Origin of the sequence: Bacillus cereus group sp. N31 (assembly GCF_016483245.1) — a bacterium.
Taxonomy (GTDB): Bacteria; Bacillota; Bacilli; order Bacillales; family Bacillaceae_G; genus Bacillus_A; species Bacillus_A toyonensis.
Map to the genome: position 1 here is coordinate 57,672 of NZ_JAEHCH010000009.1, position 115,343 is coordinate 173,014.

Sequence of the window (115,343 nt, forward strand, 5' to 3'; positions counted from 1 at the left end):
AATCGTATTCGTTGATGAAACGAATTGATCTAAAATATTCATACAATTAACCCCTCCTTTTCTCCATAAATCGAATTATATTCAAAAAATATTCAAAAATCAACATTTTTCGACATCTTGCGACTTCCAAATATTAGGTTGATCTACATAAATACATCATTCTTTTATGACTCCACTTTCAGTAGCTGTGCATACTAAAACAAAAAATAATTTCATAAACAACACCATTGACAAAAATATATAACTGTAACTATAATGGTTACATCAAGTTGTAACTAACCTAATTACATTACATTCATTCATTTCAGATATACACTTTAACAAAACACTTTGGAGGGATTTATTATGAAAATCGGAATCATCGGAGCAACTGGTAAAGCTGGAAGCCGTATTTTAAAAGAAGCATTAGATCGTGGACATGAAGTTACTGCAATTGTAAGAAATGCTGCGAAAATTACAGAAAAAAATGTAAAAGTTTTAGAGAAAGATGTATTCGCTCTTACATCTAACGATCTACAAGCATTCGATGTAGTTGTAAATGCTTTCGGTGCTCCAGCAGGACAAGAGCATCTTCACGTAGATGCAGGAAATGTACTGATTGAAGCTGTGAAAGGTGCACCACATACAAAATTATTTGTAGTTGGTGGAGCTGGAAGCTTATTTGTAGACGAAGAGAAAACAACACGTGTATTTGATACACCAGGTTTCCCGGGCGAATACCTTGCAACAGCTCAAAACCAAGGTAAAAACTTAGAAATCTTGCAACAAACAAATGATATCACTTGGACATTCATCAGCCCTTCTGCACTATTCGCATTAGGAAAACGCACTGGCTCTTACACAGCTGGTAAAGACAATCTTCTTGTTAACTCAAAAGGCGATAGCTACGTAAGTTACGAAGACTTCGCAGTAGCAGCACTTGATGAAATCGAAAATCCAAAACATGTGAACGAACGCTTCACAGTAGTTTCTGAAGCTGAATAATAAGAAAAAGCTCGTAAAATATTATGTTTTACGAGCTTTTTTATTTTTAAGCTTTTACCTCTTGTATACCTTCTATTCTTTCGAAACCTTGTTTGGTAATTTTAAAGAATACGTCATGTATATCATACCCAAATAACATACCATTAAATTGTTCTGTCAATGCTTTCGTATTTTCCATTCCTTCTAATCCATGTATATAAAAAGCATCGGCAAATGCCAATGCTTTTTATACTATCTTTTAATTTGATTCGGTTTATGTGGCTCATTTGGAGTATACGGTTTATTCGGTTTCTGTGGTCCTTCAGACTTTTTCCAACTCACCGCTAATTCCGGACTTGTTTTCTCTTCACTACGCTCAAGTAATACTACTGCATTTTGAATTGTTGGTGTTCCTTTATGCGCAATCCCTTGTAATTTCGTTAAATTCCCTGATACTTTAAAGCTAAATCCACCTGCTGGTGTTTGTTTCGGAATTAAAATGCGGAACTTTTCTCCTACATTAAATTCTGTTTTTGCTTCGCCTTTTTCATTTGCAAATTTCACACCAGCTGGTGCACCTGTTGCTTGCACTTTATACGTTCCGCTTTTTGCATTTGTTTCTACTGTATATAAACCTGTTTCAAAGAAATCATTTTTTAATACTGCTTCTTGTTCTTCTGTAGGAGTTACACTCATCGTAATTTCTTGTAACTCTTCACTCGCATTTGCCTTTGCAACTATGTCTTTCGTTACTTTCTCTACGTTTTTATTACGGAAATCTAAATCGTTAATATCGATTTGCTTTAATGCATTCCATACTGCAAGCTGTGTTGCGTAATGTGCTTCTCTCCAATCGGAAACACCTAATTCTTGCGGACTCTTTTGTGGATATCCATTTAATAGTACACGGTACACGTTAATATCCACTTTTCCCATTTCCGGTAAATCTTGACCACTTGGAGATTTCAAATCTACATTTAAGCAAAATGCAATTTTTCCATCTGCCGTTTTAATAAGCTCTGTTCGGATTGGTTTCTTCTTTGACTTACTATAACTCCAATCCATTTCATACTTTGTATGATCCATAACTTCTGCGAATGCCTTTTGAAGCGGGAACAACACAAATAAAACACTTAAAAAAACAGCTAAAAGTTTGAACGATTGCTTTATATTCATGTTTTACAACCCCTTATGAAATAACAAATTTACTAATAAGTAGTATTTAGTTAGAAATTTTTTTTATACATAAACACAACAAAAAAAGTGCAAATAATTTGCACTCTTTTTCTCTACTTTAATCTTAGAAATCGAAGTTATCAGGATCTGGACCAACGCGGTGATTTTGGTTTAATGCATCGATTTTTTCCATATCTTCTTTTGTTAATTCGAAGTTAAATACATCAGCATTTGCAATAATACGGTGTTCTTTCGTTGATTTTGGAATTGTAATTACTCCATTTTGTAAGTCCCAACGTAAAATAACTTGCGCTGTTGTTTTGCCGTGTTTATCAGCAATTTCTTGTAATGTTTCGTTATCTAATAATTGACCTTGCATAAGTGGTGACCATGCTTCCATTTGAATACCTTGTTCTTTACAGAAAGCTTGTAATTCTTTTTGCGTTAAACGAGGGTGATATTCTACTTGGTTAATCATTGGCTTAATTTCTGCATCTTTCATTACATCTTGTAAGTGATGGATTTGGAAGTTACTTACGCCAATTGCACGTACACGCTCTTCTTTATAAAGTGTTTCTAGCGCTTTCCATGTATCTTTATATTTTCCTTCTACAGGCCAGTGAACAAGGTATAAATCTAAATAATCTAGTTCTAATTTTTTTAAGCTCTCTTCATATGCAGCAATTGTTTCGTCATATCCTTGATCTGCGTTCCATACTTTTGAAGTGATAAATAATTCTTCTCTTGAAATACCAGTCGCTTCAATACCTGCACGGATTCCTTCACCTACAGCTTTTTCATTTCCGTAAATTGCAGCTGTATCGATGCTACGGTATCCTGCTTTAATCGCTGATTTAATTGCTTCTACAAGTTCTGGTCCTTCTTCTACTTTAAATACACCTAAACCGAACCAAGGCATTTCTACACCATTATTTAATACTGTTTTACTTTGTAAGTTTTTCATTTTATTTTCTCTCCTTTTATCCCGCATTAACGGGCAGTAAAAATTCCCACTTCAAAATTCGGCTGAAGCAAAGACGTTAGGTGGGAGATAAACTGCCCGTAAACGCCCGATTGGTTCAACTAATAATCATTGGTGGAAGAACACCCCCACTGATTAAAGTTTCACTTTATTTTACTTGATCTCTTTTTTCTAATGTCATACTCCATGCTGTTAAAATAACAGCACCTACTACCATAAGGCCGCCTACCCAAGCAGTATGGATTAATCCTAACGAATTCGTTACAAGGCCACCTATATAAGAACCTAAAGCGATTCCTCCGTTAAATGCGGCAATATTAATTGCTGAAGCAACATCAACCGCACTTGGAACAAAGCGCTCTGCCAATATAACTACATATACTTGTAGCCCCGGAACATTCATAAACGCGAATAGTCCCATGAAAATAATTGTGATTAATCCAGCTACTTTAAACGGCGCTGTAAATGTTAAAACAAATAATATAATCGCTTGAATAAGGAACATGTAGAATAGCGCTCGAATTGGATTATGATTCGATAATTTTCCGCCGACCATATTCCCTATCGCAATGGCGATTCCATACACTAATAAAATGATGGTAACGGTACTTGCTTCAAATCCTGTTACTTCTTGTAATAACGGTGATAAATACGTAAATGTTACGAATGTACCGCCGTATCCTAGTGCAGTAATAATGAAAACAAGTAACAGTCTTCCATTTTTAATTAGTTTAAATTGATCACGAAACGATACAGGTACACCATTTTTTAAATTAGATGGGACGAGTATACTATTTGCGATGAAAGCAATAATTCCAATTACAACGATCGCCATAAATGACGCTCTCCAGCCAAACTCTTGACCGATAAATGTTCCAATTGGCACACCAGTAATAGTCGCAACTGTTAATCCAGTAAACATAATCGCAATTGCGCTAGCACGTTTATTCTCTGGTACGATTGCAGCCGCAATTGTAGATCCTATCGACATAAACACACCGTGTGCAAATGCAGCTACAATCCTTGCGATAATTAATACAGTGAAGCTTGTTGCTACCGCCGCAATGCCATTACCAATAATGAAAATAACCATAATCCACATTAATAATGTCTTTCGCGACATACTAGCCGTTAACGCTGTTAAAACAGGAGCTCCTACTGCCGCTCCTAACGCATATAAGGAAACCGTTAAACCAGCTGTTGTAACCGAAACATTTAAATCTTTTGAAATAGATGGTAGTAAACCGACACTAATAAACTCGGTCGTACCAATCCCAAACGCACTAATTGCTAGTGCTAATAAAGCAAACATACTTCTTCGATTCGTCTGAACTTCCGAAGATGGTACTGTATATGAACTCAATTGAATTCCTCCTTATTACAAGAAATCCAATCATAATAGTATGATAAAAGGGCCCTTCTATCTTCTAAAACATATATTTCATACTTACAAATGCTATTATGAATGGTTTCATTCTTTTTTTGAAGAACGCACTTTAAAGTACGATAGGCACCCAAAAGTAACATAGTCACTTTTCAGTACCGTACTACTCATTTGCCTCTTACATGTGCTATTATGAAACATATTTAACATAATAAAAAGTACGTACTTTAAAGTGCTATAGGTACTAAAAAGTAACATTTATATTATTTAACTTACTTTGCTCACAAAAGGAGGGTTTCATATGAAGAAATACAATATTCCTGTAGAGGCGACTTTAGAGGTTATCGGCGGCAAATGGAAAGTTGTTATTCTTTGTCACTTAACGAAAGGTACAAAGAGAACGAGTGAACTAAAACGCTCAATGCCTGGTATTACACAAAAAATGTTAACGCAGCAATTACGTGAATTAGAAGACGACGGCGTTATTCAAAGAAAAGTATACAATCAAGTCCCACCAAAAGTAGAATATTCTCTTACTGATTACGGTTGGTCTTTAGAATCGATTCTTGATTCTCTTTGTTCTTGGGGCGAATGCCATCTTGAAAAAGAAGGTAACACATCGATGCTAATTGCGGAAGGTGAATAATAGGAAAAAGGAAAAAACGAACATGAATTTGTTCGTTTTTTCCTTTTTTTCTATATATATATGTACATTTCTAACTGAAACAAAATATTTTATACGCTTTCATACCTTGTCAGCACTACGTTATACACTCAATATCAAATAATTAGGAATCATTTTTATGTTAACATAGGTGTATATAGTATATAATATAGGATATATATTATATACACTTTCCGGTAACGGAGCTTTTCCATTATGCGGACAAGCCATATATCGGACAGTTCATAAATAATAAGTAAGACGTTATGGTTTTAGATTTATGTTTGCAGCTTAGTTGCTGTCATAAATTTAAAGGCATTTTATTGTGTTTTGTGAAACTTTGTATAAAGTTTCGTAAACGGTTACTATCTTACTTATAAAAAATAAGAGTATTGCTATCGTAAAGGAGAATTGGAGATGCCAGAAACTATGACTCAAACAAAGCCAGAACAAGAAACTGTACAAATTTCTGCTAGCCAAGGACAACTTGATGTACTTGATCAGTTGTTAAAACCTGAGGTACAAGAATCATTAACAACACTAGTAGAACAGCTTCCAAAATTAACTGAGCTTGTTAACATTTTAACTAAGTCTTATGACTTCGCTCAAACTGTTGCTACTGATGAAGTATTAAAAAGCGACACTGTTGGTGCAATTACAGAGCTTGTAGAGCCTGTAAAAGATACAGTGAAAAGCATGGCTGCAACTGCAATCGAAGCGAAAGATCGTGCTGACGAAAGTAACGAAGTTATCGGCCTATTCGGTCTATTAAAATTACTAAAAGACCCACAAGCACAAAAAATGTTCCGCTTTGTGAACGCATATCTTCAAATTAGTGCAGAACGTAACAATAAATAATTTAACTTATAACAACAATTAGTAAAGACGGGGGATATCATACTATGTCAAAACAAATTGTCATCTTAGGCGCTGGTTATGGCGGTCTTCTTGCCGCTTTAAACGTACGTAAATTTTACAGCAAATCAGAAGCACAAGTTACAGTGATTAACCAATACCCAACACACCAAATCATCACTGAACTACATCGCCTTGCAGCTGGTAACGTTGCTGAGCAAGCAATTGCAATGCCACTTACAAAGCTTTTCAAAGGTAAAGATATCGATCTTAAAATCGCAACAGTTGAGTCATTCTCAGTTGATAGCAAAGAAATCAAACTAGCTGGTGGCACTACATTATCTTACGATGCACTTGTAGTTGCTTTAGGAAGTAAAACTGCTTACTTCGGTATTCCAGGACTAGAAGAAAACAGCATGGTATTAAAATCTGCTGCTGATGCAAACAAAATCTACAAACACGTTGAAGACCGTATTCGTGAATACGCGAAAACGAAAAACGAAGCTGATGCTACAATCGTAATCGGTGGTGGCGGATTAACTGGCGTTGAGCTAGTTGGTGAGCTTGCTGACATTATGCCTAAACTTGCAAAAAGCCACGGCGTAAATCCAAAAGAAGTTAAACTTCTTCTTGTTGAAGCAGGTCCAAAAATCCTTCCAGTATTACCAGACCACTTAATCGAACGTGCAACTACTAGCCTAGAAGCACGCGGTGTTACATTCTTAACTGGTCTTCCTGTAACAAACGTTGCTGGCAATGAAATCGACTTAAAAGACGGTCAAAAACTTGTTGCTAACACATTCGTTTGGACAGGCGGCGTACAAGGTAACCCATTAATCGGTGAATCAGGTCTTGAAGTAAACCGTGGTCGTGCAACAGTTGATGCATACCTACAATCTACTTCTCATAAAGACGTATTCGTTGCTGGAGACAGCGCTGTTGTCTTCGCTCCAGACGGACGTCCATACCCACCAACTGCACAAATCGCTTGGCAAATGGGTGAGTTAATTGGATACAACTTATACGCAGCACTAGAAGGCAAAGCATTCGAAGAGTTCGCACCTGTAAACTCTGGAACACTTGCTAGTCTAGGACGTAAAGATGCTGTTGCTACAATTGGAGCAAGCAATACTCCACTTAAAGGCTTACCAGCATCATTAATGAAAGAAGCAAGTAACGTTCGTTACTTATCACACATTAAAGGTCTATTCAGCTTAGCTTACTAATCTGAATATAAGCCCGAATCATGCCCGGCATGGTTCGGGCTATTTTTATCCGTAATATTCTCTACTTACTTATATTCGGCAAAGAGATACTATAACCCTTTTTAATTATCTAAATATACTGACTTTTTTGTGTCGGAATTGTGTATATGAAAAGAGTGAAAGCATCTTTCTTACTTCCACTCTTCCACAAAAATTATTATCCCAATTTCACTAAGCTGTAGTTCTTCTTCCCTTTACGAATAATAATAAATTTTCCATCAAATGAATTTTCTACAGTAACATCCGTACCTACATCCGTTACTTTCTCACCATTCATAGAAATCGCACCGTTATTAATGTCTTCACGAGCTTGACGTCTAGATGGTTCAATCCCTAAATCAACTAGCCACTCTACAATATTTTTCGTCTCTTTGGAAGACTGGAATGTCGGCATCTCTTTAAAGCCTTGTTCAATTTCATCAGCTGTTAACGATTTAATATCTCCGCTAAATAATGCCGAGGTAATTTTCACAGCTTGCAATAATGCCTCTTCTCCATGAACGAATTTCGTCATTTCTTCGCCTAACACTTTTTGCGCTTCACGTTTATGAGGCTCGGCTTCTACCTTCGTTGCCAATTCATCAATTCGCTCTTTCGCTAAGAATGTAAAGTATTTCAAGTATTTAATTACATCACGATCATCTGTATTCACCCAGAACTGGTAAAATTCAAATGGCGTTGTTTTTTCAGCATCAAGCCAAACCGCACCACCTGCTGATTTTCCAAATTTCGTACCGTCTGATTTTAATAATAACGGAATTGTTAGTCCAAATACTTTCGCCTCGTGCCCTTCTAACTTACGAATTAAATCTAACCCGCTCGTAATATTTCCCCATTGGTCACTACCACCAATTTGCAGTTGAACATCTTCTTTCGTGTATAAATGATGGAAATCCATCGCTTGCAAGATTTGGTACGTGAATTCTGTAAAAGAAATGCCTGTATCTAAACGACTTGCTACAATATCCTTCGCTAACATGCTATTGATGCTAAAGTTTTTCCCGTAATCACGTAAAAACTCAATAATGTTTATTTCATGTGTCCAGTCGTAGTTATTTACCATCTTCACTTCGCTATTTCCGCCGAAATCAAATAGCTTTTTCATTTGCGCTGTTAACGCATCTACATTATGCTGCACTACTTCTAAAGTTTGCAGTTGACGCTCTGATTGACGTCCACTTGGATCACCAATTGTTCCTGTTGCCCCGCCAATTAAAATAACCGGATGATGACCAGCTAATTGGAATCTCTTCATCATCATAAACGGAATCAAATGTCCGATATGCATACTATCACCAGTCGGATCAACTCCGCAGTATAGTGAAATCTTTTTCTCTTCTACTAACTTACGTAAACCTTCTTCATCCGTCTGTTGATTCACAGCACCGCGCCATTCTAATTCATCAATAATATTCATCTTTTGTCATCCCCTTTATTTTTTTAAAACAAAAAAGCCCCTATGTCTATGACATAGGGACGATTATTCACCGTGTTACCACCCAGTTTGCATAAATAGCATAGCTATTCATACCACTCTTAGCAATAATATCGATTGCTACTCCGCTTAGCGTTACCTAAGATACTCCAGAGTGTAATTCACAAGTTTGTTTGTGCTAGGTTCCAGCAACCCCTAGCTCTCTTTGATAACAGTGACAAACTGCTACTGGGCTCTTTCAACGTATGTTATTTGTTAAATTATTAGCCATTATATTGAATTGAAAACAAATTGTCAACAATACCCAAATGTTATTTTAAAATAATTCATACTTTTATACGCTTTTAATTCAAAAATTATTGTAGATCTTCTCCAATAATCCTTACTTCTCTCTCTAACTTCACACCGAATTTTTCTTCAACTGTCTTTTGTACGAAGTGAATTAAATCGATGTAATCTTGTGCTGTTCCATTATCAACATTCACCATAAATCCAGCATGTTTTAATGAAACTTCTACTCCGCCAATTCGCTTTCCTTGTAGTCCTGATTCTTGAATCAACTTACCAGCAAAGTTATTTTGTGGGCGCTTAAATACACTACCGCATGAAGGATATTCTAAAGGTTGTTTCGATTCACGCTTATACGTTAAATCATCCATTTTTTCTTTAATCTCTTCATGTACACCTTCTTCAAGTTCAAATCTCGCTTCAAGAATAATGTAATGATTGTTCGCAAATACACTCTTACGATATCCAAATTCAAATGCTTCTTTCGTTAAAGTGCGTAACTCTCCATCACCTGTCATTACGACAGCTTCTGTTAATACAAACGATACTTCACCACCGTAGGCACCAGCATTCATATATAATGCTCCGCCAACTGAACCTGGAATGCCACAAGCAAACTCAAGACCTGTTAAATTGTGGTCTAATGCAATACGTGATACATCAATAATTGCTGCACCGCACTGTGCTACAATCGTTGTTCCTGTTACAGTAACACCTGTAATATGAATTAAACTGACCGTAATTCCGCGAATCCCACCATCTTTAATAATGACATTTGATCCATTTCCTAAAAACGTAACTGGAATATTATATTGGTTAGCATACTTAATAACTTCTTGAATTTCATCATAATTCGTAGGCGCAACGAACACATCTGCTTTTCCGCCAACTTTAATATGCGTATGATTCTTTAACATTTCATCTTGTGTAACATGACCTTCAGGCAATACCGTACTTAAATATTTATAAACCTCTTGCATATTCATTTTACGATTCCTCTATTTCTATATTCTTTTTATCCCGCTATACGGGCCCATAATATCCCCACATACATGAAATGAAACTAAAGTGGTGGATACAGTGTACCCAAAATCAATTCGAGACACCTATAAACCTCTTAAATTATAAGAGGTGCCACTCATATTAAAATATATATTGCATAATAAAGCAACCCAAATGGACTACTAAACTTGACATGTCATCAGAAAGACAACAATTTGTAAAATATATAACTTTTATAAAACACTATCCTTCAGTATCTTACTATACCACACGAAAATAAAGTGGTATTTTTTGTAATCTTCACTTTATTTTCTTCAATATAAAAAAGAGCACATCCCACAGAATGCGCTCTTTCTATACTCTTTACATTACTTTTCGTTCTCTTCTTTTTCCTTATCAAACCATAACAGCTCGTCATCATCAACTTCACCATTATAATTAATTAAAATCTCTTCTCCAGCTTTTATATCTTTATAAGCAAAGAAGTTAAACGTATGATTCTCAAAGACAATCTCATACGTTGCATTCGGATTATATGCATGATTAAATAACATGCCGTATCCTAAAAGGAATGCCGTATGATTTACTCCATACTCAAATGCGTAGTCAGCAAGTAACGTTTTCTCAATATGTTCATGCTGTTCATTCGGATAAGAGATAACTGGTGCTGAATGTATCAACTCACCCTTTTTAATATCACGAGTTGCAAATACACCTCTATTAAATTCTCCATCACTAAGTTCAGAAGTCTTAACTTCGATCATATGCGTCACCTATATAATTCTTTCTTTGAAGTATTTTATCTCGCTATCCGCGAGATTTAACTAATAATCAGTAGCTATTAGTTAAATTTTATCTCCTTAAGCTTGGCAGAAAACTCATAGAAAAGCAATTAAATTCCTATCAAGTATTCGTTCAACTGAAAAAGAGCACATCATTTGTGCTCTTTTTCAGCGATATTATTTTTCTAAAATATCTTCTAGCAACTTCACTTGCTCACTAACAGTATGTAGTGTCTTCACCGACGTATCATTTCGATTCTTTTCTTCTTCAATACTTGCTAACACTTCTTCCGTAGCTGCAGAAGTTTGCTGAATTACGTTAGAAGCATGTGTCACATCTTTAACGATATTCGTCGTTTTAACTTGGAAATTTTCTTGATGACCAACAATCTCCCTCATTACATCATTAATCGTATCAATAAACTTCCCTAAATCCGTTACATTCGTTAAAACACTTGCTAACATTTCGTTACACTCTTCTTGTACTCTTTCTGACTTCTCTACCTGCACTTCTACTTTACTTGCTTGATTACTAAACTCCTTCAAAATCCCTTGAATTCTCCCCGCAGAACGATTCGATTCTTCAGCAAGCTTTAACACTTCATTCGCTACAATAGCAAAACCTTTTCCATGTTCTCCTGCTCTTGCAGCTTCAATATTTGCATTTAAAGCTAGCAAACTCGTCTGACTTGAAATATTCGTTATTACATCTACAATTTCATTAATTTGTTTCGATTGTGTCATCAATTCTCTAAATATCGTTCCTGATTGTGAAACAACATCATTTAAACTTCTCATGTTAGCTTCAAAATTTCTTAAAGTGTTTACACTACCCTTTGAGATTTCCAAACTTTTATCAACACGCATCGAAGCATTTCTTACTTGAGAGATGATTTGGTCAATATTTCCCTCCATATCATTCAATACTTCTACTGAACGTGACATCATCTCTGATTGTGATTGAGTACCAACTGCCACTTCTTCAAAAGCAAAATTAATTTCATTCATCGACTCCATCGAAGTGTTCATATTCTGTCTTAAATGATTGAAATTACTATCTAACTTCACAACAGTTTCCTCAATAAGCCTTTGCGTTTCTTCTAACTCCTGAGCTTTCTTCATCACTGCTTGCTTCTCATCACTTAAACGAGCCAAAAGATTAGAACCAATCTTTGTGACACCCCACATTGCGATCGTTACAATCGCTAACAAGCTTGCGAAATTTGCAGCTTCAGATGATGCTGTATAAGCAAAAAATTGATTTGGCCAATAACTACAAAGTATAAATGTAACAACAACTGCTACCCCACCAAGAATTAAAATAAGACGTTCACTCAAATAAATAAGTGAAACCGCTAATGTAAAATAGACCATTTGAAATACAGCTGGGCTTTCATTAAATGCTTGTACCATAATGAAAGACATAATAAGTAGCATACATGTCATGATGTATTTATACATCGCTTCCATACTTTCTATAAAAGTAAGCAGCGTTCCAAATACTACGATAGAAATACCACACATCCAAAATGCTATTGCTCGCTCTGTAAAAATATATCCATAATACCCAATCGCGAGTACCCCAAGGAAGAAACTGCAAATCGTGATAAACAGCAATAAATGATTTTTCTGTGATTCTTTCTCAAGGTTAGAAAAACAAGTTCTCTTTAACCACTCCATATATGAAGCCCCACCTTCTCATACGTATCGATTACTTCAGCTTGAATATCGCACTCACTGGGTTATGATCGCTATTTTCAAACTTCAAATCTTTCCCTTCTACATTTACAATTTCAACATTCGGTGAAACGATAAAGCCATCAATAATCGTGACAAAGTTTTCACCTTCCACGTATTTCTTTACATCATCTCTCACAGTCATAACAGACGGATCTACAGCCCACTTAAAGCCACCTTCAGTAAAGTCCTTCGGTAACTCTACTAACCACTCAGGACGCTCTTTCACGAACTTCGGATCACTTAACTGAGCGTTAGAAATCAATTGATTCCAGTCTCCGCCCATTATTACATAATCACCATTTTTATAATGTTTGTTCATATATTCTTTTAAATACTCCACTTGTTGCTTTCTAATTTTTCCGCCTTCATCATAAGCAGACAAATGTAAATTTACGAGTCTAACAAATTTTCCATTATTAACAGGAATTTTATGTTCAACAATCGCTCGGTCTAAATCAAATAAACGCTTTGGCCACGGCTCCATTCCTGGTAATTGGAACCTCTTCGCTGTTTGAACTGTATATTTAGAAAACGTACTTAGTCCAGCATCAGCATATCCCATTGGACTTGTGATTGGTACCGGAACCCATTTTGTATCATAGTTCTTTCCGAACGAAGAAGCATAATCAGGCAGTCCTTTTTTCAAAAATTCATGCCCATTTATATCAAATGATCTCATTGATTTTATATCTACTTCTTGTAATAGCGTAAAATCACTATTCTCATTTTGTAAAAACGAAAGCATATTCTTTAAATTCGTTTCCGTTTGTTCTTTACTACTTGAACCAGACCCTTTTCCCCCATCCATAAAGAAGTCTTGATCCTTATCTAGTCCAGCATATCCAATATTAAACGTTGTAACTTTAAATTCATTTCCCTGCGCAATTACGCGCTCCTTATTGTTTTCCACCTTCAAGCTTATAACATCAGCTGGCTGTTCTTTTGTAAGTGTCATATACGCTAAAAACCCACCTACAACTCCCACACCTACTAAAATACATATAAGTACTATTTTTAATAACTTTTTCAAACAAACGACTCCTTTTCTAAAACATACGATTTTACTTTTCTTTATTTTCAGTCAAATGAAAAATGACAGATATACGAAACATTTTATCACACTGAAAATCTTATATCACTATATTTAGTTTATAAGTAATGATTCCCTATCTTAAACGATTTGAGAAATACAAAATACACCAACTTCTTCACTGGAAATCAAACGCAATTTTTAGTACACTATATGTAATAATTATAGGCGATGGAGTTCGCCATAACCGCTGCTTAGCTAATGACTCCTACCAGTATAACTACTGGTAGGAGTCTATTTTTTTGAGCAAGCTATTTAAAGAGGTGAGGAATTTGATTTATATTATCGTCGGTATAGCCGGTATATTAGGAGCCCTTTCTCGTTATTATTTAGGTCTTACTATTCATGAATTTTGGCATCATTCATTTCCATTAGCTACATTACTCATTAACTTAATCGGCTGCTTCTTATTAGCATGGCTGACTACATATGTTGCACGGCTAAACATCTTACCTTCGGAGGTTATCACAGGCATCGGTACTGGATTCATTGGTTCTTTTACGACGTTTTCAACATTTAGTGTAGAAACCATGCAATTAATTAACCATTCTGAATGGAGCATGGCTTTCCTATATGTATCATGTAGCATACTTGGCGGTCTCATTATGTCTGGAATTGGCTATACACTAGGTGATTTCTTAATTAAGAAATCAGTTACGGAAGGAGATCACTTATGATGGAAGCTTTATTAGTGGCAACTGGAGGTTTTTTCGGTGCGATTACACGATTTGCAATTAGCAATTGGTTTAAAAAAAGAAATAAAACATCCTTTCCAATTGCTACATTCCTTATTAATATAACAGGAGCATTTTTACTCGGGTATATAATTGGCAACGGAGTCACTACAGGCTGGCAATTATTATTAGGAACTGGATTTATGGGCGCATTCACAACGTTTTCGACGTTTAAATTAGAATTCATTCAGCTTCTCAATCGCAAAAAAATTTACACATCCCTTTTATATGTAAGTACTACTTACATAATCGGTATCCTCTTCGCATTCCTTGGAATGAAGCTCGGTGGAATATAAAAAAGCGACTCTATTGAGTCGCTTTCTTTCATAAGAAGTAAGTCCCGCCATATGGAATGGAAAGTAAACCCGCTGGATACACATCATAATGCACACTTTGCATTGGAAATTGTGAGTATTGCATATACTGTCCTTGCATCATTTGTGCAAAATATGCTTGTTGTTGCATTTGAATCACTTGATTCACAGCATGAATTGTCCCCTGTGCCCCGGCTAGCGTTATAGCCGCCCCTACTTGTCTACCATTATAAAAATAATGATTCATCATTATTCAGCTCACTTATTATTTTTCTTCCATATGGTATGTTTCTATTTCATAGTGAGTATTTTGTCCCGATTGGGGAATCCATCACTAATTAAACTTCACTTTATCTATTACTTTTTCTCAGCCTTGAAGTAATACATCCAAATAGTAATACACCAATACCACTAAAGAACAATACATAACTTACCGGTACTAGGAAAAAGAAAGGTTCTTCAAGAAATCCATCCGCTCCGACTTTACTGTTTGAAGCATGTATAGTTAAAGAAATAATCGCTAAGATCATGAAAGAAATAGCTACTACGTATTTATTTTTCATTTTACATTCTCCTCTATTCATATAATTCTTCTTAATTAACATCATATTATCCAAAACAAAATCATTAGTCAATAATAATTTATCGTTTTACAATAAATTATTATTGATTAAATTGAAAATATAAGGTTTATGAAGCATCTTAAATTGCCTCACAAACCTTTTATAGACAATAAATATTTACACTTCAAACTTCCTGCTTAATACAACATACATTGCGCAAAATAGTACGAATATCCCAGCATAAATTAACAAAACCTCTACACTAAACACATCAGCCAAAGGACCAAATATAATCATCCCTAAAGGTAAAGCACATGAATTCGCAATCTGTACGAGGCTAAACATTCTGCCATGCATAACTGGATCTACTTTCTCCTGCAATAACACAGTAACTGGCGTATTAAAACATGGCATTGTTATACCAATTAAAAAATTAAAGACTAAATACATAATAAATACCGGTGCAATTCCTAGTCCTACCATAAGCAGACCATATAACGCACAGGCCAGCGCTGTTGTATGCATACGATTACGGAAACCACCCCATGCTGCAATCAGTACGCCACCAGCTGCTGCACCAGCGCTAAAGGTCATCTCACTAGCAGTAAGTCTCCACATTTCCGCCCCGAAGGAACGAGTCACCATTAAAGGTGTTAAAAAGGCGGCTGGACTTATTAAAATCATAATAATGATTAATAAAACGAGTAGCCTTTTCATACATACATTTTCTTTTAAATAAGCAAACCCTTCTTTTATACCTTGTAGATTAGATTTTTGCTTACCCCCTACATTCACATGTCCTTCCACTTGAATGATAAACATAATACTAATTCCGATTATAGCTGTAATAACATCAATAAAAAATGTCGTTTCAATGCTAGTAACAGAAAGAATTGCGGCACTTGCCGCCGGTGAAAGAAACATAATTAAAGATGTAATACTACTATTTATCCCATTTACTTTCATAAGATAATCTTTCGGAACAATTTGTGGAATTAACGCATTCACAGCCGGCGTTTGTACACCTGTACCAGCTGAGCGAATGAGTAATACTATAAACAGCATCCAAATACTTTTATATCCTGTTAAAAATAAAATTGCCAAAATTAACGTAGCAATCGCTATAATCCCATCCGATAACATAATCATCTTTTTACGGTCATAACGATCAATCCACACACCAGCAAATAAAGATATCGCAATTTGTGGTAGAAAACCGCAAACAGTTGAAATGGTCAACATCGCCCCTGATGATGTTGTAAGGGTGATATACCATATAATCGCGTATTGCACGAGAGATGAACCGAACAACGAAATAGTTTGAGCGGTCAAAAATAATATAATGTTCATTCTCCAATTATTTTCATTCATATGTTTCACACCCCCTTAACTAATCCCGTCTCTATATTGAAAATACTATCCGCCCAATCAAGATAAAAACTCGCTTCATGAGATACGAGTATAATGCTGCCCTTAAACTGTATTAACGCCTTTCGCAAAGCTTCCTTCGCTTCTGCATCTAAATGATTCGTCGGTTCATCTACAATTAAAAAATTACAAGGTGATAATAACAATCCACACAGTTTCACCTTCGATTGTTCACCACCACTTAACGTACGAATTTCTTGCGAGACATGAGTATCTTTCACACCACACGCAGCTAAATGATGACGTATTTCCTTCATATTCAATGTAGGAAACTGTTCCGAAATAATTTGAAGCGGAGTTAAAGAATCATTACTCCAATTTAAATCTTGCTCATAATATCCAATCTTTATTTGCTCTGAGAAGTGAAATTCTCCAGCAATACTAGCAATAGTGCCAACAATTGTTTTTAATAAAGTAGATTTCCCTACTCCATTGAATCCTGTAATAACAAGTTTTTGCCCACCCATTACTGAAAAATTCAATTTTGGTAAGAGAGCAAAGTCATAACCAACTTCGAGATTATTAACCTCAAGAACTGTTTGAACTGAAATAGGAAGTTCCCGAAAATGAATAGACGGTTTATGGGTAAAACTTGGTGGCGCAATTCTTTCCATACGTTGCAACTGCTTTCTACGTCCTTGTGCTATTTTTGAATTCACTCCAGCAATATTTCTACGAATATACTCTTCCGTTTTTTCAATTTTCTTCTGTTGTGCATGGTATTGGCGAATATAATCTTTTCGCAAATGCTCCTTTTGTCTTACAAAATCTGAGTATTTTCCGTAATACTTCTTAACTGTTCCAAACTCTACATCACATATGCAAGAAGTCACTTTTTCCAGAAAATCAAAATCATGTGACACTACAATAAACGCCCCTTCAAAATTCATTAAATAATTAGCAAGCCACTCCACATGCTCCTTATCAAGAAAATTCGTCGGTTCATCTAGTAATAAAATAGTCGGCTCTTCTAATAAAAGCTTCGCTAAAATTACCTTTGCACGTTGTCCTCCGCTTAATTCACCAATAATACGATCCATCCCGATAGCATCAATACCTAAACCAGCTGCCACCTTATTCGTTATACTGTCTACCGAATAAAAATCACGAGCCTCAAGCTGTTCTTGAATCTCTGCCGCTTTTAATAGTTGATTCTCATCTCCAGTCCTAGCACTTTCTTCATATAACTTGTTCATTCTATCTTCCATTTCATACAAATCATAAAAAGCTCTCTTTACATATTGTGAAATGGTATAGCCCCCATCAATTTCTGCGTATTGATCAAGATGTCCAATTTGAATATTAGGTTGCCACTTTATATCTCCTTTATCAGGAATGATTTCTCCAATCAATATTTTCATTAACGTGCTTTTTCCTGCACCATTCTGTCCAACAATCCCCATATGTTCTCCTTTATGCAAACTAAAAGAAGCATTTTCATATAAGGCTTTATCTATAAAACTATGTGATAAACTTTCAACTTTAAGTAAACTCATTCGTATTCCTCTTTTCCTGAAATTAAAAAAAGCAGAGAGATAGCGTCATTCGACACTAGCCCTCTGCTTCGTGGTTTTTCCTATACTACTCCAATTTATAGTAAAAGCTCATTGGAATAATATACACAAAGGGCCATAGACAAAGCATTGTCTATGGCCCCTTAATCTATTTTATACATCGACTTACAAACCGTAACCAAATAAGCATAGATAAACTATACTTTTTTAGAAAAGTTATTCAGCCGATGAATATAGGGGATTTATGCCCCTTGATTAAGCTCCGTACAACGCTTCACCGTATACATTTGTGCGGAGCAAAGTTTTCTAATGAGTTTTACAAATTTTATATAAAGCATGTTCTGCACCTTCCTTAATACTTAAAAGGGATTTTAGCATACGGTTTTGCGAAGCGTCAACATTACTTCCAAATCATTCAACTACTTACTTTCAAAATATTGCTTCTGAAACATACACATTCTTATCGCATTATGATAGTTACCATCAACGAAAAACTCGTCGAGAAGCTCACCTTCTACCATAAATCCAACCTTTTTATAAACATGCACAGCCTTTTCGTTTTCTTTATCGACAACTAAATATATCTTATGCATATTTAAGACAGCAAAGGCATAACCCATCGCTAAACGCGTCGCTTCTGCTGCGTAACCATGCCCCTGATAATTTGGATCAATAATAATTTGGAATTCTGTTCTTCGGTGAATATAATCAATCTCCACTAACTCAACCAATCCAACCATTTCATTATCTTTCTCAACGATAAATCGGCGTTCACTTTGATCGTGTATATGTTTATCATACAAGTCCTGCAATTCTACAAAGGCCTCATAAGGTTCTTCAAACCAATACGACATAATATGCGCGTTATTATTCAGTTCGTGTACAAACTTTAAATCTTCTCGTTCTAATGGACGTAACTTCAATTCCTGACTCATTTCTATAACCTCCAAGTAAAAGAAACCTCTTCACTTAATTTCTCAAATTTTTTCAATTTCAAACGCCCTAATTTCATTGTAAACCTTCAAGTAACTTGAAGGTCAAGGTGAAAAAAGTAGTGCAAACTTACGTCTGCACTACTACTCTTTTCTCAAATCTCTCATATTCGATATGTATAAAGCAATGACTAAAACAAGAATGGATCCCGCATATAATAACGTCTCCATCGGTTCCTCATGAGATACAATAATTAACCGAATTAATGCCGTAATTCCGATATAAATAAAATAACGTAACGGGAAATGATAGTTCGATTTAAAATACTTAATAATTAATGCAATAAACTCGAAGTATAAGAAATATACGATGATACTTTCAACCAATTTATACGATGTATATTTCTTTGTTGAAAAGATGTATTGAATAAATGTGATTGTCTCATTAATTAAAAAGATAGATAAGACAATGGATAATATAATTAGCGCTATATTTAATATCCATTGCAAAACACTAGCTATAAGATGATCGATATTAAATGACTTCATTTTCTCTTTAAACTCCCCTTCGTATACGTACGTATTTATTATAGCAAAATTATCATTGGAAAGAAGTTAAATCATATATTCGTCCTTTGTTGTTGCCAGTGTAGGGAAGATTTAGTGTGTGGAGAATTCTGTTTACAACCATACCCGACGAAACATGGAGAAACTCTTTCAAATTACCGTTCGTACATGTCGTACTAATGAGCAATGCATAATCTCGTATAGCATCCTCATGTGCCACTTTTGAAAAATCTTTACAACTTGTACAACGCCAGCCCTTCTTCACTTTAACCATTGGAATAACTAAGCATTTCTCACATTGTACTCCATTTAACAACTCCTCTTTTTCTATTTTATATTGCTCAAGTATATTTTGTTGAAGTGGAGAATGCTCCGTTATTATTTGATGAATGAGCCTATCTACATTATCTATAACTTTTCTTTTATATTTACTTTCAAACCACTTTATTTTATGAGGTAAATTTGCACTATGAATAATTGTATGAAGAAGATTGTCATCTGAAGATTTTATAATGGTACGAGGCGAGCTAATAACAACAAGGGACTCAATTGGAAGACTAGAGGAAAATCCATGTAAGCTTAACCATCTCTTTATTTGTATTTCTTGCCTTTTTATTTGTAAAACCGGATCTGGAAATCCCTCTGAATTTCCTTCTGTTATTCGGATAAGTTGATTAAACTTTGTATCAAATATTAATGTACCTGCTATATTTTTTATCTCAAGAAAAAGAAGAAACTTTGTGGAAAGGATAATAGTATCAATTTGAAAGTATTTATCATAATTAGATAAGCGAACATCATGTAAAATACTATACTCTTTCTCAGAAATAAAACTAAGTGGATAATCAATCGATTGCTCCCCTTTATATCCCGCCATGTGTTTTGCCAAGTTTTCTCCAATTAAATTTCGTTTCGGATGATGTACAGGTAACCTTCTAAGAAGTGCTTCTAACTGTCTTATATAAATCGGCATTTTTCTTTCTTTCACAATCACCTCAAACACCCCTTTACAAATATATCAACGATTTTTCCAATATATCTATCACAACTCACAATATATCAACGATTTTTCCAATATATCGATTGGTCGACAATATCCGACAATACCTCACTCTAATCACTCACAGCATATCCTAGAAAAACACCTTCAGCAAAAACTTAAAATCGCATTTCCTCATAAAAAAAACATAACCTGCTCCTCCAGCAAAGTTATGGTTTTTACCTTATAATGCCACTCTACCTATAACTTTGCCGTGAATTCCACAAAATCCATTTGTACTTATACCAACTTTCACTTTTTTCACACTGAAACTATATACCTCAAAATCGTTTCATAATGTTATTACTTCAGCATAGCTACAATTTATATAATAACGGTACAGTACAAATAACGTGCTGAATCACTAAGTATGGGGGAATAACGATGAACGAAGCATTACTATTAGTCGACATACAAAATGATTACTTTAAAGGCGGCAATATGGAATTACATCTACCTGAAAAAGCCATCCAAAAAGCGAAAGAAGTATTGAGAGTGTTTCGTGAAAAACATAAAACAATTATTCATGTACAACATATTGCGAACAATGAAGGAGCTACCTTCTTCCTCCCCGAGACAGTAGGTGCTCAAATTCATGATGATGTACAACCGATCGCTAATGAAAGAGTCATTCAAAAACATCACCCTAACAGTTTTTTAAGAACAAATTTATTAGAAACATTAAAAACAGAAAAAATAGACCAACTAGTAATTTGCGGTATGATGACTCATGTATGTATTGATGCAACAGTACGGGCTGCCAGTGATTTAGGATTTCAATGTATTGTAATTGAAGATGCTTGTACGACAAAAGATTTAGAATTCCAAGGGAATTTAATCCCAGCAGTACACGCTCATCAATCGTTCATGAGCGCATTAGAGTTTGGTAATATTTACGCAGAAGTCATGTCAGCAAAATGTTTTATAAACAAAAACAAATAAAGAATTACAGTTCCATATGAAAAAAAGAAAGAATAAATATCTTATTCTTTCTTTTTTTCATATGTCTTAATGACAGTGTTTATACGATAATCACCATAATGTAAAACATCTGCAAGCGTCTCTTCTAATTGCTGATGCGAAGATGTGTGAAGAATCATGATATAACACCCATCGCCACTTATACGATACATTTCAGGAATTACGTCTGTTTTTTCGAAAAAACTTTGAATTTGATTATGATAATGTGGTGCATGCAAAAATAGCGTAACAAACGTCATAATGGATCCTTCCAGCTTAGCTCTGTCGATATCTATCGTATATTTTTGAATGACACCTGCCTCTTCTAATTTGTTAATTCGTTTTCCAACGGCTTGGCCAGTCAAATGTACTATCTCTCCAATTTCCCTCCAGTTCATTCTAGCGTTTTCTTTTAGTAACTGTATAATTTTAAAATCTGTTGAATCAAACATGGACATCCCCTTCCTATATGAAGCGACTTCTATAAAATCTTCATTTCCCATACAGTTCAGCTCAAAAATTTTGCACTACAATCGATTAACTCTATTAGGAATTACATTATTGTTAACGGCTTTCCTTCTTCTTTACAATGTATTTTTTTGATTACTCGTAGGCATCAGAAACAACTTTGGTAAATATTCGAAAGATCCCTGCAGCAAGCTAGCGATTGCTTTTTTATAAATATGAAAATTTTTTAGGAATTAGTTTATCTTTTTTTAATGTTTTATTTAGAGGGAGTTTATACTCTGGGATTAACATAATAAACGTAGCAACTAAGTTCATTGATTCAACCTAAACCTTTTCATATAACAAAGATTCAGAAGGATGAACTACTACTATAATCACAAACCGCACTACTTAAAACCATGTGAATAACATGAAAATCATAAAATGAGGAGACGATAAAAAATGAACAAAAAAACGAAAGCACTATCATCAATACTGCTCGGATTCACATTAGCATTAACAGGGTGTGCTGGTACTAAAGCCGAAGAAAATCATGGTAAACAAAAACAAGAACAAGCTGCTAAAGAGACGAAAAAGGAAAACAAGTTAACGAAAGGCCAAAAAATGGCTAACATTCTTAGCGATACTAATTGGCAAGGTACAAGAGTATATGACAAAGATAAGAATGACTTAACAAAAGAGAATGCAAACTTCATTGGCCTTGCAAAATATGATGCGAAGTCCGGCAGATATGAATTCTTTGATGCTAAGACAGGTGCAAGTCATGGCGATAAAGGAACTTTCTTTGTCACAAATGATGGGAAGAAGAGAATATTAATTTCAGAATCAATGAAGTATCAAGCTGTTGTTGACATGACAAAACTAAATAAAAATGTATTTACTTATAAACGAATGGGGAAAGACGCTAACGGTAAAGATGTAGAAGTTTTCGTTGAACATGTTCCATATAAAGAAAAAGAACTTTCTTTCACTGATCCGGACAAGCAGCTGAACACTACTACAGGCAATATTGTTAAAAACGTTGATGGAGATAGAATTTTAGGCGGCACCCTTTGGCACGGAACAAAAGCATTAGACGAAGTTGGTAATGATGTAACACAGTTTAATTCTAATTTTATAAGTCTAGCAAAATTTGATGACAAGTCTAATAAATACGAGTTCTTCAATAGCGAAACAGGTCAAAGCCGCGGTGACTATGGTTACTTCGATGTTTTACATGAAAATAAAATAAGAGCTCATGTATCAATTGGAAATAATAAATATGGTGCGGCTCTTGAACTTACTGAACTGAACAATAAGAAATTTACGTATAAAAGAACTGGTAAAGACCAATCTGGTAAAGACATAACTATATTCGTTGAACATGAACCTTATAAAGGTGATGTTAAACCACAATTTAGTTTTTAATTAGTTTGATTAAAAATCCTGTACTGAACTACAGGATTTTTCTTATGAGTCTACTTTTTATATTCGAAACATGAATTAGCTGTAAACGAAAAGAAGCATAAGCTAACCAAAACGGTCATCTTATGCTTCTTGTTACAACTAGGATCAACCACTACAGCTCTCCAATTACTTTCGTTAGCTTTTGAAGCGCTGATAAAAAATTTGTTAATTCTTCAGGTGATAAACTCGCATAATACTTTTCAGAAACCTGCTGCATATATGCGTCCATTTCTTTTTTATACAACAAGCCTTTCTCCCCTAATTCAACTGAAAATGCACGCTTATCTTCTGCATGTTGCCTTCTGAAAATATATCCTTCCATTTCAAGTTTTACTAACTGTTGGCTAATGGCACTCTTCGTTACATTCATTTTTTCTGCTAACTCTTTAGGAGTGGATGATGGGTACCGAATAATTAATGTTAATAACGTATATTGCTGATTATTTAAATTGAAATTCGTATAGGATCTTTCTTTCGTTTCAAGTAATATCCATAATTCTTCAAGTGTTTGATTAATTTCCTCAGCTATATTTTTATTTTTCATACTTGTCTCTCTCACCTTTTCTTCTCCAATTTTTTGGGTTTACATACTTTTTATATTTTGACACCACTTCTTTCCCGACAAAGACAGCACCTATCAAAAAAAGGATTTCCCCTATTACTATACATCCTGGAATGACAACGGCCTTTATCTGAGTCGAAAGTGAAGTAAATGGTATGATTAAAGCACTCGCCCACAGTAGAACATATATGATTAGAAGCCCTATTCCAACTTTAAAAAGAAATGGCTTTTTTGGCTTATTTTCGTTTGAAACTATTTCTTTTTCCATTTCAACCCCCCGAATTTAATTTAGTTTAGTTAACTAAACTATATATCAAGATTAATTTAATTGCAAGGTAAAAAAAGCTGCTGCCTATAAAATACAGACAGCAACTTCAACTAGAGTAGCTAGCATAATTTACGCAAACTACAGTATACATTTTGTAACTAATAAACAGCGATCGGCCCATAGGGACCATTGATAATTTCTATTTTGGTTTCAAAAATATCTGTCAAAAGTGTTGGGTCCATAACCTCTTCTACTGTTCCAAAAGCAGCAATTTGCCCATCTTTCATAGCACAAATTTTGTCAGAGTATTTAGCAGCAAAATTTATGTCATGCATAACAGTCAAAATTGTTCTTCCGAATTCATTAGCTGCACGTCTCAAATGCTCCATCATTTGAACAGATCGAGCAACATCAAGGTTGTTCAGAGGCTCGTCCAAAAGTACGTATTCGGTCTCTTGGCACAATACCATCGCTACATATGCCCTTTGTCTTTGACCACCAGAAAGCTCATCTAAATATCTATTCTCTAAATTAGTTAAATCTAGAAAGTCGATATATTTAGAAATAATAACTTCATCCTCTTTCGTTAATCTTCCCTTTGAATAAGGAAAGCGCCCAAATCCAACTAGTTGCCTAACAGTAAGCCTAGTTACAAAATGATTTTCTTGTCGTAATATAGTCAAAACTTTTGCTAAGTCTTTTGATTTGGATTCAGAAACATCCATATTTGCTACCTGAATGTGACCTTCATCCATATCTAAAAGTCTGCCAATCATCAAAAGTGTCGTTGACTTTCCAGCGCCATTTGGTCCAATTAAAGAAGTAAAGCCTGCTTTTGGTATTTCAATATCCAAAGGTCCTATTTTTACCTTATCAGTATAGAACTTTTTAACATTATCAATTTTTATCATAAAGCCCTCTTCCTTAAAACTATAGTTAAGAATATGATTCCACCAAATAATTCAATAATAACTGAAACTACACCTTGAGCATGGAATACATGATACATTAAAAAGTATGCGCTCGTCATTATTAAAAATCCTATTGCAAAAGCCATTGGAAAAATATATCTATGATCATAAGTTGACGCTGCCTGATAACTCAAAGTTGCTACTAAAAAGCCGTAGAAAGTAAGTGGCCCAATTAGAGCTGTTGAGATGGACATTAAAATAGCTACTAATACAAGCGTATAAATTACACTAGGTTGATATTTAACCCCGAAAGAAGTAGCAACATCCTTGCCTAGTGACAAAACATTCAAATTCTTAGAATGAGCAAAAATTAATACTGCTACAATTATGATCATAGGAATTACAATAGGAAAATATGCAGGATCTGCATGATTAACAGAGCCAAATAATCTTGCTTGTAAAATATCAAATTCTGAAGGCGCAAGTAGTTTTCTCATGAAAGTTGACACAGAATTTAGTCCGGTACCAATAATAATTCCAACTAAAAGCATAAGTTGTAAATTCCCGTATTTACCGGAAAGTAACCATCCATAAAGTATCAAACTCATGAAAACCATAACAACAACTTGGAATAAAAATGATCCGATTCCATTAAAATTTAGTAATGCACTAGCACCAAAGAAGAATATTGTACTCGTTTGAATCGCTGAATAAAGTGATTCGAAACCTAAAAGCGAAGGAGTAATAATCTTATTATTCGTAATAGATTGGAAAGCCACAGTCGACAAGCTATGACAAACAGCTGCAATAATCATTGCAACAATAGCTACTATCCTTCTCTTAACAACTGGGATAAAAGAAGGTGAATCTATCGGAACTGGATTGTTATACACTAAAAGTCCATATGAAGAAAGGAGACCTAAACCAATCAATGTTATCAGTAAAATCCAATAACGTCTTGCTTCCTTCTTAGAACGAAAAGCGCTAGCTGATCTACTTTCATTATGAAGGCTAGAATCGATTTCGACATTTTCTTTATTTCTATATTCTAATGTGATCATCGTAGCCTCCTTGGTTTTCTTTGTCTCAATAAAATAGTAATAAACACGACTGCTCCCACTGTTGCAAGTATTAAAGAAACAGGTAATTCAAAAGGCTTTATAATTGTTCGAGAAATGATATCACAGGCAGTTATTGACCCCATTCCGATCACACAAACCCAAGGTAAATTACTCCTAAGATCATCACCTCTAAACATTGAAACGATATTTGGCACAATTAATCCTAAGAAAGGTAAGTGTCCAATAACAGCTGCAACAATTCCAACTGCAACAGAGATAAGACCAGTCCCAAAAAGAACAATTCTATTGTAATTAACTCCAAGGCTTGTTGCGACATCTTCTCCTAGTCCAGCTAAAGTCAATCTATTAGCATACATAAAAATAAGAAAAGTAATGATAACAATCAGCCATAAATATTCATATCTTCCCACCTGAATGTTAGCAAATGAACCTACGAACCAAGTTTCAATACTTTGTGTCTTTTGAAAAAGGAGTCCCAAAAAAGTAGACACTGCAGAAATAACTGCTCCAAGCATCAATCCAATAATCGGGACAATTAAAGACGAACGAAGTTTAACTCTTCTTAAAAATAAAAAGAAAATCATAGTTCCTATAAAAGAAAAAATGATTGCACCAGTCATTCTTTGCACTAAAGTCGGGGCAGGGAATAATAAATATACAAAAAGCAGGCCTAAGCCTGACCATTCAATAGTCCCCGTTGTAGTAGGTTCAACAAAACGATTCTGTGTAATAAGTTGCATTACGAGCCCTGCCATCGCCATTGCAGCTCCAGTAAGCATTAATGCAACTGTTCTCGGAACACGAGTTATGAAAAACATCTCCATTCCGTCCTCTTGTCCACGTATATCATAAACTCCAGTAAACAGTGATATAATCCCTAAAATTATAACAACTATAATCGCTATTATAAAAGATTTTGTCCATAATTTATTGTGATTATAAAACTGGGGTTGAGAAATATTCTCAACCCTAGAAATTATATTTTTTGACACTGTTTCGTACTCCTTTACACTACTTAGCTAAAGTTTTTGCAAGATTTCCAAACAACTCTATATAAGTCTGAATTGATTCATTTGTGTAAGTATCTTCTGGTGCATAAACAACTTGTTTTTTAGAAACAGCAGTTGTGTTTTGAAGAGCTGGTGATTTAGAAATAACATCCTTAGCAGGTGTTGAAGTAGCTGCATCAGATGTTGCGGCATCACGATCTAATACGAAAAGCCAATCAGGATTTGTTTGTGCAATAGCTTCAACAGAAACGTCATCACCTTTATGACCTGCAGTAGAATTTGAAACTTCTAGTGCTGGAACCCAACCGAAAATTTCATACATTGGTCCCCAAACACGACCAGAATGTGGAGCAGCAAAACCAATATTCCCACCAGTAACGATAACACTCATAACTTTATCTTTTCCGTTATAAGCAGATTTTGCAGTTTCAATAGATTTATCAAAATCAGCCACTAATTTTTTAGCTTCTTTATCTTTATCAAAGATTTTCCCTAAAGTAATTGTAGAATCTTTAAGTCCTTTTACTAAGTTTTTCCCAGGCGTAGTAGATTTCTCAGAAACATCAAAATTAAGATCAATAACAGCTGCTTTTGGCACTAATTTTTTGATCTCTTCGTAATGATCAGCAAACCTTTGACCAACGATTACAAGGTCAGGGTTTGCAGCTGCAATAATTTCAAGATTTGGCTCACGGTGATTCCCAATATTTTGAACTTTTTCATCCTTTTTATATGCTGAATCAGCAGGCATGATATCCTTTGGAGCAGCCGCTAATTTAATTCCCCAATCAGCTAAAGTTTCAAACGTTCTATTATCTAAAGCAACTACATTCTTTGGATTTACAGGAACAGTAACCTTTCCATGTGCATCAGTGATTTCAACCGTTTTTGGCTTATCACTACCATTATCTTTATTATTAGCCTTCGAAGTTTCTTTACTTGAATCCGAGCAAGCCACTAACATTAAAGTGAAAATTGCTAGAATACTTACTAATTTTAAAAGCATAGTTTTTTTCATACGTATACTCCTTATTATGTAATTTAGTTCGAAAATGATAAAGTTCATAGATTAAATTAGATAGTAACTTTTATACATCTAAATTGCTATTGATAATCATTTTCATTTGAACATCCTGTAAATAAGTATAGTCATTAATTCTGTGAAAATCTTGTGAATGGTGTGAGTTAATAACATTAAAAATAAATTTGATACGGTCTCAACTAATGCGCATCAGATCCATCCCCCACACATACTAACCGATAGGCTTACACCTTATAAACCATGATTTCTACTGCAAAAAAATGACCATTTCCTGATAGCAATCTTCTTTTTATAGTTTCTGCCTTTTCATATTTCACAGAAACTACTTTATTATCTTATTTTTATCATTCAACCATTGAATAGCCCCTGCCATGTATCGTTTGAATATATCTGTCTTTCTTCTCGCACTTTAACTTTTTTCTTACATACCCAATATATAAGTCCACAACATTTGGATTTACTATTACGTTATATCCCCAAACCTGGTTCAAAAGCATTTCACGGCTCAATATTGTATTTTTATTCTTGATTAAAAATACAAGTAAATCGTACTCGCGCTTAGTAAGCGAGAGATTTTCGCCACCTTTTTTCACAATAGTGCTAGATGCATCAACAAAGAGATCTTTAAAATGAAATAGGTTTGTCTCACTTTGCTGGTTACAGTTACTTCTCCTTAAAATAGCTTTAACCCTTGCTACTAATTCTTCTTTTGCAAATGGTTTTCTTATATAATCATCTGCTCCTGCCTGTAATCCTGCTACGCAATCCTTACTAGAAACATTGTCGGTCACAATAATTATCGGTGTCGTTTTAACTAATCGTATTTGTCTACAAATTTCTGGTCCAGATATACTTAATGAGTCCCAATCCAATATGATAATATCCCAATCTTGTTCATATATTATATTTAAACCTTGGTTTTCATTGTGAAGTTTTAAAATGAAATAGCCTTCTTGCGTTAGACCGCTTACGATTTTCTTCGCTAAAGACCTTTCATTCTTAATTACCAACACCTGTTTCACCGATGGTTCACCTCTACTTCAATATCACTTAGTTAAATAAAAAAATAATTTAAGATTTATAAATATTAAATTCCTAAAAAACCATTAAAACAGCTTATTAGGAGAACTCTATATAATCTTACAATAGGTATGGATAAAAACACAAAACATATTAATATTTTAATAAAGTGAATTTAAATGAAACCTCACCAGTTGGGCGTTTACGGGCAGCTATAGTATCTATCTGCTTATCATTAATAACTAGTTCTTCATTTTCTGTTTCAGGGGTACCGCCCCATGCCCCTCAACTTAAGCATTTTATAAAATCACAAAATGAAAAAACGGTATTCTCTCTATTTTTCTACTTATAAATACTTGTGTAAAAGCGATTTTGTTGTTGTTTATTTTAGATAAAATTGTAATCTTTAGGGGATAACACACAAGATGCATTGAGAATGGAAGTGAAAGAACCAAAGAATTAGATACATTCTATTTTTAGAACCATAACTTTGCCGCAAACAAAAAGAACCACAACCTCGCCAAGCTGGCAAAGTTATGGTTCATATTATAAAAAATAAAAAAACCACCAAATATGTATTGGTGGAGACGGTGGGAGTCGAACCCACGTCCAAAAATATCGGCACTTAAGCTTCTACGAGTGTAGTCGATATATTAGCATTTCGCAAACTCTTCGGCCTATCGACAGGCTTCCAAGTTGCTAGTCTGATTGTTCTCTTCCTTCGCCCTCAGACGGCGAACTCCGGCGTAGTCCACTTAGTTTGAGTCCCTTACCCTACCACATGGACGATGGAGGGAGGAACCTTTAGTGCAATTAAGCAGCTAAAGAAAGATTGTTTTGTTTGCCAATTATAGGCTTTGACGTTTTAACGAGGCCGATCCCCTCGACTCGCAACCTAAGCTCGAACTATCCCTGTCGAATCCGTAACGTCCCCATGATAAAAATGGAGCATACGAAGAAAATATCGTGATAACTACTATGAGCTGTTTTTCAATGTGCAATAACCTTACATAAGTTATTATATCATACGCGCGCCGTTTTACAAATGTAAATATCTGTATTACATCTTTTGGCGATCACGGAACACGCGTGCAATTTCACGTTTCGCTTCTTTCTCTTTTAAATCATGACGTTTATCATATTGTTTCTTACCTTTTGCTAAACCAAGTGCCATCTTTGCAAATCCATTTTTCAAATAGATTCTAAGTGGAACTAATGCGTAACCTGTTTCTTTTGCAGCTCCCGCTAGTTTATCAATTTCTTTTTTATGAAGAAGTAATTTTCTCGTGCGAAGCGGATCATGGTTGAAACGATTCCCTTGCTCGTACGTATTAATATGCATATTATGAACCCATACTTCACCATTATGTATACGTGCAAACGCATCTTTCAAGTTCACGCGACCAGCGCGAATCGACTTAATTTCCGTTCCTTGAAGGACAAGCCCTGCTTCGTATGTTTCTTCGATGAAATAATCATGAAATGCTTTTTTATTTTGTGCAATAACCTTACCTGTACCTTTTGGCATATAACGTCCCTCCTCTATTTTTACTATTGTAACAAATGTACACAAAAAGCGAAAGTAGCTCGCTCAGAATCTTTGGACATTGGAACTCCCGACAGAGAAGCGTTTTTTGCTTCGTTCGAGGGAGTGAAATGACCAATAAAAAGAAAAACGGCCCCGCTTTTCATCAAAGCGAAGCCACTCTTTTCTTACTTACGCTTTTTCTTTTTCTTCTTGAATCCTGGTACGTTTTCAAAGAATCCTTTTTTCTTCTTGCCATTACCATCTTTTTTCCCTGGCTGACTAGCGGACGTGGATGCTGATGCTGATCCTCTTCCTGTGCTTTTACCTTTGCCACCACGGTCAAATTTTCTACCTGTACCGCGTTCGCCGCCGCGCTCATTACTGCGCTCGCTACGTCCACCCCGTTTCTTTCTGCCTGTTCTTGGCTGTTCGATAACGACTGGACGATCTTTGAACTTACGGCGAGGTGTACCTTTCATGCCAACGATTTCAAAGTCAATTGCGCGCTCGTCTTTGTTTACGTTAATAACGCGAATTGTAATTTCGTCACCGATGCGGAATACGTTACCTGTACGTTCTCCAATCATTGCGAAATGCTTCTCGTCGTAACGGTAGTAATCATCCGTTAAGTAACTAACGTGTACAAGACCTTCAATTGTATTTGGAAGCTCTACGAATAAACCGAAGTTTGTTACAGAGCTAATCATACCGTCATACTCTTCACCGATCTTATCGACCATATACTCTGCTTTTTTCATTTCGTCTGTTTCACGCTCTGCTTCAACAGCACGACGTTCCATATTAGAAGAGTGTTCTGCAATCTCTGGTAAGTTTTCACGCCATTTTGCTTGTGTTTCACTGTCGACTTTACCGTTAATGACGTATTCACGAATCAATCTATGAACGATCGTATCTGGGTAACGACGAATCGGCGATGTGAAATGCGTGTAGAACTCAGTTGATAAGCCGAAATGTCCTAAGCTTTCCGAATCGTAACGTGCTTGCTTCATAGAACGAAGCATAACCGTTGAAATTACTACTTCTTCAGGCTGTCCTTGAACCATTTCAAGGATTTGTTGTAATGCACGAGGATGTACTTCATTCGCACGTCCTTTTACCGCATATCCGAAGTTCGTTACAAACTCGAAGAATCGCTCTAACTTATCTTCTTTCGGATCTTCATGGACACGGTACATGAATGGTACGTTCATCCAGTGGAAGTGTTCTGCTACTGTTTCGTTCGCAACAAGCATAAATTCTTCAATTAACTTTTCTGATACAGAACGATCACGCATGACAACATCAGTCGGTTTTCCTTCTTCATCCACTAATACTTTTGCTTCTTTAAAGTCAAAGTCAATTGCACCACGGCGCATACGCTTTTCACGTAAAATTTGTGCCAATTGACCCATCTCTTTAAACATTGGTACTAATGGTTCATAGCGCTTGATTAACTCTTCGTCCTCATCTTCTAAAATGCTTCTTACATCAGCATATGTCATACGCTCTGTCGTTTTAATCACACTTTGGAAAATCTCGTGTTTGACAACATCACCTAAGTTGTTGATTTCCATTTCACAAGAAAGTGTCAGACGGTCTACTTTCGGATTTAATGAACAAATACCGTTAGATAGACGGTGTGGAATCATTGGAATTACACGATCAACAAGATATACACTCGTCGCTCTTTCCGCTGCCTCAACATCAATTGGAGAACCTTCTTCAACGTAATGACTTACATCCGCAATATGAACACCAAGCTTGTAATTACCGTTCTCAAGCTTCGTTACTGTAACAGCATCATCTAAGTCCTTCGCGTCTGCACCATCAATCGTTACAATCATTTGGTCACGTAAATCACGGCGATCTTTCAAGTCTTCTTCTGAAATCGTTTCTGGTACACTGTTTGCATGCTCCATCACTTCCTCAGGAAATGCTAAAGGTAAATGATGTTTATGGATGACCGATAAAATATCTACTCCTGGATCATTTTTATGACCTAGAATTTGAATAACTTCACCTTCCGCACTTAAACGATTCTCTGGATAGCTCGTAATTTTAACAACTACTTTATGGCCTTCTACAGCACCCATGGATGCGCTTTTCAAGATGAAAATATCACTTGTCCAACGCTTATTGTCAGGTATAACAAACCCAAAGTTTTTCGATTCTGTATATGTACCAACTAGTTCTTTCGTTCCACGTTCTAAAATGCGTACAATTGAACCTTCTTGACGTGAACCACTTGATTGTGAACTAAGGCGTGCTAATACTGTATCACCGTGAAGTGCACCGTTTAATTCTGTAGGAGGAATGAAAAGATCATCATCTCCCGTTTTCTTCTCTTCTGGCACAACGAAAGCAAAGCCACGCGCATGTCCAATTAACTTACCACGCACTAAATTCATTTTTTCTGGAAGACCATAACGATTGCTACGTGTACGAATAACAAGTCCCTTCTCTTCCATCATTACAAGTGCCTTTACAAAATCTTTAAAGCCCTCAGAACCTTTAATTCCAAATGCCTCTTCTAACTCTTGTATCGTTAACGGTTTATACGCTTCTTCTCTCATAAATAATAACAACTTATCAATATGTTCTTGTGTGATTTCTTCCAAGCAAAAATACCTCCTTTAAACCCTTATATTATTTAGTGTATCCGAAAGATGGGGGATGTATAAAGCGAAAATTCAATACTCCCCTAATGATTTTTTTACAGTTTCCATAAAAATTTCCTTATGAAAAAAAGAGGCAACTAGATCTTACCAATCTAGTTGCTCCAAGAAGTTATATACATCCTCATGTAGCTCGTCACGTTGCTTATCCAGTGTAATGACATGCGTAGAGTCTTCATACCATTTAATGTCCTTTAACGTTGATTCTACACCATTATAAATAATGTTAGCACTATCCGTATTAATCATTTCATCATGACGCGCTTGTACAACAAACGTCGGTGCATAAATCATATCAACATTATTACGTACATCAGCAATTAGCTCTTGTAATGCTTTTAATGTATTCATCGGTGTCTGTTGGAATTCCAACATTTCTTGTTCAATTTGCTCTGGTGATTTTTGCTCACGCTTTTTATATTCGCGGGCATATGCCAATATACCTTGGTACATTGTTTCTTCACTCTTAATATACATCGGTGCACACATTGGTACCACACCTAAAACAGGGATTGTATATGCTAATTTCAGAGAAAATACTCCGCCTAGTGACAAACCAACGACAGCAATTTTCTCAAAGCCTTTATCTTTTAAAAGCTGATATGCCTCCGTTACATCTTGCCACCAATCTGTAGGACCTGTATGAACAAGTTCTTCTGGTGGTACGCCGTGTCCTTTATAAATTGGCGCATGACAAGTATAGCCTTTCTTTTCTAAGAAACGCCCTAACATACGTACATCAGCTGAGTTTCCTGTGAATCCATGTAGTAATAAAACAGCGCGGTCTCCACCCTCAAATGTAAATGGTTTCGGAGATGCTAATTTCATCATGTACTTCTCCTCTTTCTCTTCTGTAATCTAGTCGTATTCTTTCTATATCTTAGTGTACCATATTTATATTTCTATAATCTAATTAGAAACTTTTTTCAAATAACAAAATAAAAAAAGAAGAACCATTAGTACAAACTACTAACGCTTCTTCTTTCAATTCTATAAGTTTAAGTACGTAACAGCAATTGTTAATACAAAGAACAATACAGCTAAAACAATTGTAATACGGTTTAATACCGCTTCAATTCCACGTGCTTTTTGCTTACCAAATAATTGCTCTGCACCGCCGGAAATTGCACCTGAAAGGCCTGAGCTATTACTAGACTGCATAAGTACCATAACAATCATTAAAATCGATACAATAATAAGTAAAACGGATAATAACGTATGCACTTGGCGTACCTCCTACAAAGATTCAGTTATTTTAACTGTAGCATAAATCCTATAGAAAAGCGAGAGCTATAGAGTCGCTCTCGCTTTTCTTCTATTACATAAACATCATTGCAAATAACGGTCCGAGCAAACATGTCAAAATTGCTGTTAATGTCATTGTTACCGATCCAATAACACCTTCATGTTCGTTATTTTTCATTGCTCTCATAACACCCATAATATGAGAAGCACATCCAAATCCGATACCTTTACCAACCGAGTTTGTAACGCGGCTCCATTTTAATAAAATTGGACCTGTAATCGTTCCAGTAATACCTGCAATAACTACGAATGCCGCTGTTAAGGATGGAACACCACCAACTTGTTCAGAAACGCTCATCGCAACCGGCATTGTCACTGATTTTGGTAATGAAGATAAAATTAAACTTTTATCTGTTCCCATAAGTGAGGCAATAGCAAAATCACTCGCAATCGCAACTGTTGTACCTACTAATACTCCGCCCGCAATCGGTACAACATATTTTTGCAGCACATGACGTTGTTTGTAAAGCGGGATTGCAAATGCTACAACACCTGGTCCAAGTAACTTCGCAATCCAGCCACCACCGCTTTCCATATAATGTTGATATGGTATATCAAGCACAATAAATAAGAAAGCCATTAATCCTGTCGCTACAAGCATTGGAATAGTAAATGGTGTTGGAAATAATTGATAGATTTTTTTAGATAATTGATATAATAGCACCGTAAAAAGAACCCAACCGATTCCGATTAATATTTGACTCATCACGACTCTCTTTCCTTTCTATTCGCAAGATATTGCCCTGTATGTCCTGCGACAATGATAATTAAAAACGTACTCGCTACAACTGTAATGAAAAGAGAAATTCCTTTACTCATAAAAAAAGCACCGTAATTCATTAAGCCAAGCGTTGGCGGAATTAATAAAAACGGCATAATAGCGACGAGTGTTTCCGCTCCTAAATCAAACCATTTCACTGGAAGTACTTTTAGGCTAAGTAAAACAAGTAAAAGAAACATCCCAATCAAGCTTCCTGGAATTGGAATATTCAACATTTCTTGCACCCAAGTTCCAACCATATAAAACACATAAAGAGCAGCAATTTGGACAAGGATCTTTGTAAATTTCATGTTCATCATCCCTCATGTTTATACGATCTTCTGTTAATATCTTTATCATAGTATAAATTGTAAAAAGCTGCAATTTATCAACTTGACAACAAAAACCGCCTATGTTATACGCTTACAACCTTGATATGACTGCATTTCCAAACAAAAATTACGTCAAAAATATTGACCTAATATAAAAAGTTTTTATTTTCTGAATTTATGATACTATTATTTCAATAAAATAATCTTTTTATCCTTAAACTTACATATATATAAAGTGAAACTTTAATCAATGAAGGTGTCCTCATCCCTATTGATTATTAGCCCTCACCAAGCAAGTTTGTACGGGATAAACAAGATAGGTGGTGAACATATGCCCAAAAAAGTTCTCATTTTTTGTGACCCTGGGATTGATGATACGATGGCTCTCCTCTTAGCATTCTTTATCGATGAAATAGAAATAGTCGGTATCGTTGCTGATTACGGCAATGTTCCAAAAAAAATGGCCGTAGAAAATGCTCATTTTCTTACAAACGAAGTAGAGGGTAGAAATATCAAAATCTTTGGTGGGTCAGAACGGCCAATTACTGGTGCCCCTCCTGCTTTTTTTACAGATGTACACGGGAAACAGGGACTCGGCCCAATTATTCCAAAGGAGAATGTGACTAACGAAGAAATGGAGAATTTTTTTGAAGTTATTCCTCTTATTGAACAGTATAAAGATGAATTAATCATTGTAAGTTTAGGAAGACTTACCTCCCTAGCAATTTTATTTATCGTATGTAAACAATTAATGGAGCAAATTAAATCTTTCTACGTAATGGGCGGTGCTTTTCTCCATCCTGGTAATGTTACCCCTATTTCCGAAGCAAACTTTTATGGCGATCCTACTGCCGCTAATATAGTCCTTCAATCCGCAGCTAACATGTACATATACCCATTAAACGTCACCCAATACTCCATCATTACACCAGAAATGGCCGAATACATCGAGGCAAAAGGGAAAGCTCCACTTGTCAAACCGTTATTCGATCACTATTACTACGGATATTATAAAGACGCCCTACCACATTTAAAGGGCAGCCCCTTCCATGACACAATGCCAATACTCGCTTTACTTGATAACGCTATGTTTACATATCACAAATCACCTATCGTTGTCATGACAGAATCTTATGCACAGGGGGCAAGTATTGGAGAATTTCGCTCTTTAGGAGAATCTAAACCATTTATTGATTGGCCGAGTCATCAAATAGCAATTGATTTTGATTATAATCGCTTCTTCAAACATTTCATGTCACTTATGACGGGCGAACAATTTTAGCATAAAAAAACAGACCGTGATTTCTCACGGTCTGTCGTTTATTTTCTACAATTATCGTTTGATGTTATAGAAAGATTTTACACCATCGTAAACAGCGATTTCGCCTAGTTCGTCTTCGATGCGTAATAATTGGTTGTACTTAGCAATACGGTCAGTACGGCTCATAGAACCAGTTTTGATTTGGCCAGCGTTAGTTGCAACTGCGATGTCAGCGATTGTAGCATCTTCAGTTTCACCAGAACGGTGAGATACAACTGCTGTGTAACCAGCACGTTTAGCCATTTCGATAGCTTCGAAAGTCTCAGTTAAAGTACCGATTTGGTTAACTTTAATTAAGATTGAGTTAGAGATACCTTTTTCGATACCTTCAGCAAGTTTTTGAGTGTTAGTTACGAATAAGTCGTCACCAACTAATTGTACTTTATCACCGATACGCTCAGTTAATAATTTGTGACCATCCCAGTCGTTTTCGTCTAAACCATCTTCGATAGAGATGATTGGGAAGTCTTTACAAAGCTCTTCGTAGAAATCAACCATTTCTGCAGAAGTTAAGCCAGTACGGCCTTCGCCTGCAAGGTCATATTTACCAGTTTCTTTGTTGTAGAACTCAGAAGAAGCAACGTCCATTCCTAAGAATACGTTCTCGCCAGCTTTGTAACCAGCTTTTTCGATAGCTTCGATGATTACTTCTAGAGCTTCACGGTTAGAACCAAGGTTTGGAGCGAATCCACCTTCGTCACCTACTGCAGTATTAAGACCTTTGTCATGTAATACAGCTTTAAGTGCATGGAATACTTCAGCACCCATACGGATTGATTCTTTGAATGTTGGAGCGCCAACTGGTAAGATCATGAACTCTTGGAAGTCTACGTTGTTATCAGCGTGAGAACCACCGTTGATGATGTTCATCATTGGAGTTGGTAATTGTTTTGCATTGAATCCACCAAGGTAACGGTATAATGGAAGACCTACGAAGTCAGCTGCTGCGTGAGCTACTGCCATAGATACACCAAGGATAGCGTTAGCGCCTAGTTTACCTTTGTTTGGAGTGCCATCTAATTCGATCATAGCACGGTCGATACCAGCTTGGTCAGTTACATCGAAACCAGCGATTTCTGGAGCGATAATTTCGTTAACGTTGTTTACTGCGTTAATAACACCTTTACCAAGGTAACGAGATTTGTCACCGTCACGTAATTCTACTGCTTCGTGCTCACCAGTAGATGCACCACTTGGTACGATAGCGCGTCCGAAAGCGCCGCTTTCTGTGTAAACTTCTACTTCTACAGTTGGGTTACCACGAGAGTCAAGGACTTCGCGAGCATAAACATCAATAATTGTTGACATAATAAATTCTCTCCTTTTTATATAAGCAAATTATTTAATAATTGTTTTACCTGTCATTTCTTTCGGTTGTTCCACATTTAAAAGTGTAAGCATTGTTGGGGCGATATCTCCTAAAATACCACCTTCACGAAGCTCTACATCATTTTTTGTAACGATGAAAGGAACCGGGTTAGTTGTATGAGCTGTCATAGGCCCGCCATCAGCAGTTAACTCCTGATCAGCATTACCATGGTCAGCAGTAATAAGTGCTACACCATCTTTTGCAAGAATCGCTTCTACAACTTTTCCTAAACATTCGTCAGTTGCTTCTACTGCTTTAATTGTTGGTTCCATCATCCCAGAATGGCCAACCATATCACAGTTCGCAAAGTTAAGAATGATAACATCATGTTTATCATTTTCGATTTCATTTACTAAAGCGTCCGTTACTTCGTAAATGCTCATTTCAGGTTTCAAATCATACGTTGCAACCTTTGGTGAGTTAATTAAGATACGCTCTTCTCCTGGGAATTCAGCCTCACGACCACCGCTAAAGAAGAATGTAACGTGCGGATACTTTTCAGTTTCCGCGATGCGAAGTTGCTTTAATCCCGCTTGCGCAACAACTTCACCTAAAGTGTTATCAAGGTTCATTGGCTTAAATGCCACGTAACCATCTACAGTTTCACTGAAGTGTGTCATACAAACGAATTCAGGAATGTGAGGTACTTTTTCACCACGATCGAACTCACGGAAGTCTTCGTTTGTAAATACACGAGCAATTTGAATTGCACGGTCTGGACGGAAGTTATAGAAAATAACTGCATCATCATCATTGATTGTTGCAACTGGCGTGTTATCTTCGTTAACAATTACAGACGGCAATACGAATTCATCATAGATACCGTTCGCATAAGAGTCTTCTACACACTCTTCTGCTGATTTATAAGTAGGGCCTTCACCATTCACCATAGCACTGTAACATTTTTCTACGCGATCCCAACGCTTGTCACGGTCCATGGAGTAATAACGACCAGAGATAGTCGCGAATTGTCCTACACCTGTTTCTTTAATTACTTCATTTGTTGCATCGATATAACCTTTTGCTGTTTGTGGTCCAACATCGCGGCCATCTAAGAACGCATGGATATAAACTTTCTCCACGCCTTCTTTTGCTGCTAAGCGAAGAAGAGCAAACATATGGTTCATGTGACTGTGCACACCACCGTCAGAAAGTAAACCGAATAAATGAAGAGCAGTACCTTTTTCTTTCACGCTTTTAATTGCATTTTGGAATGTTTCGTTCTGATCGAACTCACCTTCACGAATTGCAACGTTTACGCGTGTTAAGCTTTGGTATACGATGCGGCCAGCACCGATATTTAAGTGACCAACCTCAGAGTTACCCATTTGACCTTCTGGAAGACCTACTTCCTCACCACAAGCTGTAAGCGTTGTATGAGGGAATTTGTTCCAGTAACCATCAAAATTAGGTTTCTTAGCTTGTGCTACAGCATTCCCATGAGTTTCTTCACGAAGTCCGAAACCGTCAAGAATGATTAAAGCTGTTGGCTTTCTCATTTTACCGCCCCCAGAAGACCTAAGAACGAAGCAGGCTCTAAGCTAGCACCGCCAACTAAAGCGCCGTCGATGTCAGATTGTGCCATATACTCTTTAATGTTTTCTGGTTTTACGCTACCGCCGTATTGAATACGAACAGCTTCTGCAGCTTCTGGAGAAACAGCTTCTGCAACAACTTTACGGATGTGCGCACATACTTCGTTTGCATCTGCAGAAGAAGATGATTTACCTGTACCGATAGCCCAGATTGGCTCATAAGCGATAACAGTTGCTTTAACTTGCTCTTCTGTTAAACCTGCAAGTGCTTTTGTCACTTGACCTGCTACTAGATCAAATGTTTTTCCGCTTTCGCGCTCTTCTAAAGTCTCACCACAACATACGATTGGTGTTAAACCATGTTCAAATGCTGCAAGAGTCTTTTTGTTTACTGATTCGTCTGTTTCAGCAAACATTTCACGACGCTCAGAGTGGCCAAGTACTACGTAGCCTACTTTTAAGTCGCTAAGTGCTACTGGGCTAATTTCGCCAGTGAATGCACCATTTTTTTCGAAGTGCATGTTTTGTGCACCTACTTGTAAGTCCGTTCCTTCAGTTGCCGCTACTAAGCGCTCTAAGAATAGAGCTGGAGAGCAAACTACTGCATCAACAGCTGAAGCTGCTGGGATTTGACCTTTAACTTCCTCTACGAAGCTAACTGCTTCAGATAGAGTTTTATTCATTTTCCAGTTACCTGCGATAATTGGTTTACGCATGCTTTGCACCGTCCTTTTTCTTTGGCTGCTACTTATTTGTCGTTAAGACAAACTACACCTGGAAGCTCTTTACCTTCCATGAATTCTAATGACGCACCGCCGCCAGTAGAAATGTGGCTCATTTTATCAGCCATACCGAATTTTTCAACAGCTGCTGCAGAGTCACCACCGCCGATAACAGAGTATGTATCTTCTGCATCTGCTAATGCTTGTCCTACTGCTTTTGTACCTTCTGCGAATGGAGTCATTTCGAATACACCCATTGGTCCATTCCATACAACAAGCTTAGAGTTTTTAATTACATCTGCATAAATTTCACGTGTTTTAGGACCGATGTCCACGCCTTCCCATGTAGAAGGAATAGAGTCGATACCAACGATTTGAGTTGTTGCAGTTTCAGAGAATTCCTCTGTGATTACAACATCAACTGGCATGTAGAAGTTTACGCCTTTTTCTTTTGCAAGTTGCATAAATTCTTTAGCTAGTTCAATCTTGTCGTCTTCACATAGAGATAGACCAATTTCATGACCTAAAGCTTTAACGAATGTGTAAGCAAGTCCGCCACCGATGATTAAGTTATCTACTTTGTCTAATAGATGACGAATTACACCGATTTTATCTTTTACTTTCGCACCACCAATGATAGCTGTGAATGGACGTTCTGGGTTAGAAAGTGCTTTACCAAGTACATCTAACTCTTTTTCCATTAATAAACCAGATACTGCTGGTAGGTAGTCTGCGATTCCTGCTGTAGAAGCGTGAGCACGGTGAGCTGCACCGAATGCATCGTTTACGAAGATGTCAGCAAGAGCTGCAAATTCTTTCGCAAGTTCTGCATCGTTCTTTTCTTCGCCCGCATAGAAACGTACGTTTTCAAGAACTAATACGTCGCCTTCGTTCATTGCTGCAACCATTTCTTGTGCAACTGGTCCGAATGCTTCGTCTGCTTTTTTAACATCTTTACCAAGAAGCTCGCCTAAACGTGCTGCTACTGGAGTAAGACGTAATTCTTCTACTGCTTGACCTTTTGGACGGCCTAAGTGGCTTGCTAAAATAACTTTCGCACCTTGCTCTACTAAATATTGAATTGTAGGAAGAGCTGCACGGATACGAGTTTCATCTGTAATTTTGCCTTCTTTCATAGGTACGTTGAAATCAACGCGGCAAAATACACGCTTACCTTTTAAATCTACGTCACGAATTGATTTTTTGTTCATTGGATTTCCCTCCGACTACTAGTTAGGATTGACAAAACCCATTCAAAAGCTTAACACATTTGCTTCTAAAACGAAAGAAGAGAGAGAGGGAACAAACCCTCTCCCTCGTTTTGTCATTGATTGCTTATATACTTAAGAATTAAAGACCTTTAGAAGTCATGTATGCAGCTAGGTCTACTACGCGGTTAGAGTAACCAGTTTCGTTATCGTACCAAGAAAGTACTTTAACCATGTTACCTTCCATTACCATTGTAGATAATGCATCGATTGTAGAAGAAGCTGTACATCCGTTATAGTCGATAGATACTAATGGCTCTTCGCTGTATCCAAGGATACCTTTTAATTCGCCTTCAGCTGCTGCTTTGAATGCTGCGTTTACATCTTCAACTGTTACTTCTTTGTCAAGTTCAACAACTAAGTCAACAAGAGAAACGTTAGCAGTTGGAACACGTACAGCGCCACCGTTTAATTTACCTTTAAGTTCTGGTAATACTAATGCTACAGCTTTAGCAGCACCAGTAGATGTTGGGATCATGTTTTCAGCTGCTGCACGAGCACGACGTAAATCTTTGTGTGGTAAGTCTAAGATTTGTTGGTCGTTAGTGTAAGAGTGAATTGTTGTCATCATTCCGCGTTTTACGCCGAATTTTTCGTTTAATACTTTAGCGAATGGAGCTAGACAGTTTGTAGTACAAGAAGCGTTAGATACTACATTGTGGTTAGCTGCATCGTATTGTTCGTGGTTAACACCCATAACTACAGTGATATCTTCGTCAGAAGCTGGAGCTGAGATGATAACTTTCTTAACTGATCCACCTAAGTGTTTCTCAGCGTCTGATTTTTTAGTGAAACGGCCAGTAGATTCTACTACTACTTCTACTCCGTAGTCGCTCCATGGTAATTGAGCTGGGTCACGCTCAGCGATAACTTTAATTTCTTTACCGTTAACAACGATGCTGTTTTCGTTAGCAGATACTTCTGCATTTAAAGTTCCGTGAACTGTGTCATATTTTAAAAGGTGAGCTAATGTTTTAGCATCTGTTAAGTCGTTGATTGCTACTACTTCTACCTCAGAGTTGTTAAGAGCTGCGCGGAATACGTTACGTCCGATACGTCCAAATCCATTAATACCAATTTTAGTCATTTGAATTTCCTCCTTGGGGGATTATATTAAAGGGTAATACCCTTTGTTAATTGTTTTGCTGCACCTTCATCTGTAATTAGAATTGAAGTGTGCCCTTGCTTTATTACAGCCTGTATTGCCTTTGCCTTTGAAGAACCTCCAGCGACTGCAACAACGTGAGATACATTTTGTAAATCTTCAAGTTGCATACCAACTGTTCTTACTTTATGAACAACATTTCCTTGTTCATTAAAGTAGTAACCGAAAGCTTCGCCAACTGCTTCGTTTGATTGAATCTTTAACCAATCTGCTTCCGAAGTACTTCTGCGACGTGCCATTGTTAACGCATCACCGATTCCATGAATGACGATATTGGAAGATCGAATCAACTCAAGAACTTCTTTCACGGAGGGCTCTGTCACAATAGACGCATATGCTTCGCTACTAACATGGTCTGGAACATACAATAAGCGATAATTACTCATCGTATTTTGCGCCATCTTGGCACAAATGGTATTGGCTTCTAATTCAACACCTTCTCCAATTCCACCACGTGCTGGGACAAATAGCATATGTAAATCTTTGCAATCAAGTTGCATCATGTCCGCAGCAGCAGCTAGCGTAGTTCCTCCAGCCACAGCAACGATATTATTCGCTGTCAGACGGTCTTTTATACAAGTCACACAAGCACGGCCCATCTCCAGTTTGACCCACGGCGATTCATCACTATCACCAGGGACAACGAAAACTTCATCCAAGTCTAATGTTTCCTTAAGTTGCTTTTCTAAAACCTTTAACCCGGAAATTTCTTTCATAAAGTCTTCCAAAGCAAGAACTAAAGCTGTTCCTTCTTCTGTCAAAGTCATTCCAGAAGAAGCGACGTGAACTAAGTTTTGTTCTTTCAAAACTTGAACTTCACTTCGCAATACTCGTTCTGTCATACCGAGACTTGCTGATAAGTTTCTTCTTCCAATCGGCTGCATGAGCCTAATGTATTGAAGAATTTGCATTCTCGTTTGCATAACAGGTAGCAGATCAGGTAATAATTTTTTTGTGTTCTGAATCCATGAGCGCATATCTTTTCTCCTCACTACATTGGTTCATTTTTCCCTTGTGGTCACTTTACGTCCCGTAGTGACATTTTGTGTCCCACATAGGTTAAAAAAATAATCCCTGCTACGTGTATTATTGTAACAGGAGATAGAAACTTATTCAACTCTTAACTGCATTCTTTATATAGTTTATTATGACACCTTTGTGAATGTTACCATATTCTACTTGTTTTCCGCCTATTTCTACAACCGGAATCATTAAATGATATTTTTCTAAAAGGTCATTATCTTCATATATATCTATTTCCTCGATTTGAAAAGAATATTCACATTGTACTTCTTGTAAAACTTGTTTCGCCTGCACGCAAAGACCACAATCTACTTTTGTATATAGTACAACTTTCATCTTCTTCACCTATCCGATCGTTTTTCGTAATGATGAAGCTGGGATATGCATTTGTTCTCTATACTTCGCCACTGTTCTTCGAGAAATAACAATTTCATGCTCTTCTTCTAATAATTTTGAAATCTTTTGATCTGAGAGTGGCTTTTTCTTGTTCTCTGCTTCCACAAGCGTTTGAATAAACTGTTTCACTCGCTTCGTTGAAACTGCCTCATCCTCTGTCGTCGAAACTGCATTACTAAAGAACGATTTCATCTCAAATAAACCGTGTGGTGTTTGCACATACTTATTTCTTGTTGCACGACTAATCGTAGACTCATGCACACTTAGCTCTTCCGCCACCTCTTTTAAAGCGAGTGGCTTCAAATACGCTGGACCTTCCCAAAAGAAATCACGTTGTTTTTCCATAATAATCGTCATCACTTGCAGAAGTGTTTGTTTTCTCTGTTTCAAACTGCGCATAATCCATTGCACATGCTGATACTTTTCTGAAACGTAAGATGCTACTTCACTTTCACTATTATTAAGAAGTGCACTGTACTCAGAGTGAATTTCAATTCTCGGCATATTTCTCTCATTCATCTGTAAAACGAGGCGATCGCCTTCTTTTTTCACTGCCATGTCAGGCACAATATACAGTGGTTTATCCGAAGAATACGCAAGGCCTGGTTTCGGCTGCAATGATGTAATACAGTTCACCGCGGATTGTAATTCTTCATTACTACACTTCAGCACATGAACGAGCTTTCGCCAATCCTTCTTCACGAAATAAGCAAAGTGCTCCTCTACAATATCTTCCGCTAATCCATCCCTTCTTTGTAAGCGCTTCAATTGCAAGATTAGACATTCCTGAATATTACGTGCTCCTACCCCTGCCGGCTCAAGTGATTGGACAATCTCTACAGAGCGATCGACTACATGAAGCGGTGCAGAAAGGAGATCTGCTAACTCTTCATTCGTTTCTTGTAAATACCCATTTCCATCCATGTTCATAATAATGAAAGAAGCTACTTTTCGCTCTTCTTCTTCTATTTTATAATACTGTATTTGATTTAATAAATGTTGCTGAATCGTCATGGAATCCACACTGTAGATTTCCATCTGATTCTCGACTTGTTTGCTGGTACTTTTACTTTTGTTAGAGCTCTTCTTCTTCTCCCTCTCAAAACCACCTAACTCAATAAGGGGATTCTCTAACGATTGCTCATACAAAAACTCCGATAATTCTTGTACATTATACTGAAGCATTGTAATCGCTTGCCTTAACTCTTGTGTCATTGCCAAACGTAAGCTTTGTTCTTGTAAAAGACTTGCCTTCAAACTAATCTCCCCCTTGTTTCTATTGTACAATAAGTTTGGTAAAAGGAGAATCCTATCGCAGACACCCATTCCAAAATATTATTAATTTATATGTATTAATGAGATTTACAACTTACAACCGAAATTTGAATAATATTGAAAGAAAATAATAGTGCGCAAAAATTAGAACCACATACTAATAGTAAATCTTATCACTAGATATAACAATAGGGAAATAAAAAAAGAAGATAGAATAAAACTCTATCTTCTCGTGTATAAAACAATAAAATTTCATAGAAAACAACAAATCTTTAACTATAAATATTGAAAGAACTAAATTTATAACGTAAAATTTCCCATTATATACAACAATTAGAACGGGAGATGAATCATGCAAAAAACACTTCGAAGTATACCTTCATTAGGAGTTAACCTGGCATCATGTATCATTCTGCTAATCATGTGTTGGAGTATCTTTCAACAACAAGATTTGGCATTTAGTCCTTTTATCATCTTTGGGATATGTACTTTCATCATTTTCATATATGCCCTCGTTTTCTTAACAAGAAATATAAGCACAAAAAAATACGTCTATACGATAAGCATCGTTTATCTACTGATATCTATCATAATTATTAAATTAGTCCCTTCGTCTCCAATTTCTGATTTTCAGTACATGTTGGATGGAGCTAAAGAATTAGCCGCTGGCAACATGAAAGCCATTAAGGATAATCAGTACTTCTTTTGGAATACTACTCAGTTGGGCTTTACAATTTACGAGGCACTTGTTCTTACATTAACCTCACATAGTTACTTTGCCTTACAGTTCTTGAATATTGTGTATACATTGCTAACAGGTTTAGCTATTTTTTACATAGCTAAACACCGATTAAACAATGAAACCTTCGGGCGATTTGGTTTCATTTTATACGTAACATCTATTAACTTATTTTTACTAGTCCCTGTGCTCACAAATCAGCATCTTTCTATGATGTTGTTTTCTTGGGGAACGTATCACCTATTAGCACGCGATGAAAATAAAAATTACATAAATATGGTTTTTGGTGGTCTGCTATTCGCTTTAGGAAATATTATTTATCCTATTGGGATCCTATTTTTAATAGCTGCCGGGCTTTTCCTTTTATTCTTTCACAGCAATATTTTAAAAAGGAATTTCATTTCTTCTATAACATTTATTTCTACATACTTAGTTATCTTATATACTTTAGCCTATATTCCTGTAATGCTTAATATTTCACATAACCCAATAACCAATGCGGATTCTGGCTGGAAATTTGTTATAGGCTTGAATAAAGAATCTAACGGCCAATATTCCTTAGAGGACTTCGCTAAATTAAGACAAAGTATTGTCGATTTTGATATAGAGGAACATAATCGAATTCAAAAACAATTAATTAAAGAAAGAACCGAAAATTTAACCGACCTTATCCCTCTTATGAACAAAAAAAATATTATTATGTGGGGTAGTCCAACAGATTCTTATGCATATATCCCTATAAATGATATCGCCAGAAATACTATCAACGATGTTTCATTTATAAAACTAGACTTTATACACTATGTATCGATTATGTTGCTGAGCATGGGTTCTGTCCTTATTTTTCTTTTCAGTTCTCCATTTAAAAATTTAAACATGAAGTATTTTCAAATTCTGATTATCGGTGCTTTTCTCATTTACTTAGTGACTGAAGTTCAAATTCGTTATCGCTATTTCTTCTTCCCGATCTTCATTATACTTGCAGCCTTTACTTTGCAATATATAATGAATTTATCATTATTTAAAATGAATAAAGCGCAAGCTGGTTCAACGGCATCAACTGATTCATAACCCTTACCAATCTGGTATTTACAGGACAAACAATACAATTATTGAATAAAAAAATCCCTAACTTACAACGATGTAAGTTAGGGATTTTTAACGCGCCCAGAGGGATTCGAACCCCCGGCAGACGTGGTACCGGAAACCACCGCTCTATCCGACTGAGCTATGGGCGCATGATTATAAAATATACTTCATTTTCTCTTCATAATAATAGCAATAAAAACCATTTAAATCAATAAAAACTCTTTGATAACACATTGTACGTACGCTTTTTCCTGCATAAAAACGCCCCCTAATTTCTACATTTAGGAGGCAATTCTTAACCATCTTATTTATCTAGTTTCTTTTTAATCCCTTTTGGAATTTCATTTGGCTGTACTTCTTGGTATGTTTCAATATATTCACCTTTTATTTTAACCTTTACATATGCCCCTTCTCTAAGTCCACGCGGCGCATAAAACTTAACATCTCTTTCTTCACCCGAAGCGGATTAACCAGTAAATTTATAGTCTCCAGCTACCTCTCCAACTGTGGATAATCGGCCGGATTCTTTCGCTTTTACATATACAAAGTCTTCTTTCACAAGCGGATTATATCTATCAATCACCTCATTATGAGAAAAACTTGCCACACCAATAACTAATATAAAAATTCCAATTAAACCCATTCCCCTCTCCTTAACATATCCTTTTAACTTGCTTTACATTCTTTATTCTAGGAGAAAAAGTTTTTCCACTATCGCTTACCCTTACATATTCATTACAAAATTGTAATCTACACGTGTAATACACCTAAATTTTCCAATCATAAATTCACCTCAACTCACAAATTATAATCTTTGAATTGATATTCCAAAGGGGGCTTCATTCAATGACTGTAATTACAAAACTAAAGCAAACTGTTTCTGGATTAAAAAGTGCACAAGCTAGCTTAGAGGGATTCGCTCTTGATACGGATAACCAACAAGCAAAACAACTTTTCCAAACAGCTGCAGAGCAAACGCAAACTATTATTGATTCTTTAAACCCACGCGTTGAAGAAGTCCAACAAGAAGAACCACAATATTCACAGCAATAACCGAAAGTACCATTTCATCTAATGGTACACAATTTGAGAAAAAGGGTGATATGCAATCATCCTTTTTCTCACATTACATAATGCAATAGAAATGGAATGATTATAATGCGAAAACTCGGAATCATAACCGCGTTATTTATGCTGCTATTCGGTTCACTTACCGGATGTGATAATAGCCCGTTAGATAAAAAGGTAAAGAAAGAAGAAGCGAAGCGAACAGATGAGAAAAAAGGTCCTAAATTAACAAAAATGAGTACAGAATCCTTTAATCAATCTATATCGCAAGACGCTAAGAAAAAAGCTCTTGGTATGGAAGGAATTATAGAAGCTACCGCAGTTAATACAAATTTAGATCTTTACATAGCCATCAAACCTGAACATCACGAAAGATTTGGTTTAAAACCTTTACGAAGTAAATTAAAAAAGAAACTAAGTGATGAAAATCCTACTTTCGATATTCGTGTAAGTACAGACAAAAAGATCTTTATACTCATAGAAGAACTTGAAAACAAAATTAAGAAAAATAAAGTAAGTAACGACGGCATCAAAAAACAACTGAAACTCATTCAATCAGAAATGGGATCTAATATTTAAGCTTTCTAATAGAGAAGGAAGGATTCAAATGTCTAGTAAAGATAAAAACCTAACACCTGTACAACAAGAATATAAAAAATTCGAACAACAGCGCGAACCGAAACGCCCCGTTTTAAAAAATTGTATAAAAGCTTTTTTCGTCGGCGGATTCATTTGTCTAATAGGCCAACTGATTTCTACCTTTTATATTACGTATTTTGATTTCACTGAACGCTCTGCCGGAAACCCTACCGTTGCAACTCTTATTTTTATCTCCATGCTACTGACGGGATTTGGCGTCTACGATCGCCTTGGACAATTTGCTGGTGCTGGTACCGCAGTTCCCGTTACTGGATTTGGTAACTCTGTTATTGCCGCATGTATTGAACACCGTACAGAAGGATTCGTTCTTGGCGTTGGTGGTAACATGTTTAAACTAGCAGGATCAGTCATCTTATTTGGCGTATTTTCCGCTTTCGTCATCGCACTTATTAAAACGATTCTCGTTCAATGGGGAGGGTTATAAATGTTACAAGGACACCGAACATGGGTATTCGAAAACAAACCAGTTATTATTTCAACAGGTGTAATCGGTGGCCCCTTTGAGGCAAAGGGGAAAATCCCTGAAGACTTCGATACCCTTCATGAAGATTTATGGCTCGGACAAGATTCCTACGAAAAAGCACATAAAATTTTGTTTGAAGAAGCTTGTAGCCGTGCTACAGAAAAAGCGAGACTTAGGAAAGATGATATTCAATTCGTTCTCGCTGGAGATTTAATTAACCAAATTACGCCTACTAGCTTTGCATGCCGCACACTTGGCACACCTTATCTCGGATTATTTGGCGCTTGCTCTACTTCTATGGAAGGTTTAGCGCTCGGTGCAAGTATCGTAAATGCAAAAGGCGCAAAATATTTATTAACTGGAGCTTCAAGCCATAACGCTGCTGTGGAAAAACAATTTCGTTATCCAACTGAATATGGTGGTCAAAAACCTCCTACGGCCCAGTGGACAGTAACTGGTGCGGGCGCAGCTATTTTAAGCGATACAGGACATGGCCCAAGAGTAACTTCCGCCACAATTGGGCGCATTGTTGATATGGGATTAACTGATCCATTTAATATGGGAGGTGCAATGGCCCCTGCTGCTGTCGATACAATTGAAGCTCATTTAAGAGAAAGAAATCTTGATGCATCTCACTATGATTTAATCGTAACAGGCGACCTCGGACATGTTGGACGCGAAATTGCTTATGACTTACTACATAAACATGGGACAAAAGTAACGAGTGAACAATTTCAAGACTGCGGACTACTCATTTATAGAGAAGGTCAACCTGTAATAGCCGGCGGAAGTGGTCCAGGCTGTTCAGCGACAGTCGTATACGGTCACTTATTAAACCGAATGAAAAGAGGAGAATTCAAAAAAATACTTGTCGTTGCGACAGGCGCTTTACTATCTCCACTTACATTCCAACAAGAAGAAACGATTCCGTGTATCGCCCACGCCGTTTCGATTGAATTTGGAGGTGCAACGCAATGATTTTCTTCTGGGCTTTTGTAATCGGTGGACTTATATGTGTAATTGGACAACTTATGTTTGATGTCGGCAAACTAACACCAGCTCATACAATGGCAACACTCGTTGTTGCTGGAGCTATATTAGACGGATTCAATTTGTATGAACCACTAATTGATTTCGCCGGGGCTGGGGCAACTGTACCTATTACAAGCTTTGGAAACGCCCTCGTTCACGGCGCGATGGAAGAAGCTGCAAAACATGGAATCGTCGGCGTAATTACTGGTATGTTTAAAGTAACGAGCGCAGGTGTATCAGCAGCGATTATTTTCGGCTTCATTGGAGCATTACTATTTAAACCGAAAGGATAAGAGGTGTTTGCATGACTGTTATCGCTAGCGTAAAAACTTGTCTTGCTAGTTTAAGGGGCGCTCAAGCAAGTTTAAGCTCCCTTTCATTAAATTCACAGGATGAAGAATCAAAACGCGTATTTCATGAATGTATGTTAGAAATGGACAGCGTCATCGCTGATGTAAAAGATAGAGTTTCAGTATTAGAACGTGAAGAACCTCAATATAAAGGGTTTTAAGTAGACTGGAGGAAATGACTATGTCTCACCTGCCCGAATGGACACTCGTTATTCTTCGCTCTGTATTCATATTAATCATTTTATTCGCTATTACGAAATGGTTAGGGAAAAGACAGATCTCTCAGCTCTCCTTTTTTGAATACATAGCCGGAATGACAATCGGTGACATCGCTGCCCAAGTATCTACAGGGCTCGATTCAAAATTTTTCCACGGCGTCTTTGCGATACTCATTTTCGCTGTGGTACCTTTTTTCACAGGAATCCTCTCCTTAAAGAACAAAACAGCTCGGGACTTCTTTGAAGGGAAATCTACCGTATTAATAAAAGATGGAAAAGTACTCGAAGATAACTTAAAGAAAGAAAAATATACAAGTGACGAATTACTTGAACTACTCCGAGGAAAAAATGCATTCAGCGTAGCGGATGTTGAATTTGCTGTACTAGAACCGAGCGGTGAATTAAATGTATTATTAAAGAAAGATCGCCAACCACTTACAGCAAAAGACGTAGGTTTAAAAGTACCAAACGAGAAGGAACCACAAACTGTTATTATGGATGGAAATGTACTAGATGAACCTCTGTCATCAAGCGGGCATAACCGCGCTTGGCTACATTCAGAATTAGAAAAGCTGGGTGTTGTCATTGAAAATGTTTTTCTCGGTCAAGTTGACTCATACGGGCAACTTACTATCGACATTTATAATGACAAACTCCAAATGCCTTCTCCTCAAAACAAACCTTTATTATTGGCATCTTTAAAAAAATGTCATGCTGATCTTGAGCTATTTTCTTTAGAAACAAAATCGAAATCAGCAAGCGAAATGTATAGTAAAAACGCGAAACAAATCGAAAAGATTTTAAATAGAGTAACCTATCTTTTAAAAGAATAAATATCGAAAGAACGCTTCAATCAAAAGGCGTTCTTTTCTTTTTTTCTACAGTTTTCATGACGTTTAAATTTATGTAATTCGGTTATGATGTTGAAGATACATAAGCAGGGAATTTCAAAAACATAGCGAATATTTCATGGTACAACTACATATTTTTTTGATTTAAAGTGGTTTCGTTTGACCTTTATTGACCATAATTGTATTATAAGACTAAGAAAGCTTTAGAAGGAGGAAATAACAGATGAATTTAATTCCTACAGTAATTGAACAAACAAATCGTGGAGAACGCGCTTACGATATTTACTCTCGACTATTAAAAGACCGCATCATTATGCTTGGTAGTGCAATTGATGACAACGTAGCTAACTCAATTGTTTCCCAGCTTTTATTCTTGGAATCTCAAGATCCAGAAAAAGATATTCACATCTACATCAATAGCCCTGGTGGTTCTATCACAGCAGGTATGGCAATTTACGATACAATGCAGTTTATTAAACCACAAGTATCAACAATCTGTATCGGTATGGCTGCATCTATGGGTGCATTCTTACTTGCAGCAGGTGAAAAAGGAAAACGTTTCGCTCTTCCTAACAGTGAAGTAATGATTCACCAACCACTTGGCGGAGCACAAGGTCAAGCGACTGAAATCGAAATCGCTGCAAAACGTATCCTATTCTTACGTGAAAAATTAAACCAAATTCTTGCTGACCGTACAGGTCAACCACTTGAAGTACTACAACGCGACACAGACCGCGACAACTTCATGACAGCAGAAAGAGCTTTAGAATACGGCTTAATTGATAAGATCTTTACAAATCGTTAATAGATTTTAAGCGGAAGCGGCTCGTTCAGCTCTGACTGGCTAAGGTTCTTTCGCATAAAAGGCGCTTTTTGCCTTCTTATGCGGAAGGTTCTTAAACACGAAGAGCTAGCCGCTGGAGCTGGATACACTTAAAAGCAGAAGCGCCCTATTACAGGGCGCTTTTTTATTATCATGCCCTCCGTCTGTATACCCATCCTGGTATTCCCTTAAATATATCAACGATTTTTCAATTATATCGAACAAAACTCAAATTATATCAACGATTTTTTTAATATATCAACGGTTCGACACAACATATCGATTTACCGACAATCTACGACAAGGACAAACCAGCTACATACCCCCTATCCCGCAAACTCCCCTTAAGTAAACAGCAAAAACAAAAAAGCTATCGCACATGCGCGATAGCCATTTTATTGTACATATGCAGCTAATGCTTCTAAAGCCTCTTCTGCATCTGAACCTTCTGTTGTAATTGTTATCATGCTACCAGTTCCGATTGCTAAGCTCATAATCCCCATTATGCTCTTTGCATTTACTGTCTTTCCATCTTTCTCGATAAAGATATCTGCATGAAAGCGATTTGCCTCTTGTACAAACAACGCAGCCGGACGTGCTTGCAAGCCGTTTTTTAATGAAACTTTAACCTGTTTTTGAACCACAGCTCCATTTCCCCTTTAACCTCTTATTTTTTTGCTATCGTTTCCCCCGCGCGTAATTTCTCTGCAATATCATCGATTTTACGCAAACGATGATTAATACCCGATTTACTAATTTTCCCCCCGGATACCATCTCACCTAACTCTTTCAATGTTACATCTTGATAATCTCTTCGTAGTTGCGCAATTTCTCTTAGTTTATCTGGCAAAATATCTAGACCAACTGACTCATCAATATAGCGGATATTTTCAATCTGCCTTAGCGCTGCACCAATTGTTTTATTTAAATTAGCTGTTTCGCAGTTCACTAGTCGATTCACTGAATTACGCATATCACGAACAATTCGAATATCTTCAAATCTTAAAAGTGCGTTATGAGCACCTATAATATTTAAAAATTCCGTAATTTTTTCTGCTTCTTTCAAATACGTAATGTACCCTTTTCTTCTTTCCAACGTCTTACTATTTAAATCAAATCCGTTCATCAGTTCACATATAGCATCATTATGTTCCTTATATAACGAAAAGATCTCTAAATGATAAGATGATGTTTCTGGGTTATTTACTGAACCACCTGCTAAAAATGCACCTCGTAAATACGATCGTTTACAACATTTCTTCTCAATTAATTCTTGTGATATATTTCGAATAAATGAAAAGTCGTCCCGGACAATATGAAGATCTGCTAATATTTCACGAGACTTCTCAACAAGCCGCACAATATATACATTATTTTTCTTCAATCGCATTTTTTTACGAACAAGTAATTCTACCGTTACGTCATATCCTTTTTTCAAAAGCGTATAAATCCTTCTTGCAATTGCCGCATTTTCCGTTTGAATATCGATAGATAGACGACGATTTGAAAAAGAAAGCGACCCGTTCATTCGAAGTAATGCTGATAATTCTACTTTCTCACAGCATTCCTTCACCTCAAGATTCGTCAACTCTTTCTTTGTTTCCGATGCAAATGACACAGTCAACACCTCCTTATACGATTATTATGGAACAAAAATCTTGTCCTATATGAATGAGGAGCGTTACCTCAAAACGAGGTAACGCACATTTATAACAGTGAATATAAAATAGAAGCTAACTTTAACGTATCATGCCTTACAACACGCTCATCATACTTCGCTAATCTATCTTGAATGACATCAATATGATTTTCAGTAAAACGCTCTTCATCCACTACAACTGGTGTCGACATTTCTTCCTCGTATAACTTGCGTAATTCACAAGGAATATCACGATTATTTACAATTGCAGTATCGATAAATGGTTGCCCTAAATGATCATGTAACGCCTGCACATGATCAAACGCAGTATACCCCATCGTTTCACCCGCTTGTGTCATAACATTACATACATATACCTTCTTTGCTTTTGCAGCAAGAACAGCGTCCCCAATTTTATTAACAACTAAATTCGGCAATATACTCGTATACAAACTTCCTGGACCGAAAACAAGTAAATCAGCTCGTTTAATCTCAGCTAACGTTTCATGTAACGGCTCTACATCTTCTGGAGTTAAAAAGACACGGTTAATCTTCTTTCCGAAATACGGAATCTTTGATTCACCTGTTACAATTTCTCCATCCTCTAGTTCCGCATGCAGTACTGCACTTTGATTCGCTGCTGGTAATACACGTCCTCTGACATTTAATACTTTACTCGTTTCTGTAATTGCATGGAAAAAGTCTCCTGTAATCGAGGTCATACCTGCCAATAACAGATTTCCTAACGCATGACCTTTCAGTCCGTCTCCCGTTGTGAAACGATGCTGAAATAAAGCTTCCACCAGGGGCTCTACATCCGACAGTGCAACAAGTACGTTACGAATGTCACCTGGGGGTGGAATTTCTAGCTCATCACGTAATCTACCTGAACTGCCACCATCATCAGCGATTGTAACAACTGCTGTAATATCAACAGGATATTGCTTTAATCCTCTTAATAAAACAGAGAGTCCAGTTCCTCCTCCCATGATGACAATTTTAGGTTTTCTCTCTTTTTTCATCCCCTAATGGCCCTTTCTCTTCTCCACATCACGATGAGATACATGAACGCTATACTCTGGTTTCAAATGTTTCCCAAGGTACTCTGTAAGCGTAACAGAACGATGCTGTCCACCTGTACATCCAATTGCAATTACAAGTTGACTTTTGCCTTCTCTTTTATAATGAGGCAGCATGAAAGTAATGAGATCTATCAGTTTCTCTAAAAACTTATGTGTCTCATTAAATTTCAGTACATACGACGAAACTTCTTCATCTAGTCCTGTTAATGGCTTCATATGTGGAATGTAATATGGATTTGGTAAAAAACGAACATCAAATACTAAATCTGCATCAATTGGAATACCGTACTTAAATCCAAAGGACATAACATTTACACGAAATGCTTGCTCAGTTTCAGTAGAAAACAAATGAACAATTTTTTCACGTAATTCTTTCGGTTTTAAATCCGATGTATCAAGCACAATATTCGCTCGTGCCTTCATATCTGTTAATAAACTACGCTCCGCTTCGATTCCCTTTAACGGCAAACCAGTCGGCGCAAGCGGATGCGAACGTCTCGTTTCTTTATAACGAGTTACAAGCGTACTATCTTTCGCATCTAAAAATAAAATATGAGGAATAATCCATGTACGTTCTGATAAATCATCAAGCGCTCCCCATAAATGTTCGAAAAACTCTCGGCCACGTAAATCAACGCCAAGCGCTACTTTATTCATTTTCCCTTTTGAATCCGACATAAGCTCAATAAACTTCGGCAATAACATCGGCGGTAAATTATCTACACAGAAATATCCTAAATCTTCAAAACTTTGTAAAGCTACTGTTTTTCCGGCTCCAGACATTCCTGTAATAATCACCATTTTTATATCATTATTTTCTGTCATCGTATCCTCTCCTTGGCAATTTAACTCGGATCTAATCGATATGAAAGCAGCTCAAAATCTGGGGTATATACAAATGTACCGTAGATTATACCATTCCCTTTAATTAAATAATCAATAATGTGATAATCTCCTGGCGCCATTGCTAAATCATCAATCTTATCAAATGTATGCCAACCAATGATGCCTTCTTCGCTCTCTAGTTTGTTTTCTCCTGCAAAATCTGTCGCTAAAAAGGAGAACATCATCCATTCAGAAACAACTTTATCACCTTCTTGGATGACAAAGGTGAAGACCCCTTTTAACGCTGGGTTCTTTAAATAAATACCTGTTTCTTCACGATACTCGCGAACAACGGAATCTCTTACTGTCTCACCACGCTCCATCTTCCCGCCTGGTGCAACCCACCAATTTCGGCGAGGTTTTTGGAGTAAGAGTACTTCATTATCTCTAATTAACACACAGTTTGTCACTCTTTGCATGTTTCTTCACCTCAGCTACTTGCAGCAAAATTTATCACTGCATACTCATTTCATTATACTATCAAAAACAGTTTGCTACAACGAAGGAGCCAGTCCTCTTTCGCTAAACACATAGTCCTCAACAATTGTAAAAAAGCTTTCTATAACAAGCAATCTAAATGCTTGCAATTACAATGAATCACACATAAAAATCCCCTTAACGATTTTTATCGCTAAGGGGATTACATTCTTTATTTCTTACCGAAATAAGTAACAATCGTAAATCCTAAAATGAAGGTAATGATCGAACTTACAATTGAAAATCCGCCAGTTGGAATACCAGGGAAAACAATTACAATCGAACCGATAACAAGTCCAATAATTACTGCAAATGTCATATTTTTATAACGATCTAATAAAAAGCTAATTCCTTTACTACTTACAACAAATCCGACCATAACACCAGCACCAATAACCATAATTAATGGTAAATTAAGTGTAGTTAAAGCGTTAATTGCCGTTGGATAAACACCAATAATTAATAAAATAAACGATCCGCTAATTCCAGGAAGGAGCATAGCCATACTAGCCATCCATCCTGCGAAAAATAAACCGATTGCATTTAAAATTGTTAACGTCGTAATTGGATCTGCTGCCTTATCTGGCTTAAAGAACGCTGTTATCGCAACAAGAATAGCTGCAATTATTAATAAAGCGATGTGCTTACCTTTAAACGTCGCCTTTGCATCAGCTTCTCTCATTAACATCGGTAATATACTAATAATTAAACCGAGGAAGAAAAATTGAGTCGGTTCATAATGATTTGCAAGTAAATATTTAATAACGTGACTTAACGTTAAAAACGCTGCCGCCACACCAGCTGCAAGGGGAATTAAAAATCCTAAATGTTTTTTCCATTCACGACTAAAGAATCCGCTAATTGCCGCAAGCAATTGTTCATAAATCCCTAACACTACAGCGATTGTACCGCCGCTCACACCAGGAATTAAATCACTAACTCCCATACAAAATCCACGATATATATTACGCCATTCCATACTGAATAAATTCCTCATTTCTTATAGTGATTTTTTCCGTAAAGTCCAGTATATCAATAAGAAAGCTTATAATCCTAATTGTTTTTGACAAAACTTTGACATTTTTACATAAAAAAAGAAAGCTCCTATCGGTAGCTTTCTTCTCAAAAGGAGTATTACCCCTTATTTTTCTGTTACAGTTTTTAATTCCTCTAATAATTCTTCTACGTAATGTTGTGCACTTTGTGCAGCAATACTACCGTCACCTGTTGCCGTTACAATTTGACGAAGCATTTTTTCACGAACATCACCTGCTGCGAAAATACCAGGAACTTTCGTTTCCATACGCTCGTTCGTTTCAAGGTAACCATTTTCATTTGTAATACCTAGTTCAACAAATGGTTTTGATAAAGGTAACATACCGATGTATACGAAAACGCCATCAGTTTTTACTTCTTTCTCTTCTCCACTATTTACGTCTACAAGTGTTACACTTCCTACTTTACCATTTGCATCATTAATTTCTTTTATAGTGTGATTCCAAATGAAATCCACTTTCTCGTTTTGGAATGCACGATCTTGTAAAATTTTCTGTGCACGAAGAGTGTCACGACGGTGAACGATTGTTACTTTTGATGCGAAGCGCGTTAAGAACACACCCTCTTCAACAGCTGAATCTCCGCCTCCAATAACAACAAGTTCTTTTCCTTTAAAGAATGCCCCATCACATACTGCACAATATGATACACCGCGGCCGCCAAGCTCTGTTTCACCTGGCACACCAATTTTTTTATATTCTGCACCGCTTGCAACGATAATTGCACGTGCTTTATATTCTTTTTTACCAGCAATAATTGTTTTATATTCTTTACCATCGATGACTGCTTTCACATCACCATATGCATATTCAGCACCAAATTTCTTCGCATGCTCGAACATTTTATTTGATAAGTCTGGTCCTAAAATAGACTCATAACCTGGATAATTTTCTACATCTTCTGTGTTTGCCATTTGGCCACCTGGAATACCACGCTCAAGCATTAATGTGCTTAAATTCGCACGAGATGTATATACTGCAGCTGTCATACCAGCTGGTCCTGCACCAATAATAATGACATCATAAATTTTTTCTTCTGACACACCATTCACTCCTATCCATTCCTACACAATTAAGTTACCCTCATTATACTGTTAGCATCATTTTTTTCCCAATGATTTGCTTATACTATGTGTGCGTACGCTTAACAGCTTGCACATACTTTCGAACAGTCGCTACAGATACATTATATACATCTCCAAGCTCCGACTGTGTCATCTTATTTCCTTGTTCGCCGCGCACAATATATTCAATTGCCGCCGACCAACCGTACACGTTTGTAAAAACAGACCCGGATGTATATAAACGTATGAACGTACAAAACCAAAAGTGTAAACACTCTTCGATTAGTTCATCGTCCTTTTTCGTATAATTATATAATGCGTCCGCGATTCGCGCGCATTGTTCAAATTGCTGTAAATCAGCAGGAATACCTTTATGACTATTAAGTAAAAAGAAATACTTTGCAAGTTGCGATACAATTGGAACACCATTTTTCACTTGCGTTACATCAAAAAAGAATCCGACCTTCTCTGGTGTTGACAATTCATTCATTAAATATAAAGCTAGCATTTGCTCCTCTAGCGTCGCACTTTGCTGAAATGACTTTTGTAATTCTTCAAACAACACGTTTTGCCCTTCATCCGCTAAATTTAGTGCGTTCCACGGCTCTTTTCCTTTTTTATCAGGGTGCAATTCTACTACATGTTGCCACATTTTTTCAGCTACTTGCTGATTTTTCACCATATACGCAGAATAAGCAAACCAATAATAAAAACTTACGTCTCCCTCATATCCTTGACGCTTTAATACTTTGAACCACTTATATGCATGCTCGAAATAACCAATTGTTGCAAGGGTCGTTCCAAGTTTCAAACGATGTTCAAATGAAATCGGATATACTGAAACTAGCTGTCCCGCTAATGCTTCTACTTGTTTATGTTCCCCAATTGAATATAGAAAAATAAGCGTATTACAAAGCGCATGTATATTACCAGGATTTTTCTCTAAAATCATTTCCGTTAATTTCAGCGCTTTGTCTACATTACCAGATTGAAAATGTGCGATGGCTAAATTATTATGACCCGACCAAAATTCCGGATAATCTTTCGTAACAATTTCTAATGTAGCAATTGCTTCTTCTAATTGTCCATTACGAATATAACGATTTGCCTCTTCTTGCATAACAATTAAATCATCTTCATCCTCAATCTCTTCCGCACCCATTGCTTCTTCTTCCATAATCTCAAGCAATTCTAATGTATCTTCTACAAATTCCTTCTCTTTCGCAACTTCTAAATATCGATCCGCATACTTCTTCGCTTGTTGAAATAAACCCATATATGCATAATTATTTGCAATAAAATAATAGCATTGTTCAAGTTCAGGGTTGGATCTAGCAAGCTTTAGAAATATCTGATTCGACTCTTGGTATTCACCAGCCTCAGATAACGCTATTGCTAATTGGCATAAAATAAACGGCTCCTTCTCGCTTTGTGCCGCTCTTCGAAAATATTTAATTGCATCTTGCAATTTTTGCCCTTTGTAAGCCCTCATCCCTTTTTTATAAAAGAAGTCCGCTAATTGGTTAAAAGAGATAACTTGTCCGTTCTCCTTATATATCCTTTGATTTTTCCCCATATATCCTCCAGTTTTTTGTTTTCTTCGCTCACACATTCTTCTATCTATAAGTATAAACGATTCCGTAAAAAACAAAACAGTATATTATACTCAATTATTTCCTTTTTATTCATAAAAAAAGAAAAGAAATGTTACATTTTTAGCATCAACCTTCTCGGGCCGCCATTTCCTCTTTCGTATAAATAATACGCATTGGATTTCCACCTACGAAAGCGCCGCTCGGTACATCTTTATGGACAAGTGTTCCAGCCGAAACAATAGCGCTATCTCCAATCCTTACCCCTGGTAAGATTGTCGTGTTCGCTCCAATCATCACTTCATTCCCTATGACGATCTCTCCAAGTCGATATTCACGAATCAAATATTCATGTGCTAAAAGCGTTGTATTGTATCCGATAATTGAATTGTCACCCACAGTAATTTTTTCGGGAAACATAATATCCGGCATAACCATAAGTGCAAATGATGTTTTTTCTCCTACTTTCATTCCTAAAAACGTACGATATAACCAATTCTTCACAGATAAAAATGGTGTGTAACGTGCAATTTGAATAATAATAAAGTTTTTCATTACCTTCCAAAAAGACACGGTTTTATACACATTCCATAATGAATTCTCTCCTGAAACAGGATAGCGCGTTGTCCGTCGCACTTAACCCTCTCCTCTACTTATGATCGGTTAATACCGGACAAAATCGGCAGTAAATCACTCATTTTATCTAGCATAAAGTCTGGTTTGTAAGATTCTAAATACGCTCTACCTTTCAAAGTCCATGAAACCGCAGCTGTTTTCGTACCCGCATTTTGTCCGCCGACAATATCATGGTGATTATCCCCAACCATCACTGTTTCTCCTGGTTTCGCATCTAGTAACTCGAGCGCTTTTTGAAGTGGTTCTGGATGTGGCTTCACATGTTCCACATCATCAATTGTCACGACAACATCAAAAAACTCATCAAGCTTTGACAACTTTAATCCCATCTCAACGGTTTGTCTCGCTTTCGTTGTAACAATACCAACTTTATAACCTTGTTTTTTCAACTCTTGAACTGTTTCGTATACAGTTTCATATTCTTCTACTAATTCATCATGATGCTCATGGTTAAATTGACGATAACATGTAATCATCTCTTCAACTTTATCTTCATCAATCTTGCTGAAAGTATCATGCAAAGATGGACCGATAAATGGCAGCACATCTTCACGCTTATATTGATCTGGATAATATGTATTTAAAGTGTGTAAAAAAGAAGAAATAATAAGTTCGTTTGTATTAATTAAAGTTCCATCTAAATCAAATAACACTGTATTTATTTGCATCGCCCTAGTCCTTTCGCTTTCCTGAATATGAAAGAAGCAGCATCTTATAATAAGATGCTACTTGTCTCTAATTTTCTGAATATCTTTTATCAGCTTGCCCCATTTTTCGTCTCACAATAATGAAAATAATAGAAATAACAACAAGTCCAATTGACATTACTTGTGCAATACGAAGTGGTCCTAGCATTAAACTATCTGTACGTAAGCCTTCTACGAAGAAGCGCCCTACTGAATACCAAATTAAATATGTAAAGAATAATTCCCCGCGTCGTAAATTCACTTTTCGTAGTGCGAGTAATAAAATGACACCTGCAAAATTCCATAATGATTCATATAAAAACGTCGGGTGATAATACACACCCTCGATATACATTTGATTAATAATGAAATCTGGTAAATGAAGACCTTCTAAAAACTGTCTCGTTACTTCATCACCATGCGCCTCTTGGTTCATAAAGTTTCCCCATCGGCCAATTGCTTGTCCTAATAAAATACTCGGCGCAGCAATATCCGCCAACTTCCAGAATGAAAGCCCGCGTCGTTTTGCAAAAAGAATACCTGTAATAACAGCCCCGATTAAACCACCATGAATCGCCAAGCCACCTTGACGAATATTAATAATTTGACTCGGATTTTGCGCGTAATATTCCCATTCAAAAATAACATAGTACATTCTCGCAAATAGAATAGCGATCGGTACTGCAATTAATACAAGGTCAACAAATGTATCTTTTGGAATACCTAGCCTTTCTCCCTCACGAGTTGCTAGCCAAAGACCTAATAGCACACCTGTACCGATAATAATCCCATACCAATAAACAGGAAACGGCCCAAGTTGGATGGCTACGCGGTCAAGCTGTGGTACAGAACCTAACAGCATATGTATGACCTCCCTCTCCAAAGTTTACTCCTGATTCCCTAACTCAATCGCACTCATTAATCGTTCAGAAAACTGTTGTGCCGCATTGACTCCCATACGTTTCAAACGGAAGTTCATCGCTGCTACTTCAATAATAACAGCCAAGTTTCGGCCAGGACGAACTGGAAGTGTAATCTTCGTAAGTTCTGTATCAATAATCTTCATCTTCTCTTCATCGAGACCTAAGCGATCATAATTTTTCTTTTGATCCCAAATTTCAAGATTAATAACAAGTGTAATACGCTTATAATTTCGCACTGCTCCTGCACCAAATAACGTCATAACGTTAATGATACCTAGACCACGAATTTCTAATAAATGCTCAATTAAATCTGGTGAGCTTCCTACTAATGTATCTTCATCTTCTTGGCGAATTTCTACACTATCATCCGCAACAAGGCGATGGCCACGCTTCACAAGTTCAAGAGCTGTCTCACTTTTACCAACACCACTTTGACCTGTAATTAAAACACCAACACCGTAAATATCCACTAATACACCATGAACAGCAGTTGTTGGTGCTAACTTACCTTCTAAATAATTTGTTAAACGACTTGATAATCTCGTTGTCGTTTGAGAAGAACGTAATAAAGGCATGCCTGATTCACGTGATGCTTGTAATAACTCATCTGGTACATCTTGATTACGAGTTATAATAATACATGGCGTCTCCTCGGTACAAAGCGCTTTCATTCTCTCTTGTTTTTGCTCTGTCGTTAACGTATCAAAGAACGTAAGCTCCGTTTTTCCAAGAAGCTGCACGCGATCAGCTGGATAATATGTAAAGAATCCTGCCATTTCAATTCCAGGTCGTGATAAATCACTTGTATCAATCGGACGATGAATTCCTTCTTCACCACTTATTAACTCCAATTGAAATTGTTCAATTAAATCTTTTGTCCTTACTTTTGGCATATGTATAAACCTCCACTCCGCTGCGGGTTCAGTCTCGTTTGATGTAAAATTCCATTCTACCGGATATTGTACCATTTTTTTCTGGAAACAAGAAATACGGTTTCTCATAAATAGAAAAAAACATTTCATACGAATGATGAAATGTTTTTCTTTTTGTCATTTTCTCTTTTTTTCATATAACGGTTCAACAATTGCCTTTTCAATTATCATATTAAAAATAGAAATACAAATTGCCGCAATAATTGCTACGCCAAACCCTGTTATATTAAAAGCATCTCCTAATAATGAATCTGTTATTTTTAACGTAATCGCATTAATAACAATTAAGAAGAACCCGAACGTTACAACAGTAATTGGTAGCGTAATTAAAATTAAAAATGGTTTTACAAACACATTTAAAACCGCCAATATAATACTCGCAATAATTGCAGTTTGTATATTTGCTACGTAAAACGCGTCTGGTGCAATCCCTTTTAAAAGTCCCGATACAGCGATTAACACAACGCTATTTACAAGAAGTGATACAATCCATCTCATTTTCTTACACATCCTTTTGACATATATATTTCATCATACGCTAATAGACAATAAACGCAAGTATCATACAAACACTTATATCAACTTATTCTACCCTTCATGCTTGTATACCTACTAACATCTCCTAGTAAAATAAGGACCACACCATCTATGTTCATGAGTTTTTACAAAAATCCAAGTGAAATCTTTATCTACAATATATATATCACCTTTATACATATCATCTGTTTCACGTAATATATCATCCATACTTAATAAACTCGCATCTTTTATTAGTAGTACATCATTACAGTGTTGATAGAAGATACAGCACTCCTTTTTCGCTTCATTATGAAACGCGTTCTCCGCTTCTTTCCCCTCTAAACACTTCTTCTTCTCGTAACTAAATATGTGCCAAAGATACCCACAGCCATACTTATCTCCATAAAGGAAAATGTCTTCTTTTTCTTCATCACTTAAATGGTTTGCAAAATGCTCCTCCCAGCGCTTGCGAAAATAAACACCCCAATTTTGAAACTCTCTTACCTTCATATTTTTCTTTCTTAAAACATCTATAAACTCCATTTTCTCCCTCTATAAACGAAAAACCGAGTGTCATTTCCACTCGGTTTTTCGTAATAAACTTATTGCGATAGCTCTACTTCTTTTATTTTCTCTTTCATTCTTGCTTTATCACGATTTAAAATCTCTTTTAAATACTTACCTGTATACGAGCGTTCTTCTTTTACTACTTGCTCTGGCGTTCCAGAAGCGACGATTTGTCCACCTTTGTCCCCGCCCTCTGGTCCAAGGTCAACGATATAATCAGCTGTTTTAATCACATCTAAATTATGTTCAATTACAAGTACCGTCTCACCACTCTCTACAAGACGTTGCAACACTTCTAGAAGACGTGCAATATCATGTGCATGTAAACCCGTCGTTGGTTCGTCTAAAATGTATAACGTACGCCCTGTAGAACGACGGTGTAATTCAGAGGCTAATTTCACACGCTGTGCTTCACCACCTGATAACGTCGTTGCCGGCTGTCCTAATTTCATATAACCTAGCCCAACGTCTACAAGCGTTTGAAGTTTACGCTTAATTTTTGGGATATTAGCGAAGAACTCTACCCCATCTTCAATTGTCATTCCTAATACTTCAGAAATGTTCTTATCTTTATATTTCACTTCTAACGTTTCACGGTTGTAACGTTTACCATGACAAACTTCACACGGCACGTATACGTCTGGTAAGAAGTGCATTTCGATTTTAATAATTCCATCACCACGGCACGCTTCACAACGTCCGCCTTTCACATTAAAGCTAAAACGTCCTTTTTGATATCCGCGCACTTTCGCTTCATTCGTTTGAGCAAACACATCACGAATATCATCGAATACACCTGTATACGTCGCTGGGTTAGAACGTGGTGTACGACCGATTGGCGATTGATCAATATCAATTACTTTATCTAAATGCTCAAGACCTTTAATCTCTTTATGAGTACCTGGCTTCGCTTTCGCTTTATATAACTTTTGCGCTAACGATTTATATAGTACTTCATTAATCATCGTACTTTTACCTGATCCAGATACACCCGTTACCGCTACAAACGTACCAAGTGGGAATGACATCTTTGCATTCTTTAAGTTATTCTCTTTTGCACCGACAATCTCCACTTTACGTCCGTCACCTTTACGTCTTTCAAGTGGAACTGGAATAAACTCTTTACCGCTTAAATATTTTCCTGTTAACGAATTCTCATCTTGCATAACTTCAGCTGGTGTACCTGCTGATACAACTTGACCACCATGAATACCTGCACCAGGTCCGATATCAAGTAAATAATCAGCAGCCATCATCGTATCTTCATCATGCTCAACAACAATTAACGTATTTCCTAAGTCACGCATTTCCTGCAATGTACGAATAAGACGATCATTATCGCGCTGATGTAAACCGATAGAAGGCTCATCAAGGATGTAAAGTACGCCAGTGAGTCGAGAACCAATTTGTGTTGCTAGGCGAATACGTTGTGCCTCACCACCTGATAAAGTACCAGCCGCACGACTTAACGTTAAATAATCTAAGCCAACGTTTACTAAGAAACCTACACGTTCTTGAATTTCTCTTAAAATTAAATGAGCAATTTTTTGTTGTTTCTCCGTTAACTCAACATTTGAGAAGAATTCCTGTACTTCTTGAACAGAATATTTCGTTACGTCAGCAATCGTTTTATCACCAACGAAAACAGCTAAACTCTCAGGCTTTAAGCGCCCACCTTTACACTTCGGACAAGCTTGCTCCGCCATATATTTCTCCATTTGTTCACGAACATAATCAGAACTCGTCTCACGATAACGACGCTCTATATTCGGAATAACACCTTCAAATAAAATCTCATTTTCCTTTACTTGACCAAATTCATTTACATAGCGGAAATAAACTTTCTCTTCACCGCTCCCGTACAACACTTTATCAAATAAATCTTTCGATATATCTTTCACAGGCATATCCATGTCAACGCCGTAATGATTACACACAGATTGTAAAAGTTGTGGGTAATATTGTGAACTTGTCGGTTCCCAAGGAGCAATCGCATGTTCATTTAATGTTAAATCCCAGTTCGGAATGACAAGCTCTAAATCTACCTCTAACTTTGAGCCAAGTCCATCACAAGAAGGACATGCACCGAACGGACTGTTGAATGAGAACATACGTGGCTCTAATTCACCAATTGAAAAACCACAATGCGGACATGCATGATGTTCACTAAATAGAAGTTCCTCTTCTCCCATAACATCGATTAACACTCGTCCCCCGCCAAGCTTTAATGCACTTTCAAGTGAATCAGCAAGACGGCTTGCAATTCCTTCTTTTACAACAATACGGTCAATTACAACTTCTATGGAATGCTTCTTATTTTTATCTAACGTAATCTCTTCTGACACATCTAGCATTTCACCATCAACACGTACACGAACATAACCTTGCTTCTTAATATCTTCAAGTACTTTCACATGTGCACCTTTACGTCCTGACACGATAGGAGCTAACACTTGTAATTTCGTACGTTCAGTATATTCAAGAACACGATCTACCATCTGTTCCACTGTTTGTGATGTAATTTCAATTCCGTGATTTGGGCAAATCGGCGTACCAATTCGTGCGAATAATAAACGTAAATAATCATAAATCTCCGTCACTGTCCCGACAGTTGAACGTGGATTACGACTCGTTGTTTTTTGATCAATCGAAATCGCTGGTGACAACCCTTCAATCGTATCGACATCCGGTTTATCCATTTGTCCTAAAAATTGGCGTGCATACGCAGATAACGATTCTACGTATCTGCGCTGCCCTTCTGCATAAATTGTATCAAACGCTAATGATGATTTCCCTGAACCAGACAATCCCGTTACAACAACAAGCTGATTTCTCGGAATGGTTACATCAATATTTTTTAAGTTATGTGCTCTAGCACCTTTTACAACGATAAAATCCTTGCTCATGCTCACTCTTTTCACCCTTCCGCTTTTAATTCTAATAGTAAATCTCTTAATTCAGCTGCACGCTCGAAGTCTAACGCTTTTGCTGCTTCTTTCATCTCTGCTTCGATCTTAGCGATTGTTTTCTCACGTTCTTTCTTCGTCATCTTCTTAGCAGGAGTTGCTTCATATGTTTCCGGTTCTTCGGCCGCTGTCGTTGCACGGATTACATCACGAACGCCTTTTTGAATCGTTTTCGGCGTGATACCATGCTCTTCATTGTAAGCTTCTTGTATAGTACGACGACGCTGCGTTTCTTCAATTGCAATTCCCATCGATCTCGTTATGCGATCTGCGTACATAATAACGCGGCCGTTTTCATTACGCGCCGCACGACCAATCGTTTGAATTAACGAACGTTCTGAACGCAAGAATCCTTCCTTATCTGCATCTAAAATAGCTACAAGTGATACTTCTGGAATATCTAATCCTTCTCGTAATAAGTTAATACCGACAAGTACATCAAACTTACCAAGGCGAAGGTCACGGATAATTTCAATACGTTCTAACGTTTTAATTTCAGAGTGAAGATAGTTCACTTTAATTCCTACATCTTTTAAGTAATCCGTTAAATCCTCTGACATTTTTTTCGTTAAAGTCGTAATTAATACACGTTCATTTTTTGCAATACGATCTTGAATTTCTCCTAATAAATCGTCAATTTGACCTTCAATTGGTCGTATATCAATTGGTGGATCTAAAAGCCCTGTTGGACGAATAATTTGTTCTATTACCCCCGGTGACTGCTCTAATTCGTATGGTCCTGGCGTTGCCGAAACGTAAATGACTTGATTCGTTTTCTCTTCAAACTCATCGAACGTGAGCGGTCTATTATCTAAAGCTGATGGCAGACGGAATCCATGATCCACAAGTACTTGCTTACGTGCTTGGTCCCCGTTATACATTGCTCTTACTTGCGGCACTGATACGTGCGACTCATCCATAACAATTAAGAAATCCTTCGGGAAATAGTCTAATAACGTATACGGCGTTGCACCCGCTGGACGAAGTGTTAAATGACGAGAATAGTTTTCAATCCCTGAACAAAAGCCCATCTCGCGCATCATTTCTAGATCATAACGTGTACGTTGCTCTATACGCTGCGCTTCTAACAACTTACCATTATCATTTAATTCTTTTAAACGCTCTTCTAATTCTTTTTCTATATTTTCAATAGCAACCTTCATTTTTTCTTCACGTGTAACGAAGTGAGATGCTGGGAAGATTGCTACATGATCACGTTCTGCTAATACTTCACCTGTTAACGCATTTACTTCACGAATACGATCGATTTCATCACCGAAAAATTCAATTCGAATACAATGCTCGTCAAGTGATGCCGGGAAGATTTCAACTACATCTCCGCGCACACGGAATGTCCCACGCTTGAAATCAATATCATTACGTCCGTACTGTACATCAACAAGTTCACGAAGCAATTGATTGCGGTCCTTTTCCATACCAACTCGAAGTGAAACAACTAACTCGCGGTATTCTTCCGGAGAACCTAAACCATATATACACGAAACACTCGCAACGATAATTACATCGTCCCGTTCAAATAATGCAGACGTTGCTGAGTGACGCAATTTATCGATTTCATCATTAATTTGCGCATCCTTTTCTATAAAAGTATCCGTTTGCGGCACATACGCTTCTGGTTGATAATAATCATAATAACTAACAAAATATTCAACTGCATTATTCGGAAAAAAATCTTTCAGCTCACTATATAATTGTCCTGCTAACGTTTTATTATGAGCCATCACAAGTGTTGGCTTCTGTACTTCTTTAATGACATTTGAAATCGTAAATGTCTTACCCGTCCCTGTCGCTCCAAGCAACACTTGCTTTTTCTTTCCACTATTAAGTCCCTCTACAAGCTTCTCTATAGCTACCGGCTGATCACCTTGCGGGGAATACGCTGAGATAATTTCAAATTGATGTTCCAAGTAAAATCCGACCTCCTCATAAAAATCTGTATTATTATTTTACCACGAATGCCCATAAAAAACCTAAAAAAACGAACAGATATTCGGTAAAATTTTCGACAATATATACATAGAAAAAGGAAGGAGTCAAAACTTCCTTCCTCTACTAACTCTATTTTTTAGGTACATATAATAAATCATATCCATTGCGCCCATTTTCATTCACACAGTCTATTAACCTATAAGCCGTTTGTAATTCACGCTGCTCTTTAACAATCCTTTTACAACTATCTTCATCTATATCTGTATGATTACCAGCAAATCGATCTTGCCTATTATCTAACATATGAATTATATCTGTTCCACTATACTCTAACGTTTGAAAAACCGGATCACCTTCATGTGTATAATGTACAATTCTTATTTTATCAACTTCCCCTTGTTCCACATTCAAAACGAACTTTTCAAATTTATCTAGATTAGAAGTTACTGCTTCCTTTACAATGACATCATTCTTCTTATCAATTGTAATGTTAGGTTGTGAGCATGCTACTAAACTAAAGAGAAGTAGGCATATAAAACCACTTCTTTTTCCTATTGTCATCCTCTCCTATAAGAATTATTTGTATACTGCAAAAGCTACTTTCCTCTACGAAAGTAGCTTTTCTTTCCCTTTCTCCTTCTTCGGAAAAATAACATATGAAAATGAAATTGCTGTATCAACTAAAAATATAATTGCCCACACTTGGCTCACGCGACTTGCAGCTTTATTTAAAACGATTCCCGATTCTAACCAATTTCCCCATTGTTCAAATGGAATAAATCCATACTCGAAGAAAAAGAATATATGCACACCAACGAATAAAACAAGATGTAATACCCAATTTTTCATTTCCTGCTTCGCATAGGCCATACCTGTTAATTCTACCTGTTCTTCCATAATAGGCGCTGGTTCATTCCGCCATTTCGCAGCTAACTTTTGCACAAATATATCAAGCTTCTTCAAATCCTTTTTCCCGTAGAAGACCGCATATAATAAAATAATGACAGTAATGATTTGAAAGTTAGAGAACTTTCCTGTTTGATAATAGTCCACTACTCCTAAAGTTAAAATAAACACTTCATTTACAAGTAGTACAATCCCCATAATAAAACTCGCCTTTTTCAAACGAAATCCGTAACGAAGTAAAAAGAAACCGATAGCTGATAACCAAAACACAATTTCTGCCCCAATTAAAAAGTACCAACGATATTCTGCGAGTATACTCATTTATCCTTCTCCTTTTCATCATATATACGAAAAGCTTCATCCATATATAATAAAAATTCTTCTTCGATTGGATACATGCTCATTTTCTGTGAATCTTCCTTCGATTTTCTAACTTCCCATAACTTATCTAAAAACGCTTCATCACCATTGGCCATTTCTAAACACTTCTGCATTAATCTCTTCATTGCCCCTTGCACCTCATCACTTGCAGTTTCTTTACCGTCTTTCATAAAAGTGCGTAATTGCTTTAATAAATCCACCCATTCTAGAACATTCGGATCTTCTTCACTCATATTTGGCAAATTATGAAGCAACTTTTGTTCTTCCTTTGAAAATACTTCATTTTGAAATATTTCACGTATACGAGAAGACTGTTTCGAAAGCTGGATCAGTTCAAACATAACTTTCCAATCGAGCTCTCCCTCCACATCCACCGAATAAACAACTGCTTGTAAAACGCGCTCCATTCGATTGAATTTCTTTTGTTCTTCCTGTACAAACCGAAGTTGTTTTTCAAGCGAATCCTTTAAGTTAAGCTCACCTTTTACTAACATATTCGCAGACTCTTTTAGTGAAAATCCCATTTCCTTTAAAAATAAAATTTGTTGGAGACGTATTACGTCAGCTTCACTATATAAACGATGCCCGCCTTCTGTTTTCCCGCTCGGCTTTAATAAATCTATTTGATCATAATAACGTAATGTACGTACTGTTACCCCTGTCTCTCTCGTCAATTCTTGTATTGAAATCACTACCATCACCTCTTCCCCTTCATTATAAAAGATGACGTTACGTAACTTTCAAGACTTTTGTAAAAAAAATACAAAAAGCTGTTTATACTCATTGTATAAACAGCTTTTACGGAAATAATCCTTTTTGTACAGCGCGCCCACAAAATAAAATAAGTGCTCCAACAACAACGCTTGTTGCTGTTTTATGGTAATGAGCTGAAACTAATAAATAATATGATAAACCTACAGTACCAAGCATAATACAAATACTTGGTACTGGATTACGAGAGAAGTTCTGCATTCCCCAAAACAAAGCAAAAATAGCTGTAGCGATACATAACACCGGTAATCCCATCCCAGTTCCCCTTTTTCTATCTATTATTTCTTGTTGTTAACACATTCTTCAATGCCATACTCATACACGATTAGCACCTTTACTATTTCTATATTTCCACTTCGGCCAATAGTTCACAAAGAAATAAACAAACTGCCCTAGTACAAATAACACAAACGGCATGCCAGCACTTCCATAAACGATTAAATTGTACAAACTCCACACGGCTAAACTAATTGTGAAAAACAACCCTACATATTTAAACGCTTTATCCGACTGAAATCTCTCAAACTCATCTTGCATTTTCATTCCTCCTATCCCTATGCTCGTTTTTCCTTCATAACTCCTACGATGAGACTACTGGCAAATAAGAAACTACATACAATGAATATTTCTGAAATAGGTATAGTAATTCTCCCTATCGCTTTGCTCGCAATAATATAAACTATAAGTAGAATGAATGCGAAGATAAACGAAACATTTACATGCTTTTTTATATTTTCATTTACTCGCTCATCTATATCTGGAAATTCTTCTTTTATGTACTTACGCTTTTTTTAATACACATACACTGTCAAAAATACAATTGCTAAAACGTTACTAACTACGAGCGGTAAAATTGGTATAGCTGGATTCATAATACGAACGAAAACGTCTCCCAACAACAATCTAAAAAACGCATCGATATACAACTTTTTAGCATTTTCCATTTTTTCTCCCCTTACTCCAGCGTAAAGATTTCCTCCACCTTCATCCCAAAATATTTGGCGATTTTTAGGGATAACTCTAGACTCGGATTGTAATGGTGATTTTCAATCGCTACAATCGTCTGACGTGTCACCTGCATCACCTTTGCCATTTCAACTTGTGTTATATGATTTTGCTTTCTTAATTCTTTAATTTTATTTTTCACACCCATAGGATCCACCTTCAAAAGTAAAGATATCTTTACTTAAATTATAAATATTTTCCAATTACAAGTAAAGATTAATTTACAAATTTTTGAAAAACATTCCACTGAACACCTTCTCTAACAAAGTACGATAGTAGTTAAGTTTATATCAGCGATTCTCCCAATATATCGACGCAACTCCATTTATATCGGCGATTTTCTAAATATATCAGCGCAAATCCATTTATATCGGCGATTCTCCCAATATATCGACTTACTAACAAATACTGAAATCCATAGCGCTATAATCATAAGAAAAAGCTGTCCCAAAATATCTTTTGGAACAGCTTTCTCCTCTACTACATAAATCCTAATACCCATACAAGAACATATCCAAGAATAGAAAGACAAACCGAGCCGATCAGCCCTGCTACAAATGCTTTGCTTCCTAACTTACGGAACGTTTTAAACTCTACATTTAAACCGAGACCTGCCATCGCCATTGCGATAAGCATGTACGCAATTATTACAATATAGCCGGCAACAACTTCGGGGATAATCCCGAGTGAATGCACCGCACTCATCGCTAAAAATCCGAATATAAACCAAGGAATCGGAAGCTCCTTCCACGATTTCTTTTCTTCGCTTCCCTCGCACTTACCAAACCATAACCCAATTAAAATCGCTACTGGTACAAGCATCGCAACGCGCGTTAATTTCACGATAACTGCGATGTCGACAGCCGTGCTACCGCCTGGTGCCGCAGCCGCAATTACGTGAGCAATTTCATGCAGCGTCGCTCCCGAGAATACACCGTAACCGTACGGAGATAAGCCAAGCACTGGATATAATAATGTATAAATAAGCGTAAATATCGTACCTAAAATAGCAATAATTGCGGCACCAACCGCCGTTTCATCGTCCTTCGCTTTCACTTGTGGTGCAATTGCCACGACCGCTGCCGCACCACAAATCGCCGTTCCACACGCCGTTAAAATCCCAAGTTTCTTTTCTACTTTAAATACTTTTGTCAATCCATATACAACGAAAATGGTGAATGTAATAACTACCGCTGCGATGACCAATACTTTCGGCCCAGCCTTCGCAATATCAACCAGATTTAATCGCATTCCAAGTAAGATAATCCCAAAGCGAAGCAACTTCTTACTCGCAAAGTTCGTTCCCGCTATCGCTTCTGGAGGGACTCCAATCGCTGCGCGCCAAATCATCCCAATTAGAATAGCAATTACTAATTGTCCCATAATATTTAAAAATGGAAGCTCTGCTAAATATTTCGCAGCAATGGCGATTAATAATGTAATCCCAATACCTTGCGAAAATCCAAAGCCCTTTTTCTTTTGTATAACAAGTGTTTGTTCCACCTTGTACCACCCCAATAATCGTATTGGAACATGCATGTTCTTTCTACTTACATTATAAGAGAGTTTTTATAATAAGTTTAATATCAATATTCAATCTCTATCATCAGAAATACTTATGATAGAATAAAAACAAAAATAAAGGGGCCTAACAAATGAACGTCGACATTTTGAAAATCTTTGTGACTGTCGTTGAACAGAAACATTTCTCTCGTGCAGCAGAACTTTTAAACCTTTCACAACCCGGTGTAAGCATGCACATTCGCAACCTGGAAAATGAATTTGGAACTACACTCATTCAGCGCTCCCCAAAGCATGTACAAGTTACGGAAGCTGGAAACATATTATACATACATGCAAAGCAAATGCTCTCTCTTTATGATGATGCAAAACAGGAAATTAACGAATTACATAACGTTGTAACAGGAACACTTCGCATCGGCGCTAGTTTTACAATTGGCGAATACTTACTTCCCAAAATACTCGCTAACTATGCCAATGAAAATCCGCACGTTGAAGTTCATACCCTTATCTCTAATACAGAAGAAGTTTTGCAAAGCCTTCGCTCTAATCAAATTGATATCGGCTTAGTAGAGGGGCAAGTCGTATATGCTGACGTAGACGTTGAAGCGTTTATGCAAGATGAAATGAAGCTCGTCGTCCCTCCAAATCACCAATTACTTCACATCAAGGATATAAACGAAGCTACTCTCCAAGACCAAGTATGGGTATTAAGAGAAAGTGGCTCTGGGACACGTGCCTATAGCGATCGTTTTATTCATCAACATCATTTAAAAATGAAACGATTCTTTACATTTAGTAGCATTCAAAGTGTAAAGGAAGCCGTCGCTGCCGGGCTTGGCATCGCTATACTTTCTGATTGGACCGTGCGGAAAGAACTACTAGCCCAAGAACTATTCCACGTCGAAGTTCCAACTGAAAAACTAATTCGTCCATTCTCCATCGTGCGTGGCAAATATTTCATTCCATCTAAAGCCATTCAAGTGTTTTTAAATCATGTAGATTCTTTTGCGAAAAAACAGAGTTGACCTTCACATTAGTGTGAAGGTTTACAATACATGTAAAAGGAGTGAAATGCAGTGCGAATTGGAGAGTTATCAAAAGAAACTGGCGTTAGCGAAAGATCACTAAGACATTATGAAGAAAAGGGATTGCTCCCTTCAAATCGCCTCACAAACGGCTATCGTGATTTCGATAAAAGTGCCATTGAAAAAGTAGAGCTTATCCAAATGTACTTACAGCTCGGCTTAAATTTAGAAGAAACCGCAAGAATGCTGCGCTGCCTCGAAATCGAACCACATCTATACGAAAATCCATGCAGCAGTATCCTTGCACTTTACGAAGATAAGCTCAATGAAGTAACAAGGCAAATCTCATTACTTTCCAACATTCAAACGAATTTACAAAAACACGTTTCACTCCTAAAACAAGAAAAAGAAAAGGGATGATTGCATGTTTGTTATACACGGCAGTTCAAGACAAAATGGGAATACGGAAGCCTTAACATATATGATGATTGATGGAATGAAAGCAGAACAAATTTATTTACGTGACCATACCATTTATCCTATTACAGACCAACGCCATGATGCTGAAGGATTTCAACCTGTAAATGATGACTACGAGCAATTAACCAAACGCATGCTAGAGCACGACACGATTATCTTTGCTACACCACTATACTGGTACGGAATGAGCGGCCATATGAAAAACTTCGTTGATCGCTGGTCACAAAGCTTACGTGATACCTCTCTTCATTTCAAAGAGAAAATGAAAGGTAAAAAAATGTACGTCGTCATCGTTGGCGGAGACAATCCGAAACTGAAAGCATTGCCACTTATTGCTCAATTCCAGTATATCTTTGATTTTGTTGGTTCATCATTTGAAGGGTATATTATCGGGGATGCGAATGGATTGGATGAAATCAAAAATGATGCTGAAGCACTTACAAAGGCACAACTGTATAATAGCAAATTTAAAAATAGCCAACAGAAATAAGTTTGACAAACCCGTTTGTATGCGCATACAATAAAAATAATATTATGAAAGGAAGGTAATTTGACCAATGAAGTTCTAATTCTCTTATTTATTTCATCCATCACAAATAGTGAACAAAAATGATGAAAACTAGCAGGGGATTAGTCTGTCCATTTGTCGATACTTTCTTTCGAGACGATCATGTGAAAAATCGTTTATTTATGTACGATTTTTACATTGAAGGGCGACGTTTATCCTCTCTAGTGAAACTAGGGAGGTTTTTTTATGACTATTTTATTCGCACGTAATATTGAAAAGAGCTTTGGTGACCGTACCATATTTACGTTACCATCACTAGAAATTCACGCACACGATCGCATAGGAATCGTTGGAGTCAACGGAGCTGGAAAATCTACGTTATTGCAAATATTAAGTAAAGAAATAGAAGCTGACAAAGGGACAGTAACTCATCATAGTTCTATCGCTATCATTCCACAGCTTAGCGATACAATACTGGAAACCGCTTCTTCTCTTGCAAAAGGAAAATGGAGTATTTCAAACGTCGCAAATTCAATGAGCGGCGGCGAACGAATGCGCCTAAAGATTGCCCATGCCCTTGAACAAGAGGCAGGCATTCTATTTGCTGATGAACCAACAAGCCACTTAGATATGTTCGGTACAGAGCAATTAGAAAAGGCACTTTCATCTTATAAAGGTGCGCTTGTTTTAATATCTCATGATCGCGATTTCCTAGATACAATATGTACAAAAATCATCGAAGTTGAAGACGGGATGATTAAAGAATATAAAGGAAACTATTCCAACTATCGAAAGCAAAAAGAACGTGAGAGAATACAAAAGGAAGCAGAATACGAGCAATATGTACAAGAAAAAAATCGTTTGGAACAGTCCATTTTACAAAGAAAACAACGCGCTTCTAGCATGACAAAAATCCCAACTCGGTTCAGTTCATCTGAATCTAAACTTTATAAATTAAGTGGAGCTCATGGGCAAGAACAGGTCAGCAAAGCAGCCAAAGTATTAGAAACACGTCTCGAAAAACTAGAAAAGAAAGAAAAGCCAAAAGATCTTTCTCAGGCTCAGTTTGACGTGCAATACCATACACCCATTCATAGTAAAGTGGCAGTACAGTTCAATAAAGCAACAAAGAAAATAGGCGACCGCACACTATTTAAAAATATGAATGGGACAATTGCCCCCGGTGCAAAGCTTGCTATTTTAGGGGCAAATGGAAGTGGAAAAACAACTTTGTTCAACATGCTTCTCGCAAACGAGCGTGGTATCCAGCTTTCGAAGAGTTGTAAAATCGGATACTTTGAGCAAACACTATCTATTTTAAACACAGATAAAACAATTATGGAAAATGTTCTAGAAGAATCGAGCTATACTGAATCGTTCGTTCGAACAATACTTGCCCGGCTCCTTTTCCGCCGCGAAGATGTTCATAAACCTGTGCACGTTCTAAGCGGGGGTGAACGAATGAAGGTTGCACTCGCAAAAGTATTTTTAGGAAACTATAATATGCTCCTGCTCGATGAACCGACGAACTATTTAGATTTAACAACACAGGAAGAATTAGAAAACATGTTACAAGAGTATCCTGGCACTATACTCTTCATTAGCCATGACCGTGCCTTTATTCGTTCTGTTGCAGACCATATTCTACAAGTAGATGAGAGCGAACCAAGAATATTCTATGGCAATTACGAGCAATACATCAAAAGAACCACTCAAGCTTCCGTAAACGTTACTGAACAAGAATTATTGCGATTACAAACGAAATTAACAGAAGTTATCAGCCGGATTTCTATACCCAATCATCACGATGACATCACATTTCTTGAACAAGAATATGAAAAATTATTAGTTCAAATTCAGCGGTGTAAAGAAGCGCTCTAATGTCTTCCCTATATATCGACGGGGCCTTCCACATTTCCCAAGAAATATCGTGGCTTCGACATAAAGATAATATTAGACATCACAATAACAAAAAGCCGTGCACCAGCACGGCTTTTCACTTTATCTTGCTACTTGTGGGCATTAAATGCCCAGTTGGTGAAGGCTCATAACTAGCCGGGATGCCCCCCACTGATTAAAGTTTCACTTTATATACGGACAGCAGTCCCACTCACCGCAACCATTAGCATTCCTTCGCGAACTACTTCGTAATCCACGTCGATACCAACGATGGCATTCGCATTTTTTTGCCTTGCGAATGTTTTCATCTCTTCCATTGCGATGTCGCGCGCTTCTTTTAATTTACTTTCATAAGCTCCTGCACGGCCGCCGACAACGTCACGGACAGATGCGAAAAGGTCACGAACAATATTCGCACCCATAATCGCTTCTCCATTCACGATATCAATATACTCAATAATTTCTTTCCCTTGAATTGTAGATGTTGTTGTTACAATCATGCTTTATAGCCTCCCATATAAGATTTCCACTTACTTATGGTGCACGAATTCAGCAGAAATTATATTTACGAACTAAACTGTGCTTCGTATAATCGGCTATACCCTCCGCCTCGCTCAATTAATTCCTCATGCGAACCTTGTTCTGCAATACCATCTTTATTTACAACGACGATACGATCCGCATTTTTAATAGTTGCAAGCCTGTGAGCAATAACTAATGTTGTACGACCGACAGCTAGTTCTGCAAGTGATTTTTGAATAGCAAGTTCCGTCTCTGTATCTAATGCAGAAGTCGCTTCATCTAATATTAAAATTGGCGGGTTTTTCAAGAACATACGAGCAATTGCTAGACGCTGCTTCTGTCCCCCTGAAAGTTTCACACCACGCTCACCGATAACTGTATCTAAACCGTCTGGTTGCGAGTAAATTAAATCCTCCAACTGGGCACGTTTTACCGCCTGCCAAATTGCAGCCTCTGAAGCCTGTAAATTTCCATAAGCGATATTCTCGCGAATCGTTCCTGAGAATAAGAATACATCTTGCTGTACAATTCCAATTTGTTTACGAAGTGACGATAAAGTCATCTCTTTCGTATCAATGCCATCAATTTGGATTGACCCAGATTCCTGCTCATAAAAGCGTGGTAATAAACTACATAACGTTGTTTTCCCTGCCCCTGATGGCCCAACGAACGCAACTGTTTCACCTGCGTGTATTTTCAAGCTAATATCATTTAAAATCGGTTCTTTATTTTCATATCCGAACGTAATGTTGTTATAGTGAATATCACCGTGTACATGCTTTACTTCTATCGCATCTTTAGAATCCACAATATCAGGCTCTGTTTCAAGAAGTTCTACATACCTTTTAAAACCTGCGATTCCTTTCGGATAACTTTCAATAACTGCATTAATTTTCTCAATTGGTCGGAAGAAAATATTCGTTAATAAGACGAATCCGATAAATCCACCATACGTTAACTCACCTTGCAGAACAAACCATGTGCCACATATTAATACGAAGAGCGTTACGAGACGCATGAGCATATAACTAATGGATGAGTTTAGCGCCATAATTTTATACGCCATTAATTTCGTTGTACGGAAACGAGCGTTGTTCACAGCGAATTGGTCTTTCTCAAACTTTTCATTTCCGAATGCTTGTACAACGCGAATACCACCGACGTTATTTTCGATACATGCATTAAAATCAGCGACATCTGAGAATAAACGTCTAAACGTACCCGTCATTTTTTTATTGAAGTAAAGCGCCAACCATAATAGGAATGGAATTACAAAGAATGTTAGAAGTGCTAACTTCCAGTTAATCATCATCATAAATGAAAATGCCCCAACTAAAGTCATTACGGCGATGAATAAATCTTCTGGCCCGTGGTGAGCAATTTCCCCAATTTCCATTAAATCGTTCGTAAGACGTGAAATTAGATGACCTGTTTTATTATTATCAAAAAATCTGAATGATAGCTTTTGAATGTGATCAAATAATTTCTGCCTCATATCTGTTTCAATATTAACTCCTAGCATATGCCCCCAGTAGGTAACAACATATTGTAAACCTGCATTTAACATATAAACTGCAAGTAAACCAAAACAAGCCCATAAAATAAGCGTCCAGTTTTGTCCTGGTAATAACTTATCAATAAATTGATTTACGATAAGCGGGAAACCAAGTTCCAGTAATCCTGCGATAACCGCGCAAGAAAAATCGAGTATAAATAAACCTTTATACGGTTTATAGTAAGAAAAAAATTTACGTAGCATATATTTCCTCCCTTTTCCAAATTAAAAGACTCCCTAAATGATAACCATTATCAAATAATTATTCAAGTTATTCGACTATGAAACTACAAATAAGGTTTGCGATAGTTGTCGTTTTTTGCCAGAAAGTCGATATATTTTAATAATCGCCGATATATTTTCAATTGCGCTGATATATTCTGATAATCGCCGATATATTCTAATAATCGCCGATATAAATTTCATGTACTGCTGCTCCCAATCAAACAAAAAGGGTGTCACCTAGTGGTAACACCCTCATTTTTATTACATCGCTTCCGAATCCCACTCGTGCTCTTGCTGAACAAATACAACGCCTAACTCATGATGTCCTCCAGCATATAATGCTGTTTGAGCAAGACGAAGCTCACCATTTGTATCTACCACTTCTAATTTACAAAAAGCTCCTGTTGTTTTCGTTTGAAGCGCATCATAAAATTCTTCGGCACTCCTTGGAACGACTCCATTTACTTTCGTAATTATTTCTCCAGGCAGTAAATTCAGCTCGGCCCCAATTGTATTTGGAATTGTATCTAACACGACAAGTCCATCATTGCGTGCAGCGAAATATGCCGGTCTTGTCTCATCTACAATTTTTTCTTGCATCGAAATCGTAAAACGTCCAAGCATTGCGACACCCATTGCAATAATAGCAAGTACGTGCCACCAATAACTCGCGACCCCTAAAACAAGTACAAGACCAGCTAATCCATAAACACGTCTTCCTGTAAAGAGTAAAGCTTCCGTCGGCTCATAACTTCTAATCTTTCGCATAAATCCAATTAAAAATGGAACGAGGAATAGAGAATATGTATTTGTCCCTATTGAAACGACAGGCCACCATGAAATAAACTGGGTTACCGCATCACCTGGTACAAGAATAAAAATCGGCACGATCCATAAACGCTTCGATTCGTGTAAACCAATCTTGAGCCCACGTTTCCCCTTCCTAATCCTCGGTGTAGAATATCTCACCGCGTTTTTAGAAATCAATAAGCCCTCCACAACAAGCATGATGCCTAGTAAAATAGCAAGAGATACAATCGTACCCTCTTCACCTTCTCCAAGCTGTAAGAAGGAAACTGGCAGCTTAGAAGATAATAAAACACATACAATTGCGATACTGAACGTATAAGCTGCCGATAAATATCGATACATAGCAGTTAATCCAAATAATAATGTCCAAAGTAAAATGGCCCATAAGCTCGCCTTGGAAACAACAAGTCCAAGCCCAATCGTAATAATAGATACGATTAATCCATATCCAAGCCCTGCAAATAGAGATGTTCGCAATTCAAACCAAATATCATAAACTTTAAAAGAAAAATCTTTTCGTTCTCGTAATATACGTAAATATCCAACGAAGATACTACTTATTAAAAATACATAGACAGCAGGGTGCAAGAAAAAACGTCCAACTGCCCGCATTATTTCAAAAAGCCATGCCTCCACGAACTCATTCACCACCATTTATATCATTCTTTCTTTTTATATTATCATAACTGGACAAACGTTTGTTTAACACAAAAAAATACAGGCAATAAAATGCCTGTATTTCTTCTTATTTCGCTATTAATTTTAATGCTGCCTGTAATTGTAGATCATTTTCTCCAGAACGGATTTTTTCAATGATTTTAGTTTGGATTGCCTCAGCTGTCTTTTTATCAAGCTGTCCTGTCGCTTCCATCTCATTCGCATTTTGGAATGCTTTCAGTGCTGATTCTGTCTCTTTACTAAAGTAGCCATCTTCACGCCCCGGTACATAACCTAAGCTTTTCAGCATCTCTTGCGCATGCTTCACTTGCACATCATTTGAATTGTATGAAAGTGTTTTTTCAATTTGAATTGGCGTCGCATGGTAGTAATCTGGTTGTTTCACTTCTACAGTTGGCTTGATTCCCTTTTTATGAATCCAGTTTCCATCTGGAGTTAACCATTTGAACATCGTTAATTTAATGTTACTGCCATCTTTAAACGGAACGGCTTGCTGAACAGTTCCTTTACCAAATGTTGTTTCACCAATTAAATCGTAACCTTCTCCTTCTTTCAATGCGCCAGCTAAAATTTCCGAAGCAGAAGCACTTCCTTTATCAATCAATACTGAAATTGGATATGGCTTCCTCTCTTTCAGCTCTGTAGAGATTTGCTTTTTCTCACCATTTCGCTGCTCTACTTGTAGCATCGGCTTTTTGTTCGTCATAATTTCTCCTAGTATATCTTCTACACTATTTAAATAGCCACCAGGATTACCACGAACGTCAATAACTAAACCTTTTATGTTTTTCTTCTCTAACTCTTTTAACTGATCCTTAAATTCTTTCGCTGTATTTTCAGCAAAAGAAGTAATTTGCATATAACCGATATCTTTTCCATTCTCTTGTTTCACAGAACTAACTACCGTGAAGATTGGGATTTTTTCACGCTTAATTTTGAATACAATCGGATCAGTTACTCCTGCACGTTTAATTTCAATCGCGACAGTCGTTCCCTTTTTACCACGAATTTTTAATACAGCTTCTTCACGCGATAAGTCTTTTACACTGTTTCCATCTACAGATAAAATTTGGTCATTCGGCTTAATTCCAATCTTTTCTGCTGGTGAACCTTTAATTGGCGATACGATAATAAGCTTACCGTCTGTTTTGTTCACCTCAGCCCCAATCCCCTCTAACTCGGGATCAAGTGATTCGCTAAACTGTTTGGCTGTTTCTTTATCCATATACGTGGAATAAGGGTCCTTCAGCGTAGACAACATGCCTTGTATTGCACCTTCAACTAACTTGTCATCTTTCACGTCTTCCACATAACGTGAATCAATTAGTCCATATGCCTCATTAATTTTTGCCAAATTCCCTTGCGTCGTGCTAGCGTTCCCACTCGAAATTGTTTGCGTTACTTCTGCTGGGTTAACCCCAAATACAGACATTCCTGCAAACATTCCGCCAGCACCAATTAAAAATGCAACAACCATTCCAATAATTGCAACTCTACGTTTCAATGCGGAATTCCCCTTTCCAAAACACACAGGTGGTGTAGCAAAAGGCATCACACAGCGTGTGATGCCTTTACCTATTTCTACTATATGATAAGCTTGTACGAATTATGTTTGCAACTTTTTATACTTTTAAGAAGCGACGAATTGACATTACACTTCCCCACATACCGATTAACGCACCGATTAACACTAATAAACCAGCTAATTGGAATACGAATGGGCTGTATGGTAAAAGCTCGAAAATTGTTCCGCCAAGTTTTTCATTAAACACACTTTGCAGTGAATTATACGTAACTAGAATTAGACCAATTGGAATAATTGATCCTAATACTCCTAGGAATAATCCTTCTAGCAAGAACGGCCAACGAATAAACCAGTTTGTTGCACCTACAAGTTTCATAATTTCAATCTCAGTACTACGAGCATAGATTGTAATTTTAATTGTATTAGAGATTAAGAACATCGCTGTGAATAAAAGACCTGCAATTAATGCAATCCCGATATTACGTCCTGTTTTTACAGTATCAAATAATTTTTCAACTTGACCTTTACCGTATTGAACGTTACTTACAAACTGCATTTTTTCAATCTTTTTCGCAATTTGTGCTGTATCAGTTGGCTCTTTCGCTTTTACAATAAATACGTTTTTCAGTGGGTTATCTTGCTCAAATAACTCGAACGTTTTTCCACTATCGCCTAAACTTTTAATTAAACGTTTCAATTCTTCTTCTTTAGAAGAGTATTTAATAGAATCTACTTTCGCGACCTTACTCATATCTTCTTCTAATTTCTTTTGATCAGCTTCTTTTGCTGCTGGATCAATGTGTACACGAATTTCTACATCTTGCTCTACTTTTGTAGCAAAATGGTTCATATTCATAATCGCTGTTAAAAAGACACCTACAAGTAATAATGTAACTGTTACTGCACTTACAGAAGCAAATGTCATCCATCCGTTACGGGATAGATTTTTTACACCTTCTCGCAAATGTCGACTAAGGGTTTTAGCCTTCATATCCGTATCCTCCCTCAATCTCGTCTCGAACAATTTTTCCGCCTTCAATCGCGATTACACGATGACGGATTGTGTTTACGATATCTGCATTATGCGTCGCCATAACAATCGTTGTACCACGCTCATTAATGCGCGTAAAGATCTTCATAATATCAAGAGCTGTTTCAATATCTAAATTACCAGTTGGCTCATCGGCAATTACAACCTTTGGTCTATTAACAATCGCTCTTGCAATAGCCACACGTTGCTGCTCTCCACCTGAAAGTTCACTTGGAAGTGCGTCTGCACGATCATCTAGACCTACTAGTCCTAACACTTCAGTAACACGCTCACGAATCGCATCTGGTTCTTCTTCAATTACTTCTAAAGCAAACGCAACATTCTCATATACCGTTAATTTAGGTAATAATTTAAAATCTTGGAAAATCACGCCTAATTGACGACGGAAATATGGAACATCTCTTTCTGCCAATGATTCGATAGTAAGTCCATTTACATTAATAGATCCTGTAGTTGGCTTTTCTTCACGATACATCATTTTAATAAATGTAGATTTTCCGGCTCCACTCGGTCCAACTACGTATACGAATTCACCTTGTTTAATGTTAACTGTGAGACCAGCAACGGCTTTCATACCATTCGGGTACTCCTTATAAACATTCGTCATTTTTATCATTATTTATCACCCAATGCTTAATGATTTTTTTTTCGAAATACTTTTCTGTACATGTGAAAATAAAAAGGAATCCTTTATTTTCATTTAACCATTCTTGTTGAAGGCAGCTTACTTACATGCTTTTTATTCGCACCGCTACTCTATGTAATATATTTCAGCAAAATTCTACAAACCTCATTGTAACATCAAACGGTTTCCAGTTCGGATACATTTTTGTTACAGTTATGTTACATCCCAGAAAAAGGAGACGAGTTGTTATACCTCTTATCCAAAGTCATTTTTAGATAAGATTATATAATCAACTCGCCCATTTTTCTCTTTTTATTTATGTTCAGCTAACCACTCAGCTACTTTTTTCGCATCTTCACCTTGAATAATTCCCGGTGACATTGAACCGCGACCTTTTTCAATAATCTTTTCAATCTCTGCTGCATCATATTTCTGCCCTACTTTTCGTAAATCCGGTCCAGTTGCTCCTGATAAATCTTTCGCATGGCAGCCTATACAACTTTTTTGATAAATTTGCTCTGGGCTATCTGTGCTTGCAGATTGTTTCGAAGGCTTACTCTCTTCTTTATTTCCACATGCTCCTAAAGCAAAAACGACTGATGTACCTAGTGCAATAGCCAACAATTTCTTTTTCAATTCTATCGCTCCCCATTGTTGATATTCTTTTCATTCCTAACACACTCATTTTTATTATAAGCATTATCTTTATATAGAAAAACTAAGGTATATTTCATATTCTTGAAAAATACAGTGAGAACCCTGATAAAATAAAGCTTCCATAATTTGTTTCAATTCTGTGAACAACGTAAAAACTTCTATAAAGAATCTTTTTAAAAGGCAAATCAAAAAAGTTCTTTATAAAATCTTACTCTATTGCCGCTCTGTTTTACTATTCTCTACTTTTTACAAAACAATATACAACATTGTATTCTGCATATAACCCCATCAAAAAGAGAAGTTGTCGTTTCCAACTTCTCTTCCCCTGTACTTCATCCATATAAATAAAACGTTGTATATCCTCTATTTTCTCAGCATGGGCCAACAATTTTGTTGGCTTTTTCTCTTATCCCACTATTTACTGGGTAGTAAGACCTCTACCTCAAAATTCAACAAAAGCAAAGAAGTTAGGTGAGGGTCGGGCTGCCCGTAAAAGCCAGATTTGTTAAAGCTAATAATCAGTGGGGATTCCCCCACTGGTTATTAGATGCGAGAACGTAAGTAAGCATCAATAAATGGATCAATTTCTCCATCCATAACTGCTTGTACGTTACCAACTTCTGTATTTGTACGATGGTCTTTTACAAGAGAATACGGGTGGAATACGTAAGAACGAATTTGGCTGCCCCATCCAATTTCTTTTTGTTCCCCGCGGATTTCATCTAATTGTGCTTGTTGCTCTTCTAATTTCTTTTGATATAATTTTGCTTTTAACATTTTCATCGCATGCTCACGGTTTTTAATTTGAGAACGCTCTGACTGACACGTTACAACCGTATTTGTCGGTGTATGCGTAATACGAACTGCTGAATCTGTCGTATTAATGTGCTGTCCACCAGCTCCACTTGCACGGTACGTATCAATTTTTAAGTCTTCTGTACGCACTTCAATTTCAACTTCATCATTGAACTCAGGTACAACTTCACAAGATACGAATGATGTATGACGACGGCCTGAAGAATCGAACGGTGAAATACGTACAAGACGATGTACACCTTTCTCTGCTTTTAAATAACCGTAAGCGTTATGACCTTTAATTAATAAAGTAACACTCTTAATACCAGCTTCATCACCTGGTAAGTAGTCAACTGTTTCTACTTTAAATCCACGTTTTTCAGCCCAGCGTGTATACATACGTAATAACATAGAACCCCAGTCTTGTGACTCTGTTCCACCTGCACCTGGGTGTAATTCTAAAATCGCATTATTTTTATCATAAGGATCACTTAATAGTAATTGAAGCTCATACTCATTCATTTCTTGAATTAAGCCTTTTACTTCCGATTCTAATTCCTCATGTAAATCTTCATCATATTCTTCTTTTAAGAGTTCATGCGTTACTTCTAAGTTTTCGAACGTCTCGTCTAACTGACGGAACTTTCCAACCATATCTTTTAACGCATTTGCTTCGTTAATTACAGTTTGAGCGCCTTGTTGGTCATCCCAAAATCCTGCGCCCATCATTTTTTCTTCTAATTCTGCAATTTGTTTCTCCTTAGTAGGGAGGTCAAAGAGACCCCCTAAAAGCCGCTAATCTCTTAGCCATTTTCTCTAATTCCTGTCTAATTTCTACTAATTCCATTTCCTTCACCTCTATGTAATTGCTATTACTTTCGTATGAAAACAAGGGAAACTCTCTCCACTTATTAGGGAGAGAGTTTAATCCTTTTTATTACAATTTGCAAAACAAGCTGAATTCAACAGCCGCAGTTTTTATTAGCTTACAATGCCACAGCAGTTTTTATATTTCTTGCCACTACCACATTTGCATAAATCGTTACGGCCCACTTGATCACCTTTTACAACAGGCTTTTTCTTCGCTTCTTCGCCATCGCTAGATGGATGAACAGCTTCACCTTGAACAACTTCTTGACGCTCTAAGTTTTGTTCAATTTCAGCTTTCATAATGTAACGAGAGATTTCCTCTTCAATAGAAGCAATCATTGACTCGAACATTGCGAATCCTTCCATTTGATACTCACGAAGTGGATCGATTTGACCGTAAGCACGTAAATGAATACCTTCACGAAGGTGGTCCATCGCATCAATATGCTCTGTCCATTTCGTATCTACTACACGGAATACAACAACTTTTTCGAACTCACGCATTTGCTCTTCTGGCATAAGCTTTTCTTTGTCGTTGTAACGCTCTATTAATTTCGCGATAATCGGCTCGCTCATTTCTTCTGGAGCAAGACGACGTAATTCTTCTTCTTTTATATCGCCTTCTTGCAGAAGGTTTGTATTTAAGTAGTCAACAAGACCTTTAATGTTCCAATCTTCTTCAATTTCCTCTTGTGTATGAAGCGCAACAGCACGTTCTACTGTAGATTTCATCATACCTTCAATAATACTACGTAAGTTCTCAGAATCCATTACTTCTTGACGCTGTTTGTAAATAACTTCACGTTGCTGACGAAGCACATCATCGTATTGTAATAACTGCTTACGTGCATCATAGTTATTTCCTTCTACACGTTTTTGCGCAGATTCTACTGCACGAGAAACCATTTTACTTTCAATCGGCTGTGAATCATCCATACCAAGACGATCCATCATCGCTTTCATATTGTCAGAGCCGAAGCGGCGCATTAGTTCATCTTCCATTGATAAATAGAACTGCGTTACACCAGGGTCCCCTTGACGACCAGCACGACCACGTAACTGATTATCAATACGACGGCTTTCGTGACGCTCTGTACCGATAACCGCTAGACCGATATTTTTAATATCATCGCCTAATTTAATATCCGTACCACGACCAGCCATATTCGTCGCAATTGTTACAGCACCTTTAATACCAGCTTCTGCAATGATATCTGCTTCACGCGCATGGTTTTTCGCGTTTAAAATATTATGGCGTACACCTTTACGTGTTAACATTTTTGAAATAAGCTCTGACGTTTCAATTGCAACTGTACCAACAAGTACAGGTTGTCCTTGTTTATGACGATTTACAATATCCTCAACAACTGCATTGAATTTACCTTCCATTGATTTGAAGATTAAATCAGCACGGTCATCACGAATAATATCTTTGTTCGTTGGAATTACGATAACATTCATATTATAAATATTACGGAATTCTTCTTCTTCCGTTTTCGCTGTACCAGTCATACCAGATAACTTTTCGTACATACGGAAGTAGTTCTGGAACGTAATTGTCGCAAGCGTCATGCTTTCATTTTGAATTTCTACGCCTTCTTTTGCTTCAATCGCTTGGTGTAAACCTTCGCTATAACGACGCCCTTTCATAAGACGACCAGTGAATTGGTCTACAATTACGATTTCACCTTCTTGTACAACATAGTCTGTATCACGGTGCATAACAACATGCGCACGAAGTGCCTGATTAATATGATGAAGAAGTGCAACATGTTTTAAATCAAATAAGTTTTCAATATGGAAAGCTTTCTCTGCTTTCGTAATACCATCTTCAGTTAACATTACATTTTTCGTTTTCACATCGAATGAATACTCTTTTTCATTTTCTAATGTACGAACGAATGCATTTGCAAACATGTATAGCTCTGTTGATTTTTGAGCTTGTCCCGAAATAATAAGCGGCGTACGTGCTTCATCGACTAAAATAGAATCGACTTCATCGATAATAGCAAAATGAAGTGGACGCTGAACGCACTGCTCTCTATATAAAACCATATTGTCACGTAAGTAATCGAATCCAAGCTCATTATTTGTGCTATACGTAATATCAGCAGCATAAGCCTCTTGCTTCTCTTCGCGTGACATACTATTTAAGTTAATTCCTACTGTTAAGCCAAGGAACTCATGAAGTTGTCCCATTTCGCTCGCATCACGTTGTGCTAAGTATTCATTGACTGTAACAACGTGAACACCTTTTCCTGTTAAAGCATTTAAATATACAGGTAATGTAGATGTTAACGTTTTACCTTCACCCGTTTTCATCTCAGAGATATTCCCTTCATGTAAAGCAATACCACCCATTAACTGCACGCCATACGGACGCATTCCAAGAACACGAGTCGCAGCTTCGCGAACAACCGCAAAAGCTTCAGGAAGTAGATCATCTACTGTCTCACCTTTTGTTAGACGTTCTTTAAACTCAAGCGTCTTTCCTTTTAATTGTTCATCTGTTAGTGGCTTAATAGATGATTCTAATGCATCAATTTGCTCAACTGTCTTCTGCATACGTTTAATTTGGCGTTGATTTACATCAAATACCTTTTTTAAAATACCGATCATAGGAAATACGCTCCTCTTTTTTATTAAAATAAAACTTCCGATTGTTTTTTCTTTTTCTATTACAATCAGTCGTTATAAAAATCAAATGTATGTTATGCCAATTTTTCTCCTAATTAAAAAAACTAAAATGTATATACCTAATGATAATTGTAACACTTGTCTTATAACTATGACAACAATCGGCCGAATGTCTCGTTCTAAATTAGGAAAAGTTTTTTAAAAATCTATTTTCAGCAAAAAAAGCGCAGCCTCTTTCGGCTGCGCTTTCGAATTATTATTTAGTTTCGATTAAACCATATTTTCCGTCTTTACGGCCATATACAACATTAGTTTCATTTGTATCAGCATTTGTGAAGACGAAGAAATTATGCCCTAGCATATCCATTTGCAAGATCGCTTCTTCAACGTCCATCGGTTTTAAATCGAATCGTTTTGTACGTACAAGTTCTAATTCATCCTCTTCTACCTCATCCAGAACAGCTACTGCTTCTGGAAGGATAAAGTTAGTTTTCACAGAACCTTTCTCACGTAACTTACGATTTACTTTTGTTTTATGTTTACGAATTTGTCGCTCAATCTTATCAACTACTAAATCGATAGCAGCGTACATATCGCTATTAGTTTCTTCTGCACGAAGTAATAAATCAGTAAACGGAATTGTTACCTCGACACGTTGCTTGTCAGAGTATACTTTTAAATTAACTTTAATCTCTGGGAATGTATCAAAATAACGCTCTAACTTACTTAGTTTTTTCTCTACATATTCCTTTAATGCTGGAGTTACTTCAATATTTTCACCACGAATGTTGAATTTCATAGATGAATTCCTCCTTTCAAGCCTATGTACTATAATTTCGACATCGGCTTAAAAACTCCTTCTAACTTTTTTAAAAAAATTAGTGGAATTGCGATTTTTTTATCGTTTTTTGTTGAAATGAAAAGATGCATCGTTTCTACCTTTATTTTATCCTATTAACATCGTGAGTAACGAATATAACTGTGGACAATTCGTTACAGAAAAGAAACAACTTTTTGACAATTCGCCCCATAACAAAAACCTCTTGCGAAAAACAAGAGGTTCTACTATATATAACGTTGCCACAAACGCAGCTTTCTCTTCCCAAAAACAATATCCCTACAGTTTCACAACATTAGCTGCTTGTGGTCCACGTGCTCCATCTACAATATCAAACTCCACTTGTTGCCCTTCTTCTAATGACTTATACCCATCTTGTTGAATAGCAGAAAAATGAACAAACACATCCTCACCATCTTCACGCTCAATAAACCCAAATCCCTTTTCTGCATTAAACCATTTCACTTTTCCTTGCATGTTCATTCCATTCCCTTCACTCTAAAAATCAGGGCATTCGCCCCATATTCTGACTATAACGAATGACAACTTACGAAGTCAAAGAAGACTTATCGTCTTTTTATTATCTCTTTCGACAGTTACAGATTAACTTCTACAGAGCGTCAAACTAGAAACTTCACTTGCCCCTCTATCGTATAAAAGACTGCCAATTTGTCTAACTGTAATACCTGTCGTATACACATCATCAACGAGTAAAATATGTTGCCCATGAAACATCTCTTCACCCTGAAAATAAAAAGGATTGCTTCCCAACATCCTTTCTTTGCGCGTCTTCTTACTTTGTTTTTCTGTTTCCCTTCTTCTTAATGACGGATAAGAAAGACCAACAGGCAAACAAGCTGCTAATAGCTCAGCTTGATTAAAGCCACGTTCATATTCCCTTTCCTTACTAAGCGGAACAGCGATAGCGGTTGAAACATTAGCAAAATACTGTTGAAATAAACTTCGAAAAGGGCGATGAAAAATACGAACTAACTCAGCATCACCACGAAACTTAAACTGCGCTAGTATTCCTTTCATCTCATTATCGTACATGTATAATGAACGATTTTTTAAAGGTCGATAACTCTCCAAATTCATCCATCGTACACAATCCTTGCAAATGTCACCTTCTTTATATTCAGCTGGCAATGGATCTAAAGACCGTCCGCACTCTCTACAAATCTCTCCTATAATATAGGAAATCTTTTGCTCACATCTATCACATATATACTTTTTGTGAGCCTTAACAAAAAAATTGTACCAACTAATCGCGTATGAAATATCCTCATCACAAAGTAAGCAATGCATTAATCGATCAACCCTTGTTCTTTCGCATTTTTGTTCATACTTCGAATGTGTTTTTTCGCGCGCACCATCGCCTCTGTCTTACCATAATGAAAATAAATGACCTCTCCATACGGCTCTTCAAAACTACGACCTACCCGGCCTGCAATTTGTACGAGTGCACTTTCTGAAAATATTTCTTCTTCCGTCCCTAAAACCGCAACTTGCAAATTTTTCACCGTTACTCCTCTCTCCAAAATCGTCGTTGTAACTAATAAAGGAATTTCCCCCTTTCTGAAAGCTGCAACTTTTTCTTTTCTCATTGGATCTTCTGCATGCACACCGGCAACTCTATCGTCTAACAGCTTCAATAACCGACTCAATTTTTCTATATATCGCACATGGGGAACAAATAAAAAAATGGGGTGCTTTTTATTTAAGTATACTTTTAACCATTGTAGTAAAACTTGAGGAATTCTTTTATTAATGAGGCTTTTCTTCCAGTTTCCGCACCAGCAAAATTTGGGGACTGGCAACGGATGACGGTGATACCGTCCAGAAACAACGATACCTTTTTGTTTCCCCTTTCTAAGGTTACGCTTCCACTCTTCATCTGGAGTTGCAGTTAAATAAATACATGCCGCCTTCTCTTTCATCGCTTGTTTTACCGCATACTGCAACATTTGATCTGCATGGTATGGAAAGGGGATATATAATATGGAAAGAAAACATATTGAAGTTGTAGCAAGTGAAGAATCTTATAACAACCTTTCTACATTTAAGGAAGTAGAAGAACTAAATAAAACTGTACGTGTATACAGAGACACTATCCGTATGTCTATTAAGCGCACTGACGTACAATCTAAACTAATTGCATTACTTGAAATTTTAAAGCGCACAGCTGCAAATATGTAGGTGTTAGTTTCCTATGCAAAAATAGAATAGCTACTAAATTCATGTTATTATCGTAAACCTGTATACACCTCAAATTATCACCTTATTCTTATACAAAAACCCGCATCCCAAAGTTCATTGAGTAGCGGGTTTTTGTATTTTAATTTATAATCACTTTCAAGATAAGCCTTGATTTACATTTGCTTGTTGTAGAGGTTTAGTGATATTTCACCTCACAAACTATATTTCGTTAAAGATGATTAATATAATTTTCTATTTTAATATTCTTCATTAACTAGAAAATAAAGCTCTAGGCATTTATAATGCTGATTTCATCATTAAAGACTCATTTGAATTCACATTACTAATTTGTTTAGCCGGAACACCAGCTACAGTAATACCTTGCTGTGTAAATGACTTGGTAACAACGGAATTAGCACCGATTGAAATATTATCAGCAATAGTTATATCGCCAAATAATTTAGCTCCAGGGCCAATGTAACAATTATCTCCAAGTTTTGGTACATCAGTAGGCCCTCCAGTATTTGCACCTAATCCAGTATTTTGATATATCCTGCAATTTTTACCAACTCGGCAATTATCATTTACAACTATAGTACCTATATGCGCTATTGCTAATCCGGGACCAAAAACGTTAGGAGGGATAGAAAATCCTAATTTCACACTTAATTTATGAAATTTATAACGTGTATAGTAATATTTCAACTTAGAAATAGGATTTAGTTTGATATTTTTGTAATATTCCACTTTTCTAAGAAGTATTTGGAATTTCCATATTTCATCGCCAACAAATCTCGGTTTCTTTCGATCAATCCATAAAGACTTTTTATCGCTTTCTAAGTAATGCTTTAGTTCCTCTTTTGATGAAATCATTATTTAAGTCTCCTCTTAGTTACATTATTATTTAATAATACACTAAGATTTAACAATATTCTTCATATTTTTAGGATAAAACCCTTATACTTCAGCCCTCCAAGTCAGCGAAATATTATTTGTTCCATTCGCTGGGGGTGTATTAAAATACACTACTAAATTTGTAGCGTTAGCTAACACATATTTAATACCAGAATTTCCTGAATTATACTCTGCAGGCGCTACATTCCAATAGGAAGGCGTCATCCCTAATCCATGTGAAATAGTTTTAGATGTTGTTGTACCATCGCCACTAAAGGTAAACAAACCTTTATTACTTAGCTGTGAAGTCCAGTTTCCTGACTTGTTCACAATCAATCCGAACCTTTTTTGCGCAAGGTGGTTGTTGCACCGACTTGTGTGGTGCGTAACGTTACCCCTACTCCTGTTAGATCGGGTAATATTTTCGAACCAGCATGAACAAATCACATGCCTGCGGCTGTGAAGTTTTCTAATGTCACTTCTTGTCCATCGAACATTGTGGCATTTGCGACAGTCGTATCGGTTGCACCAATTAAAAACGCTCCATAATTGTTAGGAGCGTTTTCTACAAGAGGTTCGTTAATGGTTATTCTAGGTGCGTTATAAGCCCACATTTCGCCTAAAAATGCTATAACACGATTATTTTTATAATTGGGTTTATCTATATAAACAAACCCTTCTACAGCATTCATTGGCTGTCTTGCCCGCATACCAATGTTTGAGTTTATATCTTTATGATTGCGAATTGTAATACTGACCCTGTTTTGAGAGTTTGAGTAACCCCCTCCATATACTTCAATTCCTGCACCATCACAATTTCCGTCTAAAGATTATCAATCACAATGTCTTGTAGAAACTCAGTGTTAAAATTAGGCTCAAGGTCAATACCATTCATAGGAGCTATACCTTTTATATTTTTAATGATTGCGTCATTAATACGCAAAGTTTTAGCACTTATTACGGAAATCCCTTGTCTGCGGCAACTATCAATTAGAGGGTTCACAACCATTACATTAGAACAATAATTTTGTTTTACTGTACTCCAATGTATATCCCATCACCCCAATATTTTGAAATATTAGGATTTTGAATTGTGATGTTACTAGAGCCTTGTATTTTAATGCCGTGTCCCCATTCTCCTGTTGTTCCGATATGCGTGTCTCTATCGCCAATAACATTTGGGTTAATCAGTTCTATATTCGATACATCTTTCACCGTGATGATGCTATATTCAACGACATTTGTAGTTTTAGATTTTAAAATGGCATTTTTACTAAGAGTAATTGGTGATAGCATGAATAAAGTAATACCACCAAATATGTTAGCGTTAATAGATCCAGATGTTGAAGTTCAAAATGGAGATATCGCTGCGATTGCTGTTAATGGATTTGATGCTACTTTAAAAAGATTTTACAAATTCCAAGACGGAATCACTTTAGAACCTGAGAGTTATAACCCAGAGTATAAAACACAATTTTATGATTCTAAGGCGCAAGAGTTCACTCCTGTTGTAGTAAAAGGGAAATTAGTTTGGTATATGGCACCACTTAACGTTAAATTCTAAGTGTAAGAGGTGATTATTTTGACTAAAGCTGCTATATATATTCGTGTTAGTACTCAAGACCAAGTAGAAAATTATAGTATAGAAGTTCAAAGAGAACGGATAAGAGCATATTATAAGGCAAAAGGTTGGGATATTTATGATGAATATATCGATGGTGGTTATTCAGGTTCTAATCTAGATCGCCCAGACATTAAAAGGCTTTTAAATGATTTAAAAAAAATCGATGTTGTCACTGTATATAAATTAGACAGGTTATCTCGTTCACAAAGAGATACATTAGAATTAATTGAAGAACACTTCTTAAAAAATAATGTGGACTTTGTATCTATTACAGAAACATTAGATACATCTACACCTTTTGGAAAAGCAATGATTGGTATATTAATTAGAACGTGAGACAATAGCAGAGCGAATGAGAATGGGACATATCAAACGAGCTGAAAATGGTTTAAGAGGAAACGGTGGAGATTATGACCCATCTGGTTACACAAGAGAGAACGGATATTTAATAATAAAAACTGACGAAGCTAAACACATTAAGAGAGTTTTTGACTTATATGAGCAATACCATTCAATCACTAGGGTACAGGAAGTTTTAAAAGAGGAAGGTTATCCCATTTGGAGATTTAGGCGGTACAGAGACATTCTTTCTAATATATTATATATAGGACGTGTAACCTTTGCGGGAAAAGAATACGAAGGTCAACATGAGCCTATCATTTCATCAGAACAGTTTAAACGTGTACAAGTGCTTCTGAAACGTCACAAGGGACATAATTGCCCATAAGGCTAAACAAAGCTTATTATCAGGGCTAATAACCTGCTCCTGTTGCGGAGAGAAGTATGTAGCATATAGTACAGGGAAATCTAAAGATGTTGAATCAAAAAGATATTACTACTATATTTGTAGAACTAAAAGATTCCCTTCCGAATACGATGAAAGATGCCTAAACAAAACATGGTCAAGAAAAAAACTTGAAGAAGTTATATTTGTTACTTTTAAAAAATTTGCGGTAGGACAAAATCACTCTCAAAAAAAAGAGAAAAAAATTAATTATGAAAAACTCATTAAAGATATTGATAAAAAAATGGAACGTCTTCTTGATTTATTTACAGTACTACAAATATTAGTAGACAACTTTTAGAATAACAAATGGAAAAATTAAATTCAGAAAATGAGAATCTCATTCTAAGACAACAAAATTCCGAACAAGAAATTACAATTTCCAAAGAGATGGTTTCAACTATTAATGAATCATTAGAAACAATGGATTTTAAAGCCAAACAAGTTATGATTAATAATTTTATACAAGAGATTTACGTTGATCAAGATAACGTCTATATAAATTGGCATTTTTGACGTTATCTTTTTATGTATTCATTTCGGGCTATTCACACAGTCCAAATAAAAAACGATTCTTTCTGTTTAACAGCCTCCATAACACCTTGCGCAGCCAACTTCTGGCCAGTAGATAAATTCCCTTTCCACTGTAACGGATTTACATCCATTTCTCCCTCTTTTTCGGCAATTCCGCGAACAAGTACTGCACATTCACTAACTCTCCCCATCATTATGCACTTCCGGCACTATGTGCAGACTTTACTACACCTTTTACACAAAAATGATGAAAAGAGTCTTTGTGCTATATTTCCGCAACGCTGACACATATATGTAGAAGCCTTATTTTTTACACCTTGTACACATACGACCTCTCCCTTCTTCTTCAAATCATCTAAATTATCCCGTACGTCTGTAGAGAGTTCTTCTAATAATAACTGTTTCCCAGATAACATGCACCATCACCTCCAGCACACTATAAACCTTTCCCGTAATTTCGTAAAAACGCAAAAAAGCCGATAACCTACTTATAAAATAGTAAGCTATCGACTTTATACACGTGTTTTATTCGTTTATAAATCCTAGAATCGACCGTATCCTAAGAAATGTTTTTTGTTGTATGAACTGTTAATATCACCGTACGCAATTCCTTTATCACTAGCATGAATCATTTGGCCATTACCAACGTAAATACCGATGTGAGATGGACCTGCTTTATAAGTACCTTGGAAGAATACTAAATCTCCAGGTTGTGGGCTACTTACTTTAGAAACTGAGTTCCAGTAACCGTTAACGTCTTGACGACCTACACCAAAGATGTAAGAAATGAATCCACTACAATCAAAACCACCTTTTGATGGAGATGCACTTCCCCAAACATATGGCATACCTAAGTATTGTTGTGCTTTACCAATTACGCCACCCGCATTTGAAGCTGGAGCTGGCTCTGGTTGTTTCTTCTCTTGTTTAGGTGTTTCTTGTTTAGGTGCTTCTTGTTTAGGCTCTTCTTTTTGAGCTTGTCCACCGTTGTTCGCTGGTGCAACTTGTTGAGCAGGCGCTTGCACTTCTTTAGCAGCTTGTTCTGCTTGTTTTTGAGCAGCGGCTTCTTGTGCAGCTTTTGCTTGTGCTTCCTGTTCAGCCATACGTTGTAATTGTAATGCTTGTTTTTCAAGCTCTTTTAATTGATCTTCCGTACTTGTCATTGAAGTTACAACTGTATCCATTTTACCACTTAAATCGTTTACTGCTGTTTCTTTTTTCGCTTTTTCAGCGTCAAGTTCTTTCTTAGCAGTTTCAATTTGAGCTTGTGCTTCTTTTAATTCTTTTTGTTTTTCTTTTACTGTTGCAACATCCTTTTTCACGTTCGCTTGATCTTCTTGTTGTGTTTTCATGATATCTTCGTCAGACTCAAGAATTTTAGAAACAGAAGTTAAACGATCAACTAAATCTGCAACGTTTTTAGAGTTTACAAGAACTTCTGTTACAACGTTCGTATTCGGCTGTTCTTGAAGCGCAACTAAACGTTTTCTTAATAACTCTTCACGTTTTGCGATTTTCGTTTGTAGTTCTGCAATGTCTTTATTTTTCTTTTCGATTAATTGCTCAGTATCAGCAACCTTTTTCGTCGTTTCATCAAGCTTTGAAGTATTTTCTTGAACAGACTTATCTAAACCTTGAATTGTTTTATTTAAGTCATTCATTTGTTTTTGTAATTCATCACGTTCTTGTTGTTGTTTATGTAAAGTGTCATTTTGTGTATTAATTTGTGATTTCACGTCAGAAATATTATCTTCTGCAAATGCATTTGGTGTTAATCCTGAAAACATTAACCCTGCAACTAATGCGCAAGACGCCATTTTTAGCTTTTTCATTTTATCTTTTACACCGCTTTCTTTTTCTTTTTTCCGTATATAACCTATAAAATTTATACCATAATTCGGGTTTTTTTTTACCAATGTTACGCTTTTGTAAAACAAATGTAATATTATATGTGTATCTAGCGCAAAATACGTATATTTTTGTATGTATGTGTAGAATTTTTTAATTTTTCCTCAATGTTATAAACAAAGAAAAAACGCAAGGTGTCCCTTACGTTTTATTAAATATGCAAATGCAAATATAAATGAAATTGAAACGCTATTTCATCCATTTCTCAGCCCAATTTTGGACTTCATCCATAACACTTTCTAACGCTTTTCCTTTGTCAGTTAAACCATACTCGATTCGAACTGGTACTTCTGGATAAACATCGCGAACTACAATGCCTTCGCTTTCCAATTCCTTTAAACGCTCTGACAACATACGATCGCTCATATTCGGTATAATATCTGCGATTTCTCTAAAACGTTTCGGCTCTTCTAGCAAAGATTTAATGATTAAGCCAGTCCATTTTTTACTAAGCAAAGTAAAAGCTGACTCAAACTTTGGACATAAACAAGAATTATGCTCCATATGTTTCACCTCTCTTCTATTATAATATAGTTTCTTGTAAAAAGTAAGTTATAAAACTTTCCTCATATTTTATTTTACGTACATTTTATCATTTCCAAATATTAACTTGTCAACTATACGTAACATTTCCGTAAAAAAACCCTCTTCAAAAAGAGAGCCTTTTCTATCTTATTACTTCGTATACCATCCAAGACCAAGTGCACCTTCACCTAAATGCGTACCAATTACAGCACCAAAATAACCCGTGCGAATTGCGACATGAGGATATTTTGCTTCTAATTCTTGCTTCCATTCATTCGCTTCCTCTTCACGTTGCGCATGAATGATAACTGCTTCCATAGGTACACCTTTACTTGCTTGTTCATCAAAAATTTCAACGATACGTTTTAGCGCTTTTTTACGTGTACGAATCTTTTCAAATGGAATAATGACTTTCTCTCTAAAATATAAAACTGGCTTCACTTGTAGCAAGCTACCGATGAAAGCTTGCGCACTATTTAATCTTCCACCACGTTGTAAATGATGTAAATCATCCACTACAAAATATGCGTCCATCGTTTGCTTCATTTCATCAAAACGAGCGATAATTTCTTCTGGTGTTTTTCCTTCACTTGCTAATTTCGCGCCTTCACGTACATAAAATCCTTGTACTTCACAACTAATTTCAGAGTCATACGTATATACTTCAATACCCTCTACCATCTGTCCAGCTGTCGTTGCTGTTTGGTATGTACCACTAATGCCACTTGAAAGATGAATACTAATAACTGCATCATATTCTTTAGATAATTCTTCGTATAACTCTAAAAACTTTCCAATCGCTGGCTGCGAAGTTTTCGGAAGTTCTTCCTGCTCACGTACTTTTACATAAAAATCATCTACTGAAATTTCAGCTTCTTCTTGATAAGATTCTGTTCCAAACACAACGTTTAATGGAATCATATATATATTTAGTTCGTCACGAATATGCTTCGGTATATATGCTGTACTATCAGTAACAATAGCTGTTTTCATTCTCGTACCTGCCTTATAAAAAATTTTTATCCCTTAATTTTACACGAAAACTAAAAAAGGTGCATCCATACATAAAAATACCGGTTGAGAATTATACTCAGCATCTCGACAAATTACAACAAAAAGATAAAATACTCATCAAAAATTTCAGCTTATTTATAAAAAATGTTTGAATATAAAAACGCCCGCTTTTAAAATGTAAAGTACTAGTCATTTTGACAGATAGGGGCGTATATCATTGTTATTACAATATTTAACAATAAAAGACTATGGCGAACACGAAATTGTCATTCAAAAATCAAGATTTATTTGTTATGTAAATAGAGCTACAAATGAAGAAGAAGCGCAAGCGTTTATACAAAAAATAAAAAAACAGCATTGGAATGCAACACATAACTGTTCAGCGTATTTAATTGGCGAACAAGATCAAATTCAAAAAGCGAACGATGACGGTGAACCGAGCGGCACAGCTGGTGTACCTATGTTAGAGGTATTAAAAAAACGCGGTTTAAAAGATACTGTTGTTGTCGTTACACGCTATTTTGGTGGCATTAAACTCGGTGCAGGTGGATTAATTCGCGCATACGGAAAATGTACAAGCGAAGGTATTAATCACGTCGGCATTGTCGAACGAAAACTAGTGCGGGTTATACAAACCGAGATTGATTACACTTTACTTGGCAAGCTAGAAAATGAATTACGCAATTCAAAATATGTCATTAAAGATATACATTATTTAGAAAATGTCACATTCGATACGTTTGTAGAAGAAGATGGAAAACAAGCATTCACAGATTGGATGATTGAATTAACAAATGGGAAATGTACAATTACAGAAGGAGATATGTTGTACTTAGAGCAAGATCTTATCTAAGAATAATGAAATTATCACCTTTAAAGATTAATGTAGTGAAGAACTTCTCTACAATGAACTAAGGAGATTATATATGGAAGAACGTTATCATCATCTCCAAAATCGCAGAATAAAAAAGAAGCGAAGAAGAAAACTTTTCTACTTCTTTATTTTCGCATTTTTATTTGGTAGTGTAGGAGTCTATATATTAAATTCCTACACTTCTCTTATGGGGATGTATAGTGGATTTAGTCGTGAAAAATCAGATTTAAGAACTAAAGATGTAGAAATTACAAAGCAACCTTTTACAATCCTCATTATGGGTATAGAAGATTATGCAACAGATGGTCAAAATGGGCGTACAGACTCATTAATGTTTGCGACAGTCAATCCGAAAACTCAAAGGATTTCACTTATGAGTATTCCTCGAGATAGTCGCGTTCCAATTGTTGGAAAGGACAAAGAAGATAAGATTAACGCTGCGCATGCTTATGGTGGAGAACAAATGGCAATCAAAACTGTCGAAGGTTTTCTAAAAGTTCCTGTAGACCATTATATTAAAATTGATTTCCAAGGCTTTAAAGGTATCGTTGATGCTGTTGGCGGTGTTACCGTTGATGTCCCTTTCGATTTTTGGGAGCGCTCTGACGTGGATTACTACAAAAAAATCCAATTTAAGCAAGGGCAACAAAACTTAAACGGTGAAGAGGCACTCGCTTACGTCCGTATGCGAAAGCAGGATCCAAACGGCGATTATGGCCGAGCCGCTAGACAAAGACAATTGCTAGCCGCTGTTGCTCAAAAACTGAATTCTGCCTCTACTGTATTTAAAATTAAAGATTTAACGACTGTCGTTGGAAAATATATAAAAACCGACATTCCTATTTCAGACGGACTTGCTCTTTACAATAAACTTTCTGGTTTTGATCCTTCTACAATACAAACGTTAAAACTTGAAGGAGAAGACAAAAAAATAGGCGGTATTTATTACTTCCTTCCGGATCCAATCGGTGTAGAGACGGTACGTAATGAAATAGAAAAAGAACTAGGGGAAAAAGCAAAAACTCCAACAAATCCAAATACAAAAACCGATTCATCAAATCCTGACTCAAATTCTAACTCTAACGAAAAAGCAAAGAAAGAAACAAACCCGAACAAAACACCAACTGAGCCGCCCCCTTCCACAAATGCTCATGCAGAGTGGATTATGAGAAATCAGGAATAACAAAAAGAGCCAAATCTTATACGATTTGGCTCTTTTTTATTTACTTATTAAAGTGTTGTAAAATTGATTCAACAATACGCTCTGATGCACGACCATCACCGTAAGGGTTAGATGCTTGCGCCATCTTATCATGAGCTTCTTTATCAGATAGTAACTCATCAGCAAGATTAAAGATTGTCTGTTCATCTGTTCCTGCTAATTTTAACGTACCTGCTTCAATACCTTCTGGGCGCTCTGTTGTATCACGTAGAACAAGAACTGGCACGCCAAGTGATGGTGCTTCTTCTTGAACACCGCCAGAATCAGTTAACATTAAGTATGAACGAGCTGCAACATTATGGAAATCAATTACATCTAGCGGCTCGATTAAATGAATACGGCTATGTTCTCCTAAAATATCATTTGCTGTTTCACGAACAACAGGGTTCATGTGAACAGGGTACACGACTTGCACATCTTCATGTTTATCAACAAGGCGCTTAATTGCACGGAACATATTACGCATTGGTTCACCTAAGTTTTCACGGCGATGCGCTGTCATCAGTACAAGGCGATCACTTCCAAGTTTCTCTAGTACCGGATGACTGTATGTTTCTTTTACAGTCGTTTTCAGTGCGTCAATCGCTGTATTTCCTGTTATGAAAATGCGTGACTCATCTTTATTTTCTCTCTGTAAGTTCGTTGCTGATTTCGCTGTCGGTGAGAAATGAAGGTCTGCCATTACACCTGTTAATTGACGATTCATCTCTTCTGGATATGGAGAATACTTATCCCATGTACGAAGTCCAGCTTCAACATGACCTACTGGAATTTGATTATAAAAAGCAGCTAAGCTAGCAATAAATGTTGTTGTTGTATCACCATGTACAAGGACGATATCAGGCTTTGCTTCTTTCATTACTTTGTCTAAACCTTCTAAACCGCGCGTTGTAATATCAATTAAAGTTTGACGATCTTTCATAATATTCAAATCGAAATCTGGCGTAATTCCAAAGATGCTTAATACTTGATCTAACATTTGACGATGTTGTGCTGTTACAGTCACAATTGATTCGATTTTTTCTGGATGCTTTTGCAACTCTAATACAAGAGGTGCCATTTTAATTGCTTCTGGACGTGTCCCGAAAATTGTCATTACTTTTAAACGTTCAGTCATTTTATTGCCTCTTTTCTCTCACTAGTTACAGTTTCTATTATGACGTATAAGAATAAACAAGGAACTTGCTCTTTTTATCGAATAGTAGCAACATGATTATTACAAACATTCTTTCGTCCCACTGAGTAGTAATCTATCCCTTGCTTTCTAGCATCCTCATTAGTATAACAATTTCTCCCATCAAATAGAATAGCCTCCCCCATAAGTTGTACATACTTTTCTAATGGATATGTTCGAATAGATTCCCATTCCGTTACGATAAAAACTGCACTCGCGCCTCTAATCGATTCATCTATACATTCAGCATATTGTATCGTCTTTCCAAATGTTTGTTGTACATGCTGAATTGCTTTCGGATCGTATACAACTACATCCGCACCTATATTAATCAATTCTTGTATGATAATAAGAGATGGTGCTTCTCTAATATCGTCTGTATTCGGTTTAAATGCTGCTCCAAGAACTGCAACCCGTTTCTTATTCATATTTATTACTTTTTTCGCTTTTTCAACTAATAACAACTGCTGCTTATTATTCACTTCAATGACCGCTTTTAACAAACGAAAATCATGAGAAACATTTCCTGCCATTTGTACAAGTGCTTTCGTATCTTTCGGAAAACACGACCCCCCATATCCAATGCCCGCCTGTAAAAAATGGGTACCAATTCTCTTATCCATCCCCATTCCTTTTGCTACATCTAATACATTTGCTCCTACCTTCTCACATATATTTGAAATTTCATTAATAAAGCTAATTTTTGTAGCCAAGAATGCATTAGACGCGTATTTAATCATCTCTGCACTCTTAATATCTGTAATATACGTTTGCAAGCATAATGCACTGTACAAATCCTCTACTTTCCGTGCAACTTTCTCATCATCCGCTCCAATTACAATACGATCACCATGGAAGAAATCATAAATACCGGAACCTTCTCGTAAAAACTCTGGATTCGATACGACATGTAATTTGTGCCCCCCTTGTAACTTCGCCTCAATCCATCCCTGCATCGCTTCATTTGTACCTACAGGAACTGTACTTTTCGTAACAACAATAATATCGTTATTCACGTACGTCCCAATATCCTCACACGCACGCTTAATATACGTTAAATCAGCTCTCCCATTTGCTAATGATGGTGTTCCAACCGCAATAAATATAAATTCAGCATTGTTAAAAGCTTTTAATTTACTTGTTGTAAAAGTTAACTTTGCACACTTATACGCATCATGTATTAATTCATGTAAGCCACATTCATAAATAGGTAAATCCCCTTGTTTTATCCGTTCAATTTTTTCATAATCTATATCAAAACATGTGACCGAATGTCCCATTTTTGCCAAACCTACTCCTGTAATTAATCCAACATATCCAGTACCAATTATCGTAATTTTCATTTCCCCTTCGCACAGGAATATACAATAAAAAATATACGAATACATAGAATTCCCCTGTGCTTCCTCCTCTCATATTAAAAATGAGAAAACATTTTACTTCTCTATTATATGAATTACCTTTTCCATACTTTTTTAAGTTTTTGTAAAATTACATAAGAGAATATAAATTACCATATTTTAACACGAGACTTACTCATTTCTACGTGTAACACTTATAATACTGAAATAAAAATACTCACTATAGGAGAGGCGCGAAAATGGTCTATTATAAATACCAACAAACGCAACCTTCTTAAATGAGCTAACATTCCATATACAATTGTCATATCTTCTATTCACTTCCACTTACTACAAAAAGAAAAAAAGATTGAATTCTAATCTTTTTGTGATACCATATGTTATGAGCCTGCAAATAAACATCATAATTTTCAGATAAATAAACTAAAAAATTATGTTAGACTATAAAAAGGTGGGGTATTAATGGACTCACAAGTGATTTATGCCATTTTGGCATCTTTCATCACTGTACTCGTCGTTACTCCTTTAGTTATTAAATTAGCTTTTAAAATAGGAGCAACAGATAAGCCAAATGCGCGTAAAGTACACCAAAAGATTATGCCTCGTCTTGGCGGATTAGCAATATTTATCGGTGTAGCTGTAGGATTTGTTGTTGGCGGGTTATATGAACAAAGAATGTTATCGATAACATTAGGTGCGATTATCATTGTAATCATCGGGATTTTAGATGATATGTACGAACTATCTGCGAAGGTAAAATTCGGTGGACAACTATTAGTTGCAGCTATGATTGTAAAAAGTGGATTATTAGTGCAAGTATTATATATTCCAATCCTCGGGGATACTGAACTTGGATGGCTTGCTTATCCAATTACAGTGTTTTGGATTGTAGGTATTACAAATGCAATCAACTTAATTGACGGATTAGATGGATTGTCCGCTGGAATTTCATCTATCGTACTTGCAACGCTGGCATATATGGCCTTCACTAGCCCATGGGGTACTGGAACAGCTATCATTTTACCTCTAGCACTAATTGCACTTGCAAGTACACTTGGATTTTTATTCTATAACTTCCATCCAGCAAAAATTTTCATGGGAGATACAGGAGCACTATTTTTAGGATACTGTATTTCTGTCATATCGTTACTTGGATTATACAAAAGTGTAACGTTATTCAGCTTCATCGTTCCAGTTATCATTTTAGGTGTACCTGTATTTGATACGGCATTCGCAATTATCCGCCGTATCGTAAATAAAAAACCTATTTCAGCGCCAGATAAATCGCATTTACATCACCGTTTGCTTGCAATGGGATTCTCTCATCGTAAAACGGTACTAATTATATACGCATTCGGTATCTTCTTTAGTGTAAATGCCATTATTTTCACTAGTGCAACATTATGGTTATCCATTATTCTTCTTTTCATTTTAATCTTCTTCACAGAAATCATTGCTGAAATAATCGGCCTTGTACACGAACGTTACAAACCAATTATTTCCTTCTATAAAAAAATGAAAAAACGCGAAGACTAATTGTAGTATAGCCTTTACAATTATGAAATATTCAAATAGCATCCTCTTTCTTTGAAGAGGATGCTATTTTTTATTTTTTACTCCTTATTTGACATTTCCAAAATATAGATTGTTTGAGAGTCCCTTTATTGGAGAAAGATATACATAATAAAAAAAGTATCAAATTTTATTTTTTACATCTTGATTGTCAAACTGAGGGTGAATGTTATGATCAAGCGAGTATTTCAATGTATCATTTTATTTTTCACAATTACTATATACACGTCATCTAATCCTGAAGCAACTACAATTATTCCTGCTGAACATCATCCAAATGCTGAAACGACCTCTCCTACACAAAAGATTGCGTACTTAACATTTGATGATGGACCAAACAAATATACGATGCAAATTTTAAACATTTTAAAAGAAAAGAATGGAAAAGCAACCTTCTTTGTTATTGGTGGAAAAGTACCTCATTACCAAAAGACGATGCAGCGATTAATTAAAGACGGACATTATATTGGACTTCATAGTATGTCACACGATGTAAAACGCCTTTATACTGGCGATCCTTCCACTTTAATTACAGAAATGGAACAAACTCAAAACATTGTCCAGCAAGTTACAAAATTAAATACACACCTCGTCCGCGTTCCATACGGTAGCATGCCTTACTTAAAAAAGAATTATCGTGATGCTCTTGTATCAGCTCGATATAAAATGTGGGATTGGACAATTGATACATATGATTGGAAAAGCTATGACAATCCTTCTGCCATACTAGAAAGAGTACGTAATCAAAGTGATGAACAAGTCGAAGTTATTTTAATGCACGATTCAAGTGTCACTGTACAAATACTGCCAAAAGTAATCGATTATTTACAGTCACAAGGATACAAACTTCTTCCTTATAATCCCTCTTCCCATCTCGAAGTTAATTTTTGGAAAGACACAAGATTGTAACAGCTTTAGTGCCTATATGCTAAAGCTGTTTTATTTTTCTCTTCCCACCCTTCTCATTTTTGTGTAAAATTTTAAATAGTGATGAAGTTTCGAGGTGAATAGAAATGAAACGAATAGATCTCATTTTTAACGCAATACAAGAAGGAAATTACACAGAAGGTATAACCGCATTAGAACTCGCTACCCTGTTGCAACTAGATCGTGCCAATGTAAGTAGCGACTTAAACAAACTTGTAAAAGATAAACGTTTATTAAAAACAAATACGCGCCCTGTTCGTTTTTATATAGAAACGAACACTTCGTTGGAAACGCATTCAAAAGACGTGACTTCACTAGATACATTTGCAATTGAAAATACGAGCCTTAAAATCGCAATTGAAAAGGCGAAAGCTTCTATTCTCTATCCTCCAAACGGTATGCATACTTTACTGCTAGGAGAAACAGGAGTCGGAAAATCTATGTTTGCTTCTTTAATGCACGAATATGCAATTGAAGTTGAACAGCTTCCAAAAAAGGCACCATTTATCGTCTTTAACTGTGCTGATTATGCAAACAATCCACAGCTACTACTTGGACAGTTATTTGGGATCAAAAAAGGAGCTTACACAGGTGCGAATGATCAAAAAGGGTTAATTGAAAAAGCACATGAAGGAATTCTTTTCTTAGATGAAGTACACCGCCTTCCTCCAGAAGGACAGGAAATGCTCTTCACCTTTATTGACCGCGGAGTATATCGCCGCCTAGGAGAAACAGAAAACGAGCGTAAAGCACAAGTATTAATCATTACTGCAACAACAGAAGAACCAAATTCATTTTTATTAAAAACATTTACAAGACGTATACCGATGACTGTCACGCTTCCACCACTTCGTGAGCGTACACATAAAGAACGCTTTGCTTTACTACAACTATTTTTCACAAATGAAGCAATTCGGCTAAGGAAAGAAATTCATGTTAGCCCGAACGCAATGCGTGCTTTCGTCTTTTACAATTGTCCCAATAACATCGGTCAATTAAAAACAGATGTACAAATCGCCTGTGCGAAAGCTTATTCTGATTTTGTAACAAAGAAACGTGATTCTGTCTATGTTTCAAGTACAGATTTACCTTGGTATATGAAAGAAGGGCTATTTATTGAAAGAAAGAGCCGTCACCTTTACCAAATACCAAATGAAACATTTGTATTTACGGGAGATGAAGGTTGGAGTAAACATAAAGCAGAAGATGAAAAACGGTCTTCTATTTACGACTATATTGATTATAAATATGAAGAACTTCAAGCACGCGGTATTGAAGAGGAAGAATTAGAATTACTAATAGAAAATGATATTCAAAGCTTTTTCGTACAATATTTTAACCAAATGTCCAAAAAGACAAGTCATGAAAATGTTTTTAAAATTGTTGATCGTAACATCGTTTCCGTATGTGAAAAAATTGCGGAGCTCGCTGAAAAACATTTATCTAAGACGTTTGATGAAAAAGTCTTTCTCGCATTAAGTTTACATGTACAGACAACTCTACAACGTTTACAAAGCGGGAAGCAAATTCATCACCCACAATTGAATCAAATTCGTACGAAATATAAAGAAGCTTTTTCCGTAGCTATGCAATGCATTCAACTACTGGAAGAAGAATTACAAATAACCATGCCCATGGATGAAGCTGGCTTCTTAACAATGTTCTTCGTTGTTGATCCAATTCCTGCTTCCCAAACAGAAGTAAAAGTATTAATATTAGCGCACGGTAATGGCATCGCAACAGAAATGGCAAACGTTGCAAATGAACTCCTCGGTATTGATGAAGTGACCGGTATTGATATGCCACTACATGAATCACCGAAAGATTTTTTAGAGCGGGTTAAAGTGTATATGAAAACACTTCAAAATGTAAACGGGCTTCTCTTACTTGTTGATATGGGGTCTCTTGCTTATATCGGTGATATATTAGAAACTGAATTCAAAATTCCTGTACGTGTCCTTTCCATGACAAGTACTCCACACGCACTAGAAGCAGCTCGAAAAGCTCAGCTCGGCTATTCATTAGATGCACTATATGAAACAGTAAAGAACTTAACGCCGTTCTATTTAAACGTACAAGAAGAAAAGAAAAAGCCACTATCACCAATGAAGTCTGTTATTTTAACAGCTTGTTTAACTGGTGAAGGAAGTGCCTTAGCTATTCAAAAAATGTTAGAGAACTATTTACGATTTGATAAAGACTTAATTGAAATTATTCCAATTAGTATCGTCCATGAAAAAGATTTAACGAAAATGATTGAGAACATAAAAAAAGAGCGTAATATCATTTGTATCGTCACAAATTTCGATGTGCAAGTTCCATGTTTAACATATCATTTCCAAGATATTGTGAACTACACAGCGATTCAGCCAATTCAAGAATTAATTACGTATGAAGAAACATATGCGAAAATGGCCGATATTCTTGAACAACAAATGCAGCGTAACGACGGGGCATTACTAATTAAAACAATTCGTTACGCACTAAATACAATTCAAGAATTAATTTCCTTGCAGCTAACTCCTGATAGCTTAATGGGTGTTATTTTACATATGAGCTGTATGGTTGATCGTCTTCAAAAAGGAGAAAAACTTCTTCCTCATCCTGATAAAGAAAAAAGAAGACAAGATGAGTACTGGATGTATATGAAAGTGAAAAAAGCATTACAACCAATTGAAAATACATTTGAAATACAAATACCAGATGATGAAGTATTTTATATCATGGACTTCTTTATTAAAAATCAGCCTGTTAAAAGTTAAACAAGTAACCTTTAGCGACACTCCTTCGAATAAAGTAAATGCTTTTACGGGCAGTTAATGCAGGATAAATTTATATCGACGATTTTCAAAATATATGAATGTATCGTCAATACACATCATCCTATCTAATTCGAAAAGGCTGTTCCAATTTTTTGGAGCAGCCTTTTCATTTACTTCTTTACCTTTCTAATCCGCCCTCTTATTTCTCCTTTTTTATGTGATTTCGTATGAACATTTACATATACATTAGCTTGAATAATTTCTTGGAGAAAATGAACAAGGGATTTTCCTTGTAAAGGCCCTTCGAATTCCTCCACATTTACGGCACCAGTAATGCTTCCCTCATTCAAACTAATCCCTTGCTCTAGCGGACCGTATAAATAGAAAACAACGGGACCAATTTGACTGGACTTCCCTAAATGAATTTGACACGATGTGACCTTTTCTATATTTTTTAATATTACCCTGTAATGCAACTTCGTTAAATCATCACTGAAAATAAACTCTGCTACCCCAAAAGCTTCTGTATTTACAGGAGGCAATTCCCTCTTCCCCGTTAACCTAGCAAAAAAGTGTGTTGTCATAGGGCATTCTCCTTATATCAATTTCCCAGCACTTCTTTTACTACTTTATGGTTCACACATAATCATTTATGACTTTTTCAACTTTTAATTACGAAGAAAAGATTCACAAAATCTTTACATAAGAATCATTTCTTTTGCTTTACCACCTCTTGTATAATGCACATAGAAAAAACTTTCTAGGAGGTTACTTTGAAAAATAACAACTACTCTTTTCGATTATTAATCGAGATTTTTCTCGTCTCATTTAAATTAGGACTTACTTCATTCGGCGGTCCTGTTGCTCATCTTGGTTATTTTCATCATGAATACGTGCAAAAAAGAAAATGGATGGATGAAAAAAGTTACGGAGACTTAGTAGCACTGTGTCAATTCCTTCCTGGTCCCGCTAGTAGTCAAGTCGGTATGGGCGTTGGGTTATTAAGGGGCGGGCTATTAGGAGCAATTATCTCTTGGATTGGTTTCACCCTCCCCTCTGTTCTCGTTTTAGTCTTTTTTGCTTCATTCCTTAATCAATTCGAAATTGGAAGTACAGGATGGATTCATGGACTCAAACTTGTAGCAGTCGCAATTGTCGCTCATGCAATATGGGGAATGGCTCAAAAGCTAACTCCGGACCGAAACCGTGCAACAATCGCCATTGTAACTGCCGCGATTGCCTTGTTATGGCCAAGTAGCTGGACACAAATCATTCTCATTTTACTTTCAGGGCTAATCGGCTGGCTTTTATATAAAACTCCTCAAAACGCCCAAGTCTATAAAATACAAATTTCTATTTCAAAAACGATGGCTATTTCTTGTCTCATTTTATTTTTCGGACTATTACTATTGCTACCAATACTACGACCGCTCTCTCCTCATATCGCATTATTTGATAGCTTTTACCGTTCTGGTTCTCTCGTATTTGGCGGAGGGCACGTCGTACTCCCTCTTCTTGAAAGTGAGTTTGTACAGAACGGGCTGATGACAAAAGAACAATTTTTAGCTGGATACGGATTAACACAAGCGGTGCCAGGACCTCTCTTTACATTTGCTTCTTATATAGGGGCAGTGCTAAACGGAACCACTGGAGCAGTAATCGCAACAATCGCTATCTTCCTTCCTGCCTTTTTGCTCGTTATTGGTGTTTTACCATTTTGGGACAGTGTAAGAAAGGTACCCGCTATACAAGGCGCATTACTCGGTGTTAACGCCGCAGTTGTCGGTATTTTAATTGCCGCTTTTTACGATCCAATTTGGACGAGTACAATTATGAATGCTTCAGATTTTGTCTTTGCATCTCTTCTTTTTGGCTTACTAACTTTTTGGAAAACACCGCCTTGGATTATCGTTATACTCGGGGCTTTTGGTGGATATGTTATATCTATTTTATAAATATAAAAAACGACGGCCACTTAGCCGTCGTTTTCTTATTAAAACTTCACAAGCTCTATTCCTTCAGGTAACTCACTCTCCGTTAAAATACGCAATTCTTTCACACGATCCATTACGTAAGAAGAACGTTTCACAAGCTCTGGATCAATATACGCTGGATGTACCATAATTTCTATCGTTTGTTCATCCTTCACTCTTCCTTTTAACTTGGAAAAGTAATCTTCCGTCACACCATCCGCGTAAAAATCGCTATAAAACACATCAGAAAATGGGCGCACTGCTCTATCTTCCTCACAACGACGAATCGGAACGTTATATTTACTTGCTAACATCTCAAGAACATCGTGTAAAACCTTTAATCCATGCACATGATGATGACTATCTAAATGAGTTGGTGTTAATCCATAAGATAAAAATTTCTCAATTTGAGCAGTCCATTCTCTCTCAACTTCTTCAGGATTTATATTCCCTTCCCTTACAACACGTTGTTTATGGAACTCCCCATCTTTCCCTACAAGGGATGGTACATCCTTTAAAAGTGGTTCTCCTGCCGTTAATACGAGATGCACTCCTACTCCTAACGTTTTATAATCTTTCGCTAAGCGTACGGCATGCTCTGTTCCTGGCATATTCATCATCATTGTCGTTGAGTTTACAAGTCCATTTATATGTCCATCAATAATACCGTAATTTGTACCTTCTGTAAGACCGAAATCATCTGCATTTACAATCAACTTAATCATCATAATACCTCCTAATAGAATAAAAAAAGCGGGCTAAATAGCGCCGCTTTTTACTTCTCTACCTTTTTAAAGAACTGTGGAAGATATTCTTTATGTGCTTCCAACATTTCATCTAAAATTTGTTTTGCAACTTTATCTGACGGTACAAGTGGATTAATTGTCATAGCAAGCAGCGCCTTATGATAATCCCCTGTAACAGCAGCTTCAATTGTTGTGCGCTCAAATGATTTAATTTGCTGTACTAAACCGCGAACTGGTACTGGAAGATCTCCGACCGCAATTGGTTTTGGACCTTCTTTCGTAATAATACAGTTCACTTCAACAGCAGAATCATGTGGTAAACTTGCAATTGTTCCGTTGTTTCTTGTATTAACAGGCTGGATATCACCTTTATTATTGTAAATAGACGTAATTAAGCTACATGCTGCATCACTGTAATAAGCTCCGCCACGTTTTTCTAATTGTGGTGGCTTAATATCTAAATTCGGGTCTTTATATAACTCGAATAAATCATCTTCTAATTGTTTTACTACTTCTGCACGTGTACCTTTTTCAATTGAAGCTTCTTTCTCTTCTTCTAACATTTCACGTGTTTTGTAGTAATAACGATGATATGGACATGGAATTGCGCGAAGACCGCGAATAAAGTCTGGCTCCCAATTAAGAGCAGCGATATTTTCCATCGTAATTTGCTTTTCTGGATCTGTTACAAGCTTTAACACTCGATCCATTACACTTACGCCATCTAAATATACGTCTAATCCGTATACCATATGGTTTAAACCTGCGAAATCAACATGTACACGACTTGCATCTACTTCAAGTAATCTCGCAAGACCCATGCGAATTCCGATTGGAACGTTACATAGACCAACTACTCTTTGAATATTTGTATAGCGAAGGACAGCTTCTGTTACCATACCAGCTGGGTTAGCAAAGTTAATTAACCATGCATTTGGACAAAGTTCCTCCATATCTTTACAAATATCTAAAATAACAGGAATCGTTCTCAGCGCTTTAAATAAACCACCAGGACCATTCGTTTCCTGACCGATTACATCATATTTTAACGGAATTGCTTCATCTTTTGCACGTGCTTCTAATAAACCGACGCGAAGCTGTGTTGTTACGAAGTCAGCACCTTTTAATGCCTCGCGGCGATCAAGTGTTAAATGCACTTCGATTGGTAAACCTGATTTTTTCACCATACGTTTCGCTAAGTTACCAACGATTTCTAACTTTTCTTTTCCTGCCTCAATATCTACTAACCAAATTTCACGAACAGGAAGCTCATCATAACGTTTAATAAATCCTTCAATTAACTCTGGTGTATAACTAGATCCACCGCCGATTGTAGCAATTTTAATTCCAGTCATGCTTTATTCCCCTTTCGCTTCAAGCTTTTTATAAAGATCGATAAACTCTGCTGCTAATTCTTTTACTGTAATAGAATTCATTAAATGATCTTGTGCATGGATTAAAAGAACACTAATCTCTGTTTTTTCTCCTCTTGCTTCTGATTGTATGAGCTCTGTTTGGAAATGATGCGCTTCATTAA

120 protein-coding genes, 1 tRNA gene, 1 other RNA gene, 5 pseudogenes, 1 riboswitch and 1 other annotated feature (2 of these 129 cut by a window edge) are annotated in these 115,343 nt (G+C 36.5%); of the genes and pseudogenes, 33 read left to right on the forward strand and 94 right to left on the reverse strand.

The window, feature by feature from the left end; genetic code table 11:
* A protein-coding gene (locus JDS81_RS13475; RefSeq protein ID WP_001022883.1) for an alanine/glycine:cation symporter family protein crosses the window boundary here: on the reverse strand, positions 1-42 show its start. Its footprint begins 1,389 nt before the window's first position; 42 of the gene's 1,431 nt are visible here — the first part of the coding sequence; its start codon is at positions 40-42; the stop codon falls past the left edge of the window.
* Between the two features lie 303 nt (positions 43-345).
* On the opposite strand from JDS81_RS13475, the gene JDS81_RS13480 reads away from it, so the two are divergent.
* The gene (locus JDS81_RS13480; RefSeq protein ID WP_097954399.1) at positions 346-984 is read left to right on the forward strand and encodes an NAD(P)-dependent oxidoreductase; all 639 of its coding nucleotides are present in this window, start codon (positions 346-348) and stop codon (positions 982-984) included.
* A 46-nt stretch (positions 985-1,030) separates the two neighbouring features.
* Here the strand turns inward: JDS81_RS13480 and JDS81_RS13485 are convergent, their stop codons facing one another.
* The 4 genes from JDS81_RS13485 to JDS81_RS13500 all read right to left on the reverse strand — a co-directional run bounded on the left by JDS81_RS13485 (position 1,031) and on the right by JDS81_RS13500 (position 4,433).
* Positions 1,031-1,204 carry a hypothetical protein gene (locus tag JDS81_RS13485; RefSeq protein WP_015001096.1) on the reverse strand — a complete coding sequence of 58 codons (174 nt, stop codon included), beginning with the start codon at positions 1,202-1,204 and terminating at the stop codon, positions 1,031-1,033.
* 11 nt (positions 1,205-1,215) lie between these two features.
* The gene (locus JDS81_RS13490) at positions 1,216-2,139 is read right to left on the reverse strand and encodes a thioester domain-containing protein (RefSeq protein WP_001022547.1); all 924 of its coding nucleotides are present in this window, start codon (positions 2,137-2,139) and stop codon (positions 1,216-1,218) included.
* Positions 2,140-2,263: 124 nt separating this feature from the next.
* Positions 2,264-3,103, reverse strand: a complete 840-nt coding sequence (locus tag JDS81_RS13495) for an aldo/keto reductase (protein ID WP_000793554.1) — start codon at positions 3,101-3,103, stop codon at positions 2,264-2,266.
* A gap of 166 nt (positions 3,104-3,269) precedes the next feature.
* Complete coding sequence (locus JDS81_RS13500; protein WP_003272282.1) at positions 3,270-4,433, reverse strand: MFS transporter; 1,164 nt, start codon at positions 4,431-4,433, stop codon at positions 3,270-3,272.
* A 373-nt stretch (positions 4,434-4,806) separates the two neighbouring features.
* Between JDS81_RS13500 and JDS81_RS13505 the strand changes: the two genes are divergently transcribed.
* The 3 genes from JDS81_RS13505 (at position 4,807) to JDS81_RS13515 (ending at position 7,250) form a co-directional block, all read left to right on the forward strand.
* A complete protein-coding gene (locus tag JDS81_RS13505; protein WP_000760481.1) occupies positions 4,807-5,151 on the forward strand; it encodes a winged helix-turn-helix transcriptional regulator in 345 nt (114 codons plus the stop codon).
* Between the two features lie 435 nt (positions 5,152-5,586).
* The gene (locus tag JDS81_RS13510) at positions 5,587-6,027 is read left to right on the forward strand and encodes a DUF1641 domain-containing protein (protein ID WP_001115309.1); all 441 of its coding nucleotides are present in this window, start codon (positions 5,587-5,589) and stop codon (positions 6,025-6,027) included.
* Between the two features lie 44 nt (positions 6,028-6,071).
* The gene (locus tag JDS81_RS13515; protein WP_000043190.1) at positions 6,072-7,250 is read left to right on the forward strand and encodes an NAD(P)/FAD-dependent oxidoreductase; all 1,179 of its coding nucleotides are present in this window, start codon (positions 6,072-6,074) and stop codon (positions 7,248-7,250) included.
* 196 nt (positions 7,251-7,446) lie between these two features.
* On the opposite strand, the gene tyrS is transcribed toward JDS81_RS13515, so the two are convergent.
* The 5 genes from tyrS to JDS81_RS13540 form a co-directional block, all read right to left on the reverse strand.
* Entirely contained in the window at positions 7,447-8,706 is a 1,260-nt protein-coding gene (gene tyrS, locus JDS81_RS13520; protein ID WP_001021086.1) for a tyrosine--tRNA ligase, read from the reverse strand.
* A 52-nt stretch (positions 8,707-8,758) separates the two neighbouring features.
* Positions 8,759-8,975, reverse strand: a binding site (T-box leader).
* Between the two features lie 105 nt (positions 8,976-9,080).
* Positions 9,081-9,998 (reverse strand): UDP-N-acetylmuramate dehydrogenase, encoded by a 918-nt coding sequence (murB, locus tag JDS81_RS13525; RefSeq protein WP_097954398.1) that lies wholly within the window; start codon positions 9,996-9,998, stop codon positions 9,081-9,083.
* Between the two features lie 384 nt (positions 9,999-10,382).
* The gene (locus tag JDS81_RS13530) at positions 10,383-10,778 is read right to left on the reverse strand and encodes an SET domain-containing protein (RefSeq protein ID WP_000573651.1); all 396 of its coding nucleotides are present in this window, start codon (positions 10,776-10,778) and stop codon (positions 10,383-10,385) included.
* Between the two features lie 195 nt (positions 10,779-10,973).
* Positions 10,974-12,476 carry a DUF4077 domain-containing protein gene (locus tag JDS81_RS13535; protein WP_097954397.1) on the reverse strand — a complete coding sequence of 501 codons (1,503 nt, stop codon included), beginning with the start codon at positions 12,474-12,476 and terminating at the stop codon, positions 10,974-10,976.
* Between the two features lie 31 nt (positions 12,477-12,507).
* Entirely contained in the window at positions 12,508-13,566 is a 1,059-nt protein-coding gene (locus tag JDS81_RS13540; protein ID WP_097954396.1) for an endonuclease/exonuclease/phosphatase family protein, read from the reverse strand.
* A gap of 218 nt (positions 13,567-13,784) precedes the next feature.
* Positions 13,785-13,844, forward strand: a riboswitch (Fluoride riboswitch).
* 54 nt (positions 13,845-13,898) lie between these two features.
* On the opposite strand from JDS81_RS13540, the gene crcB (JDS81_RS13545) reads away from it, so the two are divergent.
* Together crcB (JDS81_RS13545) and crcB (JDS81_RS13550) are read left to right on the forward strand one after the other, a co-directional pair.
* Entirely contained in the window at positions 13,899-14,303 is a 405-nt protein-coding gene (gene crcB, locus JDS81_RS13545; RefSeq protein WP_000639321.1) for a fluoride efflux transporter CrcB, read from the forward strand.
* Complete coding sequence (gene crcB, locus JDS81_RS13550) at positions 14,300-14,656, forward strand: fluoride efflux transporter CrcB (protein ID WP_097954395.1); 357 nt, start codon at positions 14,300-14,302, stop codon at positions 14,654-14,656. The genes crcB (JDS81_RS13545) and crcB (JDS81_RS13550) overlap by 4 nt, the downstream gene beginning before the upstream one ends.
* Before the next feature lie 28 nt (positions 14,657-14,684).
* On the opposite strand, the gene JDS81_RS13555 is transcribed toward crcB (JDS81_RS13550), so the two are convergent.
* From JDS81_RS13555 to JDS81_RS13585, 7 genes are all read right to left on the reverse strand, one after another.
* Positions 14,685-14,924, reverse strand: a complete 240-nt coding sequence (locus JDS81_RS13555; RefSeq protein WP_000980960.1) for a DUF3947 family protein — start codon at positions 14,922-14,924, stop codon at positions 14,685-14,687.
* Positions 14,925-15,024: 100 nt separating this feature from the next.
* On the reverse strand, positions 15,025-15,237 hold the full coding sequence (locus JDS81_RS13560) for a DUF3955 domain-containing protein (protein ID WP_142316338.1): 213 nt from the start codon (positions 15,235-15,237) through the stop codon (positions 15,025-15,027).
* 177 nt (positions 15,238-15,414) lie between these two features.
* The gene (locus tag JDS81_RS13565; RefSeq protein ID WP_141499351.1) at positions 15,415-16,608 is read right to left on the reverse strand and encodes an MFS transporter; all 1,194 of its coding nucleotides are present in this window, start codon (positions 16,606-16,608) and stop codon (positions 15,415-15,417) included.
* Positions 16,609-16,613: 5 nt separating this feature from the next.
* Complete coding sequence (locus JDS81_RS13570; protein ID WP_097954392.1) at positions 16,614-18,161, reverse strand: ABC-F family ATP-binding cassette domain-containing protein; 1,548 nt, start codon at positions 18,159-18,161, stop codon at positions 16,614-16,616.
* A 437-nt stretch (positions 18,162-18,598) separates the two neighbouring features.
* On the reverse strand, positions 18,599-19,114 hold the full coding sequence (speG, locus tag JDS81_RS13575; RefSeq protein WP_000076822.1) for a spermidine N1-acetyltransferase: 516 nt from the start codon (positions 19,112-19,114) through the stop codon (positions 18,599-18,601).
* Positions 19,115-19,255: 141 nt separating this feature from the next.
* Positions 19,256-19,660, reverse strand: coding sequence for a phosphate-starvation-inducible protein PsiE (psiE, locus tag JDS81_RS13580; protein ID WP_000834705.1), 405 nt, complete (start codon positions 19,658-19,660; stop codon positions 19,256-19,258).
* A gap of 52 nt (positions 19,661-19,712) precedes the next feature.
* Positions 19,713-20,666: a nuclease-related domain-containing protein gene (locus JDS81_RS13585; RefSeq protein WP_097954424.1), complete on the reverse strand. Its 954-nt coding sequence runs from the start codon at positions 20,664-20,666 to the stop codon at positions 19,713-19,715.
* A 435-nt stretch (positions 20,667-21,101) separates the two neighbouring features.
* Here JDS81_RS13585 and JDS81_RS13590 point away from each other — a divergent pair, with 435 nt between their 5' ends.
* A complete protein-coding gene (locus JDS81_RS13590) occupies positions 21,102-21,659 on the forward strand; it encodes a cysteine hydrolase family protein (RefSeq protein ID WP_097954391.1) in 558 nt (185 codons plus the stop codon).
* Positions 21,660-21,700: 41 nt separating this feature from the next.
* Here the strand turns inward: JDS81_RS13590 and JDS81_RS13595 are convergent, their stop codons facing one another.
* On the reverse strand, positions 21,701-22,135 hold the full coding sequence (locus tag JDS81_RS13595; protein ID WP_179864517.1) for an Lrp/AsnC family transcriptional regulator: 435 nt from the start codon (positions 22,133-22,135) through the stop codon (positions 21,701-21,703).
* A 451-nt stretch (positions 22,136-22,586) separates the two neighbouring features.
* On the opposite strand from JDS81_RS13595, the gene JDS81_RS13600 reads away from it, so the two are divergent.
* A complete protein-coding gene (locus JDS81_RS13600; protein ID WP_097954390.1) occupies positions 22,587-23,552 on the forward strand; it encodes a DUF4822 domain-containing protein in 966 nt (321 codons plus the stop codon).
* A gap of 151 nt (positions 23,553-23,703) precedes the next feature.
* Here JDS81_RS13600 and JDS81_RS13605 read toward each other — a convergent pair whose 3' ends face one another.
* The 14 genes from JDS81_RS13605 to JDS81_RS13670 form a co-directional block, all read right to left on the reverse strand.
* Positions 23,704-24,135: a MarR family winged helix-turn-helix transcriptional regulator gene (locus tag JDS81_RS13605; protein ID WP_070173917.1), complete on the reverse strand. Its 432-nt coding sequence runs from the start codon at positions 24,133-24,135 to the stop codon at positions 23,704-23,706.
* On the reverse strand, positions 24,125-24,421 hold the full coding sequence (locus JDS81_RS13610) for a transporter suffix domain-containing protein (protein ID WP_097954389.1): 297 nt from the start codon (positions 24,419-24,421) through the stop codon (positions 24,125-24,127). The genes JDS81_RS13605 and JDS81_RS13610 overlap by 11 nt, the downstream gene beginning before the upstream one ends.
* Positions 24,422-24,579: 158 nt before the next feature.
* On the reverse strand, positions 24,580-25,332 hold the full coding sequence (locus JDS81_RS13615) for an iron ABC transporter ATP-binding protein (protein ID WP_097954388.1): 753 nt from the start codon (positions 25,330-25,332) through the stop codon (positions 24,580-24,582).
* A complete protein-coding gene (locus JDS81_RS13620; protein ID WP_097954387.1) occupies positions 25,329-26,393 on the reverse strand; it encodes an iron chelate uptake ABC transporter family permease subunit in 1,065 nt (354 codons plus the stop codon). Before JDS81_RS13620 ends, JDS81_RS13615 begins: the two co-directional genes overlap by 4 nt.
* Positions 26,390-27,406 carry an ABC transporter permease gene (locus JDS81_RS13625; RefSeq protein WP_000041827.1) on the reverse strand — a complete coding sequence of 339 codons (1,017 nt, stop codon included), beginning with the start codon at positions 27,404-27,406 and terminating at the stop codon, positions 26,390-26,392. Before JDS81_RS13625 ends, JDS81_RS13620 begins: the two co-directional genes overlap by 4 nt.
* Before the next feature lie 19 nt (positions 27,407-27,425).
* On the reverse strand, positions 27,426-28,442 hold the full coding sequence (locus tag JDS81_RS13630) for a siderophore ABC transporter substrate-binding protein (RefSeq protein ID WP_000753450.1): 1,017 nt from the start codon (positions 28,440-28,442) through the stop codon (positions 27,426-27,428).
* A 368-nt stretch (positions 28,443-28,810) separates the two neighbouring features.
* Positions 28,811-29,488, reverse strand: coding sequence for a response regulator transcription factor (locus tag JDS81_RS13635; RefSeq protein ID WP_000815807.1), 678 nt, complete (start codon positions 29,486-29,488; stop codon positions 28,811-28,813).
* Positions 29,489-30,065: 577 nt separating this feature from the next.
* Positions 30,066-30,420: a transfer-messenger RNA gene (gene ssrA, locus JDS81_RS13640) on the reverse strand.
* A 126-nt stretch (positions 30,421-30,546) separates the two neighbouring features.
* Positions 30,547-31,014: an SsrA-binding protein gene (gene smpB, locus JDS81_RS13645; protein ID WP_001123917.1), complete on the reverse strand. Its 468-nt coding sequence runs from the start codon at positions 31,012-31,014 to the stop codon at positions 30,547-30,549.
* A gap of 185 nt (positions 31,015-31,199) precedes the next feature.
* Positions 31,200-33,632, reverse strand: coding sequence for a ribonuclease R (rnr, locus tag JDS81_RS13650; RefSeq protein ID WP_070173931.1), 2,433 nt, complete (start codon positions 33,630-33,632; stop codon positions 31,200-31,202).
* Positions 33,633-33,776: 144 nt separating this feature from the next.
* Entirely contained in the window at positions 33,777-34,517 is a 741-nt protein-coding gene (gene estA, locus JDS81_RS13655; RefSeq protein WP_000761983.1) for a carboxylesterase, read from the reverse strand.
* Positions 34,518-34,679: 162 nt separating this feature from the next.
* On the reverse strand, positions 34,680-34,913 hold the full coding sequence (gene secG / locus JDS81_RS13660; RefSeq protein ID WP_000557263.1) for a preprotein translocase subunit SecG: 234 nt from the start codon (positions 34,911-34,913) through the stop codon (positions 34,680-34,682).
* A gap of 94 nt (positions 34,914-35,007) precedes the next feature.
* Entirely contained in the window at positions 35,008-35,700 is a 693-nt protein-coding gene (locus JDS81_RS13665) for an LrgB family protein (protein WP_000078307.1), read from the reverse strand.
* Complete coding sequence (locus JDS81_RS13670) at positions 35,700-36,065, reverse strand: CidA/LrgA family holin-like protein (protein ID WP_000673221.1); 366 nt, start codon at positions 36,063-36,065, stop codon at positions 35,700-35,702. Before JDS81_RS13670 ends, JDS81_RS13665 begins: the two co-directional genes overlap by 1 nt.
* A gap of 352 nt (positions 36,066-36,417) precedes the next feature.
* Here JDS81_RS13670 and JDS81_RS13675 point away from each other — a divergent pair, with 352 nt between their 5' ends.
* Positions 36,418-37,368, forward strand: coding sequence for a nucleoside hydrolase (locus tag JDS81_RS13675; RefSeq protein WP_016107231.1), 951 nt, complete (start codon positions 36,418-36,420; stop codon positions 37,366-37,368).
* A gap of 51 nt (positions 37,369-37,419) precedes the next feature.
* On the opposite strand, the gene eno is transcribed toward JDS81_RS13675, so the two are convergent.
* From eno to rpoN, 8 genes are all read right to left on the reverse strand, one after another.
* Positions 37,420-38,715, reverse strand: coding sequence for a phosphopyruvate hydratase (eno, locus tag JDS81_RS13680; RefSeq protein WP_000103946.1), 1,296 nt, complete (start codon positions 38,713-38,715; stop codon positions 37,420-37,422).
* Between the two features lie 30 nt (positions 38,716-38,745).
* The gene (gene gpmI / locus JDS81_RS13685; RefSeq protein WP_001231145.1) at positions 38,746-40,275 is read right to left on the reverse strand and encodes a 2,3-bisphosphoglycerate-independent phosphoglycerate mutase; all 1,530 of its coding nucleotides are present in this window, start codon (positions 40,273-40,275) and stop codon (positions 38,746-38,748) included.
* Positions 40,272-41,027 carry a triose-phosphate isomerase gene (gene tpiA / locus JDS81_RS13690; RefSeq protein WP_001231042.1) on the reverse strand — a complete coding sequence of 252 codons (756 nt, stop codon included), beginning with the start codon at positions 41,025-41,027 and terminating at the stop codon, positions 40,272-40,274. The genes gpmI and tpiA overlap by 4 nt, the downstream gene beginning before the upstream one ends.
* Before the next feature lie 32 nt (positions 41,028-41,059).
* Positions 41,060-42,244: a phosphoglycerate kinase gene (locus tag JDS81_RS13695; RefSeq protein WP_001036333.1), complete on the reverse strand. Its 1,185-nt coding sequence runs from the start codon at positions 42,242-42,244 to the stop codon at positions 41,060-41,062.
* Positions 42,245-42,383: 139 nt separating this feature from the next.
* Positions 42,384-43,388 carry a type I glyceraldehyde-3-phosphate dehydrogenase gene (gap, locus tag JDS81_RS13700; RefSeq protein WP_000161234.1) on the reverse strand — a complete coding sequence of 335 codons (1,005 nt, stop codon included), beginning with the start codon at positions 43,386-43,388 and terminating at the stop codon, positions 42,384-42,386.
* A gap of 26 nt (positions 43,389-43,414) precedes the next feature.
* Complete coding sequence (gene cggR, locus JDS81_RS13705; protein WP_097954024.1) at positions 43,415-44,443, reverse strand: gapA transcriptional regulator CggR; 1,029 nt, start codon at positions 44,441-44,443, stop codon at positions 43,415-43,417.
* A 136-nt stretch (positions 44,444-44,579) separates the two neighbouring features.
* A complete protein-coding gene (locus JDS81_RS13710; RefSeq protein ID WP_000869744.1) occupies positions 44,580-44,825 on the reverse strand; it encodes a glutaredoxin family protein in 246 nt (81 codons plus the stop codon).
* A 9-nt stretch (positions 44,826-44,834) separates the two neighbouring features.
* Complete coding sequence (gene rpoN / locus JDS81_RS13715) at positions 44,835-46,142, reverse strand: RNA polymerase factor sigma-54 (protein WP_000647945.1); 1,308 nt, start codon at positions 46,140-46,142, stop codon at positions 44,835-44,837.
* A gap of 370 nt (positions 46,143-46,512) precedes the next feature.
* On the opposite strand from rpoN, the gene JDS81_RS13720 reads away from it, so the two are divergent.
* The gene (locus tag JDS81_RS13720) at positions 46,513-47,970 is read left to right on the forward strand and encodes a glycosyltransferase family 39 protein (RefSeq protein WP_097954025.1); all 1,458 of its coding nucleotides are present in this window, start codon (positions 46,513-46,515) and stop codon (positions 47,968-47,970) included.
* 91 nt (positions 47,971-48,061) lie between these two features.
* On the opposite strand, the gene JDS81_RS13725 is transcribed toward JDS81_RS13720, so the two are convergent.
* The 3 genes and pseudogenes from JDS81_RS13725 to JDS81_RS30395 form a co-directional block, all read right to left on the reverse strand.
* Positions 48,062-48,137, reverse strand: a tRNA-Arg gene (locus JDS81_RS13725).
* Between the two features lie 155 nt (positions 48,138-48,292).
* Positions 48,293-48,439 (reverse strand): annotated as a pseudogene (locus JDS81_RS30390) (YxeA family protein); the annotation flags it as partial.
* 15 nt (positions 48,440-48,454) lie between these two features.
* Positions 48,455-48,631, reverse strand: coding sequence for a hypothetical protein (locus JDS81_RS30395; protein ID WP_000522888.1), 177 nt, complete (start codon positions 48,629-48,631; stop codon positions 48,455-48,457).
* A 203-nt stretch (positions 48,632-48,834) separates the two neighbouring features.
* Here JDS81_RS30395 and JDS81_RS13735 point away from each other — a divergent pair, with 203 nt between their 5' ends.
* The 8 genes from JDS81_RS13735 to clpP all read left to right on the forward strand — a co-directional run bounded on the left by JDS81_RS13735 (position 48,835) and on the right by clpP (position 53,435).
* Positions 48,835-49,041 carry a DUF1657 domain-containing protein gene (locus JDS81_RS13735; RefSeq protein WP_000216160.1) on the forward strand — a complete coding sequence of 69 codons (207 nt, stop codon included), beginning with the start codon at positions 48,835-48,837 and terminating at the stop codon, positions 49,039-49,041.
* A gap of 105 nt (positions 49,042-49,146) precedes the next feature.
* Entirely contained in the window at positions 49,147-49,635 is a 489-nt protein-coding gene (locus JDS81_RS13740) for a YhcN/YlaJ family sporulation lipoprotein (RefSeq protein ID WP_097954026.1), read from the forward strand.
* A gap of 28 nt (positions 49,636-49,663) precedes the next feature.
* Positions 49,664-50,140: a stage V sporulation protein AC gene (spoVAC, locus tag JDS81_RS13745; protein ID WP_000095411.1), complete on the forward strand. Its 477-nt coding sequence runs from the start codon at positions 49,664-49,666 to the stop codon at positions 50,138-50,140.
* Positions 50,141-51,157, forward strand: a complete 1,017-nt coding sequence (spoVAD, locus tag JDS81_RS13750; protein ID WP_000938948.1) for a stage V sporulation protein AD — start codon at positions 50,141-50,143, stop codon at positions 51,155-51,157.
* On the forward strand, positions 51,154-51,504 hold the full coding sequence (gene spoVAE / locus JDS81_RS13755) for a stage V sporulation protein AE (RefSeq protein ID WP_000575919.1): 351 nt from the start codon (positions 51,154-51,156) through the stop codon (positions 51,502-51,504). Before spoVAD ends, spoVAE begins: the two co-directional genes overlap by 4 nt.
* 11 nt (positions 51,505-51,515) lie before the next feature.
* Positions 51,516-51,722, forward strand: a complete 207-nt coding sequence (locus JDS81_RS13760; RefSeq protein ID WP_000215895.1) for a DUF1657 domain-containing protein — start codon at positions 51,516-51,518, stop codon at positions 51,720-51,722.
* A 20-nt stretch (positions 51,723-51,742) separates the two neighbouring features.
* On the forward strand, positions 51,743-52,612 hold the full coding sequence (locus JDS81_RS13765; protein WP_097954027.1) for a DUF421 domain-containing protein: 870 nt from the start codon (positions 51,743-51,745) through the stop codon (positions 52,610-52,612).
* Between the two features lie 241 nt (positions 52,613-52,853).
* Positions 52,854-53,435, forward strand: a complete 582-nt coding sequence (gene clpP / locus JDS81_RS13770) for an ATP-dependent Clp endopeptidase proteolytic subunit ClpP (RefSeq protein ID WP_001049156.1) — start codon at positions 52,854-52,856, stop codon at positions 53,433-53,435.
* Between the two features lie 413 nt (positions 53,436-53,848).
* Here the strand turns inward: clpP and JDS81_RS13775 are convergent, their stop codons facing one another.
* The 24 genes and pseudogenes from JDS81_RS13775 to JDS81_RS13890 form a co-directional block, all read right to left on the reverse strand.
* Positions 53,849-54,097, reverse strand: a complete 249-nt coding sequence (locus tag JDS81_RS13775; RefSeq protein WP_000250298.1) for an HPr family phosphocarrier protein — start codon at positions 54,095-54,097, stop codon at positions 53,849-53,851.
* A 23-nt stretch (positions 54,098-54,120) separates the two neighbouring features.
* The gene (gene whiA / locus JDS81_RS13780; RefSeq protein ID WP_000006570.1) at positions 54,121-55,071 is read right to left on the reverse strand and encodes a DNA-binding protein WhiA; all 951 of its coding nucleotides are present in this window, start codon (positions 55,069-55,071) and stop codon (positions 54,121-54,123) included.
* 89 nt (positions 55,072-55,160) lie between these two features.
* On the reverse strand, positions 55,161-56,114 hold the full coding sequence (locus JDS81_RS13785; RefSeq protein ID WP_097954028.1) for a gluconeogenesis factor YvcK family protein: 954 nt from the start codon (positions 56,112-56,114) through the stop codon (positions 55,161-55,163).
* Between the two features lie 3 nt (positions 56,115-56,117).
* The gene (gene rapZ / locus JDS81_RS13790; RefSeq protein WP_000138467.1) at positions 56,118-56,999 is read right to left on the reverse strand and encodes an RNase adapter RapZ; all 882 of its coding nucleotides are present in this window, start codon (positions 56,997-56,999) and stop codon (positions 56,118-56,120) included.
* Positions 57,000-57,019: 20 nt separating this feature from the next.
* A complete protein-coding gene (locus tag JDS81_RS13795; RefSeq protein WP_001190080.1) occupies positions 57,020-57,478 on the reverse strand; it encodes an NUDIX hydrolase in 459 nt (152 codons plus the stop codon).
* Between the two features lie 230 nt (positions 57,479-57,708).
* The gene (locus tag JDS81_RS13800; RefSeq protein ID WP_000455191.1) at positions 57,709-58,515 is read right to left on the reverse strand and encodes a DUF368 domain-containing protein; all 807 of its coding nucleotides are present in this window, start codon (positions 58,513-58,515) and stop codon (positions 57,709-57,711) included.
* Between the two features lie 162 nt (positions 58,516-58,677).
* The gene (gene trxB / locus JDS81_RS13805) at positions 58,678-59,634 is read right to left on the reverse strand and encodes a thioredoxin-disulfide reductase (protein ID WP_001288066.1); all 957 of its coding nucleotides are present in this window, start codon (positions 59,632-59,634) and stop codon (positions 58,678-58,680) included.
* Positions 59,635-59,719: 85 nt separating this feature from the next.
* Positions 59,720-61,231, reverse strand: a complete 1,512-nt coding sequence (locus JDS81_RS13810) for a tetratricopeptide repeat protein (protein ID WP_000517711.1) — start codon at positions 61,229-61,231, stop codon at positions 59,720-59,722.
* Positions 61,232-61,376: 145 nt separating this feature from the next.
* The gene (locus tag JDS81_RS13815) at positions 61,377-61,883 is read right to left on the reverse strand and encodes an acyltransferase (RefSeq protein WP_001255056.1); all 507 of its coding nucleotides are present in this window, start codon (positions 61,881-61,883) and stop codon (positions 61,377-61,379) included.
* 17 nt (positions 61,884-61,900) lie between these two features.
* The gene (ppaX, locus tag JDS81_RS13820) at positions 61,901-62,551 is read right to left on the reverse strand and encodes a pyrophosphatase PpaX (RefSeq protein ID WP_097954029.1); all 651 of its coding nucleotides are present in this window, start codon (positions 62,549-62,551) and stop codon (positions 61,901-61,903) included.
* Positions 62,552-62,618: 67 nt separating this feature from the next.
* Positions 62,619-63,431, reverse strand: a complete 813-nt coding sequence (lgt, locus tag JDS81_RS13825) for a prolipoprotein diacylglyceryl transferase (protein ID WP_000924230.1) — start codon at positions 63,429-63,431, stop codon at positions 62,619-62,621.
* Between the two features lie 24 nt (positions 63,432-63,455).
* Positions 63,456-64,385 (reverse strand): HPr(Ser) kinase/phosphatase, encoded by a 930-nt coding sequence (gene hprK, locus JDS81_RS13830; RefSeq protein ID WP_001127251.1) that lies wholly within the window; start codon positions 64,383-64,385, stop codon positions 63,456-63,458.
* 156 nt (positions 64,386-64,541) lie between these two features.
* Complete coding sequence (locus JDS81_RS13835) at positions 64,542-64,922, reverse strand: phage holin family protein (RefSeq protein WP_001267312.1); 381 nt, start codon at positions 64,920-64,922, stop codon at positions 64,542-64,544.
* Between the two features lie 114 nt (positions 64,923-65,036).
* Complete coding sequence (locus tag JDS81_RS13840) at positions 65,037-65,486, reverse strand: DUF4275 family protein (protein WP_097954030.1); 450 nt, start codon at positions 65,484-65,486, stop codon at positions 65,037-65,039.
* 59 nt (positions 65,487-65,545) lie between these two features.
* Positions 65,546-68,416, reverse strand: coding sequence for an excinuclease ABC subunit UvrA (gene uvrA, locus JDS81_RS13845; protein WP_142312866.1), 2,871 nt, complete (start codon positions 68,414-68,416; stop codon positions 65,546-65,548).
* An 11-nt stretch (positions 68,417-68,427) separates the two neighbouring features.
* A complete protein-coding gene (gene uvrB, locus JDS81_RS13850; protein ID WP_000401006.1) occupies positions 68,428-70,404 on the reverse strand; it encodes an excinuclease ABC subunit B in 1,977 nt (658 codons plus the stop codon).
* A gap of 151 nt (positions 70,405-70,555) precedes the next feature.
* Positions 70,556-70,987: a DUF4362 domain-containing protein gene (locus tag JDS81_RS13855; RefSeq protein ID WP_000151994.1), complete on the reverse strand. Its 432-nt coding sequence runs from the start codon at positions 70,985-70,987 to the stop codon at positions 70,556-70,558.
* Between the two features lie 45 nt (positions 70,988-71,032).
* A complete protein-coding gene (locus JDS81_RS13860) occupies positions 71,033-71,653 on the reverse strand; it encodes a hypothetical protein (protein WP_097954032.1) in 621 nt (206 codons plus the stop codon).
* Positions 71,650-72,411 (reverse strand): MerR family transcriptional regulator, encoded by a 762-nt coding sequence (locus JDS81_RS13865; protein ID WP_000260340.1) that lies wholly within the window; start codon positions 72,409-72,411, stop codon positions 71,650-71,652. Before JDS81_RS13865 ends, JDS81_RS13860 begins: the two co-directional genes overlap by 4 nt.
* 100 nt (positions 72,412-72,511) lie before the next feature.
* Positions 72,512-72,739: a hypothetical protein gene (locus tag JDS81_RS13870; protein ID WP_097954033.1), complete on the reverse strand. Its 228-nt coding sequence runs from the start codon at positions 72,737-72,739 to the stop codon at positions 72,512-72,514.
* Positions 72,740-72,799: 60 nt separating this feature from the next.
* Complete coding sequence (locus JDS81_RS13875) at positions 72,800-73,021, reverse strand: hypothetical protein (protein WP_097954034.1); 222 nt, start codon at positions 73,019-73,021, stop codon at positions 72,800-72,802.
* A gap of 17 nt (positions 73,022-73,038) precedes the next feature.
* Positions 73,039-73,428: pseudogene (locus JDS81_RS30400) on the reverse strand (hypothetical protein).
* A gap of 11 nt (positions 73,429-73,439) precedes the next feature.
* On the reverse strand, positions 73,440-73,637 hold the full coding sequence (locus JDS81_RS13885; RefSeq protein WP_000538369.1) for a helix-turn-helix transcriptional regulator: 198 nt from the start codon (positions 73,635-73,637) through the stop codon (positions 73,440-73,442).
* A 332-nt stretch (positions 73,638-73,969) separates the two neighbouring features.
* Positions 73,970-74,992, reverse strand: a complete 1,023-nt coding sequence (locus JDS81_RS13890; RefSeq protein ID WP_142312444.1) for a YeiH family protein — start codon at positions 74,990-74,992, stop codon at positions 73,970-73,972.
* Positions 74,993-75,144: 152 nt separating this feature from the next.
* Between JDS81_RS13890 and JDS81_RS13895 the strand changes: the two genes are divergently transcribed.
* From JDS81_RS13895 to abc-f, 4 genes are all read left to right on the forward strand, one after another.
* On the forward strand, positions 75,145-76,038 hold the full coding sequence (locus tag JDS81_RS13895) for a LysR family transcriptional regulator (protein ID WP_097954036.1): 894 nt from the start codon (positions 75,145-75,147) through the stop codon (positions 76,036-76,038).
* Positions 76,039-76,089: 51 nt separating this feature from the next.
* Positions 76,090-76,458, forward strand: a complete 369-nt coding sequence (locus tag JDS81_RS13900) for a MerR family transcriptional regulator (protein ID WP_001219224.1) — start codon at positions 76,090-76,092, stop codon at positions 76,456-76,458.
* Positions 76,459-76,462: 4 nt separating this feature from the next.
* Positions 76,463-77,008: a flavodoxin family protein gene (locus JDS81_RS13905; RefSeq protein ID WP_097954037.1), complete on the forward strand. Its 546-nt coding sequence runs from the start codon at positions 76,463-76,465 to the stop codon at positions 77,006-77,008.
* Between the two features lie 264 nt (positions 77,009-77,272).
* Positions 77,273-78,907 carry a ribosomal protection-like ABC-F family protein gene (gene abc-f, locus JDS81_RS13910; protein WP_097954038.1) on the forward strand — a complete coding sequence of 545 codons (1,635 nt, stop codon included), beginning with the start codon at positions 77,273-77,275 and terminating at the stop codon, positions 78,905-78,907.
* 206 nt (positions 78,908-79,113) lie between these two features.
* Here the strand turns inward: abc-f and JDS81_RS13915 are convergent, their stop codons facing one another.
* The 13 genes and pseudogenes from JDS81_RS13915 to JDS81_RS13975 all read right to left on the reverse strand — a co-directional run.
* On the reverse strand, positions 79,114-79,425 hold the full coding sequence (locus JDS81_RS13915; RefSeq protein ID WP_000637523.1) for a heavy metal-binding domain-containing protein: 312 nt from the start codon (positions 79,423-79,425) through the stop codon (positions 79,114-79,116).
* 65 nt (positions 79,426-79,490) lie between these two features.
* Positions 79,491-81,206 carry an ABC transporter ATP-binding protein gene (locus JDS81_RS13920; RefSeq protein WP_000944601.1) on the reverse strand — a complete coding sequence of 572 codons (1,716 nt, stop codon included), beginning with the start codon at positions 81,204-81,206 and terminating at the stop codon, positions 79,491-79,493.
* Between the two features lie 282 nt (positions 81,207-81,488).
* Positions 81,489-82,673 carry a PDZ domain-containing protein gene (locus JDS81_RS13925; RefSeq protein ID WP_016107240.1) on the reverse strand — a complete coding sequence of 395 codons (1,185 nt, stop codon included), beginning with the start codon at positions 82,671-82,673 and terminating at the stop codon, positions 81,489-81,491.
* Positions 82,674-82,782: 109 nt separating this feature from the next.
* The gene (locus tag JDS81_RS13930; protein ID WP_000830308.1) at positions 82,783-84,219 is read right to left on the reverse strand and encodes a S41 family peptidase; all 1,437 of its coding nucleotides are present in this window, start codon (positions 84,217-84,219) and stop codon (positions 82,783-82,785) included.
* A 118-nt stretch (positions 84,220-84,337) separates the two neighbouring features.
* Complete coding sequence (gene ftsX, locus JDS81_RS13935; RefSeq protein ID WP_000645031.1) at positions 84,338-85,231, reverse strand: permease-like cell division protein FtsX; 894 nt, start codon at positions 85,229-85,231, stop codon at positions 84,338-84,340.
* Positions 85,221-85,907 (reverse strand): cell division ATP-binding protein FtsE, encoded by a 687-nt coding sequence (gene ftsE / locus JDS81_RS13940; RefSeq protein WP_000594334.1) that lies wholly within the window; start codon positions 85,905-85,907, stop codon positions 85,221-85,223. The genes ftsX and ftsE overlap by 11 nt, the downstream gene beginning before the upstream one ends.
* 321 nt (positions 85,908-86,228) lie before the next feature.
* Positions 86,229-86,552 (reverse strand): cytochrome c551, encoded by a 324-nt coding sequence (gene cccB, locus JDS81_RS13945; RefSeq protein ID WP_000727967.1) that lies wholly within the window; start codon positions 86,550-86,552, stop codon positions 86,229-86,231.
* A gap of 564 nt (positions 86,553-87,116) precedes the next feature.
* A protein-coding gene (prfB, locus tag JDS81_RS13950) for a peptide chain release factor 2 (RefSeq protein ID WP_096001583.1) occupies positions 87,117-88,215 on the reverse strand; the annotation gives its coding sequence in 2 pieces (ribosomal slippage) (positions 87,117-88,142 and positions 88,144-88,215; 1,098 coding nt in all).
* A gap of 134 nt (positions 88,216-88,349) precedes the next feature.
* Entirely contained in the window at positions 88,350-90,857 is a 2,508-nt protein-coding gene (gene secA / locus JDS81_RS13955; RefSeq protein ID WP_000579396.1) for a preprotein translocase subunit SecA, read from the reverse strand.
* A 274-nt stretch (positions 90,858-91,131) separates the two neighbouring features.
* A complete protein-coding gene (hpf, locus tag JDS81_RS13960; protein WP_000671188.1) occupies positions 91,132-91,674 on the reverse strand; it encodes a ribosome hibernation-promoting factor, HPF/YfiA family in 543 nt (180 codons plus the stop codon).
* 318 nt (positions 91,675-91,992) lie between these two features.
* A complete protein-coding gene (cspC, locus tag JDS81_RS13965) occupies positions 91,993-92,190 on the reverse strand; it encodes a cold shock protein CspC (RefSeq protein WP_002045823.1) in 198 nt (65 codons plus the stop codon).
* A gap of 126 nt (positions 92,191-92,316) precedes the next feature.
* A complete protein-coding gene (locus JDS81_RS13970) occupies positions 92,317-93,021 on the reverse strand; it encodes a ComF family protein (protein ID WP_097954039.1) in 705 nt (234 codons plus the stop codon).
* Positions 93,021-93,701, reverse strand: a pseudogene (locus tag JDS81_RS13975) (helicase-related protein); the annotation flags it as partial. The gene JDS81_RS13970 and the pseudogene JDS81_RS13975, both read right to left, overlap by 1 nt.
* A 13-nt stretch (positions 93,702-93,714) precedes the next feature.
* Here JDS81_RS13975 and JDS81_RS13980 point away from each other — a divergent pair.
* A pseudogene (locus tag JDS81_RS13980) lies at positions 93,715-93,950 on the forward strand (helix-turn-helix domain-containing protein); the annotation flags it as partial.
* Between the two features lie 259 nt (positions 93,951-94,209).
* On the opposite strand, the gene JDS81_RS13985 reads toward JDS81_RS13980, so the two are convergent.
* The 4 genes from JDS81_RS13985 to JDS81_RS14000 all read right to left on the reverse strand — a co-directional run bounded on the left by JDS81_RS13985 (position 94,210) and on the right by JDS81_RS14000 (position 96,102).
* Complete coding sequence (locus JDS81_RS13985; RefSeq protein ID WP_000625802.1) at positions 94,210-94,785, reverse strand: serine O-acetyltransferase; 576 nt, start codon at positions 94,783-94,785, stop codon at positions 94,210-94,212.
* Positions 94,786-94,869: 84 nt separating this feature from the next.
* Positions 94,870-95,142 (reverse strand): hypothetical protein, encoded by a 273-nt coding sequence (locus tag JDS81_RS13990; protein ID WP_097954040.1) that lies wholly within the window; start codon positions 95,140-95,142, stop codon positions 94,870-94,872.
* Between the two features lie 107 nt (positions 95,143-95,249).
* A complete protein-coding gene (locus tag JDS81_RS13995) occupies positions 95,250-95,498 on the reverse strand; it encodes a hypothetical protein (protein ID WP_000994671.1) in 249 nt (82 codons plus the stop codon).
* A 340-nt stretch (positions 95,499-95,838) separates the two neighbouring features.
* Entirely contained in the window at positions 95,839-96,102 is a 264-nt protein-coding gene (locus JDS81_RS14000; protein WP_097954041.1) for a hypothetical protein, read from the reverse strand.
* Between JDS81_RS14000 and JDS81_RS14005 the strand changes: the two genes are divergently transcribed.
* From JDS81_RS14005 to JDS81_RS30415, 4 genes are read left to right on the forward strand one after another with little or no spacing between them, the layout of a single operon-like run.
* On the forward strand, positions 96,101-96,370 hold the full coding sequence (locus JDS81_RS14005) for a LexA family protein (protein WP_242481357.1): 270 nt from the start codon (positions 96,101-96,103) through the stop codon (positions 96,368-96,370). The genes JDS81_RS14000 and JDS81_RS14005 overlap by 2 nt on opposite strands.
* 9 nt (positions 96,371-96,379) lie before the next feature.
* Positions 96,380-96,766, forward strand: coding sequence for a recombinase family protein (locus JDS81_RS30405; protein ID WP_252199164.1), 387 nt, complete (start codon positions 96,380-96,382; stop codon positions 96,764-96,766).
* Between the two features lie 22 nt (positions 96,767-96,788).
* Positions 96,789-97,157 carry a recombinase family protein gene (locus JDS81_RS30410; protein WP_242481359.1) on the forward strand — a complete coding sequence of 123 codons (369 nt, stop codon included), beginning with the start codon at positions 96,789-96,791 and terminating at the stop codon, positions 97,155-97,157.
* A gap of 28 nt (positions 97,158-97,185) precedes the next feature.
* A complete protein-coding gene (locus JDS81_RS30415; protein ID WP_252199185.1) occupies positions 97,186-97,515 on the forward strand; it encodes a recombinase zinc beta ribbon domain-containing protein in 330 nt (109 codons plus the stop codon).
* A gap of 250 nt (positions 97,516-97,765) precedes the next feature.
* Here the strand turns inward: JDS81_RS30415 and JDS81_RS14015 are convergent.
* From JDS81_RS14015 to JDS81_RS14030, 4 genes and pseudogenes are all read right to left on the reverse strand, one after another.
* Positions 97,766-98,164 (reverse strand): annotated as a pseudogene (locus JDS81_RS14015) (DNA/RNA helicase); the annotation flags it as partial.
* 126 nt (positions 98,165-98,290) lie between these two features.
* Entirely contained in the window at positions 98,291-99,685 is a 1,395-nt protein-coding gene (locus JDS81_RS14020) for a C40 family peptidase (RefSeq protein ID WP_142312446.1), read from the reverse strand.
* A gap of 160 nt (positions 99,686-99,845) precedes the next feature.
* Entirely contained in the window at positions 99,846-100,160 is a 315-nt protein-coding gene (locus JDS81_RS14025) for a winged helix-turn-helix transcriptional regulator (RefSeq protein ID WP_097927503.1), read from the reverse strand.
* Positions 100,161-100,331: 171 nt separating this feature from the next.
* On the reverse strand, positions 100,332-101,174 hold the full coding sequence (locus JDS81_RS14030; RefSeq protein ID WP_000844773.1) for a DegV family protein: 843 nt from the start codon (positions 101,172-101,174) through the stop codon (positions 100,332-100,334).
* 238 nt (positions 101,175-101,412) lie between these two features.
* Between JDS81_RS14030 and JDS81_RS14035 the strand changes: the two genes are divergently transcribed.
* A complete protein-coding gene (locus JDS81_RS14035; RefSeq protein WP_097954042.1) occupies positions 101,413-102,048 on the forward strand; it encodes a YigZ family protein in 636 nt (211 codons plus the stop codon).
* A gap of 73 nt (positions 102,049-102,121) precedes the next feature.
* Positions 102,122-103,252 carry an LCP family protein gene (locus JDS81_RS14040; protein WP_097954043.1) on the forward strand — a complete coding sequence of 377 codons (1,131 nt, stop codon included), beginning with the start codon at positions 102,122-102,124 and terminating at the stop codon, positions 103,250-103,252.
* A gap of 40 nt (positions 103,253-103,292) precedes the next feature.
* On the opposite strand, the gene wecB is transcribed toward JDS81_RS14040, so the two are convergent.
* Positions 103,293-104,408 carry a non-hydrolyzing UDP-N-acetylglucosamine 2-epimerase gene (wecB, locus tag JDS81_RS14045; protein WP_097954044.1) on the reverse strand — a complete coding sequence of 372 codons (1,116 nt, stop codon included), beginning with the start codon at positions 104,406-104,408 and terminating at the stop codon, positions 103,293-103,295.
* 74 nt (positions 104,409-104,482) lie between these two features.
* Positions 104,483-105,853, reverse strand: a complete 1,371-nt coding sequence (locus JDS81_RS14050; protein WP_142312447.1) for a UDP-glucose dehydrogenase family protein — start codon at positions 105,851-105,853, stop codon at positions 104,483-104,485.
* A 435-nt stretch (positions 105,854-106,288) separates the two neighbouring features.
* Between JDS81_RS14050 and JDS81_RS14055 the strand changes: the two genes are divergently transcribed.
* The 3 genes from JDS81_RS14055 to JDS81_RS14065 all read left to right on the forward strand — a co-directional run bounded on the left by JDS81_RS14055 (position 106,289) and on the right by JDS81_RS14065 (position 111,087).
* Positions 106,289-107,362, forward strand: a complete 1,074-nt coding sequence (locus tag JDS81_RS14055) for a glycosyltransferase family 4 protein (protein WP_000378305.1) — start codon at positions 106,289-106,291, stop codon at positions 107,360-107,362.
* A gap of 207 nt (positions 107,363-107,569) precedes the next feature.
* Positions 107,570-108,307 (forward strand): polysaccharide deacetylase family protein, encoded by a 738-nt coding sequence (locus tag JDS81_RS14060; protein ID WP_000597144.1) that lies wholly within the window; start codon positions 107,570-107,572, stop codon positions 108,305-108,307.
* Positions 108,308-108,411: 104 nt separating this feature from the next.
* Positions 108,412-111,087, forward strand: a complete 2,676-nt coding sequence (locus tag JDS81_RS14065) for a sigma-54-dependent transcriptional regulator (protein WP_016107249.1) — start codon at positions 108,412-108,414, stop codon at positions 111,085-111,087.
* A gap of 170 nt (positions 111,088-111,257) precedes the next feature.
* Here JDS81_RS14065 and exsM read toward each other — a convergent pair whose 3' ends face one another.
* A complete protein-coding gene (gene exsM / locus JDS81_RS14070) occupies positions 111,258-111,671 on the reverse strand; it encodes an exosporium regulatory protein ExsM (RefSeq protein ID WP_000207041.1) in 414 nt (137 codons plus the stop codon).
* 189 nt (positions 111,672-111,860) lie between these two features.
* On the opposite strand from exsM, the gene JDS81_RS14075 reads away from it, so the two are divergent.
* Positions 111,861-113,042, forward strand: a complete 1,182-nt coding sequence (locus JDS81_RS14075; RefSeq protein ID WP_097954045.1) for a chromate transporter — start codon at positions 111,861-111,863, stop codon at positions 113,040-113,042.
* A gap of 38 nt (positions 113,043-113,080) precedes the next feature.
* Here JDS81_RS14075 and chbG read toward each other — a convergent pair whose 3' ends face one another.
* The 3 genes in view from chbG to JDS81_RS14090 are tightly spaced (at most 50 nt apart) and all read right to left on the reverse strand, a layout consistent with a single transcriptional unit that may run on beyond the window.
* Positions 113,081-113,785, reverse strand: a complete 705-nt coding sequence (gene chbG / locus JDS81_RS14080) for a chitin disaccharide deacetylase (RefSeq protein WP_097954046.1) — start codon at positions 113,783-113,785, stop codon at positions 113,081-113,083.
* A 50-nt stretch (positions 113,786-113,835) separates the two neighbouring features.
* Complete coding sequence (gene celF / locus JDS81_RS14085; RefSeq protein WP_097954047.1) at positions 113,836-115,161, reverse strand: 6-phospho-beta-glucosidase; 1,326 nt, start codon at positions 115,159-115,161, stop codon at positions 113,836-113,838.
* 3 nt (positions 115,162-115,164) lie between these two features.
* Positions 115,165-115,343, reverse strand: partial view of a PTS lactose/cellobiose transporter subunit IIA gene (locus tag JDS81_RS14090; RefSeq protein WP_000989054.1) — the 3' portion only. The gene runs 145 nt beyond the window's last position; only the last 179 of its 324 coding nucleotides appear in the window; its start codon lies off the right edge, out of view — the gene reads right to left on this strand; the stop codon is at positions 115,165-115,167.

What these genes read in the sequence shown, in the direction of transcription:
- JDS81_RS13555 (WP_000980960.1), bottom strand. Translation starts at nt 14,924, where the DNA reads ATGATGAATCATTATTTTTATAATGGTAGACAAGTAGGGGCGGCTATA.
- JDS81_RS13600 (WP_097954390.1), top strand. Translation starts at nt 22,587, where the DNA reads ATGAACAAAAAAACGAAAGCACTATCATCAATACTGCTCGGATTCACA.
- JDS81_RS13605 (WP_070173917.1), bottom strand. Translation starts at nt 24,135, where the DNA reads ATGAAAAATAAAAATATAGCTGAGGAAATTAATCAAACACTTGAAGAA.
- tyrS (WP_001021086.1), bottom strand. Translation starts at nt 8,706, where the DNA reads ATGAATATTATTGATGAATTAGAATGGCGCGGTGCTGTGAATCAACAG.
- JDS81_RS13895 (WP_097954036.1), top strand. Translation starts at nt 75,145, where the DNA reads ATGAACGTCGACATTTTGAAAATCTTTGTGACTGTCGTTGAACAGAAA.
- ppaX (WP_097954029.1), bottom strand. Translation starts at nt 62,551, where the DNA reads ATGCAAATAAATACAGTGTTATTTGATTTAGATGGAACTTTAATTAAT.
- lgt (WP_000924230.1), bottom strand. Translation starts at nt 63,431, where the DNA reads ATGCTGTTAGGTTCTGTACCACAGCTTGACCGCGTAGCCATCCAACTT.
- JDS81_RS13740 (WP_097954026.1), top strand. Translation starts at nt 49,147, where the DNA reads ATGCGAAAACTCGGAATCATAACCGCGTTATTTATGCTGCTATTCGGT.
- cggR (WP_097954024.1), bottom strand. Translation starts at nt 44,443, where the DNA reads ATGCGCTCATGGATTCAGAACACAAAAAAATTATTACCTGATCTGCTA.
- spoVAE (WP_000575919.1), top strand. Translation starts at nt 51,154, where the DNA reads ATGATTTTCTTCTGGGCTTTTGTAATCGGTGGACTTATATGTGTAATT.
- JDS81_RS30395 (WP_000522888.1), bottom strand. Translation starts at nt 48,631, where the DNA reads ATGGGTTTAATTGGAATTTTTATATTAGTTATTGGTGTGGCAAGTTTT.
- clpP (WP_001049156.1), top strand. Translation starts at nt 52,854, where the DNA reads ATGAATTTAATTCCTACAGTAATTGAACAAACAAATCGTGGAGAACGC.
- JDS81_RS14025 (WP_097927503.1), bottom strand. Translation starts at nt 100,160, where the DNA reads ATGGAGCATAATTCTTGTTTATGTCCAAAGTTTGAGTCAGCTTTTACT.
- JDS81_RS13800 (WP_000455191.1), bottom strand. Translation starts at nt 58,515, where the DNA reads ATGGAATGGCGTAATATATATCGTGGATTTTGTATGGGAGTTAGTGAT.
- tpiA (WP_001231042.1), bottom strand. Translation starts at nt 41,027, where the DNA reads ATGCGTAAACCAATTATCGCAGGTAACTGGAAAATGAATAAAACTCTA.
- JDS81_RS13505 (WP_000760481.1), top strand. Translation starts at nt 4,807, where the DNA reads ATGAAGAAATACAATATTCCTGTAGAGGCGACTTTAGAGGTTATCGGC.
- JDS81_RS13495 (WP_000793554.1), bottom strand. Translation starts at nt 3,103, where the DNA reads ATGAAAAACTTACAAAGTAAAACAGTATTAAATAATGGTGTAGAAATG.
- JDS81_RS13920 (WP_000944601.1), bottom strand. Translation starts at nt 81,206, where the DNA reads ATGCTACGTAAATTTTTTTCTTACTATAAACCGTATAAAGGTTTATTT.
- JDS81_RS13810 (WP_000517711.1), bottom strand. Translation starts at nt 61,231, where the DNA reads ATGGGGAAAAATCAAAGGATATATAAGGAGAACGGACAAGTTATCTCT.
- spoVAD (WP_000938948.1), top strand. Translation starts at nt 50,141, where the DNA reads ATGTTACAAGGACACCGAACATGGGTATTCGAAAACAAACCAGTTATT.
- hpf (WP_000671188.1), bottom strand. Translation starts at nt 91,674, where the DNA reads ATGAAATTCAACATTCGTGGTGAAAATATTGAAGTAACTCCAGCATTA.
- JDS81_RS13595 (WP_179864517.1), bottom strand. Translation starts at nt 22,135, where the DNA reads ATGTCCATGTTTGATTCAACAGATTTTAAAATTATACAGTTACTAAAA.
- JDS81_RS13905 (WP_097954037.1), top strand. Translation starts at nt 76,463, where the DNA reads ATGTTTGTTATACACGGCAGTTCAAGACAAAATGGGAATACGGAAGCC.
- eno (WP_000103946.1), bottom strand. Translation starts at nt 38,715, where the DNA reads ATGTCAACAATTATTGATGTTTATGCTCGCGAAGTCCTTGACTCTCGT.
- speG (WP_000076822.1), bottom strand. Translation starts at nt 19,114, where the DNA reads ATGAGTCAGGAATTGAAGTTACGTCCATTAGAACGAGAAGATTTAAAG.
- abc-f (WP_097954038.1), top strand. Translation starts at nt 77,273, where the DNA reads ATGACTATTTTATTCGCACGTAATATTGAAAAGAGCTTTGGTGACCGT.
- JDS81_RS14050 (WP_142312447.1), bottom strand. Translation starts at nt 105,853, where the DNA reads ATGTATTCGTATATTTTTTATTGTATATTCCTGTGCGAAGGGGAAATG.
- estA (WP_000761983.1), bottom strand. Translation starts at nt 34,517, where the DNA reads ATGAAATTAGCATCTCCGAAACCATTTACATTTGAGGGTGGAGACCGC.
- JDS81_RS13500 (WP_003272282.1), bottom strand. Translation starts at nt 4,433, where the DNA reads ATGTTTGCTTTATTAGCACTAGCAATTAGTGCGTTTGGGATTGGTACG.
- JDS81_RS13735 (WP_000216160.1), top strand. Translation starts at nt 48,835, where the DNA reads ATGACTGTAATTACAAAACTAAAGCAAACTGTTTCTGGATTAAAAAGT.
- JDS81_RS13665 (WP_000078307.1), bottom strand. Translation starts at nt 35,700, where the DNA reads ATGAGTCAAATATTAATCGGAATCGGTTGGGTTCTTTTTACGGTGCTA.
- JDS81_RS13855 (WP_000151994.1), bottom strand. Translation starts at nt 70,987, where the DNA reads ATGACAATAGGAAAAAGAAGTGGTTTTATATGCCTACTTCTCTTTAGT.
- JDS81_RS30410 (WP_242481359.1), top strand. Translation starts at nt 96,789, where the DNA reads ATGGGACATATCAAACGAGCTGAAAATGGTTTAAGAGGAAACGGTGGA.
- secA (WP_000579396.1), bottom strand. Translation starts at nt 90,857, where the DNA reads ATGATCGGTATTTTAAAAAAGGTATTTGATGTAAATCAACGCCAAATT.
- JDS81_RS13840 (WP_097954030.1), bottom strand. Translation starts at nt 65,486, where the DNA reads ATGGAGTTTATAGATGTTTTAAGAAAGAAAAATATGAAGGTAAGAGAG.
- JDS81_RS13695 (WP_001036333.1), bottom strand. Translation starts at nt 42,244, where the DNA reads ATGAACAAAAAATCAATTCGTGACGTAGATTTAAAAGGTAAGCGTGTA.
- JDS81_RS13675 (WP_016107231.1), top strand. Translation starts at nt 36,418, where the DNA reads ATGCCCAAAAAAGTTCTCATTTTTTGTGACCCTGGGATTGATGATACG.
- JDS81_RS13760 (WP_000215895.1), top strand. Translation starts at nt 51,516, where the DNA reads ATGACTGTTATCGCTAGCGTAAAAACTTGTCTTGCTAGTTTAAGGGGC.
- JDS81_RS14055 (WP_000378305.1), top strand. Translation starts at nt 106,289, where the DNA reads ATGGACTCACAAGTGATTTATGCCATTTTGGCATCTTTCATCACTGTA.
- JDS81_RS13995 (WP_000994671.1), bottom strand. Translation starts at nt 95,498, where the DNA reads ATGAATGCTGTAGAAGGGTTTGTTTATATAGATAAACCCAATTATAAA.
- JDS81_RS13795 (WP_001190080.1), bottom strand. Translation starts at nt 57,478, where the DNA reads ATGCAAAGAGTGACAAACTGTGTGTTAATTAGAGATAATGAAGTACTC.
- cspC (WP_002045823.1), bottom strand. Translation starts at nt 92,190, where the DNA reads ATGCAAGGAAAAGTGAAATGGTTTAATGCAGAAAAGGGATTTGGGTTT.
- JDS81_RS13480 (WP_097954399.1), top strand. Translation starts at nt 346, where the DNA reads ATGAAAATCGGAATCATCGGAGCAACTGGTAAAGCTGGAAGCCGTATT.
- JDS81_RS14000 (WP_097954041.1), bottom strand. Translation starts at nt 96,102, where the DNA reads ATGCTATCACCAATTACTCTTAGTAAAAATGCCATTTTAAAATCTAAA.
- JDS81_RS13515 (WP_000043190.1), top strand. Translation starts at nt 6,072, where the DNA reads ATGTCAAAACAAATTGTCATCTTAGGCGCTGGTTATGGCGGTCTTCTT.
- JDS81_RS13620 (WP_097954387.1), bottom strand. Translation starts at nt 26,393, where the DNA reads ATGATCACATTAGAATATAGAAATAAAGAAAATGTCGAAATCGATTCT.
- ftsX (WP_000645031.1), bottom strand. Translation starts at nt 85,231, where the DNA reads ATGAAGGCTAAAACCCTTAGTCGACATTTGCGAGAAGGTGTAAAAAAT.
- chbG (WP_097954046.1), bottom strand. Translation starts at nt 113,785, where the DNA reads ATGATTAAGTTGATTGTAAATGCAGATGATTTCGGTCTTACAGAAGGT.
- JDS81_RS13590 (WP_097954391.1), top strand. Translation starts at nt 21,102, where the DNA reads ATGAACGAAGCATTACTATTAGTCGACATACAAAATGATTACTTTAAA.
- JDS81_RS13875 (WP_097954034.1), bottom strand. Translation starts at nt 73,021, where the DNA reads ATGCAAGATGAGTTTGAGAGATTTCAGTCGGATAAAGCGTTTAAATAT.
- JDS81_RS13630 (WP_000753450.1), bottom strand. Translation starts at nt 28,442, where the DNA reads ATGAAAAAAACTATGCTTTTAAAATTAGTAAGTATTCTAGCAATTTTC.
- JDS81_RS14040 (WP_097954043.1), top strand. Translation starts at nt 102,122, where the DNA reads ATGGAAGAACGTTATCATCATCTCCAAAATCGCAGAATAAAAAAGAAG.
- JDS81_RS13720 (WP_097954025.1), top strand. Translation starts at nt 46,513, where the DNA reads ATGCAAAAAACACTTCGAAGTATACCTTCATTAGGAGTTAACCTGGCA.
- JDS81_RS13915 (WP_000637523.1), bottom strand. Translation starts at nt 79,425, where the DNA reads ATGATTGTAACAACAACATCTACAATTCAAGGGAAAGAAATTATTGAG.
- JDS81_RS13865 (WP_000260340.1), bottom strand. Translation starts at nt 72,411, where the DNA reads ATGGTAGTGATTTCAATACAAGAATTGACGAGAGAGACAGGGGTAACA.
- JDS81_RS13560 (WP_142316338.1), bottom strand. Translation starts at nt 15,237, where the DNA reads ATGAAAAATAAATACGTAGTAGCTATTTCTTTCATGATCTTAGCGATT.
- rapZ (WP_000138467.1), bottom strand. Translation starts at nt 56,999, where the DNA reads ATGACAGAAAATAATGATATAAAAATGGTGATTATTACAGGAATGTCT.
- JDS81_RS13535 (WP_097954397.1), bottom strand. Translation starts at nt 12,476, where the DNA reads ATGGAGTGGTTAAAGAGAACTTGTTTTTCTAACCTTGAGAAAGAATCA.
- hprK (WP_001127251.1), bottom strand. Translation starts at nt 64,385, where the DNA reads ATGCCAAAAGTAAGGACAAAAGATTTAATTGAACAATTTCAATTGGAG.
- celF (WP_097954047.1), bottom strand. Translation starts at nt 115,161, where the DNA reads ATGACTGGAATTAAAATTGCTACAATCGGCGGTGGATCTAGTTATACA.
- JDS81_RS13490 (WP_001022547.1), bottom strand. Translation starts at nt 2,139, where the DNA reads ATGAATATAAAGCAATCGTTCAAACTTTTAGCTGTTTTTTTAAGTGTT.
- JDS81_RS14065 (WP_016107249.1), top strand. Translation starts at nt 108,412, where the DNA reads ATGAAACGAATAGATCTCATTTTTAACGCAATACAAGAAGGAAATTAC.
- uvrA (WP_142312866.1), bottom strand. Translation starts at nt 68,416, where the DNA reads ATGAGCAAGGATTTTATCGTTGTAAAAGGTGCTAGAGCACATAACTTA.
- JDS81_RS13835 (WP_001267312.1), bottom strand. Translation starts at nt 64,922, where the DNA reads ATGAGATGGATTGTATCACTTCTTGTAAATAGCGTTGTGTTAATCGCT.
- psiE (WP_000834705.1), bottom strand. Translation starts at nt 19,660, where the DNA reads ATGAAGTCATTTAATATCGATCATCTTATAGCTAGTGTTTTGCAATGG.
- JDS81_RS13765 (WP_097954027.1), top strand. Translation starts at nt 51,743, where the DNA reads ATGTCTCACCTGCCCGAATGGACACTCGTTATTCTTCGCTCTGTATTC.
- JDS81_RS13570 (WP_097954392.1), bottom strand. Translation starts at nt 18,161, where the DNA reads ATGAGTTTACTTAAAGTTGAAAGTTTATCACATAGTTTTATAGATAAA.
- JDS81_RS13860 (WP_097954032.1), bottom strand. Translation starts at nt 71,653, where the DNA reads ATGAGTATACTCGCAGAATATCGTTGGTACTTTTTAATTGGGGCAGAA.
- gpmI (WP_001231145.1), bottom strand. Translation starts at nt 40,275, where the DNA reads ATGAGAAAGCCAACAGCTTTAATCATTCTTGACGGTTTCGGACTTCGT.
- JDS81_RS14030 (WP_000844773.1), bottom strand. Translation starts at nt 101,174, where the DNA reads ATGAAAACAGCTATTGTTACTGATAGTACAGCATATATACCGAAGCAT.
- JDS81_RS13530 (WP_000573651.1), bottom strand. Translation starts at nt 10,778, where the DNA reads ATGATCGAAGTTAAGACTTCTGAACTTAGTGATGGAGAATTTAATAGA.
- JDS81_RS14005 (WP_242481357.1), top strand. Translation starts at nt 96,101, where the DNA reads ATGAATAAAGTAATACCACCAAATATGTTAGCGTTAATAGATCCAGAT.
- spoVAC (WP_000095411.1), top strand. Translation starts at nt 49,664, where the DNA reads ATGTCTAGTAAAGATAAAAACCTAACACCTGTACAACAAGAATATAAA.
- JDS81_RS13885 (WP_000538369.1), bottom strand. Translation starts at nt 73,637, where the DNA reads ATGGGTGTGAAAAATAAAATTAAAGAATTAAGAAAGCAAAATCATATA.
- JDS81_RS13710 (WP_000869744.1), bottom strand. Translation starts at nt 44,825, where the DNA reads ATGAAAGTTGTACTATATACAAAAGTAGATTGTGGTCTTTGCGTGCAG.
- wecB (WP_097954044.1), bottom strand. Translation starts at nt 104,408, where the DNA reads ATGACTGAACGTTTAAAAGTAATGACAATTTTCGGGACACGTCCAGAA.
- gap (WP_000161234.1), bottom strand. Translation starts at nt 43,388, where the DNA reads ATGACTAAAATTGGTATTAATGGATTTGGACGTATCGGACGTAACGTA.
- JDS81_RS13985 (WP_000625802.1), bottom strand. Translation starts at nt 94,785, where the DNA reads ATGATTTCATCAAAAGAGGAACTAAAGCATTACTTAGAAAGCGATAAA.
- JDS81_RS13610 (WP_097954389.1), bottom strand. Translation starts at nt 24,421, where the DNA reads ATGGAAAAAGAAATAGTTTCAAACGAAAATAAGCCAAAAAAGCCATTT.
- murB (WP_097954398.1), bottom strand. Translation starts at nt 9,998, where the DNA reads ATGAATATGCAAGAGGTTTATAAATATTTAAGTACGGTATTGCCTGAA.
- JDS81_RS13970 (WP_097954039.1), bottom strand. Translation starts at nt 93,021, where the DNA reads ATGCATTGCTTACTTTGTGATGAGGATATTTCATACGCGATTAGTTGG.
- exsM (WP_000207041.1), bottom strand. Translation starts at nt 111,671, where the DNA reads ATGACAACACACTTTTTTGCTAGGTTAACGGGGAAGAGGGAATTGCCT.
- JDS81_RS13510 (WP_001115309.1), top strand. Translation starts at nt 5,587, where the DNA reads ATGCCAGAAACTATGACTCAAACAAAGCCAGAACAAGAAACTGTACAA.
- smpB (WP_001123917.1), bottom strand. Translation starts at nt 31,014, where the DNA reads ATGCCAAAAGGTACAGGTAAGGTTATTGCACAAAATAAAAAAGCATTT.
- ftsE (WP_000594334.1), bottom strand. Translation starts at nt 85,907, where the DNA reads ATGATAAAAATGACGAATGTTTATAAGGAGTACCCGAATGGTATGAAA.
- JDS81_RS13615 (WP_097954388.1), bottom strand. Translation starts at nt 25,332, where the DNA reads ATGATAAAAATTGATAATGTTAAAAAGTTCTATACTGATAAGGTAAAA.
- JDS81_RS14060 (WP_000597144.1), top strand. Translation starts at nt 107,570, where the DNA reads ATGATCAAGCGAGTATTTCAATGTATCATTTTATTTTTCACAATTACT.
- JDS81_RS13870 (WP_097954033.1), bottom strand. Translation starts at nt 72,739, where the DNA reads ATGGGATTACCGGTGTTATGTATCGCTACAGCTATTTTTGCTTTGTTT.
- JDS81_RS13670 (WP_000673221.1), bottom strand. Translation starts at nt 36,065, where the DNA reads ATGAAATTTACAAAGATCCTTGTCCAAATTGCTGCTCTTTATGTGTTT.
- JDS81_RS13565 (WP_141499351.1), bottom strand. Translation starts at nt 16,608, where the DNA reads ATGAATGAAAATAATTGGAGAATGAACATTATATTATTTTTGACCGCT.
- crcB (WP_097954395.1), top strand. Translation starts at nt 14,300, where the DNA reads ATGATGGAAGCTTTATTAGTGGCAACTGGAGGTTTTTTCGGTGCGATT.
- JDS81_RS13785 (WP_097954028.1), bottom strand. Translation starts at nt 56,114, where the DNA reads ATGAAAAAAGAGAGAAAACCTAAAATTGTCATCATGGGAGGAGGAACT.